Below are 115,343 nucleotides of genomic sequence, written 5' to 3'. Positions count from 1 at the left end.
AGTAGGTTGGATATTCGGTTATATGCCGTGGTTGCTTTTGGCTGCTACGGCATTGCAGCTTGTGTGGCATTTGCATAACCAAGTACGTTTATCTTCTTGGTTATGGGATGAAAAACGCCTCACGCCACCATCTGGTAGCGGTAACTGGGAATCTTTGTTCAATGGGTTGTATCGCTTACAACAGCGCCAACGCCGCAAACGAAAAGAGCTTACTAATCTTATTCGTCGATTCAGAAATGGTGCAGAATCGCTACCCGATGCGGTAGTGGTATTCCGTGCTGAAGGCAATATTGTTTGGTGCAACAAGCTGGCTCAGCACTTACTGGGCTTCCATTGGCCAGAAGATTCAGGTCAACCTATCTCGAATCTCATTCGTACACCTGATTTTATCAAGTACCTCAACAAGAAAGACTTTTCTGAGCCATTAGAAATGCGTTCACCACTCAACGTCGAACGCATGCTGGAATTACGTATCGTACCGTATACCGAGGGTGAGCACTTGATGGTAGTGCGTGATGTGAGCCAGTTAAAACAACTTGAGGGAATGCGTCGCAACTTCTTCGCCAACGTATCTCATGAACTACGTACACCAATGACGGTGCTACAAGGTTATCTTGAGATGACAGAAGACCCTGATATGGTCGTAGGTCCAATGTGGAGCAAAGCTCATGGTGTCATGACGGAGCAGCTTAACCGCATGAACAGTTTGGTGAACCAACTACTGACACTATCTAAAATTGAAGCGGCACCTATGCATGAGCTTGAGGAAGTCGTGAATGTGCCCGCGATGCTTGAAGTGTTAGAAAAAGAGGCGGTTAGCCTTAGTGGGGACAACCAACATAAATTGAAATTTGATGTTGATGCTAGCCTACGCGTGCTGGGCGATGATGACCAGTTACGTAGTGCTATCTCTAACCTCGTTTATAATGCCGTCAAATACACACCGCCTGGTGCGAACATTAATGTTCGTTGGTTCCAGACCTCTCAAGGCGCATGCTTAGAGGTGGAAGATAGTGGTGATGGTATTGAACCTCAGCACCTCCATCGACTTACTGAGCGTTTTTATCGAGTGGATAAAGCAAGATCACGTGATACTGGTGGAAGTGGTTTAGGGCTTGCCATTGTAAAACACGCGCTGAGTCACCATGACTCTCATTTAGAAATTCACAGTGAAGTAGGTGTGGGCAGTAAGTTTTCTTTTGTATTGCCTGAACGTTTGGTGGTGAAATAATGGCTTTACGATTGGCAAAAACATTCAGTTTATTCGCGCTTGTTTGTTCTTTTATTGCTGCCGCTCAAGATAAACCATTGCCGACTTATCATAAAACGACGGGGATTGTCGGGAACTTGCTCTCTGTTGGCTCCGATACACTTGCGGGTATGACAACGCTTTGGGTTGAAGAGTTTAAATCCATTTACCCGAATATTAATGCGCAAGTCCAAGCGTCTGGCTCTTCTACTGCCCCTCCAGCATTGACCGAACAAACAGCTCAGTTTGGTCCCATGAGTCGCCCTATGCGTTTAAGAGAGATAGAAGCGTTTGAACGTGAACATGGCTACAAGCCAACGGCGCTTAGGGTAGCCATCGATGCAATCGGTATTTTTGTTCATCAAGATAATCCAATTCAAGGTCTTAACTTTAGTCAATTAGATGCTTTGTTTTCCGCCACGCTACGCTGTGGCGAAAGTCAATTTGTAACAAACTGGCAGCAACTCGGTCTTGAATCACAGTGGGCAAAGCGAAACGTACAGTTGTTTGGTCGTAACTCCGTTTCTGGAACTTATGGTTACTTCAAAAGTAATGCCTTGTGTGGCGGCGATTTCAAGACTCGAGTTAACGAGCAGCCAGGCTCCGCGTCAGTTGTGCAAGCTGTAGCGTCAACCATCAGTGGAATTGGTTATTCCGGTGTCGGTTATCGAGTGGCAGGCGTGCGCTTAGTCCCTGTGGCTAAAATGGGAAATGACTACGTGACTCCAACGCGAGAACATATTGTTAGTGGTAAGTACCCACTATCACGTTACTTATATGTTTACGTGAATAAGCACCCTGATTACCCATTAACACCAATTGAAGCTGAATTTATTCGCTTTATCTTTTCTGCTCAGGGACAAGCGTTGGTTGAGAAAGATGGTTATGTGCCCATTACGGCAGATTTTGCAGAAGAAGAGTTAAAAAAAGTCGGCCTGTAAGCCGACTTTTTATTTAGGTATGGACAGTACGAGATCAGAAAGTGAGTGTCCACTTCGCGCTGTCCCAACGTTCTTGTTCTTCCTGTAAATCCGCGTGAAGTAATTTATTGTTTTCTAGCCATGCTTCATCTGTGCAGGTGAGAATCCATTCGTCATTTTTGATAGATAAGGTGATATCAGGCAATGGATCTTCATTACGCTGCCCATTTAATACGATAGAAAGTCGTAATACTTTGATGAGGCTTATAACGTCACTCTGTTTATAGAGGTTGAAATCTGGTAGTTCTTGCAATTTGAGCGCTTTACGCTGGAAGCGAGCTAATGTTGCAAGCACTAATTGCTGCTCACGGTTGAAGCCTTGTAGGGTGGAGTGCAACAGAATATAAAAAGAGTGGCGATGGAAACTACGCAAGTTGATACTTAATCCGACTTCATGAAGCAACGCTGCCCACTCTAGTAAGTCAAATAACTCACTCTTTTTCTTAATGCCTAGTTCAGAGCGTACCTGACATAACATCTCACGTGCATGCCCCTTAACACGAGCGGCATGCTCTAAGTCGACTCGGTGCTTGTTGGCTAAATTTTCTGTGGTGCGCATGCGAATATCGGAGCGTGCAAAACGTTCTTCCATTTCGTACAACAGGCCTTCGCGTAGAGCACCATCGGAGAAAAACATTTGCTCAATGCGAAGCGCTTTGAAAATCGCGGACAAAATCGCTACGCCTGCTGCGAATACGGGTTTACGTTCTTCTGTTAGACCCGCCAGTTCAATATCTTCAATGGAATCAAATTTACACAGAGTTTCGATAAGTGTATCCAGTCGACTCGCTGTGATCAGGCCATCTTCAAAACCTAATCCTACTAGCACTTCTTGAATCGCCTTGATGGTTCCTGATGAGCCGAGAGCAATATCCCAGCCCTTTTTACGATATGTTGAAGCGATGGACTCGAGTTTTTGTTCGGCAGCTAACATCGCCTTGCTGAAGTTTTTTCCTGACAGTTTGCCGTTTTTAAAGTATTGCTCTGTAAAACTGACGCATCCCATCTGTTTACTGTTGAGAAGCTCAGGCTCAAATTCTTGTCCAATAATCATCTCGGTACTGCCGCCTCCGATATCGATGACTAGTTTGGAGTTGGATTCTACTTGAGTGTGCGCGACGCCTAAGTAAATCAGGCGGGCTTCTTCTTCTCCAGGGATAATTTCTATTGGGAAAGGCATCACTTCTTTTGCACGCTCGATGAAAAGGTGGGCATTTTTAGCGCGTCTTAGTGTGTGTGTGGCGGCGATACGTACATTTGACTCATCAAGCCCTTGCAACCTTTCAGCGAACATGGCTAAGCATTCTAGCGCACGCTCCATTGCGGCGTGACTTAAGTTCAATTCACTGTCGAGTCCTGATGCTAAGCGAACACGTTGTTTATGACGACTAACCAGTTGTAGGTCACTGCCAACAACTTTGGCCACCACCATATGGAAACTGTTTGAGCCGAGGTCTATCGCGGCAATGTAGCGAGTATCTTGTTCAAGTATTTGAGGCATCTGAATTTTGTTTTCTAGTTTGCTTTTCTATATTTTTAAGATAGTCATAGATAGCGATTTGAGAGCGAACTTTTTTGCGATTACCTCGTGGTACGTAAGCGTTACTCATTTCTTTATCTATTAAACGAGCCTTTACTGTATCGGTAAAATGGATATTCGTTATATCAATAATTCTCTGTTTCAAACGTGGATCACGGACTGGTACTGCTACCTCGATACGGTGATCAATATTTCTTGTCATCCAGTCTGCGGAGGAGATATAAACTTGCGGATCGCCATCATTGTGGGTGATCACCACGCGAGGGTGCTCAAGAAAGCGGTCAACAATACTGATGATGCGAATATTGTCGCTGATCCCCTCAATGCCCGGTACTAATGAGCACATACCTCGAATGATCATGTTTATTTTTACACCGGAAGTACTTGCTCCATAAAGCTTATTGACGATGCCTTTATCGACTAGGTTATTGACCTTGATCGTAAGAGCGGCTTTTTTCCCTAGCTTGGCATTCGCAATTTCATTATCAATTAAGCGGTAGATTTGGGTTCGAGAATTACGAGGAGATACCATAAGGTGATTGAACTTCACTGGTCGGTATGGATTCTCAATGTAACCGAAGACATTACGGACTTCATTAGTGATTTCTTGATCTGCCGTAAGCAGGGAGAAGTCGGTATAAATTCGTGCCGTCTTCTCATGGAAGTTGCCTGTGCCGATGTGTGCGTAGCGAATAATTTCTTCACCTTCGCGGCGGCTAATCATCAGTAGCTTTGAGTGAATCTTAAGACCAGGCGCACCAAAGATGACGTGCACACCCGCTTCAGTTAATACTTTTGACCATTCGATATTGGCTTCCTCATCAAAGCGAGCTTGCAGTTCGACGACCACAGTGACATTTTTGCCGTTGTGCACCGCATCAATTAAAGAGTTCATCAAGCGAGAATCTTTCGCGACGCGATAAATGTTAATCTTGATACTAAGTACTTTGGGATCGAAGGAGGCTTGGCGCACTAACTCACTAATGTGGTCAAAAGTGTGGTAGGGATAATAGAGCAGAATATCTTTCGCTTTAATCGCGTCAAAGCTGTTGGCATAACCTTCGAAATCGGCACATTTCATTGGCGGGAGAGGTTTATTTTCAAGATATTCTCGTCCAACATTTGGAAAGCCGATGAAGTCTTTAAAGTTGTGATAGCGTCCGCCGGGGATAAGGTTATCGTAGTTAGAGATATTAAGTTTGTTACACAGAAACTCTAACATTTGAGGCGGCATATCGCGTTCGTAGACGAAGCGAACGGGCTTTGCTGTCAGTCGCTGATTGACACCCTCTGACATTTGTTCAAGCAAGCTGTACTCGATTTCATTGCGTAAATCGTATTCAGCGTCACGCGTCATTTTCATCGCATAGCCGCTAAGCTCATCATAATCAAAAAAGCCTTTGAACAGCTCGTCCAAACAGTGGCGGATAATATTATCAAGTAAGATGATGGTTTTTCGACGCTTTCCTTTCTGTTCTGGTACCATCACAAAGCGGGGAAGGTGATCGGTCGGAATTTCGATCAGAGCGTATTGGTAATGTTCTTCTTTACGCAGTTCTACGGCGATGTAAGCGTACTCGTCTTTGAGAAATTGCAGAACATCAATCTCGTCTTTCATTAGGAGGGGAGTGATATGCGGCATTACCTCTCTACGGAAGTATTTCGCGATCCACTTTTGTTGCGATTCATCCAGTTGCTGTTCGTTGACCAAGAAAATGCGACGTCGCGCCATTTCTCGAATCAATTCGCTGTAAAGCTCATCAAATTGTTCGTTAAGCTTTAGTGCTTTCGACTGCATTTTGGTTAACAGTCGTTTAGGGCTATCACTGCCACCGCGCTCTTGGCTGATTAGGATTCTGCGCTTCACGTCCGCAAAGCGTACTTTGTAAAATTCATCTAAATTGTTGGAAAAGATCCCAAGAAAGCGAATACGTTCGATCAAAGGGACGGTTTTATCGGCAGCTTCTTGTAATACTCGTTCGTTGAAAGACAACCAACTCAGTTCTTTTTCTATATATAGTTTTTCTGCGCTCATAACCTTACCTAGCCAAAAGTGAAGTAATACGTACTCATCTTGGAAAAATGGATGAGTGAGAACATTATGAGATTTTCATTACAGATTTATTTCATACCACGCATTGCATAAGAGTTGTATTCTTTTCAGGTGTTTAATGTGATCTGTAATATAATTGTCATCTTAACGACATATTCTAGTACTAAGTCAAAAAAGGTAGAGATTTAAATGGCACAAGCCGAGTTTTCATTGCAGGAAAAAGATAAGAAACGACTGATAAAAGATCGTTTAGTTCGACTTGCAGTGACATCCGGTGGTGTCGGCGTACTTGCGGCGCTTATTTTGATCTTTGTCTACCTCGCCATGGTGATCATTCCGCTTTTTTCTGATGCGGAGATCAAAACCAACCAAGCCATTCGAGCCACTCATATTGAAACACCACTTGCGATTTCAGTGGATGATTACGCTCAGCTCGCGTTCGTTCTAACCCAAAGTGGTGAGATTCAATATTTGTCGATGGACGATCCTACGAAACCTGCGGTGTATACACAGCAAATCGCCCAGAAACCCGTCGCTTTCTCTCAATCTGCTCCTGGGCTAGGTTGGTATGGATTTGTTGATGGGCAGGGTAAAGCGAACCTTTTCAAGCCAGAATTTAATGCCACATTGAGAGAAAATACACGTCCTCCGGAAGTGATTGAGCTAGACACCAGCATGGATCTGACACTAAGTACGCCTCAAGATCCTGTGACTCAGTTTGTATTTGCAGCTTCGACGCCCTTACCAACGGTTGTTTGGCAGACGCAAAGCGGTGAAGTGAAAGCTCGCTGGCAAGTGGCTTCGTCTTTGGGTACGTCTCCTACAACGATCGATTTTACGTTCTCTTCAGGCTTTAATACGCCTCAGCAAATGTTGTTGACACCTGACGGTGAAACGCTTTATTTGCGCGATGGCTCTGAGTTGATCGTGTTAAAGAAAACCGCACGTAAATTTGCTGTGCGAGAGGTGGTCGATCTCACTCAAGGTGATAAGAAGCATTCCGTTCGTACGATAGACTTATTGGCTGGTGCTTACTCGCTTTTGGTGACGCACAACGATGGTCGGGTGTCGCAATGGTTTGATACGCTGCAAGAAGAAAAACGCACGTTAACGCATATTCGTGATTTTAAATTGGCATCAGAGCTTAAGTATTTGTTGCCGGATTCTCATCGAAAAGGATTTTATAGCTTTTACACCAACGGCACGTTGCAAAGCCATTATACAACCAGTGAAAAACTGGTGTTGTTTAAGCGTGCGTATAATCAAGCGCCCGCAATCGCAGCAATGTCTAACAATGAACGCTACTTAATCACTTGGCAAAATAATGCGTTAAATGTTGCGGAAGTGGACAATGCCTATCCGGAAATTTCATTGTCTTCATTATGGCAAGAAGTGTGGTACGAAGGGTATCCTGAGCCTGAATTTGTGTGGCAATCGACTTCGGCGAGCGATAACTTTGAGGCTAAGTTCAGCCTAGTACCTATTGCGTTTGGAACGATAAAAGCGGCGATGTTTGCGATGCTGTTTTCAGTACCGCTCGCAGTGCTAGGTGCTATTTATACGGCTTACTTTATGTCGCCACGCATGCGTCGTGTCGTAAAACCGTCGATTGAGCTAATGGAAGCACTGCCGACGGTGATCATTGGTTTCCTCGCGGGATTGTGGTTCGCGCCTATTGTCGAAGATCACCTGATTACGATCGTCGTTATGCTGTTTGTTTTGCCCTTGAGCACCATGATTATGGGCGGGCTATGGGCATTAATACCGCAACCTTTGCGGAATCGTCTGCCTAATGGTTGGCATGCTTTAGTGCTCATGCCTGTCATATTGGTACTGATTGGGTTTGGAGTGTGGATTTCGCCTACGATTGAGCAGACGTTCTTTGGTGGCGATATGCGCTTATTCTTAACCGAGCATGGTATTGGTTACGATCAACGCAATGCATTGGTGGTGGGGCTAGCGATGGGGTTTGCTGTTATCCCGACGATTTTTACCATTGCCGAAGATGCTATTTTCTCTGTACCGAAGCATTTATCGGATGGCTCTTTGGCATTAGGGGCCACGCCTTGGCAAACTTTAATCTATGTTGTCTTGCTTACTGCAAGCCCAGGTATTTTTTCTGCCATTATGATGGGCCTGGGACGCGCTGTTGGCGAAACCATGATTGTGTTAATGGCAACGGGCAATACGCCATTAATGGATTGGAATATTTTGGAAGGATTGCGCAGCCTGTCGGCGACCATCGCCGTTGAGTTGCCAGAGTCGGAAGTTGGAAGTTCGCATTATCGCCTGCTGTTCCTAGCTGCATTGATTTTGTTTGTGTTTACGTTTGCAGTAAACGCGCTTGCGGAGTGGGTTCGTCAGAGACTGAGAGATAAGTACCGTGCGTTGTAATAATGGTTTGAATAAAGAGCGAGTAATAACGTGTTAAATTGGATTCGTTCTGGCGCACCGTGGATATGGCTAACAGGCGGTGCAGTCAGCATCAGTTTGTTGTCGGTATTAGGGTTGTTACTCCTTATCGGCTGGAAAGGCCTGACTTACTTTTGGCCAGCGCCCTTGTATCAGTGGAATGTTGCAGCGCTGACTCCTGTACAAGGCGAAGTGCTACATGAAAATACTATTCTGATTGGTCAAGTGTATGAGCGCAGCTTTGTACCGAAGAGTTATTTGCCTGAAAGCGCAGCACAACAGTTAGAAGACGATGAAGATTTTGCCACGCGACTCAACATCAAAATCGCTAACCGAGAGTTGTATCCCGCCGATTTTATCTCCGTATTGCAAATGCAGTTGGATGAGCCCACGACGCCAAAAGAGTGGGCGGTGATAGAGCGCAGTAGCGGTGGTTATTTCTTTGGTAAGCTGGTGGCGTTTCAAGATGGCGATAATATATACACCAGTGATATTCAATCGGTACTAAATAAAAAGCTTGATGATGCAGAAACTCTGCGCCATGAGATTGATTCTTTGGTGGTCGATCAGCTTAAAGAGCTTGGTTGGAAGCTAGAGCAGTTGCGATTAGAAAAGCGCAAGCATGAATTGAATGACACGCTGACAGAAAGCTTCTTAAAGGAAAATCAGACGAAAAAAGAGCAGATAGAAAAAGCGCTTGCGACGTTAGATTTGCAACTTGATGGTTTACGACTTCAGCTCTCTGACTACGCCTTGATTGCCGAGGATATGACGGGGTCACAAGTATCGATTCCGCTCGAAGATATTTTGGACTACTGGTATCCAAACCAAATGTCACTGCCTGATAAAGTCATGCATTGGGGAAAACAGGTTTGGAAGTTTTTATCTGAAGATCCAAGAGAGTCAAACTCCGAAGGAGGCGTGTTCCCTGCGATATTTGGTACGGTTTTCTTAGTACTCATTATGTCGATCATTGTGATGCCACTTGGGGTGATCGCCGCTATCTATCTACATGAATACGCTAAGAATAACGCTCTAACCAGAGTGATTCGTATTGCAGTTATAAACCTAGCGGGTGTTCCATCGATTGTTTATGGCGTGTTTGGTTTAGGCTTCTTCGTTTATACGATAGGTGCCTCTATCGACAACGTATTCTATGCGGAGAAGCTACCGGCACCAACCTTTGGTACGCCGGGTTTGTTATGGTCTGCACTAACTCTTGCCGTGCTGACGCTTCCAGTTGTGATTGTGACTACTGAAGAAGGTTTAACTCGTATTCCGAGCTCAGTACGACATGGTTCTCTGGCGCTTGGTGCAACTCAGTTCGAAACACTATGGCGTGTGGTTTTACCTATGGCGACGCCAGCTATTATCACAGGTTTGATCCTTGCGATTGCACGTGCAGCTGGCGAAGTAGCGCCACTGATGCTGGTGGGGGTCGTGAAATTGGCATCCAGTTTACCGGTTGACGGACAATTCCCTTATGTGCATTTGGATAGAAAGTTCATGCATTTAGGTTTTCACATTTACGATGTTGGCTTTCAAACCTCCAACATCGAAGCGGCGCGACCATTAGTTTATGCTACCTCTTTCTTACTCGTGACAGTGATTGTCGGGCTAAACTTAACAGCAATCAGTATTCGCAATAATTTACGAGAAAAATACAGAACGTTAGGACAAGATTAAGTATGTTTAATTTTGATAGTACATTAGGTTATGAGCCACCATTGGATGTTCATAATTTAACGGATGAACAAACAGCCATCTCAATCGAGAACCTTAATCTGTTCTATGGTCAAACTCAGGCGCTGCATGATATTTCGATGCGAATTCCCAAAGGGCGAGTCACCGCTTTTATCGGTCCTTCAGGGTGTGGAAAGTCGACGTTATTACGTTGCATCAATCGCATGAACGACTTAGTGGAAGGGTGTCGAGTCACAGGTAAAGTGCGTCTCCACGGCAAGAATGTTTATCATCCTAATGTCGATGTTGCGACACTTCGACGCCGAGTGGGGATGGTGTTTCAAAGACCCAATCCATTTCCTAAGTCTATTTATGAAAACGTAGTTTATGGCTTACGCTTACAAGGTGTAAAAAACAGCCGCAGTTTAGATGACGCAGTGGAGCGATCCTTGCGCTCGGCGGCGTTGTGGGATGAGGTAAAAGACCGCTTGCATGAGAACGCATTTGGCTTATCTGGTGGTCAGCAACAGCGCTTGGTCATTGCACGTGCGGTGGCGATTGAGCCGGAAGTCCTGTTATTGGACGAGCCAACATCAGCGTTGGATCCAATCTCAACTTTAACTATTGAAGAGCTTATCAATGAGCTGAAGACTCAATATACTGTCGTTATCGTTACCCATAATATGCAACAAGCGGCGCGGGTGAGTGATCATACTGCATTCATTCATATGGGTAAGTTAATTGAATACTCTGACGCGGATTCGATCTTCACTTCGCCAATGAAGAAACAGACCGAAGATTACATTACGGGTCGCTACGGTTAAGTCGCGACTCTATACGGAATAAGGAACATCATGCACTTTGGACGTCATATTTCAGGACAATTTAACGTAGAGCTAGAATCGATTCGTACTCATGTATTAACCATGGGGGGCTTGGTAGAACAGCAGCTTTCGTATGCTATTCAAGCCTTGCATAAAGAAGACATCGAACTGGCGCGTAAGGTTGTGCGTGACGATCATAAAGTGAATGCGATGGAAGTCTCGATCGATGACGCCTGTACACGCATTATTGCTAAGCGTCAGCCAACGGCAAAAGACTTGCGCTTAATTATGGCTATCATCAAAACGATCACTGATTTAGAACGTATCGGTGACGTGGCGACACGTATTGCTTACGTTGCCATTGAAAGCCCATCATCAAAAGAACGACAATTCCAAGTGTCGTTAGAGCCTCTCTGCCGTCAGGCAATTAATATGCTGCATCAGGTTTTAGACGCGTTTGCCCGTATGGATGTAGAAGCGGCAGCAGAGGTGCACAAACAAGATGACAAACTAGACGCCGAGTATGAAGCGGTGATTCGTCAGTTGATGACTTACATGATGGAAGATCCAAAAAATATCCCTAATATTCTGCAAGTGATGTGGTCTGCACGCGCGATTGAACGCGTGGGGGACCGCTGCCAGAACATCTGTGAATACATTATTTACTTTGTGAAAGGGAAAGATGTACGCCACCTAGGTGATCAAAGTATTGATGACGTACTGAAGTAACTGACTTCAACAAATAGACCAGCTTTTAGGCTGGCCTATTTATTAGAGAGAAGGAAAGCACGTTAATATTTATCAGGAACGAAGGTCTGATCATCAATGGGCGCTCTGACGTAACCTTCTTTATTGAGTTCAGGTAATTCGATGGGTGAGTACTCAAGTGCTTTGTAATCAATCTGGCTTAGTAAATGACTGATACAGTTCAAGCGCGCTTTCTTTTTTTCATCTGAAGGGACGACCCACCAAGGGCAGTTTTTCGTGTCTGTATAGGCAAACATCTTATCTTTTGCTTCCGAATACTCCGCCCAGCGATGACGTGACTCTAAATCCATTGGGCTGAATTTCCAACGTTTGATCGGCGTATTAATTCGACCTAGAAAACGTTTTTCCTGCTCTTCGTCTGAAACCGAAAACCAATACTTAATCAGAATAATCCCAGATCGTTGCAACATTCTCTCGAATTCAGGGCAAGAGCGTAAAAACTCCTCGTATTCGTCTGGAGTACAGAACCCCATGACTTTTTCGACACCTGCTCGGTTATACCAACTTCGGTCAAATAAAACGATTTCACCAGCAGATGGTAAATGAGCGACGTAACGTTGGAAGTACCATTGCGTTTTTTCTTTTTCTGTCGGTGCAGGCAGAGCCACTACGCGACAAACACGCGGGTTTAGCTTTTCTGTAATTCGCTTTATCACTCCGCCTTTGCCCGCAGCATCACGTCCTTCAAACAGAACCACCACTTTTAACCCTTTGTGTTTGACCCACTCTTGAAGTTTTACGAGCTCAACTTGAAGGTTTTTGAGCTCCTTTTCGTATTCCTTTTTCTTCAATTTAGACATACACATTTCCTCACTCCTTGATAAACAATATGTTAGCACTCAAAAGCTATGCGCGTGAGGTTACGGTGGTCTATTTGAGAGCTGCTACGACATCGGTAATGGCTTGTGTACTTGTGATGGGGATTAAAAAATCATCGACATCGGATGCGCCCATTTTGCTTTGTTCAGCAACAAAGGTCATTTGGCTAGGGCGTGTGGTTTTGCCTGACAGATGGATTTCAGGAACTTGAGTGTCTTCTACTAGCTCACGTACGTTACTCGCATTAACGCCAGCACCCGCCATGATTGCTATGCGTCCTTGGGCTTGCTTAACCAAAGCTCTAAGCACATCGATCCCTTGTGGTGCTGAAGGCGCAAGACCGGAGGTTAAAATACGTTCACAACCTAAGCTGATCACTTCTTCCAAAGCTTTTTCAGCGTCACGACACTGGTCAAAGGCACGATGGAAGGTCACGCCTAAGCCAAGCGCTTGAGCAAATTCACACAGCGTAGCCGCGTAAGGCATATGAATATCACCGTCTTGAGTGAGCACGCCGAACACGGCACCGCTCAAGCCTGATTGGTGAACCGCTTCAATATCCCAACGCATCATTTCGATCTCTTCTGCATTGTAGAAGAAGTCACCTTGGCGTGGGCGGATCATGGCATAAACTGGAACACTAGAAAGCTTAGCCGCTTGCTGCATAAAGCCATAACTGGGTGTTAGTCCGCCTAAAGCCAAAGAGGAGCAAAGTTCAATCCGAGTGGCGCCGCCAGCAATGGCGTAGTGCAGAGATTCAATATTATCAATACAGACTTCTAGGTGAGTAACCACGTTCATTCATCCTGCTAACGTTACAAATAAGTGTTGTGGCTAAGATATTAACAGGGCCAGTAAGCAGAATCTGTATGGAGGGGATGATAAATAGAGGTAAAGTTTACGCTAAAGCGTTACCTCATTTTGGCGGTTTATCTGAAGGAAAAAGAAAGCCCAGAGCAGAGGCTCTGGGCTTTGATAGGACTTTACTTAGACTGATTGGCGTTTGCGGTTTTCCGCATTAGCTTATTGCTTTATATACATCCAACCATCACACCCGTTGAGCTAGGGTGAAGGTCTATTATTTTTTGCCTAGGTCAGCTGCGTGCTCAGATAGGAACGCTGCAACACCTTTTGGAGATGCGTCCATACCTGCTTTACCTTCTTCCCATTGTGCAGGACATACTTCGCCGTGCTTCTGGTGGAAGTTAAGAGCGTCAACCATGCGTAGCATTTCGTCGATGTTACGGCCTAGTGGTAGGTCGTTAACTACTTGGTGACGTACAACGCCTTCTTCGTCGATTAGGAAAGAACCACGGAAAGCAACGCCTGCTTCTGGGTGCTCAACGTCGTAAGCTTTACAGATTTCGTGCTTAACGTCAGCAACTAGTGGGTACTTAACTTGACCGATACCGCCATCTTCGATAGCAGTGTTACGCCATGCGTTGTGAGAGAACTGAGAATCGATAGAAACACCGATTACTTCAACACCTTTAGCTTGGAAGTCAGCTAGACGGTTGTCGAATGCGATTAGCTCAGATGGGCAAACGAAAGTGAAATCTAGTGGGTAGAAGAATACTACTGCTTTCTTACCTTTAGTGAACTCTGCAAAGTTGAAGTTTTCAACGATTTCACCGTTACCTAGAACAGCTGCTGCAGTAAAATCAGGGGCTTGACGACCTACTAGTACCATTTTTTTGCTCCTAAAAAGTATGGTTAGCTCCAAACCGAATTCAGTTGTGTCGGTTTGGTTCGTGTTTGTACGAGACAAACTATAGTACAGATTGTAGTATTGAAAAAAGCGAAATAAATAGATTGAGTTAATCGAAAAAAACGATAATAACAAAACTCTTAACTCGATCACTGGAACGGCGGTAGATACAAATACAATTATGAATAAATGGCCCAGTTTGAAGCAGTTACACTATTTAGTCACACTGCATGAAACAAGACATTTTAGTGACGCTGCAGAGCGTTGTTTTGTCAGTCAGTCGACTTTAAGTAAGGGTATTCAAAACTTAGAGGAGTTGATTGGCTGTCCATTATATGAAAAGAAAGACAAGAAAAGTCCACTGGTTTTTACCCAAACAGGAGAAATGGTAGTAAAGCAGGGGCGAGAGCTGTTAGCAAAAGGGCAAGATTTGGTCGAGCTTGGACGTATGTGCCAAGGCGACGATATGCAAGGCCAGCTAAAAGTAGGATGCATACCAACAATTGCTCCGTTTTTACTGTGTGATTTGGTACAAGAGGTGAACTACCGTTTTCCACAACTGAATCTTTTATTAAGAGAAGACACGACGACAAACTTACTTCAAGCGCTCAGACATGGTGAGCTGGATGTGCTTATTTTAGCGTTACCAGTCGAAATTGATGGGATGGAAAGCCGAGTAGTGGGTAAGGATCCGTTTCGAATGGTTATAAGCGCTAATCAAGCCCAATCGGTCCCTGTGCCGATTCGTTACGCGGATTTACCTGACGAATCCGTCTTTCTACTAGAGAAAGAACATTGCTTAACGGAACATGCGGTATCAGCGTGTAAATTAACAGACAAAGAAAAAATCAATCCGTTTACGGCAACCAGCCTCCATACACTGGTGCAAATGGTTGCGAATGGTTTGGGAACAACGTTCATTCCTCAAATGGCTATCGACCATGGCTTGCTGCATAACCAGAATTTAGTCGTGATCGATCCTCCTGGTAAACAAGCTTATCGCGAAATCGGCTTAGTTTGGCGTCCGAGCTCGTCAAGAACGAAAACATTTAATCAACTTGCAGAAGTCGTTTCAGAGCTGCTTTAGCTATTAGTATTAGCCCTTACTTCTCCATTATTTATCTAAAAGCGCACTGGAAACAGTGCGCTTTCTAGTATTTTATTCTGCTGGTAAACTTTGACTTGTAAAATTTTACAGCTCTTCTTTGATGAAGCTTTCATAAAATAGTGAAATTTCACAATGTTAATTTTACACAAAGCCCTGCATACCTTGTTTGACTCCTGTTTAAATCCATCTCTTCAGCCCTTGTGAATACAAGGTGTTTGTTTACCTGTCAATATTCATACGCTTGTTTGAAATTATAAAGCGACTTTAAATTTAATGTAATTTTATTACGTAATAACTTACAAAGTAAGGCGCTTGATAGATGGTTTTTACCTTGCGGAATAAAACTTTGAATTTTCTGTTTTGTTTATATTAGGGGTTTCACTAAACCCTTTGTTGATATAGCTTATTTAAAGGCGATACGACTTATGTCTAGATTGAAAATACACGTAGCATTACGCAATCTATCGACATGGCTAGACGAGTTGAACACAAAGTTAAAGGATGTAATTTGTTGTTCATAACTTACAAATGTAGCTTTACGCTGACTACCCAAGATTGATAAAGCACGTTAAGGATGAATGATTATGCTTGCTCAGACAGAACAAAAAACACAACAACTAAAGCAAACCCAAGGCATGCTTGAGGTGAATGGAGTCGTTGCTCCAGAACATCAAGCAATTTTCCCTGTTGAAGCCCAAACCTTTTTATCTCTACTGTGTGAAAAATTTGCCGGACGTGTTGAAGAGTTGCTGGAAGCAAGAGAAGAGAAGCAAGCACGTATTGATGCTGGTGAGCTACCAGATTTTCTACCAGAGACACAAGACATCCGTGAAGGAAGTTGGAAGATCCTAGGAATCCCACAAGATCTGCAAGATCGCCGTGTGGAGATTACCGGACCAACTGACCGCAAGATGGTGATTAACGCACTGAATGCGAATGTAAAAGTGTTCATGGCAGACTTCGAAGATTCAATGTCTCCTGCATGGAGTAAAGTGCTGGATGGTCAAATTAACTTGCGCGATGCTGTTAATGGCACCATCAGTTACACCAATCCTGGCAATGGCAAACATTATCAGCTGGAAGATGACCCAGCGGTGTTGATCTGCCGTGTTCGCGGCCTTCATTTAAAAGAAAAACACGTTACGTGGCACGGTCAGATCATTCCAGGTGCACTATTCGATTTCGCTCTGTATTTCTATAACAACTACAAAGCGTTACTTCAAAAAGGCAGCGGCCCTTATTTCTACCTTCCAAAACTGCAATCGCATCACGAAGCGAAGTGGTGGAGCGAAGTGTTCCATTTCACGGAAGACTATTTCGGTTTGGATACAGGCACCATCAAAGCGACTGTGCTGATTGAAACCTTACCAGCGGTATTTGAAATGGACGAGATTCTGTTCTCGCTTAAAGAACACATCGTTGGTTTGAACTGTGGTCGCTGGGATTACATCTTTAGCTACATCAAAACATTGAAAAAACACTCAGACCGAGTACTGCCAGATCGCCAAGTGGTAACGATGGACAAGCCATTCTTAAACGCTTACTCGCGATTATTGGTACGTACTTGCCATAAACGAGGTGCTTTCGCGATGGGAGGAATGGCCGCATTTATCCCAGCTAAAGACCCGAAAGAGAATCAAAAAGTATTAGACAAGATCCAGACTGACAAATCGTTAGAAGCTAACAACGGCCACGACGGTACTTGGGTGGCTCATCCAGGTTTGGCTGACACTGCTATGGAAGTCTTTAGTGCTGTGCTGGGTGAACGCACCAACCAGTTGGATGTGAGCCGTGCAGAGGATGCGCCTATTACAGCAGCTGAACTGCTTGAGCCTTGTGAAGGCGAGCGCACTGAAGGCGGAATGCGCCACAATATTCGCGTTGCGCTGCAATACATCGAAGCTTGGATTTCTGGCAATGGTTGTGTGCCGATTTACGGACTAATGGAAGACGCAGCAACGGCAGAAATCTCACGCGCCTCTATCTGGCAATGGATTCAACACGGCAAGTCGCTAGACAACGGGTTAAAGGTCACTAAAGAGCTGTTCGAGCTCTATCTCAAAGAGGAGATTGAAGTCGTGAAGCAAGAAATTGGCGAGCAGCGCTACCATGCGGGTCGATTTGAAGAAGCAGCAGACTTAATGGCAAGGCTCACGACGAGCGATGAACTGACCAACTTTTTGACAGTTCCTGGTTATGACTACCTGGATTAATAAAGAATAACTGTAACACCAATAGCGTGAAGGATTTTCAAGGCAGATAGGGAAGTACTGCCTGAGAACGGAAACTCAACGCACACGCATAAAGTGCAAATTATAAAGAGGGATAGACCAATGACTAACTTAACTCGCCGCCAACAAATTGAAGCTCTGGAAAAAGACTGGGCAACTAATCCACGCTGGAAAAATGTGAAGCGTACTTACACTGCCGAGGAGGTGGTGGAACTGCGTGGCTCTATGGTGCCTGCAAACACAATTGCACAACGTGGTGCAGACAAACTTTGGTCACTGGTCAACGGTAGTGCGAAAAAAGGTTACGTAAACTGTCTTGGTGCGCTAACGGGTGGTCAAGCGGTTCAACAAGCTAAAGCAGGTATTGAAGCGATTTATCTGTCAGGCTGGCAGGTAGCGGCGGATAACAACACCGCTTCGACGATGTATCCAGACCAATCTCTTTACCCAGTAGATTCTGTACCGTCAGTAGTAAAGCGTATCAACAACTCATTCCGTCGTGCAGACCAAATTCAGTGGGCTGCTGGTAAGACGCCTGAAGATGAAGGTGGTATTGATTACTTCCTACCTATCGTAGCGGATGCTGAAGCGGGCTTTGGTGGTGTGCTTAACGCTTACGAACTAATGAAATCGATGATCGAAGCCGGTGCCGCGGGCGTTCACTTTGAAGACCAGTTAGCATCGGTGAAAAAGTGTGGTCATATGGGTGGTAAGGTATTAGTTCCTACGCAAGAAGCGGTACAAAAGCTCGTTGCAGCTCGTTTGGCTGCTGACGTAGCGGGTACAACAACATTAGTTATTGCTCGTACTGATGCGAATGCGGCGGATCTCATTACTTCAGATTGCGACCCATATGATAAAGACTTCATCGAAGGTGAGCGTACTCAAGAAGGTTTCTACCGCGTTCGCGCGGGTATCGACCAAGCTATCTCTCGCGGCCTGGCTTACGCACCATATGCAGACTTGATTTGGTGTGAAACGGCTACGCCATGTTTGGAAGAAGCACGTGAGTTTGCAGAAGCAATTCACGCTGAATACCCAGATCAATTGTTGGCGTACAACTGCTCGCCTTCATTCAACTGGGAGAAAAACCTAGATGCAGAAACCATTGCTAAGTTCCAACAAGAGCTTGCAGACATGGGCTACAAGTACCAATTCATCACGCTAGCAGGCATTCACAACATGTGGTTCAACATGTTTGAACTGGCGCATGCTTACGCTCAAGGTGAAGGTATGCGTCATTATGTTGAGAAAGTTCAGCGTCCTGAATTCCAAGCAGCTGAAAAAGGCTATACGTTTGTTGCGCACCAACAAGAAGTAGGTACAGGTTACTTCGATAGAATGACCAATACTATCCAAGGTGGTAACTCTTCAGTGACAGCATTGACAGGTTCGACCGAAGAAGACCAATTCTAATTGGCAGAGAAACACTTCCTTAATCAGCGTCAGTAATGGCATTTTGAGCGGCAACCCTGCCGCTCTTTTTTCGTTTAACCGGTGTAAAAACGAAACTTACAACAAAGAGAATACGCTTGCGTACTACTCTTCCTGCTCGATTTCTTCAGGTTCCACTTCTTCTTGCAGTTCCAATAAGTTAATCGCAATGGTCACAAAGTCACTGTCAGTAATGATGCCGACCAATCGACCTTTGGTGACAACAGGTAGACAGCCAACTTTATGCTTTTGCATATAGATAGCGCTCTCTTTGAGCCCCGCGATAGGCTCTGCCGTCATGATATTGGTGTGCATCATTTCGTAGAGCGGTGTGTCTAAAGTAAAAGATTGTTCAGCCTCATCTGGGTGCAAGCTCGATTCTTGAGCAGCAAGAATGTCGCGTTGAGTCACCAAGCCTTGTAAGTGGTTATTGGCATCAACAACCGGAATGTGTCGAATATCAAGCGCATCCATCATGCTTTTTGCATCACGCAAGGTGTGCGTGCGCAGTAAGGTATGAGGATTACGAGTCATCATGTCTTCAACCTTTATCATAGAGACCTCCAGCGGCATTGTCCTTCTCTTAAATATAGAGAATATTTTTCTGTATATCTGGGAGCTAACTCGTTTTTCATCAATTAAATAGCACAATGCTGATGGTCTGCGTAATCTGTGTTTTATTGGTGTTTTTATTAATTTGAATAAGTCGGTTTGTGTGCGAGTCAGTTGGCATTTTTAGTTGATATTGAATGTGTTCCCAAGGTAATCCAATGAATTGAATCGCACATTTTTATTCGCTGGATTTTCCAAGGTTCTTCTCTCGAAGAAGATACGTCCAGGCTTACCAAATTGAAGACAGCAACCTAGATGAAACGAACAACCTGTAACAAACTTATTGCGCTGGCAGTGGCGGCATTCAGTGTGCCATCAACACAGGCGATTGTGTTAGGAGATGAACAAACCGATCCTGTTGACCGCGTTACTTTGCGAGCAAGTAATATGGCAGAGTTTCCGCTGTGTGGTGGAACGATGCTGACAGAGCAATGGGTACTGACTGCGGCGCACTGTGTGGTGATGGGACAAGGAACCAATGAAGCAACCTACTATGTGACCCCGCCGGGTGAGCTGTCGGTGAATGCGAATGTGTATGAACTTAATTCTGCAGGGCTTGATAACTTCTATCCGGTGTCTCACGTTGTGGTTCATCCGGATTACACCCGGATTTCAAAAGCTGAGACCGACAGTAATGGCAACGTAAAACCTATCCAAACCGGTTTAGATTCAGACATCGCGTTGCTGTATCTCACGCGCCCAGTGGCAAACGCGAGCTTTGCTGACCTAGCGAGTAAAGTTGACATGGAGAGTATCGAAGCACGTTTGGCGGCGGACTGGAACGATAATTACCTGACCAATCAACGTGTCGAAAATGTGCAAGTGTTTGGATGGGGGTCTACTCAGCCGGATGCTTCTGAACCTTCTAATACGCTCAAAACCACCATTAGCACATTTTTGCCCATCGACAAATGTTATGAGCGTTTAGAAATTGGCAGCAGTTTTCCGGGGATCATTGATTCAAGAGACAACCAAACCAAAATTTGTACGCTACCAACACAAAACCATGTATTGGAGCTGGATAGCCATACCCAATATGGCAACTCTGCATGTAAAGGTGACAGTGGTGGCCCGTTGGTCGATGTGGCGACCGGCAAACAAATTGGTATTGTTAGTGGCGGCCCTCTTATTCTACCAACGTGTGGCTCTTTGACGATCCCAAGTTTCTATACCAAGGTGAGCCACTATTACGACTGGGTACAGTCTTACATCACTGCCGATGCGCCACCAAGTCGTTACATCATTGCGCCGAATTTTATCAAAAGTGCTAACAATGAAAGTGGTGACAATAAAGAGTGTCACGATGGCATTGCGACCAATAACTGTGATTTCAAAGGCTCAGATGATGAAGGTGGCAGTCTAGGGTTTTGGTTATTGGGTTTATTCGTGCCGTTATTCTTGTGGCGAAAGCGTGAGGTTTGATAGGGCGATTGGAATGCCAAACTAATAAGCAGCGGTATACGTTGCTTTGCTTTTTTCATGTTCTCTCTTTGGGGCTCAAATTAAAAATAGTGCCAAGTCATCGAGGCTTTTCACGTTTTATTACACTCTTCACCATGGCTTTTACTGCTATATTCTGGTGATTTGCTTGCTATTGCAGCATGTAAACATATACTAGTCTGCTGCGAAAAACTCGTCGCAATTTTATCGTCGCCTAGACGTGATTTGACCAATAGATAAGACAAGTAACATGCAAGTATCAGATTTCCATTTCGACCTTCCAGATGAACTCATCGCTCGCTACCCTCAACCAGAGCGTACCGCTAGCCGACTGCTGCAAATGGACGGCAACACCGGAGAGCTCATTGATGGCACATTTACTGATGTATTGGGCCAAGTTCAACCCGGTGACTTAGTGGTGTTTAATAATACTCGTGTTATTCCTGCTCGTCTTTTTGGCCGCAAGGAATCGGGCGGTAAATTAGAAGTGCTAGTGGAGCGCATGTTGGATGAGAAAAGCATCCTCGCGCACGTTCGTTGCTCTAAATCACCAAAACCAGGTACAACCATTATTGTTGGCGAGAATGATGAATATTCAGCAGAGATGGTTGCACGCCATGATGCTTTATTTGAACTGAAATTTAGTTCTGATAAGACGGTACTAGAAATTCTGGAAGAAATCGGCCATATGCCGCTTCCTCCTTACATCGACCGTCCAGACGAAGATGCAGATAAAGAGCGTTACCAAACGGTATATAATCAAAAGCCAGGTGCGGTTGCGGCACCTACAGCGGGCCTTCACTTTGATGATGTTCTCTTGGAGAAAATCAAAGCGAAAGGTGCAGAGTTTGCTTACGTTACTTTGCACGTTGGGGCGGGTACATTCCAGCCGGTAAAAGTGGAAAATATCAACGATCACCACATGCATGCCGAGTACGTAGAAGTACCACAAGAAGTCGTCGAAGCAATTAAAGCGACGAAAGCGCGTGGCGGACGAATTATTGCTGTTGGTACCACATCTGTGCGTTCACTTGAAAGTGCAGCGCAAGACGCATTGCAAAAAGGGACTGAGCTGGCCCCATTCTTTGGCGATACTGAAATCTTTATTTTCCCTGGTTACGAATATCAGCTAGTGGATTGCTTGATCACAAACTTCCACTTGCCTGAATCAACACTGATCATGTTGGTGAGTGCATTTGCTGGATACGAGAACACCATGAATGCTTACAAACATGCGGTGGAAAACAAATACCGTTTCTTCTCGTATGGCGATTCAATGTTCATCAAGAAGAAAACGGCGTAGTTAAAAATAGATTTACGAGTGCTAGCAGTAAGCTAGGAAATAAAGCATCCATTGCTTTGTCTCTCGCAAGGAAAAGCGACCGCTCCTTAAAGTAGGGTAGAGCCCTAAACACTCAGTCAGACTGTTTCTCTGACACCCGGAGGCATCGTGAAATTAAAATTCGATCTTAAGAAGAAAAACGGCAATGCACGTCGTGGTCAACTGACTTTCGAACGCGGCACTGTTCAAACTCCTGCGTTCATGCCAGTAGGTACTTACGGTACCGTTAAAGGTATGACACCAGAAGAAGTAAAAGGTACTGGTGCAGAAATTCTGCTAGGTAATACGTTCCACCTGTGGCTACGTCCTGGTCAAGAAGTGATGAAAATGCACGGTGACCTGCACGATTTTATGAACTGGCACGGTCCTATTCTTACTGATTCAGGCGGCTTTCAAGTATTCAGCCTTGGTAAGATGCGTACGATCACTGAAGAAGGTGTTCACTTTCGTAACCCAGTAAACGGTGACAAGATTTTCATGGACGCAGAAAAGTCGATGGAAATTCAAAAAGACCTGGGCTCTGACATCGTTATGATTTTTGACGAGTGTACGCCTTACCCAGCGACACACGATGAAGCGAAGAAATCGATGGAAATGTCATTACGCTGGGCACAGCGTTCACGTGACCACTTCGAGAAGCTAGAAAACCCGAACAACCTATTTGGTATTGTCCAAGGTGGTGTTTACGAAGATTTACGTGATGTGTCGGTAAAAGGTCTAACGGAAATCGGTTTTGACGGTTACGCGGTTGGTGGTTTGGCAGTAGGTGAGCCTAAAGAAGACATGCACCGTATTCTTGAGCATACTTGTCCTCAACTTCCTGAAGACAAACCTCGCTACTTGATGGGCGTAGGTAAGCCAGAAGACTTGGTTGAAGGTGTTCGTCGTGGTATCGACATGTTTGACTGTGTAATGCCAACGCGTAACGCACGTAATGGTCACTTATTTGTGACTGGTGGTGTGATCAAGATCCGTAATGCGAAACATAAAACGGATACAACACCATTGGATCCGCATTGTGACTGTTACACTTGTCAAAACTACAGCAAGTCGTACCTTCACCATTTAGAGCGTTGTAATGAAATCTTAGGCGCTCGCTTGAATACAATCCATAACCTGCGTTACTACCAACGTCTGATGGAAAGCATTCGTAAAGCAATTGATGAAGATCGCTTCGATGAATTTGTTACTGAGTTCTATGAGCGTCGTGGCCGTGAAGTGCCACCACTAGCAAAAGAGCAGTAATTGAAAAACTAAAAGAATTAAAGCCTTTGGCATGTCGCCAGAGGCTTTTGCTAATAAAGTAGGCTAACGCACGTTATTTTTGAGAGAGCGATCTCTATTAGTTACTCTCAGACTTGAATCTAAAATGCGAAAGCCCAATTTGTTTGATTATCAATAAAATATAATGAGGATGTTTTAATGTTTATTTCTCAGGCTCACGCAGCAGCAGAAGGCGCGCCAGCAGGCGGTGGTTTTGAAATGCTAATCATGCTTGGCATGTTCGCAGTGATCTTTTACTTCATGATTTATCGCCCACAAGCGAAACGCGTAAAAGAACACAAAAACCTAATGGCTTCTATGGGCAAAGGCGACGAAGTTTTAACTAGCGGTGGCCTAGTGGGTAAAATCACTAAGATTGCTGAAGACAATGACTACATTTCAATTGAGCTTAACGCGAACAATGAAGTAGTAATCAAGAAAGACTTCATCACTGCAGTGCTACCAAAAGGTACGCTTAAGTCTCTATAAAACAGCTAAAGGATCCTCGCTGTGCTAAACCGTTATCCATTATGGAAGTACTTGATGGTGCTTTTTGCCATCATCACCGCTGCGTTATACGCACTTCCAAATATCTACGGTGAAGATCCGGCTATTCAAGTTACAGGGGCGCGTGGCGCCTCTGTAGATATGTCAACGCTGGATGCTGTCACTACTGCTCTTAACAAAGAGCAACTTTCTCATAAATCCATTGCTCTCGAAGATGGATCAATTCTTGTTCGTTTTAACGACACTGACACACAAATCAGTGCTCGTGATGTCATCAGCGAAGCGCTAGGCAAAGACACAATTGTTGCACTTAACCTTGCACCTTCTACACCCGATTGGCTAGAAGCGATTGGCGCGTCACCATTGAAGCTAGGTCTTGACCTTCGCGGTGGTGTTCACTTCTTAATGGAAGTGGATATGGATGCAGCGATGGAAAAGCTTGTTGGTCAACAAGAAGAAGCTTTCCGTAGCGAACTTCGTGACGCCAAGATTCGTTACCGTGCAATCCGCCCTTCTGGAAAAGAAGCGGTAGAAGTGTTGTTGCGTAACGAAGAGCAATTAGCAGAAGCGAAAGCAACGCTAGAAAAGAATCACCCGGACATGATTTTTGTCGATTCTGATTCAAATGGCCGTTACGCTCTTACTGCAACCTTTACTGAGCAACGTTTACAAGAGATCCGTAACTATGCTGTTGAGCAAAACATTACGATTTTACGTAATCGTGTCAACGAACTAGGTGTTGCGGAACCATTGGTTCAACGTCAAGGTGCTAGTCGCATTGTAGTTGAACTGCCTGGTGTTCAAGACACTGCTCGTGCAAAAGAAATTCTCGGAGCTACGGCAACGCTTGAATTCCGTGAAGTTGATGATAAAGCTGACCTATCGGCAGCGGCAAATGGTCGTGCGCCAGCAGGTAGTGAAATCAAGATGGACCGTGATGGTCGCCCAGTTGTGCTTAAGAAGCGCGTTATTCTTGGCGGTCAAAGCATCACAGATGCAAGCTCAAGTGTTGATGAATATGGTCGTCCACAAGTTAACATCTCGCTAGACAGCGAAGGTGGTAATAAGATGTCTGCGTTCTCTAAGAAGAACATTGGTAAGCTAATGGCTACCGTGTTTGCAGAATACAAAGACAGTGGCCGTCGTACGCCTGAAGGCAAAGTTATTCTGGATAAGCATGAAGAAGTCATCAACCAAGCAACGATTCAATCGGCTCTTGGTCGTAACTTCCGTATCACAGGTATCGACTCTGCTGCAGAAGCACACAACCTAGCACTTTTACTACGTGCTGGTGCACTGATTGCACCTATCTCTATCGTTGAAGAACGTACCATTGGTCCATCAATGGGCCAGCAAAACATCGATATGGGTATCCAAGCATGTATCTGGGGTATGGTTGCCGTAATGCTATTTACGCTGCTTTACTACCGCGGCTTTGGTTTGATTGCAAACATTGCTCTAATGGCAAACTTAGTGCTTATCATTGGTGTTATGTCGATGATTCCAGGCGCTACCATGACGCTTCCGGGGATAGCCGGTATCGTGTTAACAGTCGGTATGGCAGTTGATGCGAACGTACTGATCTTCGAGCGTATCCGTGAAGAAATTCGTGATGGACGTAGTCCACAACAAGCGATTCACCAAGGTTACGCGAATGCATTCAGCACGATTGCTGATGCGAACATCACAACACTAATTACTGCAATCATTCTATTTGCGGTCGGTACAGGTGCGGTGAAAGGTTTCGCAGTTACTCTATCTATCGGTATCTTAACTTCAATGTTCACCGCCATTATTGGTACACGTTGTATCGTGAACCTGATCTACGGTGGCAAACGCGTTGATAAATTGTCGATCTAAGGCTGGGAATTAATATGTTTCAAATTCTAAAAGCAGAGAAGACGATCGGCTTTATGCGTTGGTCGAAAGTAGCATTCGTTTTTTCAATTATAATGATTGCTGCTTCTATCTTCACTTTGTCAACCAAGTGGCTTAATTGGGGTCTAGATTTCACTGGCGGTACTCTTATCGAGGTCGGTTTTGAACAGCCAGCAAACCTTGAAGAGATTCGTGCAGCACTAGATTCAAAAGGCTTTGGCGATGCGACAGTACAAAACTTCGGTAGTGCTCGTGAAGTCATGGTTCGTCTTCGTCCACGTGATGACGTTTCTGGTGAAACGCTAGGTAACCAAATCATTGGTGCTATCAAAGATGGTACTGGCGAAAGCGTAGAAATGCGTCGTATTGAGTTCGTAGGTCCCAACGTTGGTGATGAGCTAACAGAAGCTGGTGGTCTAGCGATCTTGGTATCGCTGATCTGTATTCTGCTTTATGTATCGATGCGATTTGAATGGCGTCTAGCGGCTGGTGCGGTAATGGCATTGGCTCACGATATAATTATCACGCTAGGTGTCTTCTCGTTTCTACAAATTGAAGTTGACCTGACTATCGTAGCTGCGCTACTGACGGTTGTGGGCTACTCACTCAACGATACCATCGTTGTATTTGACCGGATTCGTGAAAACTTCCGTAAGATGCGTAAGGGTGAACCTTCAGACATTATGGACGCCTCAATCACTCAAACGTTGAGCCGTACATTGATTACATCTGGTACGACGTTGTTCGTGGTAATTGCACTGTTCATGCAGGGTGGTGCTATGATTCACGGCTTTGCAACCGCACTTTTACTCGGTATCACTGTAGGTACTTACTCTTCTATCTACGTAGCATCAGCACTGGCTCTAAAACTGGGTATCCAGAAAGAGCACTTGATGCCACCTCAAGTAGAAAAAGAGGGTGCAGAGTTCGACGAAATGCCATAAGGCAGATTGAGAACCGAAAACAAAAACCGCTGAACAATCAGCGGTTTTTTTATGCCTGATAGATTTGAAAGTTTCATTTTTTTTTGAGGTACTTCCAGCTTGAATTGTAGTTTTTTGATTGAGTTGAATATCGGAAGTATGTTCAACAATTTCGGGAGGAAATAATGTCAAGGCAAGCTGAAATAAAAGTACAGTTACTGAAGTTTGTAGAGATTTCTTACAAGCACAATAAAGGTGTTACCACCAAGCTAGTTACTGGAGGGAAAAGGTTCAAGTTAGCAGTTGATGAGTCAGGTAAAGTAACTTTATCTGGTGAGCTTGGATTTACTAAGTTTGAAGTTTCAAAAGAAATGGTTGAAGAGCTGGGCATAAAATTAAAAGCCGTTTCTGTTACTTTTAAAACTACTCGTGATGGTGTTTTGACATACAGTGGGAGTGTTTCTCTTTTTGGTGTTGTTTCCTTTGGAGTTACTGGGCAGGTAAATGTCCGTGAGCTTTTAGAGCAGTGCGAGTGGGGGCTTTGTAAGTACAGATTTAAGCCGAGTAAAATTGATCAAGCGCTCCGTGAAGCTGGGGTTTAGTTGGTTATGCTAAATAGAATTCTACCTATTCCGGTTTTACTAAGTGTTTCAACGCCCTGCATCGCAAGTCCACTCCACGATACTTACCTTGATATACGTAATAATTTATACAAGATGCAGTATATAGAGGTGGTAGAAGCTATGGCAGGACCAAATCTATCGATTGAAGAGCTGAACAGTATTAAGTCTCACCCAATAAAATTTGGTCATCAATTTCCATTTTTATCATCTATCCCATCAAGTTTGGTTACAGAGCTGTCTTACTTTGAAGAGTACAGTGAGGATGGAGGAGTTGGATGTCTTTCTGTAAACGGCTTTGGTGATGTATACCAGCCAGTCACGGTTTCGCTGCAGTTTTTAATGAAGGAACAAATATGGAAGGTTAAGCACGTAAAAATAGACCACTTATCTGACTACGACCGTTTCTACAAACAGGCTGATTGTTCGAAATAAAAAAGCCCCGCTCAATGAGCGGGGCTTTCTAAAGTCATCAGCGTGACGGGCTATATATGACTTTCAAATCTTACTTAAGGATCGCGCTGTTACCGTTTTCGCGGATGTGCTTAAGGATAGATTTTACGCCACGAGCGCTTGAAGCAACGATGTTACCAGACTTCATGTAGTCAGTGCCGCCAGCAAAGTCTGTTAGGATTGCGCCAGCTTCACGAGCAATAAGCTCACCTGCTGCCATATCCCAAGGTTTTAGGCCTAGCTCGAAGTAACCATCAACACGGCCAGCAGCCACGTAACAAAGGTCAAGAGCAGCAGAGCCGCTACGACGGAAATCAGCACATTCAGTGAATAGCGCACCAACGATCTTGATGTAAGACTCAGCGTGTTGTTTCTGCTTGAATGGGAAGCCTGTTGCTAGAACAGTACCTTGAAGGTCTTTTAGTTGAGCAACACGAATACGTGCACTGTTTAGTTGAGCGCCGGCACCGCGTTGTGCAGTGAATAGCTCGTTTTGCATTGGATCGTAAACACAAGCAACTTCAGTTTTGCCCTTAATACGAACAGCGATAGAAACCGCGAAAGTTGGGTAACCTTTTACAAAGTTAGTGGTGCCATCCAGTGGGTCGATGATCCATTGTACGTCTTTATCTTTACCTTCGATAAGACCTTGTTCTTCAGCAACGATACAGTGCTCAGGGTAAGACTGCTTGATAGTATCGATGATGATGTATTCTGCTTCTTTGTCTACGTTAGTGACAAAGTCATTAGTGCCTTTAAGAGTAGATTCTACTTTATCAGTGTTTTCTAATGATTTAGCAATATGATTGCCTGCCTTTCGCGCAGCGCGAATAGCAATGTTTAGCATTGGATGCATACGAATTTCCCAACGGATGTTAAAGAACAAATGAAAGCGGCGGCGAGTATACCAGAGATAATCAAAAAGGGAAGTGGTTATTTTTTACTCTAATTGCGGCCGACTGAGTGTACAGATCATACTGCGGACGAGAACAATAACCAAGAATGAGAAGAGAGGTCTGCTTGCCTCTAGGGTGTCTTAAAAAACTATGATAACATTCTGCGGTTTTAATTTAGGTAGCAAACACAGATGTTGGATCAAGTAAAAATTGTACTCGTAGGTACCTCTCATTCAGGCAATATTGGCTCAGCAGCTCGAGCAATGAAAGTGATGGGTTTAAACCAACTAGTATTAGTCGATCCACAATGTGAAGTGGATGAACAAACTCTTGCTTTAGCTGCGGGTGCTGGTGATATTGCTAAAAATGCAAAGATTGTCGGCACATTAGAAGAAGCGGTTGAAGATTGTGGCCTTGTTGTGGGTTCTAGCGCCCGCTCTCGTACATTAGAATGGCCAATGCTCGAGCCACGTGAATGCGGTGAGAAATTTGCAGTTGAAGGCCGAAAGCATCCGGTTGCGCTCGTGTTTGGCCGAGAAAGAACTGGTTTGACAAACGAAGAGCTACAAAAGTGCCACTACCATGTTTGTATTCCCGCTAATCCTGAGTACAGCTCGCTTAACCTAGCGATGGCTGTACAAACTCTCAGTTACGAAGTGCGAGTTGCACACTTGAACTTAGAGCAAAGCCAGTTTTCCCCAAATGAATCGGAAGAATACCCGCGTCATCGAGAACTCGAATTGTTCTTCGAGCATCTTGAAAAGGTGATGGTTGAGACCCAGTTTATTAACAAAGAGCAACCTGGACAGGTGATGAATAAGTTGCGCCGTTTGTTCTCTCGTGCTCGACCAGAAACCCAAGAACTTAATATTCTACGAGGCGTTTTGACTTCGATAGAAAAGAAGTTCTGAGTGAATAATAACCACTTTAGATGTGAGGATGAATACCTGAGTAAAATGGTCAAATAAATACTTGACCAAATTACTCAGGTATGGAAAAATCTTAACCATTACAAACCATGTGGATACGGTGTGGTATGAAACTTACATCTAAAGGAAGATATGCGGTGACAGCCATGCTGGATGTGGCACTGCATTCGCAACAAAACCCTGTACCTCTGGCTGATATTTCAGAGCGTCAAGGGATCTCGCTCTCTTACTTAGAGCAGCTATTTTCAAAATTGCGTAAAGCAGGTCTCGTTGCCAGCGTTCGTGGTCCTGGTGGTGGTTACCGACTTGGTGCCGACGCTCACAGTATCGCTATTGGTACCGTGATTGCTGCCGTTGATGAGTCAGTAGATGCAACCAAATGCCAAGGTAAAGGAGATTGCCAAGGTGGAACACGTTGCCTTACTCACACGCTGTGGCGTGACCTAAGCTCTCGCATTAGTGACTTTTTGAATAACATCACTCTTGGTGAGTTGATGACAGACAATGAAGTACTCGAAATTTCTGATCGTCAGGACATTGATCTGGCGGTAACCCATGGGCTATCAAACAAAAATACAACCGCCGCGCCCATCGGTGTAAACGTCCGCTCTTAGCGGTCAGCTTTTTACATTGGAGTAGAGAATGAAACTGCCGATTTATCTTGATTATTCCGCTACATGTCCAGTTGATCCACGTGTTGCTGAAAAAATGGTTCAGTACATGACAATGGATGGCACATTTGGCAACCCAGCGTCACGTTCGCACCGTTACGGCTGGCAGGCAGAAGAAGCGGTCGATACTGCTCGTGAGCAAATTGCTGACCTTCTAAATGCAGATCCTCGCGAAATCGTATTTACATCTGGTGCGACAGAATCAGACAACCTTGCGATTAAAGGTGCAGCGCACTTTTACTCGAAGAAAGGCAAGCACGTAATCACTTGTAAAACAGAGCACAAAGCCGTTCTTGACCCATGTCGTCAACTTGAGCGTGAAGGCTTTGAAGTGACTTACCTTGAGCCAGAATCAAATGGCTTGATCGATCTAGAGAAGCTTAGAGCAGCCATGCGTGATGACACCGTGCTTGTGTCTATTATGCATGTAAACAACGAGATTGGTGTGGTTCAAGACATTACAGCGATCGGCGAACTGTGCCGTGAGCGTAAAATTGTTTTCCACGTGGACGCTGCGCAATCTGCAGGTAAATTACCAATCGACGTTCAAGAGATGAAAGTTGATCTAATTTCACTTTCTGCTCACAAAGTTTACGGTCCTAAAGGTATCGGTGCACTTTACGTACGTCGTAAGCCTCGTATTCGTCTTGAAGCGCAAATGCACGGTGGCGGTCATGAGCGTGGTTTCCGCTCTGGTACACTACCTACTCACCAAATCGTAGGCATGGGTGAAGCATTCCGCATTGCAAAAGAAGACATGCAAAAAGATTACGATCATGCTTTAGCGCTTCGTAACCGTCTTTTTGATGGCGTGAAAGACTTAGAAGCAGTGACGGTAAACGGTGACTTTGAGCAGCGTGTACCACACAATCTAAACATCAGTTTCGCATTCGTAGAAGGTGAATCACTACTAATGTCGCTTAAAGATCTAGCGGTATCTTCTGGTAGTGCTTGTACGTCTGCAAGCCTTGAGCCTTCTTACGTTCTTCGTGCCCTAGGCATGGATGACGAATTGGCTCACAGCTCGGTTCGTTTCTCGTTTGGTCGTTTCACGACTGAAGAAGAAATTGATTACGCAATTGAACAAATCCGCGTTGCAGTGACTAAGCTACGCGACATGTCTCCTCTATGGGATATGTACAAAGAAGGGATTGATTTGAGCACTGTTGAATGGGCTCACCATTAATCTCAGGGATTGAAATAGAGGATTCGAGGTAATTTATCATGGCATACAGCGAAAAAGTAATTGATCACTACGAGAACCCACGTAACGTTGGTTCATTCGATAAAGAAGATCCATCAGTAGGTAGCGGCATGGTTGGCGCTCCTGCGTGTGGTGACGTAATGAAGCTTCAAATCAAAGTGACACCTGAAGGTATCATCGAAGATGCGAAGTTCAAAACATACGGTTGTGGTAGTGCAATCGCATCAAGCTCACTAGTAACTGAGTGGGTAAAAGGTAAGTCAGTTGATGAAGCGGCAGCAATTAAAAACTCTGAGATTGCTGAAGAGCTAGAGCTTCCACCAGTGAAAGTTCACTGTTCTATTCTTGCTGAAGATGCAATCAAAGCAGCGGTTGCTGACTACAAGAAAAAACACCAAGAATAATTATTCCGTAATATAATGGGAGCTTTGACGCTCCCATTCCAATCGAAATTTAGACAGACTAAGGTGCAGTATGGCCATCACAATGACAGAATCAGCGGCAAGTCGCGTAAGAGCATTCCTAGATAACCGAGGCAAAGGTATCGGTTTACGTCTTGGAGTGAAGACGACTGGCTGTTCCGGCATGGCATACGTACTTGAGTTTGTTGATGAGCTCAATGAAGAAGACGAAGTATTTGAACTCTCTGGAGTGAAAATTATCATCGATCAAAAGAGCTTAGTGTACCTAGATGGTACTGAATTGGATTACGTGAAAGAAGGGTTGAATGAAGGTTTTGAATTCAACAACCCTAACGCGAAAAGTGAATGTGGTTGTGGTGAAAGCTTCAACGTCTAATTGATTGTCCTTCTGGGCAAACGAGTCCGGAAGGCTTTACTAGGACCCGAACTTAATGAATCACTTTGAATTATTTGGGCTACCAAGTCAGTTTAAGCTGGATGGTAGCCTTCTTTCTTCTCAGTTCCGAGAACTACAAAAACGCTTCCACCCGGATAACTTTGCAACGGGCTCAGAACGTGACCGTTTGATGGCGGTGCAAAAGGCGGCGCAAATCAACGATGCCTATCAAGTTCTGAAAAATCCTATTTCTCGCGCCGAGTATATCCTCGCAGAGCAAGGTGTTGAGATCCGAGGTGAACAGCAAACAATGCAAGATCCGATGTTCTTAATGGAGCAAATGGAACTGCGCGAAGAACTGGAAGAGATTGCTGACAAGTCCGATCCTGAATCGGCGCTTTTTGACTTCGACTCTAAGGTCAGCAAAATGTACAAACAGCATCTGGCAAGCGTCGAGCAAGAGCTTGATGATGGTCTATGGACTGAAGCCGCAGACCGAGTTCGTAAGCTAAAATTCATTGCCAAACTAAAGAACGAAATTGAGCTAGTCGAAGACAAACTCCTCGGCTAGTAAGCGTGACAAGGACCTATCATGGCACTACTTCAAATCGCAGAACCGGGCCAAAGCTCGGCACCTCATGAGCATAAGTTAGCAGCGGGTATCGACTTAGGTACTACCAACTCTTTGGTTGCTTCTGTACGTAGCGGCGATGCAACTCCACTTGCGGACGAGCAGGGCCGTACTATTTTACCTTCAGTCGTTAATTACGCTGAGGAAACGTTAACGGTCGGCCACGAAGCCAAAGCCAAAGCAGAGTTTGAACCAGAGAACACGATTATCTCTGTAAAACGTTTGATCGGTCGTTCATTAAAGGACATTAAGTCCCGTTACTCTTCACTTCCTTATCGTTTTAAAGAGAGTGAAAATGGCCTGCCAATTCTGCAAACACCTCAAGGTGACAAAAACCCGATTGAAGTATCTGCGGACATCCTAAAAGTATTGGGTAAGCGAGCTGAAGATACGTTAGGTGGTGAGTTAGCTGGTGTCGTTATTACCGTTCCTGCTTACTTTGATGACGCGCAACGTGCAGGTACAAAAGATGCGGCGAAATTAGCTGGTCTTCATGTTCTCCGTCTACTTAATGAACCAACCGCTGCGGCAATTGCTTATGGCCTAGACTCTGGTCAAGAAGGTGTGATTGCGGTTTACGATCTAGGTGGCGGTACTTTTGATATCTCTATCCTACGTTTATCGAAAGGCGTATTTGAAGTATTAGCAACAGGTGGCGACTCTGCATTAGGCGGTGACGACTTCGACCATCTATTTGCCGATTATTTAATGGAGCAAGCGGGTCTAGAAGCTCCGCTTTCTGCAGAAAAGAACCGTACACTGTTGAACATTGCTACTGAAGCTAAGATTGCTTTCTCTGAGCAAGACAGTGTTGACGTTGACGTTTTTGGTTGGAAAGGCACCGTGACTCGCGAGCAGTTCGAAGATCTGATTCGTCCGCTAGTGAAGAAAACCCTGATGTCTTGCCGCCGTGCGCTGAAAGATGCGGATGTAGATGCGGAAGATGTACTTGAAGTAGTCATGGTCGGTGGCTCAACACGCACATTGCTTGTACGAGAAATGGTTGGCGAATTCTTTGGCCGTACACCACTGACAAGCATTAACCCAGATGAAGTCGTCGCAATCGGTGCGGGTATTCAAGCTGATATTCTCGCGGGTAACAAACCTGACTCTGAAATGTTGCTTCTTGATGTGATTCCACTGTCGCTCGGTATTGAAACCATGGGTGGTTTGGTCGAGAAGATCATCCCCCGCAACACTACGATTCCCGTTGCGCGTGCGCAAGAATTTACCACATTCAAAGATGGCCAAACGGCGATGAGTGTTCATGTGGTACAAGGTGAACGTGAAATGGTTGATGACTGTCGTTCACTTGCTCGCTTCTCGTTAAAAGGTATTCCTCCGATGGCAGCGGGTGCGGCACATATTCGCGTGACTTACCAAGTTGACGCTGATGGCCTTCTTTCTGTTACGGCAATGGAGAAGAGCACTGGTGTTCAATCAGAGATTCAAGTAAAACCTTCTTACGGCTTAAGTGACAATGAAGTGGCGGATATGTTGCGTGATTCAATGACGCACGCAAAAGAAGACATGCAAGCTCGTGCCTTAGCTGAGCAGCGTGTTGAAGCCGACCGAGTGATAGAAGGTTTGATTGCAGCGATGCAAGCTGATGGTGATGACTTACTATCAGAACAAGAGAAACAAAACTTGATTAAAGCCATCGAAGCCTTGATTGAGCTGCGTAATGGTGATGATGCAGATGCGATAGAGCAGGGCATTAAAGATACCGATAAAGCGAGCCAAGATTTCGCATCACGCCGTATGGATAAATCGATTCGAGCTGCGTTGTCAGGTCAATCAGTAGACGATATATAAGAGATAAGTAGTTATGCCTAAGATTATTGTATTACCACACGACGATTTGTGCCCAGAAGGTGCAGTGTTGGAAGCAAACTCTGGTGACACCGTTCTAGACGTAGCGCTAAAAAACGGTATCGGTATTGAACATGCGTGTGAGAAGTCATGTGCGTGTACTACCTGCCACGTAATCATCCGTGAAGGTTTTGATTCACTCGAAGAAAGTGAAGAACTAGAAGACGACATGCTAGATAAAGCGTGGGGTCTAGAGCCTGAGTCACGTCTAGGGTGTCAGGCGAGAATTGCTGATGAAGACTTGGTGGTAGAAATTCCTAAATACACACTAAACCACGCTTCAGAAGATCACTAAAACTATCTTCCCAATATAGGGAAGAAGCAAAAGGAAGATGAGCAATGAAATGGACAGATTCTCGCGATATCGCGATTGAACTTTGTGACAAGTTTCCAGATGTCGATCCAAAAACAGTGCGTTTTACCGATCTTCATCAATGGATCATGGAGTTAGATGAGTTTGACGATGAGCCAAACCGTTCTAATGAAAAGATTCTAGAAGCCGTTATCATGTGCTGGATGGACGAAGCAGACTAAGTCTGTAAAACACAGCCTAGTTAACAATTCTTACTAAAAAAAGCGGACCTTTAGGTCCGTTTTTTTATCCAATTGACATTTTTGCCCTACATAATGCTAACATCCGTGAGTTATTAAAAAGAAGCAGCGTAGGCAACGCTGCTATAAGACAAGGAGAAACCATGTCTACACAGATGTCTGTATTTTTAAGTCAAGAGTCGGCAGCACCACATTGGGGTGAAAAAGCACTGCTTTCATTCGCTGAAAACGGCGCAACTATTCACTTAGGTGAAGGTCATGATCTCGGCGCAATTCAACGTGCAGCTCGTCAGCTAGATGGCCAAGGAATTCGTTCTATTTTTCTTTCTGGTGATAACTGGGATCTAGAGAGCGTATGGGCTTTCCACCAAGGGTTCCGTAACCCTAAAAAACATGGCTCAGTTGAGTGGGCAGCATTGTCTGATGAAGAGCAAGCAGAGCTTCAAGCTCGTATTACTTCGACTGATTTTACCCGCGATATTATCAACAAAACGGCAGAAGAAGTTGCTCCTCGTCAGCTAGCGACAATGGCTGCTGAATTCATCAAATCTGTTGCGCCGAAAGGCACGGTGACAGCTCGTATCGTCAAAGACAAAGACTTGTTGGCAGAAGGTTGGGAAGGTATTTACGCAGTAGGCCGTGGTTCTGAGCGTACTTCTGCGATGCTTCAGTTAGACTACAACCCAACTGGTGACGAAAACGCACCTGTATTCGCATGTCTTGTGGGTAAAGGCATCACCTTTGATTCCGGTGGTTACAGCTTGAAGCCTTCTACCTTCATGAGTGCTATGAAAGCAGATATGGGTGGCTCGGGTACTATAACTGGTGGCCTAGGATTAGCTATCTTGCGCGGTTTAAACAAGCGCGTAAAACTGATCTTGTGTTGTGCTGAGAACATGGTTTCTGGCCGTGCCCTTAAGCTTGGCGACATCATCACTTACAAAAACGGCAAAACCGTTGAGATTATGAATACCGACGCGGAAGGTCGCTTGGTGCTTGCAGACGGTCTTATCTACGCCAGTGAGCAAAAGCCTGAGTTAATCATTGACTGCGCGACGTTAACAGGCGCAGCGAAGAATGCGTTAGGTAACGATTACCATGCGCTAATGAGCTTTGATGATGAGCTATCGCATCAAGCGCTTACGGCGGCAAACCAGGAAAAAGAAGGCTTGTGGCCGCTACCACTTGCTGATTTCCATCGAGAAATGCTGCCATCTAATTTTGCCGATTTATCGAATATCAGCTCTGGTGATTATTCTCCAGGTGCAAGTACTGCAGCTGCATTCTTGTCTTACTTCGTTGAGGACTACAAAAAAGGCTGGTTACATTTCGACTGTGCGGGTACGTATCGTAAAGCCGCTTCTGATAAATGGGCTGCGGGAGCAACGGGTATGGGTGTTCGTACACTTGCTCGTTTCCTCAATGAGCAAGCTGGAAAATAAGATTGATTGCAGCACTCTCTTGTTTGAGTGCTGCTCTTACCCAGTAAGTCACTTTAAAAGCACAACTATTATTACAAGTACAGAAAGGAAATTTTATGGCTCTAGAAAGAACATTTTCAATCATTAAGCCTGATGCTGTAGAGCGAAACCTAATTGGTGAAATCTACAATCGTATTGAAAAGGCTGGCCTACGTATCATCGCTGCCAAAATGGTTCACCTGACAGAAGATCAGGCAAGCGGCTTTTATGCAGAGCATGAAGGTAAAGAGTTTTTCCCTCCTCTAAAAGAGTTCATGACATCTGGTCCTATTATGGTTCAGGTATTGGAAGGTGAAAATGCGATTGCACGTTACCGCGAGCTAATGGGTAAAACCAACCCAGAGGAAGCGGCATGCGGCACTTTGCGTGCTGATTACGCACTCAGCATGCGTCACAATTCAGTTCATGGTTCAGATAGCCCTGAGTCTGCCGCTCGTGAAATTGAGTTTTTCTTCCCTGAATCAGAAGTTTTCTCTCGCTAACTCGTTCATGCATCACTTTTGCGTGATGATCTAGTTCGTAATAACCTCGGAATTGTCCGAGGTTTTTTATTCCGCGTTCTCCATTTCATCGGCTAGTTCATTCGTAAGTACTCGCGAAGACGTTGGCTAATCTGAGCACCTTACAGGGGGGAAAGCTTAGTTACGTGTGTTTCTTCTCACTGCTTTCTCTGCACCACTTCTACGCTTTTGCTGTCGGTTGTCTAATCATTATTCTCACCGTAAAGTCTGATTGAAATTTAATCGTTTTTATTTTAATGCCTTAGCAAACTCAGGGTCTTACACCCCTTGTTGTAGCTGAATAAAGGCTGTACAATTCGCGCCCTTATTCTTGTTTCAGTCATTGAGAGGCAACATGACCACTGAAAAAATCAATCTACTCGACTTTGATCGCAAAGGCATGCGTCAGTTTTTCGCGGAAGAACTTGGCGAGAAAGCGTTTCGTGCCGATCAGGTTATGAAGTGGATCTACCATTTCGGTGTAGATGACTTCGAAAAAATGACAAACATCAACAAGAAGCTGCGCGAAAAGCTTTTACACAAGTGTGAAATTAAAGCACCAACTGTAGCAGAAGCTCAGCATTCTTCAGACGGCACGATCAAGTGGGCAATGAAGGTTGGTGATCAGGATGTAGAAACGGTTTACATTCCAGAAGATGATCGCGCAACGCTTTGTGTATCTTCTCAAGTAGGTTGTGCATTGGAATGTAAGTTCTGCTCAACAGCACAGCAGGGCTTTAACCGTAACTTGAAAGTTTCAGAGATCATCGGTCAGGTGTGGCGTGCTGCACGTGAAATTGGTCTTGAGAAAGAAACAGGCCGTCGCCCAATTACGAACGTCGTGATGATGGGCATGGGTGAGCCGCTTCTTAATATGAAGAACTTGATTCCTGCATTGGAGTTAATGCTGGATGACCTTGGCTTTGGTTTGTCGAAGCGTCGCGTAACCGTATCAACATCAGGTGTCGTTTCTGGTCTTGATCAGATGACGGGCAAAATCGACGTTGCGTTAGCGATCTCTCTTCATGCGCCAAACGATAAGCTGCGTAGTGAAATCATGCCAATTAACGATCGTTGGGATATTCAAGATTTCCTAGCATCCGTTCGTCGTTACATTGCTTCATCGAATGCAAACCGTGGCAAGGTAACAGTCGAGTACGTGTTGCTTGATCATGTGAACGATGACATGGACCATGCACGCGAGCTGGCTGAATTGATGAAAGACACACCATGTAAGATTAACTTGATTCCGTTTAACCCGTACCCAGGTTCACCTTACAAGAAACCAAGTAACTCACGTATTGATCGCTTCCAAAAAACATTGATGCAATACGAGCACACAGTTACGGTTCGTAAAACACGTGGTGATGACATTGATGCCGCATGTGGTCAGTTGGTCGGTGATGTAATTGACCGAACTAAACGTACGGCAATGCTGAAAGCGTCACGCGGTGCCGATACCATTGAAGTGAAAGCTGTATAAACGACCGGAATTCAAAAATAGCCAGAGCCATTCGCTCTGGCTATTTTGTTTATTGTTTAGGACATTTTCGCCAAGATTTGGGACTATCACTCTTCAACCTAAGGTTATTTGGGTATAATTTCGAATTCCTTTGTCAAAGTTTGGACAAAAGCTTGAGCTATCTGTTAGTTTGAGTGTAAAGAGTTTTTGTCTTCGTTGCGCATTCGCTTATCATGATATGTAACACTAACGATGACACCGATAATTCTCAGCACTTTCTCACATACGTTTTGCTGATTTTTGCAAAACGGGTATTCGCACTCAGATCGCTGAGAGTTTCTTAAAATTATTATTTTTGGTTAACGCGTTTTGGCTAGCTATCTTTAAAGAGGCTTAAGAACAATAACGAAAATACATGACCACGTTAGCCACTAAAACAGATTAAATACCGCCATTATGACAGAACACGAAAATACGAATGAAGTGCCACTCTCTATTGAAGCTGGCACATTACTGAAAAACAAACGTGAATCCTTGGGAATGAGCCAAAAGCAAGTTGCCGATCGCCTGAGGCTTCGCATTTCTGTGATTGAAGATATTGAAAATAACCGATTTGAATCTCAACAAGTCGCGACATTTACGCGTGGTTACTTACGCTCTTACGCAAAATTCGTAGGTCTTGATGAGAAGGTGGTTTTGACGGCGTTAGAGCAGACTGCCGATGCTCAGCCTCAAGAGCAAGAAATTGAAATGCAAAGCTTCTCTCGTAAAACAAAAGACGAGAAGCACAATAGCCGTATTATGCTCCTTACTTGGGTTATCGGGCTGGTCATTATTGGCATTTCAGCGGCATGGTGGTGGCAAAACCAACAAGAGAATAGCCTAACTAAGGAAGTAACGGATTCAAGTGTTGAAGCGCCGCAGCCCACTGCTCAAGAATTAGCTGATATCGATTTGATGACGGCTGAAGAGTTAATCGCAAGCACTCCTGAAGAAGTTGCTTCAACTAATGAAGGCGTTGCTGAATCGACTGAAGCACCCGTTGAGCAAGGGGCGGATCCTTTGCTGACTGAAACTGAAAATACAACAAGCGTAGATTCTGAAGAACCTGTTGCCGTGATTGAAGCGGCGGAAGAGGAACAGCCTGCGCCAGTAGTACCTGAAGGCATGACACTTCTTACTATGAAGTTTAAAGCGGACTGTTGGATTCAAGTAAAAGACACCAATGGTAAAACGCTGGTAAGTGGTACTCATAAGCCAGGACAAGATGTAGAACTTACCGGAAAAGCGCCATTTAAAGTGATATTAGGCGCACCGGAAGGGGTTACAATGACATTTGCAAGTGAACCTGTCGACCTTTCTGGGTATACTTCAGGCAAAGTAGCTAGATTCACTCTACCGTTATAAAAAATTATGCAACACGAATCTCCAATTATTCGTCGTAAATCGACGCGTATTTATGTGGGTGATGTGCCAATTGGTGATGGTGCGCCAATTGCAGTACAGTCAATGACTAACACTCGCACGACTGACGTAGAAGCGACAGTCGCTCAAATCCGAGCACTAGAAAAAGTCGGCGCAGATATCGTTCGAGTTTCTGTGCCTACGATGGACGCAGCAGAAGCTTTCAAACTGATTAAACAGCAAGTTTCTGTACCATTAGTGGCTGATATTCATTTCGACTATCGTATCGCGCTGAAAGTTGCGGAGTACGGAGTTGACTGTTTACGTATCAACCCAGGTAACATCGGCAATGAAGAGCGCATTCGCGCTGTTGTTGATTGCGCTCGCGATAAAAACATCCCGATCCGTATTGGTGTCAATGGTGGATCTTTGGAAAAAGACCTACAGATGAAATACGGTGAGCCAACGCCAGAAGCCTTGGTTGAATCGGCGATGCGTCACGTAGACCATCTCGATCGTCTTAACTTTGACCAATTTAAAGTTAGCGTGAAAGCTTCAGACGTTTTTCTTGCGGTGGATTCATATCGTCTGCTGGCGAAGAAAATCGATCAGCCTCTTCATTTAGGTATCACAGAGGCGGGTGGTGCTCGAGCTGGCGCTGTTAAGTCATCTGTTGGCTTAGGTATGCTGTTATCTGAAGGGATAGGCGATACGCTGCGTATCTCTTTGGCTGCCGATCCAGTTGAAGAAATCAAAGTCGGTTTCGACATCCTTAAATCTCTGCGCATTCGCTCTCGAGGCATCAACTTTATTGCGTGCCCAAGCTGCTCACGCCAAGAATTCGATGTGATTGGTACGGTGAATGCACTGGAGCAACGTTTAGAAGACATCATCACGCCAATGGATGTGTCTATCATCGGTTGTGTGGTAAACGGCCCTGGTGAAGCAGAAGTTTCTCACTTAGGTCTAGCAGGTAGTAACAAGAAGAGCGCATTCTACGAAGATGGTAAACGCCAGAAAGAGCGCTTTGATAACGATGACCTTGTGAATAAGCTAGAAGCTAAGATCCGTGCGAAAGCAGCTATGATGAATGGCGAAAACCGCATCGAAGTTAAAGTACAAGATTAATCTCAACGAGAATTACGGTAAGTATTGTGGCAAAAACAATTCAAGCAATTCGAGGCATGAACGATTGCCTCCCAACTCAGTCGCCACTGTGGCAAAAATTAGAAAACACAGTGAAAAATGTAATTAGCGCATACGGTTATAACGAAGTGCGCATGCCAATCGTTGAAGAAACAAACCTATTCAGCCGCGCTGTTGGTGAAGAAACAGACGTCGTTTCAAAAGAAATGTACACCTTTGATGACCGTAACGGCGACAGCCTAACACTTCGCCCTGAAGGTACGGCGGGTTGTGTACGTTCATGTATCCAAAACAGCCTGATCAACCGTGATGAACAGCGTCTGTGGTACATGGGACCTATGTTCCGCCATGAACGTCCGCAGAAAGGTCGTTACCGTCAATTCCACCAGTGTGGTGTTGAGGTGTTTGGTCTAAATGGTCCAGATGTTGATGCAGAGCTTATCATGATGACGGCGCGTTTATGGCGTGAGCTAGGTATCAATGAACATGTCCGTCTTGAGCTGAACTCTATCGGTTCTCAAGAAGACCGCGCAGACTACCGTACTGCACTGGTTGCATTCCTTGAGCAACATATTGATGTGCTAGACGAAGATTGTAAGCGTCGCATGCACACGAACCCATTGCGTGTTCTGGATACGAAGAACCCAGACGTTCAAGCTATTTTAGGTGATGCGCCTCGCCTTTCAGATTACTTGGGTGAAGAATCTAAAGCACACTTCGCAGGTCTATGTGAACTTTTAGACGCCGCAGGTATCAAATACACAGTTAACGAACGTCTAGTTCGTGGTCTGGATTACTACAATCGCACGGTATTTGAGTGGATCACTGAGAGCCTAGGTGCTCAAGGCACTGTATGTGGTGGTGGTCGTTACGATGGCCTTGTAGAGCAATTAGGTGGTAAACCAACACCAGCGGTTGGCTTTGCAATGGGCCTAGAGCGTCTAGTACTGATGCTAGAAACGTTGGAACTGACAGACGTTCGTCGCAGTGTTGACGTGTACGTAGTCACAGCGGGTGAAGGCACCATGATGGCAGGAATGAAGCTAGCAGAACAGCTTCGCGAGTCTGTTCCAGGCGTTCGTGTGATGAATCACTTCGGTGGCGGTAACTTCAAGAAACAGTTTAAACGCGCAGACAAAGTTGGTGCTGTTGTAGCATTAGTTCTGGGTGAAAACGAAGTTGCGGATAATACCGTAGTACTGAAAGACTTGGCTGGTGGTGAGCAAGAGACTTACAACCAAGCAGAAGTTGCAGAAAAGATCGCAGCACTGATTTAAGTCTTTTAGTAATCTAACAAAATTACATCCTAGTTCGTAAGCTAAGGCTCCCAAATGTGGAGCCTTTAAACGAAATAGGAACAATGGCAGCTAAGCTGCCATTTACATGTTTTAAGAGGACAGGAAGTGGAACTTTACGATACTGAAGAACAACAAGTTGAAGCCATTAAAGACTGGTGGAAGGAAAACGGCAAAGCCGTCATCATCGGTGCGGTTGTTGGTTTAGGTGGTCTATTCGGCTGGCGTTACTACCAGGATTCTGTGATTCAGGCGAGTGAAGCAGCTTCTCAAAGCTACACGACAGCAATGAATGCTTTGCAAGACAAAGGCACTGATGCTCAAGCTGACGTGAAAGCTTTCATTGAGTCAAATGAAGTAAAAGAATATTCAGTATTGGCTGCGCTACAACTTGCTAAAGCACAAGTTGAAGCTCAAGACCTTTCTGCTGCATTGGAGCAACTGAAGTGGGCGCAAAGCAACACTCAAGATGCTGCGTTGTTACCATTGATTAGTTACCGCATTGCGCGTATTGAGACGGAAATGGGTAACTTCGACGCTGCAACGGCAGAGCTAAGTAACGTCACTGATACAGCATGGACAGGTCGTATTGCTGAACTTCGTGGCGATATTGCGATTCGCCAAGGTGACAAAGATGCTGCGTACGCTGCGTATACTGAAGCTCAGCAAGCGGCAGATGCAAGCCCGACACTACAAATGAAATTGGACGATCTGGCGAAATAAGGACCGCATTGGATGAAAAGAGTCTTTAAGAAAGCCTTGCTAGGGGCGTTAACAATGGGAGTACTTGCCGGTTGTGCAGGTGAGAGAGACACCATTGTAATGGCGCCACTACCTCAGGTAGACAGTCAGTTTACAACCAGTAGTGAGTGGAGCACATCGGTTGGCGATGGTGTTGGTCATTACTTTTCAAAACTATCCCCTGTATTTGCGAATGATACATTGTTCGTGGCAAGTCGTGATGGCTTAGTAAAAGCGCTGGATCCTGAGAATGGTAAACAACGTTGGCAAACGGACCTAGAAGAAGATGTCATTGCTCGTCTCTCTGGTGGTATCACAGCGGCATACGGAAACCTTTACATTGGCTCTGAGAATGGTGAAGTCATCTCTCTTGACCAAGAAACAGGTGAAATTGTTTGGCGTGTAAAAGTTGGTGGTGAGGTACTGGCGAAGCCAGTTGCAGATTCAGGCCTTATTATCATCAATACTAGCCGAGGCATGTTGATTGCCCTTAATGAGAGTACAGGTGAGCAACGCTGGGCATTGAGCACAGAAGTGCCGAACTTAACTTTACGTGGCGACAGTACTCCGACTGCAATTGGCGGCGGTGTATTTTGGGGAACGGCAAATGGCCGACTCGCAGCTGCTATCGTTGAGCGTGGTCAGTTGATTTGGCAACAGCCTGTTGGTACGCCAAAAGGCGCGACAGAAATTGATCGTTTGGTTGACGTTGATTCATCGCCAATTGTGCTAGGCGGTACTCTTTTCACCATTGGATACAATGGTCAACTTATCGCCATTGACTTGCGTTCAGCGAACCCGATTTGGAAGCGTAATTACTCATCTGCGACAGACATTTCTACAGATGGTAGTCGCATCTTTGTGATAACGGAAAAAGATCATGTTGTTGCCGTTGATTCACGAAGCGGGACTGAGTTGTGGGAAAACAGCTTGCTTGAGCACCGACAACTTACAGCGCCAGTTATTGTTGGCAATTATCTCGTTGTCGGTGACACGCTTGGTTACCTTCACTGGATGGATCGTTCAACGGGCGAATTTGTTGCGCAGCAGTTTGTCGATGATAGCGGCTTGGCTGTTGGCCCGACGTTATTGTCGGATGGTTATGTGATTACAACTCGCAACGGCGATGTAAAGAAACTAACCATTAACGAATAATATCGTGATATAATTCACATTCGGCTCCTGGCTGGTGACAGCTAGGAGCCGTTTTGTTGTTTGAATTTATTAACCCTGACGTGGTTATAGGTAAAAAGCTGGTTTGATTTGGCATCGAGCAAGTCGTTACCTATAACTACAGAAGAAAGATTATTGTAGAGGTTGTTATGGTACCTGTTGTAGCTCTAGTAGGGCGTCCGAACGTAGGTAAATCTACACTATTTAACCGATTGACTCGCACTCGTGACGCGTTGGTTGCGGACTTTCCAGGCCTAACGCGAGACCGTAAATATGGCCAGGCGAGACTTGGTGAAGAGCACGAATTCATTGTGATTGATACTGGTGGTATCGATGGCACAGAAGAAGGCGTGGAAACAAAGATGGCAGAACAGTCATTAGCCGCGATTGATGAGGCTGATGTTGTATTGTTCCTTGTTGACGGTCGTGCTGGTCTGACACCTTCAGATGAAGCAATTGCTGCTCATCTGCGTAAAATTGAAAAGCCAGCGATGCTGGTAGTAAACAAAATCGATGGTATTGATGCCGATGCGGCGTGTGCTGACTTTTGGCAGCTCGGCGTGGATGATATGTACCAGATTGCGGCCGCTCATGGCCGTGGTGTGACCGCTTTGCTTGAGCGTGCTTTATCTCCATTCTTTGATGATCTACTAACAAGTGAGTCTGAAGACGGTGAGATTGAAGACCTGACTGGATTCGAAGACGAAGAGCCTCTTGTTGAAGATTACACTGAAGAAGACGCAGAAGCAGAGTTCAAACGCCTTCAAGAGCAGCCGATTAAGTTGGCGATCATCGGTCGTCCTAACGTAGGTAAATCGACACTGACTAACCGTATTCTGGGTGAAGAACGTGTGGTTGTATACGATATGCCTGGTACGACGCGTGATTCTATCTATATCCCGATGGAGCGTGATGGACGCGAATACGTACTAATTGATACCGCAGGTGTTCGTCGTCGTGGTCGTATCAATGAAACGGTTGAAAAGTTCTCTGTTGTTAAGACGCTGAAAGCGGTAGAAGATGCAAACGTCGTTCTACTGGTGATTGATGCACGTGAAAATATTTCAGACCAAGACCTAAGCTTGCTTGGTTTTGCACTGAATGCTGGCCGCTCAATTGTCATCGCCGTTAACAAGTGGGATGGTCTAGACAGTGACGTGAAAGAAAGTGTGAAGAAAGAACTGGACCGCCGTCTAGGATTCGTCGACTTCGCGCGTATCCACTTTATCTCTGCGCTGCACGGTACTGGCGTTGGTCATTTGTTTGAATCTATCCAAGAAGCATATAACTCGGCGACAACGCGTGTGGGTACGTCAGTACTGACGCGTATCATGAAGATGGCAGTGGATGATCACCAGCCGCCAATGGTTCGTGGTCGTCGTATCAAACTCAAATACGCACACGCAGGTGGTTACAACCCACCGATCGTTGTTATCCACGGTAACATGGTTCGTGAATTGCCAGATTCGTATAAACGTTATCTGATGAACTACTTCCGTAAGTCTCTGGAAATTATGGGAACACCGATTCGCATTAACTTCCACAACAGTGATAACCCATACGAGAACCGTACGAATAAGCTTACGCTATCACAAGAGCGTAAACGCAAACGTATGATGTCGATGGTGAAAAACCGCAATAAATAATGAAATTCGAATACCCAAGTTTCTACTTGGGTATTTTTTTATCAAAAGTAATCGTAAAAATGACTATCACAGCAACAAAGACTCGTTTTTGTCATCAAACATGGCAATTAGAAGCACAAATACAGCTCGTTCAATCTACGGAAGAAGTGACTTACGTTATTACAGATGTCACGCCGTTCCATCCCGTTAGTCACATATGGCCGGATCACCCTGCAGACAAAGGAACGTTGAAGGTGAATGGGGCTGAGCATGACGTAGTAGATTGCCAAGTTGGAGCAGTGGAGCAGGAGAGTGGTGCTTTGTATGTGGGTAGTGACATCCCTGTAAAGCGTGATGCTGAAGGTTGGGTGTTTGTCGTCGTGCATGTTTTATCACGTACGGAATCATTTGCAATTAATGACTTGGTAACATTAGCGGTAGATAAAGACTATCAAAATGCTTTGAGTCGAGGCCACACTGCAGGACACTTAGCGTATTTGGCGTTGAATAAAGTACTATCGGAAGACTATTGGCGAAAAGACGCAGACCGCAAAGACCCACATGGTTATTATGACTTTAATAGCTATGCGCAAGTTACTAGTTATGTCACTCCAGACAAGTGCCTCGATACGTACCGTTTAGGCAAAACACTCCGTAAAAGAGGATTAAACAGTGCAGATATGCTGAATGACCTCCAGGCGATTGCAGAAAAAGTGAATGGCCAACTGGTTGAATGGCTTCAAAGAGATGCGATGATCACCATGGAATGCCACGGCGATAGATTAACGGATTCTCGCTATTGGAAGTGCGATTTAGGGGAAGGTCAATTAGCGGTAATCCCTTGTGGTGGAACGCATGCGAGCCATTTAAATGAGTTTGCTTTTATCCAAGTTAAACTCGTTAAGCTCGACGCTCAAACTATCGAAATGCACACCAATGTAAACACTGCTTTTTGAATAAGATCTTTTTATTAAATTCTGATTTTTCGTTTACTTAAATCTCTCTAGGGTTTTTTATTCTGTCTTAAATTGGAATGCAGAATATGTAACTTATGCTTTCGGTGTGTGGTTATATAAATATTCTTTTAAGGGGTGATCGCTGATCAAGGAGTAAATATCAGACGATCAGTATAAGATCCTACGTATCAAGTATGGTTAACGCCTCGTGAAACTTGTTGGGGCGGTGATGAAGATCAACATACTTGTTCGTTATTTTGAGTAGCATGCGTTACTCGAAATTGCTTAGTTTAGAGAGAGGAACGGGATATGCAGCAGAACATTTGCCCGACTTGCAATGTCGAACTGGAATGGACAGGACAATACCATTGTGCACAGTGTGAATCGGATTTTAAAAAGGTAGGTTTTTGCCCTGATTGTGAGGCGGAGCTGGAGAAGCTGCAAGCATGCGGTGCTGCGAGTTACTTTTGTAATTTGTGTAATGAACTCAAATCAAAATCACGTGTCCGATTTGAGTTCCAGAAAGTCAGTTAACCAGAGTTTGTATTCAGTTAACGGTAGAACGAACGTCGCCTTCGGCTAACCGGGTAATCAATACATCTCCCGACTTTACATCTGAAGATTGCGTAATTACTTTACCTTGCTCAGTTTGAGTAATTGAGTAACCTCGTTTCAATGTCGCTAGTGGGCTGACGGTGTCTAACTTCTCTGCAGCAATCGCGAGTTGATGGCGCATAGTCAGTAACTTGCGATCCATTGCATCCATGAGCTTTTGCTCAACACGTTCTAGCTTCGACTTCTGCTCGGCAAGGCGTGTTACAGGAGAATTTAATTGCAGCCGATAATGTTGACGCTCGATTCGCTGTTGACGCAAGGCAATAAAACGACTCATCGCTCGCTGTAAGCGCATGTCCAACTCATCTAACTGTTGCGTCTGACGCTGCAAGCGATAGCTTGGGTGCTGTCTCTCTAGACGGTGCACTAATTGCGCAGATTGCTGCTTTTGTTGTGCTAGGTAGTAACGCATCGCGCTCGCTAACTTATGCTGGCGGGTAACTAAAGCTTGATCTTTGTGGCTGTTATCACGGCTTACTAGCTCAGCTGCTGCTGATGGAGTAGGCGCGCGTACGTCGGCGACAAAATCAGCTATTGTCACGTCGACTTCATGTCCAACGGCGCTAATAATAGGAATTTGGCTTGCTGCAATCGTGCGAGCTAATATCTCGTTGTTAAAGCACCATAAGTCTTCCAATGAACCACCACCTCGGCCCACAATTAGCACATCACATTCATCACGGCTGTTAGCGCGACCAATGGCTTGTGCGATTTGAATGGCTGCATCTTCACCTTGTACCACTGTCGGATAAATCACAACGGGTAGGGAAGGATCACGACGTTTCAATACGTCTAAGATATCGTAAAGCGCGGCACCAGTTTTCGATGTGATGACGCCAACACGTTTTGGGTGTTCAGGCAAAGGTTGCTTATTGGTTTGAGCGAACAACCCTTCTGCGGCAAGCTTCATTTTCAGCTCTTCAAACTCTTGCTGAAGACGGCCGTCACCTTCCGGTTGCATGCTTTCGATGATCAATTGGTAGTCACCGCGAGGCTCATAAAGAGAAAGACGAGCTTTTACTAGGACTTGATTACCGTTAGCGGGTTTGAAAGTAACGCGGCGATTGTTACCACGAAACATGGCACATTTAACTTGAGCGCGAGAGTCTTTAAGAGTGAGGTACCAGTGACCAGAGACAGGAGCTGAAAAGTTGGATATCTCTCCGACGAGCCAAACGATCCCCATTTCGTTTTCAAGGAGTAAACGAACTTCTGCGTTGAGACGAGAAACAGTAAAGATGTTTTGATTGGTCTTGGAGAGCACAGCTAATCTCTTAGACGTGAGTATGGAAATTAGCGGCAATATAATACATAGCAAGGGGGTAATTGCAAGAAAAAAATTAAAAAATTTGTGGTCAAGCGATTGCGTTAACCGTATAATCCCTCCGCAATATCTAATCCAAATGTAGCTTGTTGCTAACACAGATTACCCTCATTATGCGAAACGATGAGATTGGATTGTTCTTTTTACTCCTCTAATTGTGAGATATTGCAAATGCTAAGAATTGCCAAAGAAGCGCTGACATTCGATGACGTACTACTTGTGCCAGCACACTCCACCGTTCTCCCAAACACAGCTGATCTTCGCACTCAGCTAACTAAGAACATCACCCTAAACATCCCAATGATTTCAGCGTCTATGGACACTGTTACTGAAGCTCGTCTAGCGATCGCGCTAGCGCAAGAGGGTGGCATTGGCTTTATCCACAAGAACATGTCTATTGAGCAGCAGGCAGCCGAAGTTCGTAAAGTTAAGAAGTTCGAAGCTGGTATGGTGACTGACGCGGTTACAGTAAACCCTGACGCGACCATCGCTGATGTTGTTGCACTCACTGAAAAGCATGGTTTTGCAGGTTTCCCTGTTGTCACTGAGAGCAATGAGCTTGTTGGTATTATCACTGGTCGTGACGTTCGTTTTGTGACGGACCTTTCTAAGAAAGTATCTTCAGTAATGACGCCAAAAGAGAAGTTGGCAGCGGTTAAAGAAGGTGCAACACGAGAAGAAGTGCAAGAGAAAATGCACGAAGCTCGCGTAGAGAAAGTATTGGTTGTGAATGATGAGTTCCAACTAACCGGTATGATTACTGCGAAAGACTTCCACAAAGCAGAACGTAAACCAAACGCATGTAAAGATGAGCGTGGTCGTCTACGTGTTGGCGCAGCAGTTGGTGCTGGTGCTGGTAACGAAGAGCGAGTTGCTGCACTAGTTGAAGCTGGCGTTGACGTTCTACTTATCGACTCTTCACACGGTCATTCTGAAGGTGTTCTAAGCCGCATCCGCGAAACTCGCGCTGCTTACCCAGATCTAGACATCATCGGTGGTAACGTAGCAACAGGTGCTGGTGCTAAAGCACTAATCGAAGCTGGCGTAAGCGCAGTGAAAGTGGGTATCGGCCCTGGTTCTATCTGTACAACTCGTATTGTAACGGGTGTGGGAGTTCCACAAATCACTGCAATCGCAGATGCGGCAGAAGTGGCTAATGATTATGGTATTCCGGTTATTGCTGACGGTGGTATCCGTTTCTCAGGTGATATCTGTAAAGCAATCGTAGCTGGCGCATCATGTGTGATGGTTGGTTCTATGTTTGCTGGTACTGAAGAAGCGCCGGGTGAAGTGATTCTATACAATGGCCGTTCTTACAAGTCTTACCGCGGCATGGGTTCTCTTGGTGCTATGTCTCAAGGTTCTTCTGACCGTTACTTCCAGTCTGACAACGCAGCGGACAAGCTAGTACCAGAAGGCATTGAAGGTCGTATCGCATACAAAGGCCGTCTAAAAGAGATCGTACACCAACAAATGGGTGGTCTACGTTCAAGCATGGGTCTAACTGGTTCTGCAACTATCGAAGATATGCGTACGAAAGCTGAATTTGTACGTATCTCTGGTGCAGGTATGCAAGAGTCTCATGTACACGATGTTCAAATTACTAAGGAAGCGCCGAACTACCGTCTAGGGAACTAATTACCCAACGGAAACGTTTGCTTTTTCCTTGAAGCATTAAGAAGAGGCGAGTACACTCGCCTCGGTTTTAATCACTTAGCCTTAAAAAGACTGCTCAAAATGACTAAAAATATCCATGACCAACGTATTCTGATCTTGGACTTCGGTTCTCAGTACACTCAATTAGTAGCACGCCGCGTACGTGAAATCGGCGTTTACTGTGAACTATGGAGCTGGGATGTAGAAGAAGCGGATATTCGCGAATTCAACCCAGATGGCATTATCCTATCTGGCGGTCCAGAAAGCGTAACGGAAGAGAACTCTCCACGCGCGCCTCAATATGTGTTTGATTCTGGTGTTCCTTTGCTTGGCGTATGTTACGGCATGCAAACCATGGCGGAACAGCTAGGAGGCAAAGTAGCGGGCTCTAACGAACGTGAGTTTGGCTACGCTCAGGTTAAAGTTTCTGGTGAATGTGCTCTATTTAAAGACCTTGAAGCAACTCAAGACGTTTGGATGAGCCATGGCGACAAAGTAGTAGAGATCCCAGCCGATTTCGTAAAAGTTGGTGAGACAGACACTTGTCCTTACGCTGCGATGGCGAACGAAGAGAAGAAATACTACGGTGTTCAGTTCCACCCAGAAGTGACACACACAAAAGGTGGCCTACAAATGCTTGAGAACTTTGTTCTTGGCGTATGTGGCTGTGAGCGTCTATGGACTTCGGAATCTATCATCGAAGACGCGGTTGCTCGCATTAAAGAGCAAGTGGGTGACGACGAAGTTATCCTAGGTCTATCTGGTGGTGTTGATTCATCGGTAGTCGCGATGCTGGTTCACCGTGCAATCGGCGACAAGCTAACGTGTGTATTTGTTGATAACGGTTTACTTCGTCTAAACGAAGGTCAACAAGTAATGGATATGTTCGGCGACCAATTTGGTTTGAACATCATCAAAGTTGACGCTGAAGAACGCTTCCTAAAAGCACTTGAAGGCAAGTCTGACCCAGAAGAGAAGCGTAAGACTATCGGTCACGTATTCGTAGATGTATTCGATGAAGAGTCTAAGAAGCTGAAAAACGCGAAATGGCTAGCTCAAGGTACGATTTATCCTGATGTAATCGAGTCAGCTGCATCTAAGACTGGTAAAGCGCACGTGATCAAATCGCACCACAACGTGGGCGGTCTTCCAGATGACATGGAAATGGGTCTTGTTGAGCCACTACGTGAGTTGTTCAAAGATGAAGTACGTAAGATTGGTCTAGAGCTAGGCCTGCCTTATAACATGCTTTACCGCCACCCATTCCCGGGTCCAGGTCTGGGTGTTCGTGTTCTTGGTGAAATCAAGAAAGAGTACTGTGACTTGCTACGTCGTGCTGATGCTATCTTTATTGAAGAGCTTCACGCTGCAGACCTATATGACAAAGTATCTCAAGCGTTCACGGTATTCCTACCAGTTCGTTCTGTTGGTGTAATGGGCGATGGCCGTAAGTACGATTGGGTTGTGTCTCTACGTGCGGTAGAAACCATCGACTTCATGACGGCACACTGGGCGCACCTACCATACGACTTCCTAGGTAAGGTTTCTAACCGTATTATCAACGAAGTTGATGGCATTTCTCGTGTTGTTTACGACATTTCAGGTAAGCCACCAGCGACTATCGAGTGGGAATAATTTTCCTCTAGACAGTTGAGTTTATAAGAACCAGCCTTCGGGCTGGTTTTTTTGTACTTCAAGTTTGTGAAGAGGTGGTTCAACTTTTTTGTGAGAGATATATACATGCGGTTAAATTAAATATATATTCATTTTAGTTGTTTAATTATCATAAATGGTATTGCTATGGAACAGGCTGACGTTACCTCTCTCATTCCCATCCTTATTACTCTTTTCCTCGCGCTGACCACAAGAAATGTCGTTGTTGGTTTATTCGCGGGTGTGGTGAGTGGTGTCGCTATGCTCGAAGGGACATTTGTCGAAAAAGGGCCACTAGACTCGTTTAGTGCATTGATGAAAAGCTATCTACTGCCGCAATTAACTGACAGCTACAATGCGGGCGTCATTTTGCTCTTGGTCTTTATTGGTGGCTTTGTTGCCTTGATGGAGAAATCTGGCGGTGGTGTGGCGTTTGCTAAAAAGGTCACTCAATGGGTGGCTAGTAAATGCCAAGCTCAACTGTCCGCATGGTTCGGTGGTGTTGTTATTTTCTTCTCAGACCTTGGTACACCACTGATTGTTGGCCCTGTTTTTCGCCCTTTATTTGATAAGTTAAAAGTATCACGCCAAAAATTAGCTTTTATTATCGATTCAACTTCCTCTCCGGTCGCAATCTTGATTCCTTTTATCGGATGGGGTGTTTACATCATGGGGTTGATTCAAAAAGAGTTTACTGCCCTGAATGTCAGTATGAGTGACTGGGATGCTTTCATTGGTGCGATCCCGTATCAGTTTTACGCCTTTCTTGCGATCGCGATTGTGCCGATTGTCTCTTTCTTCAAATTAGACTTCGGACCGATGGCGAAGGCTGAACAACTAGCAGAGCAGGGCTCCGACTTTGGGAAAGTGCAGGAGTCCATGAATGTGTTTATGCATAAAAATGCAAAATCCAGTTTTGTATGGGCACCTTTGCTCGTTATGCTGGTGGTTCTATGTACCATTCTGGTGCCACACGGTTTTCCATTTCAAAAAGTAGCAGGCTCAACGTTCAGGGCTGCACTTTCTTCGGCATATTTCTTCGCAGCCTTTACTTTGATTGCGCTGATGGCGTTTTATGGCGTAAGAAAGCTTTCGGATGGTATTCAGGTTTATCTGAAAGGGATGTCAAACATGATGTCAGTGGCGGTGATTCTGGTCTTGGCTTGGGCGCTTAGCTCGGTTGGGAAAGAATTAGGTGCAGCTGCATACATTGCTGAACAAGCTCAAGCCGGTTTCCCTTACTGGTTATTGCCAGCGGTTGCATTTTTACTGGCCGGTATTATCTCGTTCGCTACGGGATCATCTTGGGGGACGTTTGCCATCATGATGCCATTAGTGATCCCAACTGCCATCGCGATTGATGCACCACTGTTGGTTTGTATTGGTGCGGTATTATCTGGTGGCTTGTTTGGCGATCACTGTTCTCCCATCTCTGAAACTACGATTTTGTCGTCGACAGGAGCGGGGTGTGAACAGTATGAGCACTTCCGTACACAATTACCTTACGCATTACTCAATGGAATGATCGCATTGGGGTGTTTTCTTTTAGCTGGAATCAACGCCTCACCAGTGATTGTGCTTGCCGCAATTATTTCTCAGTGTGTGGTTTATTTTGTGCTGTCTAAACAAAAGTCAACCGCGAAGCTAGAGGTGGTTTCGGCAGAACAATAAAGAGAGAAACATCACAAAGCGGAGGCTCACAGGGTCTCCGCTTTTCTTTTGAGTCAAGGTAACATTTTTCTTGTGACAAAATGTGTGTGAGGACCTATTTATTCATTTTGTCTCGCAGAATCAACGTACTTGGCTCGGTGTTTCGTATATATGATCCACTATATGTCTAGTTATTCCTCGTATATTGTATTGTTGAAATCCGGAGACTAGACATGTTTGCACTCAAACATCTTCCTCTTGCATTGAGTTGTGTCTTAGCAGCACAAGTGAATGCGAGTATGAATATTCAGCCCGATCCGCAAAATCCGAATGGTTATGTTATTGCTCGTGGTGACGTTCAAGCCGTAGAGCAAAGCAAAACTTCTGATCCTATGTATGCCATTTGGTCACAAGCATTAGAGACACGCCCGAACTCAGTAGTTGAAGCGATTGTTCCAGGGGCGACAACCAACCCAGAAAACGTGAAGCGTGTAGAGCGTGTATTCCCCGAAAGTGAGTGGGACTTCCTGACTCAAATGGCGGCACCTGAATACACTTACACGCGTTTCCTACGTGCAATTGGTAAGTTCCCTGCATTCTGTGGTGAGTACACAGACGGTCGTGATTCGGATGCAATTTGTAAAAAATCGATCGTGACAGCGTTTGCTCACTTTGCACAAGAAACCGGTGGCCATATTTCGATCGATAACGTATCGGATAATCCGCTAGGGTTGGAAGAGTGGCAGCAAGCTTTGGTTCATGTGCGAGAAATGGGATGGTCTGAAGGGCAAGAAGGTTACACAACAGGTTGTGGTCAAAATGACTGGCAAAACAAACGCTGGCCATGTGAACCTGGACAAGGTTACTTTGGACGTGGTGCAAAACAGCTTTCTTACCATTTTAACTATGGCGCGTTCTCTGAAGTGATGTTTGATGGTGATGCATCTGTATTGCTAAAAAATCCAGGCTTGGTTGCGGATTCGTGGCTGAACTTAGCATCGGCTATCTGGTTCTTCCTAACCCCACAAGCACCGAAACCTGCAATGCTACATGTGATTGACCGTACTTGGGTGCCTTCACAGCGTGAGCTTGATGCTGGCATTGGTTACGGCTTTGGTACCACCATCAACGTGATCAATGGTGGTATTGAGTGTGGGGAGCAAAACAAAGATAAAGGTCAACCTGTTAACCGTATTCGCTATTGGGAAGGACTTGCCGCTCATTATCAAATTCCAATTGAAGCCGATGAGACCAATACCTGTTGGCAGCAGACGCCTTACGGCAGCTTAAATCTGAATGGTGCGACAGACGTGTTGTACACCAACTGGGATGGAGACTGGAAATACTACTCAGATCGTCCGGGAGGCCACTCTTTTGAATGTGAACTTGTTGGTTTCCAAACGGCTTACTCTGCGCTAGTTGCAGGTGATTATGAGAAATGTGTAACTAACTTCTACCAATCTCATGCGGGTTGGCCAGAAGTTCGTGTAGTTGACAAGTTAGACCCAGTGGATCCGGTTGAGCCGCCTGTAGGTGGTGTGGCAGCTTGGGATTCTGGCAAAGTATATAACACGGGTGATCAAGTTTCTTACCAAGGTGCTGTTTACGAAGCGAAATGGTGGTCACAAGGTAATGAGCCAACGAAAGGAGACCCTTGGAAGCTGGTTTCAGGCACTCCTACGGAGCCGCCTACAACGGAACCTGAACCACCGGTGACTGAGCCAGAGCCGCCAGTAACCGAGCCAGAACCACCAGTGACAGGCAATTTTATTCAGTGGGAGCCGGGTGTAACGCAAGTCGCTAACGGCGATAAAGTGACGTACCAAAACAAATGTTTTGTTGCGAAAAATGGCCCAGGAGTGTGGGAAAGCCCAACGCAAAGCAACTGGTTCTGGGACGAGATTTCTTGTCAGTGATCGAGTAAAAAACAACCTAACCATCTATAAAGACTCTGCTTTTTTGCAGGGTCTTTTTTTATATATGTAGTGGTTTATTTATGGAATCTAAGTTTTCAATAACAGCTTTTCTCTTTTGTTCTGGAGCCCATTAAAATTCGCGCGCATTTTTTATCAACATTTTTGAAAAAAGGTATTTGTACATGTCGACAAAACTGGCTAACCCAGCACCGCTAGGTCTTATGGGTTTCGGTATGACCACTATTCTGCTCAATATTCATAATGCAGGATTTTTCCCAATTGACTCTATGATTCTAGCGATGGGCATCTTTTACGGTGGCCTTAGCCAAGTAATCGTTGGCATCATGTGCTTTAAACGCGGTGATACATTCGGCACAACTGCGTTTACTTCTTACGGTCTATTTTGGCTAACATTGGTTGGTCTAATCGTAATGCCTCACATGGGTCTTCCTGCAAGCCCTGCAAGCTTTATGGGTTGGTACCTAGCGCTTTGGGGCATCTTCACTGGTTTCATGTTCATTGGTTCTCTATGTTACCCAACAGCGAAGCAAGTGGTATTTGGCTCTCTAACTATCCTGTTCTTCTTGCTTGCTGCTCGTGATTTCACTGGTAGCGAAGTGATCGGTGCTATCGCTGGCTTCGAGGGTATCTTCTGTGGCGCAAGTGCAATTTACTTCGCAATGGCACAAGTACTGAACAACGAATTTGGTCGTGAAGTGTTACCTGTAGGTAAAGCAAAAATCGCTCGTAAAGTTGAAGCGGTTATCGCCTAAGCTGCTACTCATAATGAAGAAAGGGGGATTAACCATTGGTTAATCCCCCTTTTTTATGTCCTCAATCGGACCACTGCTTTTTCTTATTTATGTGATAACGCTATGTTGATGGTTGCTCAACAGTTTCTGCGCTATTGCTGTCTGCCGTTGGTGCTTTACCCGTTTTACGTCGGTACTTATCTTCCCAGTAATCTGCGCCTTTAATGCCCAGTGCAACAGGGTTAAATGTAAAATCGGTCACACCACGTTTTTGTTGCTCTTCGTAGTCGTTCAGTGCTTTGAGTGCAGGCTTCGACATAAAGAAGATGATCAAAATACCGATGATGTTTAGCCACGCCATCAGTCCTACGCCTACATCACCCATCGCCCATGCTAAGTTGGCGGTTTTCACGGTTCCGTAGAACACGGATGAAATAATGATGACTTTCAGAATAAACATCAGTCCATTTACTTTGAACGTACGACGAATGTAAGCAATGTTCGTTTCTGCAATGTAGTAGTAAGCCAGAATGGTCGTAAACGCGAAGAAGAATAGAGCGATTGCGATGAATGGTTTACCCACGCCAGGTAGTGCGCTTTCGATCGCCATCTGTGTAAAAACAGGACCATTTGCACCAATATCCGCTGGTAGGTTTTGAACCAGGAATGTACCTTCAATCGCACCATTTACGTTGTACGCGCCAGTGATAAGAATCATGAACGCGGTTGCTGAACACACAAGTAGTGTATCGATGTAAATAGAGAAAGATTGAACAAGACCTTGCTGAGCTGGGTGATCAACACTCGCTGCTGCTGCTGCGTGAGGACCAGTACCTTGACCTGCTTCGTTGGAGTAGACACCACGTTTTACACCCCAGCCGATTGCTGCACCAACGCCTGCCATTGGTGTGAATGCGTCACCAATGATCATGCCGAAAATGCGTGGAACCTCACCAATGTTTAGAAGGATGATGACAAACGCAGTAATGATGTAAGCTAACGCCATAAATGGCACAACGACTTGGGTAAAGTTCGCGATACGCTTTACGCCACCAAAAATGATGAAAGCCAAAATGACACAAACAACCGTACCAGTGAAAATTTTAGCAAAACTGAAGGTACCAATAGCGGTTTCAATCATGTCACCTGAGCCAAATGCGGCTTCTACTGCGTTACCGATACTGTTCGATTGAACGCCAGGAAGTAGAACACCACAAGCAAAGATGGTCGCGATAGCAAAGATCCAAGCGTACCATTTTTGTCCCATTGCTTTCTCAATATAGTAAGCAGGGCCACCACGGAACTCGCCTTCGTCTTCTTCTTTATAAATTTGTGCAAGTGTTGATTCTGCGTATGCGGTTGCAGCGCCAAAGAAGGCTACGACCCACATCCAGAATACGGCGCCTGGGCCACCGAAACCGATAGCAGCAGCAACACCAGCAATGTTACCTGTACCTACACGGCCAGACAGTGAAACGGCAAGTGCCTGAAATGATGATATCCCTTTTGTTGAACTCTTCCCTGAAAGTAATAAGCGCCACATCTCAAAGAAGTGACGAATTTGTACAAAACGCGTCATGATTGAATAGAACAAACCTGCGCCAAGGCACAAATAGATCAGTACCGGGCTCCAAATAATTCCATTCAGAAAATCAACTAATGACTGCATGAGTATTTTCCCTGTTAGTTGTGTTTGTGGTTGTTTTTCACACAATACATTACCCTTTATGTAATGCAATTGTTAACTTTTTTAGCTACAAATCCTTTGTAGCGTGATGATGAACACAGAATGGAGAGTAGTTGTTAAAATTTGGTTCTTGTTGCTTATTTGCTCCTTTTAGGTAGAAGATTTGCCTTATGATTAATTATGCAGCACATTGTCATTTAAATGTGCTGCGATTTTGATGAGTTAAAAATGCCAGTGGTTATGCATTTTGTGGAGTAAGTGTCTGCCTGTTTTTTGTTCAGTCATGTCCTCAGGCGTAACGACAAAGGTTAAGCTCCGCATTATCCATCACTTTTGTTTTTTCACCTTTCATTACGCTTGCTAGCAATTGACCTGAACCACAAGCCATCGTCCAGCCCAGAGTTCCGTGTCCGGTGTTAGTAAAAAGGTTATCGTATTTAGTCGCGCCGATAATTGGTGTGCCATCAGGCGTCATTGGCCTAAAGCCGCTCCAAAACTCAGCTTGGCTGAAGTCACCACAACGAGGAAAAAGATCACGGATGACCATTTCGATGGTGTTTTTGCGCTTTTGTGGAAGGGAAGCATCAAACCCTGCTAATTCTGCGGTGCCAGCTACGCGAATTCGGTCATCAAATCGAGTCATAGCGACTTTATAGGTTTCATCCATCACAGTAGATCGAGGAGAGAAGTGTTCATCTTCCATCGGGATGGTGAGTGAATAGCCTTTGACAGGGTAGACCGGAATATCAATATCGAGTTGCTTGAGTAGCGCTGTAGAGTAGCTGCCAGAGGCCACCACATATTGGTCTGCTTTAAATTGTCCTCGGTTCGTTTGGACACCTATGATCTTTTTACCTACTGTAACCCAATTGCTTACTTCAGTATCGAACTCAAATCGGACACCGTGTGCCTTAGCAAGCTCCGTTAGTTGTTGGCAAAATTGATGGCAATCGCCCGTTTCGTCATCAGGTAGATGCAAGCCACCAACCAGTTTGTCTTTCACAAGTGCAAGCCCTGGCTCTTGTTCAATACATTGTTCGACGTCCATTAGCTTAAATCGGGTTCCGCTTTGTTCAAGGAGCTGCATGTCCTTTTCAATAGCTTGCAGCTGTTGATGTGTTCGGAATACTTGCAAGGTCCCAAACTGACGTCCTTGATACTCAATGGCGTGTTCTTGGCGTAACTGTTCTAAGCAAATACGGCTGTGGTTAGCGATCGAAAGCATGCGAGCCTTGTTAACTTGATAGCGAGGTAGGGTGCAGTTCGCGACCATTTTACTCGCCCAGCGGATCATGTCGGCATTCAGGGTGGGTTTGATTTTAAGTGGAGCATGCTCTTCCATTAACCACTTAATGGCTTTAACAGGAACACCAGGCGCAGCCCAAGGTGAAGAGTAACCATATGAGATCTGCCCGGCATTGGCGAAGCTCGTTTCCATGGCACTGCTTGGTTGGCGGTCAATGACGGTAACTTGATAGCCTGCTTGAGATAAATACCAAGCAGAGGTTAAGCCGATAACGCCGCTGCCTAATACGATGACTTCCATTGATGCACTCCACACATTTATCAGAGTGCTCAGTTTCTTTTCTTTACCTTTTGTTAACAATCGATATAAATTACACACTGCGTTTAGAAAAACTATAGGCTCAAGGATGAAAAGTAATCTGATAAGTGGTTTGTGCCTATTTAGCCAAGTCGCGGAGTACAGCAGCTTTACTGGTGCCGCAAGACATTTACACCTCACCACTGGTGCCATAAGCCAACAAATTATTCATTTAGAAGCGTTATTAGGTTTTACTTTATTTGAACGCCACTCTCGCGGTATTCGTTTAACCGTAAAAGGCACTCAGTTACACCAAGCGACGCAGTTTCACTTTTCGGAACTGAGCAAATTGCTTGATGAGCTCAAAGTAGAAAAGCAAACCAATGAAATTCGTTTGAAGTTGACGCCTTCTTTTGCTTTCAAATGGTTAGTCCCAAAGCTCGAAAGCTTCCATCATGATAATCCGGATATCCAAGTACAAATCTTTGCGGAAGGTGCGCTGGTAAATAGTGAGATAAAAGACTATGACGTCGCAATTGACTATGGTCTTCATCCTTATAGAAATGCTAACGCGGAGCTGATTTTGGATGAGCATCTGCTACCGGTGATGAGTCCAAAATACCTTGAGGATCATGGCTGGCTAAAAACGTTGTTTGGTGAGCAAAAAAACTCAATGCCAGTGAAGCAATGGCAAGAGGCGACGCTACTACACGATGCGATGCCATGGGAAAAAGCGACGCGTGACTATGAGTGGCTATATTGGGCGTCAGCGATGGGGTTGGATTTTAAAACCGATATCGGACACTTTTTTAATCGAACGGATATGGCGATGTCTGCAGCCGAAGCTGGCGTTGGGATTGCGATGGCTCGAATGGCATTGATTGAGGATGAATTGACGACAGAGCGTTTGGTTTCTCCATTCAAACCGATTCCTGCCAATGCAGGGTATTACTTGATCATGAACACACGTACGAATGCGACAGAAACGTTTCGTCACTGGTTACTTGGACAGTTGAATTAGCGTTTTATCTCTGTGATTCATCCCTACGTTATTTGTTGAAAAATTGGGCAATATAAGTTTTATAAGCAAGGTAAGTGCTTTGCTTGCCGCTATTTGAGTGATGAAAGACAGGGAAGAACATGAAAGACGAAACGCTATCTATCCATTTTGGTTACGAAACTGACCCGACCACCAAATCTGTCGCGACACCGATTTATCAAACGGTCGCGTATGAGTTTGATAACGCGCAGCACGGCGCTGATCTGTTTAACTTGGAAGTGCCGGGGAATATCTACACTCGCATCATGAATCCGACTAACGATGTTCTGGAAAAACGCATGGCGGCGTTAGAAGGCGGCATTGCTGGATTGGTCGTGAGTGCGGGGAGTGCAGCGATTAACTATGCAATTCTGACGTTAGCGCAAGCGGGCGATAACATCGTTTCTACGCCGCAACTTTATGGCGGTACTTACACTTTGTTTGCGCACATGCTGCCAAATCAAGGTATTCAAGTGAAGTTTGCCAAAGATGACAAGCCAGAAAGTTTGGCCGAGTTAATTGATGAAAATACCAAAGCGGTGTACTGCGAGAGCATTGGGAACCCTGCGGGTAATATCATCGATTTAGAACGTGTGGCGGAGCTTGCTCACGCACAAGGCGTACCTGTGATTGTGGACAACACCGTCGCGACGCCAGTGCTGTGCAAACCCATCGAATTTGGTGCGGATATCGTAGTTCACTCTCTCACTAAATACGTTGGTGGGCATGGCACCACATTGGGTGGCGTGATTGTGGATTCCGGTAAATTTCCTTGGGCACAGCACAAAGACCGCTTTCCTGTTTTCAACCAACCAGAACCTTCTTACCACGGCGTGGTGTATACCGAAGCGTTTGGTGAGGCGGCATTTATCGGGCGTGCGCGTACCGTACCACTGCGTAATACCGGAGCAGCATTATCACCGATGAATGCATTTATGCTTATGCAAGGGTTAGAAACGTTACCGCTGCGTATGGAGCGCCATACCGAGAACACACTCAAAGTGGCTGAATTCTTGGAACAGAATGACAAAGTCAGTTGGGTAAGTTATGCCGGATTGCCAAGTTCTGAACACTTCCATCTCGCCGAAAAATACATGAAAGGTAAGCCTTCTGCGATTTTGTCGTTTGGTTTAAAAGATGGTTATGACGCTGGTGTGCGTTTTTATGATGCTTTGAAAATCTTTAAGCGTTTGGTGAACATTGGCGATGCAAAATCATTGGCTTGCCATCCTGCATCGACGACTCATCGTCAATTGAGCGAAGCAGAACAAAAACAAGCTGGTGTGTCTCCAGAGATGATTCGTTTATCGGTGGGTATTGAACATGTTGACGATATTCTAGCCGATTTAGAACAGGCACTAAACGCGTAAAACGATTCTGTTTTTAGCTTTGGGTTACCCATAGGCCAGCCTTTAAAAAAGCTGGCCTATTTTTATTTTATTGTTTAAATATCAAGGGTTTTGGTGTTTTTGGTTTGTGGTATTCCAAAAGCTCATAGAGGGTGAGATTTATTCTCTTGTCACGTTTGGGTTTGTTCCTGATGATGTGTGCAAGTATTACACATTGGAAGGGACTCAAATGTCTTACGTATTTCACCGTCATTGCCATGCTACGCTACCAATCATCGATAGAGGTGAAGGTGTTTATCTATTCGATAAGCATGGAAAGCAGTATCTCGATGCTTGTGGTGGTGCTGCGGTATCAAACCTTGGCCACAGTCATCACGCCGTTAAAAAAGCCATGTTGGAACAGCTCGAGCGAGTGCCATTTGCTCATACTGGATTTTTTACTAGTGACAACAGTGAGCGCCTAGCAGAATTGATTTGTCAGCACATGCCTGAACAGTTCAACCATGTGTACTTAGTCAGTGGAGGATCAGAAGCGGTGGAGTCGGCACTAAAAATGGCGCGGCAGTATTTCGTGGAATCAGGTAAGCCAGAGAAAAAGCAATTCATCGCGCGTCAGCAAAGTTATCACGGCAATACCTTGGGGGCTTTGGCTGTCGGAGGTAATGAATGGCGACGTGAACCGTTCAAACCTATCTTGCATCCGAGTCATCACATTGCCCCGTGCTATGCTTATCGTTATCAGCAGAGTCATGAGTCGGAATTGGGTTACTCATTGCGAGCGGCGAATGAGCTAGAGGCAAAAATTCTTGAGTTGGGGGCTGATAATGTCATGGCTTTTGTCGCCGAGCCCATTGTGGGAGCCACCGCTGGAGCTGTGCCTGCCACACAAGGTTACTTCAAGCGTATTCGCGAAATATGCGACCAATACGATGTGTTATTGATCTTGGATGAGGTCATGTGTGGCGTTGGACGCAGTGGCAGTTTTTTTGCATTTGAGCAAGAAGAGGCAGAACCCGATCTGGTGTGTATGGCTAAAGGGCTTGGTGCGGGTTATCAACCTATTGGCGCGGTGGTTGCGAATGATCGAGTCTACCAAGCTATTGCCGGTGGAAGCGGTTTTTTCCAACATGGCCATACCTTTATGGCGCACCCTGTGGCGTGCGCTGCTGCCGTGGCAACCATTCAAACCATCTTCCAAGATGATTTATTAACGGCGGTGAATCAGCAAAGTGCTTTGCTGCGTAATGAGCTTACTTCTGCATTGGCCCATTTACCGTACATTGGCGACATTCGTGGTAAAGGCTTGTTTATGGGCATTGAGCTGGTGGCGGATAAAGAAAGCAAGGCGCCTCTGAGTAAAGCCACATTGGCAGACAAACGCATCAAACAGCGAGCAATGGAAAATGGCTTAATGTGTTACCCAATGGGCGGAACGATTGATGGCGTTAATGGGCACCATATTTTGCTCGCACCGCCATTCATTATTCAGTCTCATCATATTGATGAACTAGTCGGCAAACTCTCACTGACGTTAAAAGAGGTGGCGGAGACATGGAAGTAGCAAACCAATATTTGCGAGAACCTATCGCTATTATCGTGGCTCCAAACGGCGCAAGAAAAACCAAGCACGATCACGTCAACTTACCCATGACAACAGACGAACTGGTTGCAGAGGCTATTGCTTGTCAAACGGTAGGGGCTGCCATGATCCATTTGCATGCTAGAGACGCCAACGGACGTCATTCATTAGACATCGACGACAACATGGAAATTTACCATGCCGTGAAAGAAGCGGTGGGAGAAACCATGATGGTTCAGCTCACCACAGAAGCGGTGGGTTTATATTCTCCGCCACAACAGCGGGCGTTAGTCAAAGCTGTGAAACCTGAAGCGGCTTCTTTCGCATTGAGGGAGTTAATCCCCGATCGCGCAAGTGAGAAAGAAGGGCATGCCTTTTTCCATTGGTTGGCAGAGCACAACATCGTGAGCCAAATTATTCTCTACGATGCAACCGACATTGAACGTTATTTCCAACTACGCGATGCGGGCGTGTTACCTAAAACGTATCAGCATGCCTTAGTGGTGTTAGGGCGTTATCACCAAGCTCAACAGTCTTCGCCATGGGATTTACGAGGTTTGAATTTGGCGCGTTTTGTCGAGGAAGAAATTCGATGTGCCATTTGTGCTTTTGGCGCGCGAGAGCAAGACTGTTTAGCGAGTGCGATGTTACTTGGATTCGATGTGAGAGTTGGGTTTGAGAATAACCACTTCGATGTGGCAGGCGAATTAGCAATCAGCAACGCGGCTCAGGTGGAAGCTCTACGCGATGTGGCGCATCGCTTCGCGATACCTTTACACAGTGCGCAAAGTTTGCGTTCAGTTTTGAAGTAAATCTGTTCGCGGCAAGGAAAATAAAGAAGAAAGTAAAAAGGCTCCACCGGAGCCTTTTTGGTATTTGTCGTTAGTTTTCGGTTTGCACTGCGGGTTGACGAGCGGGATGTTTGATAAACACCGCGACAACAGCCGCTATCGCTAATGCAAAACAGTAGTAAGAATTAGCAACTACTTCAAGTGGCGATAGGTTGAATACGGAACCTAGCAGCAGTACTTGAGCACCGTAAGGCAACACGCCTTGCACCACGCATGAGAAAATGTCTAACAAGCTTGCTGAGCGGCGAGGAGAGACATTATTCTCTTCCGCCAGTTGGCGAGCAACGCTGCCCGATACAATGATGGCTACGGTGTTGTTTGCCGTACAGCCATTGACCATCGACACCAAGCCTGCGATACCTAGCTCACTCGCGCGGCTGTTGGCATGCTTAGAGTGGCTAGAGCCAAACGCGTGGATAAGGCTGCTAACGAAATTGGTTAGGAAAGCAAGGCCGCCTTGACGACGCATCAGTTCACTCAAACCACCAATTAGCATGGACAACAAGAAGATCTCTTGCATGTTACCAAAGCCTTTATAAACGTCTTGGGCTAGATTAGTCAGTCCGTAATTGTCAATCGATGCCAAGCTCACGCCGCCAGCCAAAAGGATACCAATCGACAGAACCACAAACACATTCACACCAGATACCGCTAGGATCAAAATAGTGATGTACGGCAAGACTTTTAGCCACTCAATATCGCCAGTTGCAGGCACTTGAGTCGCTGTACTGTTGAAAGCGAACACTGCAATCGCGATCAACGCCGCAGGCAAAGCAATACGAATGTTCTCTTTAAACTTGTCTTTCATCTCACAACCTTGAGAGCGTGTCGCCGCGATGGTGGTGTCAGAGATGATAGAAAGGTTATCACCAAACATAGCGCCGCTCAGCACAACGCCTGCAGTTAACGGTAAGCTCATCCCGGCTGATTCAGCAATGCCTAACGCTACGGGTGCAACGGCTGCGATGGTACCCATCGAAGTGCCCATTGCTGTTGCGATAAAAGCAGAAATCAGAAAAATGCCCGGTAAAATCATACTGGTTGGAATTGCGGATAAACCAAGGTTCACCGTTGCATCAACACCGCCAGAGGCTTTTGCTACAGCAGCAAAGGCACCAGCAAGAAGATAGATCATACACATTGCGATGATGTCTGGGTGGCCAACACCACGCATGAAGTGTTCGATTGAGCGGTTAAGTTTCTCTTTACTTAAAAGAAACGCAATGATGATGGCTGGTAATACCGCGATGGGTGCAGGCAGCTGGTAGAAGGCAAATTCAACGCCTTGTAAAGATAAGTAAGTGCCTACGCCAATAAACAGCGCAAGGAATACAATCAATGGGATCAGTGCGACCGCAGAAGGTGCAACTGTTTTAGTTGTTTGTTGGGAACCGGACATGTAAACGACAATGTTAATAATAAGAGAGAAGAGCAGACTAATATCACATTTACACATTGTCAACGTCTAGACGTCTAAATGGCTGTTTAAATTTTGCACGTAAAGAAAAAGATAAAAGCTCGTATTACGTATCTCACTGATACCACGAGCTTTAGTTATGCGCCAATGAAGAGGCTGTCGTTATTGCATTGATTTGGCTTTTTTGCGTTTAACAATACCTAAAACCATCCACGTAAATAAGACAGCAGCAAATGCCCATACCAGATATTTGTATTCGGTGTACAGGTTGCTCAACACGCTTAAATGTTCAAATGCAAAGTGAGTTAACAAGCTGAATACCAATACCCAAACCGTCGCCGCGAGGGCGTTACCGAGCAAAAACTCTCTACGTGGCATTTTCGCGATACCGCATGCAAGAGGCATAAATTGCTTCATTCCTTCAATAAAGCGACTGACGACCAAGCACGTAGGGCCGTATTTCTGGATCGTCAATTGAAGCGTTTGCATCTTCGGGCCGGAAATGTAGCCTTTTTTATCTAACCACCCCTCAAAGTAATAACCGATTAAGTAGCCACAGGTATTACCAAAAAAGCAGCTCAGCCACGATACCATCATTACCATACTTAGGTTCATGACTTGTTCTGACGAGAGCAAAGATGCCGCGATCATCAGTGATTGACCAGGCATCGGGATACCTATCCCTTCTAGAAATATGCTGACAATCAGCGCAACGTAGCCATATTGCTCAAGCAAAGGCTTCATTGACATGAGAAGTTCGTTAATATGTTCCAAAAGCTTTCCCCTAATAAAAGCGGAACGAAGTTGGAGTGATACTCCGAATGTCCTATTGGGTCAATTCTTGTTTCTCACCGTTGAGAAAAACTGACATGCCTCTGATAATTGCGCAGAATCAACCTGCAGCTTGCTTTACTCGCCGCCACGCTCTTTGGTAGCGGCGAACTAGGGAGATCCTTATGACTCTTTGGCTTTGGTGAATGCGCCATACAAATCAAGGCGGCGATGACGTAAGTTGGTGACAGAGCCTTCGGTATTAAGCTGTTTCAACTTAGTCAAATCAACATCAGCGAAGATTATCATTTCGGTGTTGGCGCTTGCTTCTGTCAAGGTCGCATCGTGTGGGAAATAGATATCCGACGGTGAGAATACGGCAGATTGTGCGTACTGGATATCGACATTATCAACACGAGGTAAGTTGCCGACACTGCCCCCAATTGCAACGTAGCATTCGTTTTCGATGGCTCGTGATTGGGAACAGATTCGTACTCGTTGGTAGCCATTTTTTGTGTCTGTCCAGAAAGGAACGAACACAATTTGTGCGCCTTGCTCGGCGAGCATTCTTCCCAATTCAGGGAATTCGCTGTCATAACAAATCAGTATGCCGACTTTGCCCGCATCGGTTTCGAACACTTGAACATTGTCACCACCGTCGATCACCCAGTCTTTTTGCTCATGGGGCGTGATGTGGATTTTATATTGAGCGTTAATTTCACCATCTCGTTGCAGCAAGTAGGCCACATTATACAGTTTGCCATCCTCGATGACGGGCATACTGCCAGCAATAATGTTGATGTTGTAGGTGACTGCCATCTGCGAGAAGCGGTTTTTGATCTCTTCTGTAAAGCTAGCCAAAAAGCGAATTGCTTCGACGGAATTTTGGTCGTTTTGCAAGCCCATCAGCGGCGCGTTAAAGAATTCAGGAAATAGGGCGAAATCGGCTTTGTAGTTCGCAAGAGAAGAGATGAAGAACTCAGCCTGATCGAGCAAGTCCTCTAAGTCATTCATGGCGCGCATTTGCCATTGCACAACACCAATCCGAATCAGTGTTTTTTCTACATCGTGTACGGATTGAATATCCTCTTCGTAGAAAAAGTTATCCCACTCCAGCAGAGTTGCGTAGCCTTTAGAAGCACTGTCCTCTGGCAAGTAACCACGCATAATACGTTTGACATCGAAGTCGTTTGCAAGCTGAAAAGACAAAATAGGATCGTGAAGCTCACGGCGTTTTATCTTGTCGATGTATTCAGCCACGCTCAGTTCGTCAGCATATTTGTGGTAATTCGGGATGCGACCACCGGCTAAAATTGCTTTGAAATTCTTACTCCGGCAAAGTTCTTTACGCGCATCATACAGACGACGACCTAAACGCAGCCCACGGTAGTCCGGGTGAACAAATACATCGAGACCATACATGGCGTCACCGGTCACTTGGTTTTGGATTACGTTGTTCTCGGTGATGATGTCGGTGTACAGGTGAGGAAGTGAAAATCGGTTGTAGTCCACTTTGATTGTTAGCGCTGCGCCGACAATTTTTCCGTTATCCTCAATACAGATTTGTCCATCAGGAAACTGATGAATAAGATCCATGATGGTCAGGCGTGGCCATGAGCCACCAACATCAGGAAAAACAAGGTCCATTAATTCCGCGAGCTCTGGGTAATCGGTCGGCTCAATGGTGCGTAAAGAGAGTCTTGGCGTGTTGCTGTCCATATCCTACTATCCATTTATCCTTTTTAAATAGTATGGATGAGAATGCCATAAATTTGAGCAGACAGATACCGAAGTCTTTGAGTTGTTTTGGTTTACCTAAACGAGTTTAAAGAAACAACATTAACTTAGCTTGCTCTTCAGCCATTCGTGAAATGCCACTACTTTTTTAGCTGAAAGTCGATAATTTGGAATCATCACGTAATAACCATAACCGCTCTGTAAAGAGAGGTTGAGAACATGCTGAATGTCCCCTCTTAAAATCGAATACTGCGCCATAAAATCAGGAAGCAAGGCGAGCCCTTTTCCCATTCTGACAGCTTCGCAAGCTAGGTAAAAATGTTCGACGCCTACAGGTTGATAGGTAACGGGAGATTCTACAGTGTAGACAGCGTTAAATTGCTCCCATAGCTGAGGGCGAGTGATTTGAGGTATAAAAGGATAATTGCTAACAGCGTGCACACTCTCAATTGCAGGAGCATTTGTACAACCGACTAATAACAATGTTTCTTCGCACAGTAAGTGGCTGTATTCATAATGTGTGGATAATGGAAGGCAGCGAATATGTAAGTCACTTTCGTTGCTCGAATCTTTGACGTTCCCATCCCCAGTACAGACTCTTACTCGGATGTTAGGATGTTGCTGGTGGAAGTCATCAATATTAGGTATCAACCAAAGACTGGCAAAAGAAGGGGTTACGTCCACGGTGAGTAATTCTTGCTTTGAATCTGACTGGATTAAGTTGGCAGTTGCATGCTGAATAAGCTCCAAAGCTTCTGTGACTTGCGGCAGATAACGCTTGCCTTCTTCGGTTAACTCAATACCACTCGTCCCTCTTTGTATTAAAGGTAAACCCACCAATTGCTCCAGCGATGCGATTTGTTTGCTTACTGCGCTTTGCGTAATACATAGGGCATCCGCTGCTTTAGAGAAACTGAGGTAATTAGAGACCGCGACAAACGTCCTTAATGCTCGAATAGAAGGGTATTCAGTGCCTTTTAACATACTTCAGTTCCATTAAACTCTGCTTAGGCAAAGAGTAGAGTATTCACGGCTTGAAGCAAAGTAAGATGCAACGTATGTGTGATTAGCTTCCTTTCTTATAAAAACTAGCTAAGCGTTTTTTGACGGATTAATCTACAAGAGTATTTTAGATGTTTATTTAATTTCTTTGAAAAATCTACAAATTAACAAGAATATTTTTCACATCAGAGATTAACCTCAATTTAGTATTGTTTATATAAAGTAAACAGACAGCTCTTTTTTCTATTTTTGTTCGGCGATCTTTAGAGGATTGTCAGTATTCTATAAAATTAAATATATTTTTCATTAATTTAAAGTTGGCATTGCATTTGCTCTTTACTATTCGAACCTTCAATGGAACTTATATTAGGAGAACGAAATGAAAAGCAATGTTGTTACTTTGATTAGCCTTTTTTCTTTAGCAACGTTTAGTACTTTATCACATGCTGCGGACTCCAACGATCATGGTGTATATGTTGGCGCCAACTACGGTTACTTAAAAGTTGATGGACAAGATGACTTTGATGATGACAGCGATGTTATTCAAGGTTTAGTTGGTTACCGTTTTAATCCTTACTTAGCGTTGGAAGGTGGTTACATTGATTTCGGTAGCTATGGTAATAACCTAGCAAATGCCGAAACGGACGGCTATACAGCGGCTCTAAAAGTTACTGCTCCCATTGCTGATCGTGTCGACCTTTACGCAAAAGGCGGTCAAATGTGGTACTCGACGGATTACAACGTTGCGGGCTTCCAAGGCAACAAAGATGATGAAGGTGTATTCGCTGGTGCCGGTGTTGGTTTTAAAGTTACTGATAACTTCTTAGTTAACGCAGAATATATGTGGTACGACGTAGAACTCAATGCGGAGAATGTCGCGAACGGTGCAAACACGGAAACAGACTTTAACCAAGCATCACTAGGTGTGGAATATAGATTTTAATATTGTTAACAACTCTAAGCCCTAATAAAAAGCGAAGCCTAAATAGCTTCGCTTTTTCTGAACTCAATCTAGTTGAGGATAATTGAGCGGTTTTTAGAATAATTGTTAGTGTCTTTTACTGTCACGCTACTATATTTAGAGCATTTCTAACATGACTGTCTAACCTTCTTACTAGTCTCGAAAAACAAAGTTTTATCACTCTATAAGTAATACTCGATAGGTCGATCGCTGCGCTACCTGACATTACATTCATGTGACCTAAAATACCGCGGACGTGTTCTGTATACTCGTTTTTTAGTTTTGAAATGTACGCCATAGCTTTAGCTAGTTGATCCCAAGCAGTAAGGCCTACGGTTGCTATTTGTTGTATTATATGACCCAGACCTGAAATTCTTAGTAAGGTCAAAATTGAAGAGACTATTTTACTTACCCAACCATCAGTCATTCGAGCATTATATCTATTGTTGAAGTCAAGAAATACGTTGCGTTCTAGGTAAGTTTGAGATTTGGGTTGTAGTGCCGACCACTCATTACTTGTAGCGGTATTGACATAACCCGGAACAGATTTTTTTCCTAGTCCATGAGCGCAGAAGTAGATGCCAGAACTTCCATCTAGCCGATACTCAATACCACCGTGAGTAAATGGCCAAAGAGGAGACATAGGAACTGGATCTGCACCATGAGTGCAGCGATATGAAGAATCTAACTCCCTTCTTGCGTATGGTTTAAAGCCAACTTTTGGTGCGCCAAAAGTATATAGGTGTACGCTATAGCCGTACTGACTCTTCACCCAATCTGCCGCTAATGAAGCAAGAGCACCACCTAAACTATGACCTACACAGTGTATTGCCTTCGGTGCTTTCATGTTCTTTTTCGAATAACCAGCGATGTATGCTGCAAGTTGTGGCTTTATCGTATTGAAGAGATTTACAAAACCTGCATGTACCCTGTAACCTGATGAGGTACCTGATATCCCAATGTTTCCATCGGTCATAATGTCGCCGATGTTTGCTTGAGTGCCACGAAAGGAAAATACTAAAGTATCGGTAAACTCGCCCTTACCTCGACCTATCGCTACAAAATCTGATGTCATTCCACCAAATCCCATAAAGCCACTTGTCGTTCCTTTTTTGACATCATTCCTTAGATCAAATGTAAAAAACTTTGCTATATAACCACTAACGTTACGAACATTAGTTGCGAATACAGAATAAGGGATTTCTGCGATTCTAGATGATAGCTTTGGTGAGAGTGATTGCATTCTTTAATTTCCATATAAATCAGAGTCAATATATCCAAATAAATCACATTGACTATTTACGTAGTAGTCATCGTTTTCGTCATCATCAATTGAAAAAGCAAAGTACTTAAGAGGGTTTGCTGCATCACAGACTAGATTAGCCATATTGTTTTTTACGTAATCCTCTATTTCATAGCCATCGAACGAACCTTCCCAAATAATAACGCTTTCATCAATATCTAGTTCTGTGGTTAAAACAATAGTTACATAATGTTCAATAAGCGGGATCTTAACGCTCTCTTTGTTCTCATACACAGGAGAAAATTCAAACCGACCATTGCTGTCAGTAAATGTTGATAAGTCTATTGATTTTCCTGAAGCGCTTAAACCAATACTAAGACTAACCTTTTGGTTATCAATCGGCTTCCCTTTTTTTGTTAGCACACCATTGATTTGTGGTGTGTATTGGTTAACTTTATCGCTATTCAATATACTCTCTCCAAAACTCATATTAATGCTCAACAATATGATTGTAATAAATCCAACTAAGTAATTTCTCACATCGACTTTTTTCATTTTAAAAATCTATAAATGTATATGTATAGTGTGTTTTTACAATATTTAATGCTAACTATGTGATTCGTACTGCATTGCCCTTGTAACTTGTGAATTTGAAAATTACATTTTTAGATTTATGTTTATCTACTTGACCGATTTTTATTAGCATTAATAAAGTTTAAATCTGGAATACTCAGTCTACGCTAACCTTAGGTAGTTATATTGTATTGGATTTTTGAGGCTTTCATCAGGTAATGTGGAAGCAAAATAAACGAGAGCTATCGAATGGGAAAGAGCTCTATAAATACTAGGTTTCAGACAATGAAATCGTATTGAAAATAGTTAATTAGTCGCTTGCTCAAGAGGTGTTTTTATTACTTTACATCGTAATGCTAGATTGACTTGATAATTTATTTTTCCGCCAATTGTGATAACCAAGAACAAAAGAAAAGGCTTATTGAGTATCTTTTGATGGTTAGTGATAAACCCAAATTGTTCAACTTTAACCCATCATAACTCTATAACTTAGATTTAGCATTCGTAGTTGTTGATACCCCAAAAACTTAGAACACTTTAAATCGAAGAGCATATAGTACACACTTTTTGTCCTTGAATGAGTTCTTCTGAACTTCCATGTGTTTTTGGTGGTGTATTTATGAGCGTATCGCCTGTTACTTAATACTCAACGAGTTTTTAAATCGGTGTACGTTCAGAGTTATGCAGTAATGCTCGTGAAAAGTTATCAGGTAGCATGAGTGCGTGAGAAAAGAAGACAATGTGGATAGTGGATAGTGGATAGTGGATAGTGGATAGTGGGTTGTTGATACAAAAAAGGCCACCCTAGGGTGGCCTTTTCCAAACGTTTGGTGGAGCTGGCGGGATTCGAGAGTTCGTCGCCTTTCCTTCTGTAAGTCTCTGATATACAAGGAGGGTACACCAGTGGTTTACTCGAAATGTAGCACACCTTGTAGAACACTGCTAGTTCAGTTCAGTTCCCACTTTGGGAGTTGAATTACTTGATTAGAGAGCTGTTGAGTTTCGAACCATTCTAGCTTTTGCGCGATAGCGTTTATCAATTACTGACATCGAGTAAAGTCGGCCAAGCATACGATTTGTTATGTTTAGATGAAGTGCTCTTGGTGAGTCTTTGATTGATAGCCATTGCGTCATTTCACTCAAGAGATATTGGTGTTGTTGGTTCCGGACTTTTAGTAAGCTTCCTTGAACAACTACGCCCGTGATTAGCTTTGGTGATGTTGCACTATAAAGCTTAGTTTTGTTTGGGTGCATGCAGTGGTCGTACTTAGATATTATCCTTCTAGCACAAGAAGAAAATAGACGATTCACTTCCTTTCCTGAGAATGTTAAGTCATCGACGTAAACGGTCATTTTAACGTTGTGCTTTATGGATAGTTCGTTTAGCTCATTGAACATCGTATGATTTGCCCAGAACGCTAACGGCATACTCAGACGACTTCCTGTGGGAATGTGTGAATGAATAGTGCATAGGTCAGCTAATAGATCTGCCACATCAGGAGCGCACTTCATAACACCATAAAAGAAAGAAAAGACCATCCTCCTAGTTGTTGAAGGAAAGAATGAGCGAATATCAGTGGTCAGGACGTTGTGACTATCTATGTGTGCTTCTGCATTCGTTACGTTTGAAACCCCTTTCTTTCCTGAATGTAAGTAATCAGGAGTGTCGATTCGACATAAAAGGCTCGCGATTCGAGTATGCACCATGTCTAAACTTCGAGCTGGTTGCTGTATCTTTCTAGCTTTACCCCCTGAATTATCTTCGAATTCTTTGTAGTTTCCTTGGTCTGTGCGTAAAGCTCTAAGGGTCTGTAGGGAGTGATTTAGCACCTCTGCGAGACGCCGTTTAGTTCTGAGTTTATATAAGGGAGAGTCTTTAAGAGCGTAGAACTTGCCTCGCGTATCAATTTTGAGCTTTGTTTTTGTTTTGGGCATGTTCGTCAGTCATCCATTCCAAGATTTTTAAGGCTTTACCAGCGAGAGACTTTCTAATTATCTGACTATACTTCCTTTCCTTTTCTACAGTCTCTGAAAACAAGACTAAAGAAGATACTGGAAGCTCAAACATCAGCGCATATTTGTTTAGAAGTTCAGGGGATATTGGGCGTTGATTAGACTCTATTTCAGATAGCTCGGTCTTAGATATTCCTAGGGCGAAAGCAGTTTCCGAGGGGGACTTATTGTGGTACTTCCGTATCAGTCGCAAAGCTTTATGAAGCATGAAGTTTTCCTTTGAGTTGAAAGAGGGGAGAACACATTACTCACCGTCTCCCTCTAACCATCTTACGATGGCTACTAGAATGTTAAGAATCCTAGTGAGGGTAATGAAGCAAGTCCAAGCATAAGCTTTCCAGCTTTTCTTCGGCTTCTGGTTTTCCTGTGTCTGTTGTTCTGTATTTGTTTGGTTCATATGAACATCTCCTTGTGCCCTTGAAGCCGTAGACTTATGTCCACTGGAAAACTTCAAGGTTCGCCTCACAAAGAAGGGATGAACAACACTAGCTCCCATTTCACGAACCTTGTTCGTCAAAGGTTCGAAACCCGCCCGCGCTTTCGTTCTCAGTCTTATCCAGCAACCTGATGATGAACATCAAGCGACGGCGAAGGGAACACGCACGGGGGAAAAGGCAGAAAGTCCGAAACTTTCCTCGAGTTTGCACTCAGTTGATGGCGAGTTTCCCTCTTAACAAACACAATATTAGATTAGTTTATCTACTGATTGCATGTCAATGTGTTGAATATCAATTGGTGGATGAGGTTATGGCATATGTGATGTTGGGCGTTTTAGCTCTAATGATTTTGTGTAAAAAATCTGAGTGCTTGTATACATAATGCGCTTACTTGGTTTTCCCCCATGCCCCTTTAGCATACCTGCGGCTCTATGTTTCGATAGAGCTATTGCCAGCTTATGTCTAACTTTAAATGTATGAGTTGGAATACTCTTATCAAAGGTTGAGTGCAATAGATTATGCCCAAATGCATACACTCTAAGGGTGTTATTTTTGTATGCTTTAGGTGTTGACTTGTCGATATGCATATAGCAAGTTAAGCATACAGTAACCTAAAGCACTCGTTCGAGGTATGACAATGACAACTCAATCCAATGACAGCAACTCAATGGTCTTTGCTTATGTCCGTGTGTCGACTAAGGAGCAGAACGTAGATAGCCAATTGAGTGACATCTCAAAGCTCTACCCTGATGCGGAGATTACGACAGAGAAAGTGTCGGGTACTGTGCCAGCTAAAGAGAGGGCAGGGCTATCGGTTCTTTTTGGTAAGCTACGTAAAGGAGATACTCTAGTCGTATGGTGGGTTGACCGTTTAGGGCGTGACTATCGAGACGCTGAATCGACTATACGTGAGCTTCTCGACAGGGGTGTGTGCATTAAGACTATCAACCAAGGTCTGACGTTCTCATACTCAAGCAAAGATGATGAAATGCAGAACATGGTCACTGACATCCAGATTACCATGCTCACGGCTATGGCTGCGGCAGAGCGTAAGAATCGCTTAGCGTCGGCTGAGGCTGGAAGACAAGCGCTTAAAGCTAACCCTGCGAAGTGGGCTGAGAAGTTCCAAGGACGCAAAGCTAATACCAAGCAGCATCAGCGTATCATTGAGTTGTTACTTGAGGGAAAGTCTATCCGTGGTGTCGCTCAGGAGCTTGGCTGTAATGCAAGTACCGTACAGAGAGTGAAGAAGAAGGCGGTTGAAGCTGGCACCGTGTTCTAAGTGTCGGCTGTTTGAACAATAAGTACTCACTTAGCAAGCTCTTGCGTGACCATATTCAAGTTATTGCACTCACTAGTGACTACACATAACACAACCAAGTTGAGTTTCGGTATCTTTAGCTCACCTTAAGCACAAAGGAGCATTGATATGAACGACGTCTTAACTATTAAAGCCTCTAATCATCTTGATACTCAAACGCTGCTTACAACGCAAGACTCGCAGCTTCACCAAGAGGTGTGGGGGCATGTTAAAGCGTTAGTAGAGCTTGGTGTCTTTGAGGACGCTACAAATGGCATTGAGAATGTCTTAGCGCCTTACATGGCGGAGGTTAACGCCGAGCTTATCTAGGTCACTTGGGCGGGTGCAACGCCTGCCCTTGTCTGTCTTAGTTGGGTCAAACCATCGAGGTATCAACGCTCTCCTCCCCTGCCTTTACGCTCTCTTTGAGTCTCAACGCAATGCCAATCGAATTACGACTGCCTATAGGGCGCAGCCCGATACGGTGAGTCTGACAGGATGTTAATAACCTGTAATTACGACTGCCTATAAGAACAAACCCAATGCGGACTGTAGCCGCCAAACCACAGCAAGAAGTCACACATCAGAGTCACGCACTGAGTGGGCTTCAAGGCCATCACCTCGTTACCTCTCGGCTTCATAGAGAGTGAGTCTTAATGCCTTGGGCAAGCAGAGAGACAAAGAGCAATACATGCACCAGACGCAAAGCTTAAGAGTTCTCTTTATCTTTAAGGGAAGCTTTAAGCTTGTAAGACGTGCTGGTGTAGGGCGTGGATACTTAAAGTCTGTCTTTAAGATGTGATTGTAGTTATTAACAATAACAATCACTTACTTAGAGCTTAACTTAAAGTAGTTCTTAGAGAGACTTTAAGCTCTGCGCCTTCCTATCAATCATCGTCCTTTCTACCCAACCCTAAGTAACTACTCAATGCCTTTCTTATATATGTTGCAGTCTTGCAGGATTGTTCTGTAATTTATTGTTTTTAAAGGACTTGATATGACGTATGTAAACAACTCAAAGCTGAAAGCTAAGCTTGCTTGTGCACTTGAGTACTCAGACCTTAGTCGTCGCCAGATGGCCGTCTTTGATAACGCCTGTCGTTTGTCTGGGGTAGGTCGAGGGCTGTCTAGAAGCCGAATCTTTCGATTGCTTCAGACGCTCGATACACTTACCTATGACAGTCTTGAAAGGCGTCTTAATGTCAGTCTCAAAGCACTAAGCCGCGAGTCGTATTCAAAGCGCACCATTGCGTTGTACTTATCTGTTTGCCGTAAGGTAGCGTCTCAGTTAGCACAAATGTATGGGATACCTCGTCATGAGACAACAATCCCTGAAAGTGAGTCTCAGTACTGGCTCAGTGTTAGCGACAAGCGAGTCTTTACTGTTGCTGAACGAATGCTACCGAAAGGGGCAAAGTATCTTATCGTGTCGATGTCGACGCTTGAAGAAGCTCTAAGGCTCAAGCCTCGTACTATTCGAGAGTCGCTAAAGCGGCTTGACCACCACGGCTATATCGTGTGTTTAGGTGGTGATGAAGGTGCGAACTACAGCATTACCTTTAAACGCTCGATACATGCCACATCAGCGCTATCACTCCAAGCAGCCTGATTAACCCTCAGATCTCCACAACCCACAATAGGCCACCACAAGGTCTACTTCACTTCAAACCCAACGCTTAACCGCAAAGCCATGCTGTCAGCTAGTCACTACGAGTCTTTCGTTGGTGTAGTTGGCTATGTGGGGCTTTCGGTGTGGCTTTACGATTAAGGACTCAATATGAATACACAGCTTCAAACGATACATCTATTACACAACGCTCAGCACCCACTAAGTATCTATTGCGATGGTTCAGCACCAGACAATCAGCACGGGTGTCTTCAAGGGGGTGTTGGTGTCGCTGTTTACGACGCTCTTGGACATTGCATTCAGGAGTACTCATCCTCCGTTCGCAGGGCTGGTGGTGTCACCAGTCAAAGGGCTGAGCTTCTGGCTCTCATCATTGCCTTACTTGTAGCTGGTGAGGGGGACAATGTCTTTAGTGACAGTCAGTACTGTGTGCGGGGCTTCAATGAATGGCTTGATAGCTGGAAGCGTAACGCTTGGCGCAACTCAAGCAAGAAGCCTGTCGCTAATCAGGACTTATGGATGCTGATAGATGAGCTTAAAGCTATTCGTCCACGTGTTAGCGTTGAGCACGTAGCTGGTCACTCTGGCGTCAAAGGTAATGAGCATTCAGACTGCTTAGCGAGACAAGCAGCCGAAGGTAAAATGTAAAATGAAAGGTAACACTTGGGTAGACGTCAGGTGTTACCTTTTAATTCGTACTAGTTAGATAGTACATAGGGCTTTATGTCGAAGTCGAACGTAATGTTGTCCAATATAGGAGCTAATGCTGATGCGACATAAGCTTTACCATACCGTCCAAACGTTTCACTTCCGTCCCCATGACCCACATAGGCTGCTGCATGACTGCGGGATACGCCTGATTGCTTCAGGGCGTTGATGAAAGTGTGCCTGAAAGAATGGTAAGCCTTATGTTCGTTCTTGGCGTTAGGCAGCACTTTGTCGCGGAAGCGAGCAAACCATTTGGATGGTGCTTGTCCATACCCATCTCTTCCTCTCTTAAGCTCAGGAAAGACGCGCTCATGAGTGAGGTTCTGTACGTAGTCAACGAATCCTAGTTCAATTAATTTAGGGTGCAGTGGAATAGTGCGAATTGAACTCATATTCTTGGTTTTCTGGTCTTCTTGAGTATTGGTGATGGTCATAGTCCAAAGTCCGCTCTCATCATCTCTACGAACGTCACATACATGCAACTGACACAACTCGTTGAGACGAGCACCTGTATAAAGCCCTAGTACAGGTAGCCAGTAATAGTGTGGGTGTTTACTCTTACCTCCTTGGAAGTATGGATGCTGAAATAGGGTCTTTAAGTCAGACTCAGTGAACGCGCTACGCTCATCAGATGCCTTTTTCTTGGTCTTTACTTTGAGTCCTTTAAAGGCATTCTTGGACGCGTACTCATTCAACACGCACCAGTCGAAGAATGAGCTAACACCAGTCATTGTGTCATTTGCTGTGCTTACTGCCATCGGTGTCGGTTTGAGAGCAATGACATCATCAACAGGTAAGCCCTTAAAGCTCGACACTTTGTTGAGGTTCGCTGGTAACTGCAAGAGTTTATCCTTGAACATCAAAGCATCAGCACGCTTGAGAGAGTCAATAGGACGGTCGCCCAAGATGTATAGCATGAGTCGCATACGAGCCTTGTAGCTTTCAAAGGTCTTGGGTTGCATGTTGTCTTTTTCTCTATCCTTGAGGTAAAGCTCTACGCATTCAGATAACAGCAAGCTTTGATGTTCGCTCTCCGTCGGAGCTTGCGTTCCCCTTAGCTCATGAAGGTAGGTATCAGACGCATTAGGTAACTCAAGACGCTCTGCCATCACATCCGTGAGCTGAGTAGTTAATGAGGATAGTCCTTGTATCGACTTTCTACAGCTCTCGATGACAAGTTGTCTTTGATTTTCAAATGGTTGCTCTACAAAGTACTCGTAGTGCTCTGACTCCATCGCACCCTCAATGATACGCCACGAGCGCGAAAGCTTGGCGTCATACTCACTCAATCTATTTTCGGCAAGGTCGCACATGAGTTCGCATAAATCATCTCTCATTGCCTCAATACCCGTAAAGACGCTCTCACGCTCCTTTAGTGGCGCAGTAAAGACTTGTGCGTGTAGTAAGCTCTGAGTTCCTACTAGGTTGCCAGACGTCGCTTGAGTGATTTCTTTGTGTTGAGCTTGGCTAGCTTTGACGTCAACGAGCACCTCAAGTGGGTTACTTGCGTAGCCTTTAGGTTTGCTTGTCGTTGTTGCGAGAGTCTCATGCTGCGCAAATAGGACGTCATGCTCTACAGATAGCTGACGCGCTCTAACACGAGCTTCTGCGACAGACTTGGTGCGCAGTGAGATTTTGATGGACTTTTTGTTGCCAAAGAATGGCTGAGAGTGGGTTGGGATACGGCGTTGATAGTACCAGTTACCGTTTGCCCGTTGTGTCATGTGCAAAGTGTCATCTCCGTCCATATGTAGAACAGGATGTACCTCAATTTCTCTTTTCATAGGCATATATAAAAAGAAAGCCCCTGAAAAATCAGAGGCTTACATGATGTTTGGTGGAGCTGGCGGGAGTTGAACCCGCGTCCGAAAACCGTTCATCATTGGTACTACATGCTTAGTCGATCTTTAATTTCGCCATCCACCTGCGAACCGACACGCTAATGAATGACTAGCCTGAATTAAAATTCGCCGTTCATCTCTCAGGCGGGAGAATCCGGGCTAGCGCGTTTGGGTTTGATCCCTCGTTATTCCCCGTCTTACGTGCGGAAGCTAGGGCGAGAGAGCTCTTAGCAGGTTATTAAGCTGCTAGTGCGTAGTTTTCGTCGTTTGCGACTATTTTTTTGCGGTTTGTTAACGAGGCCTACCGCACCTCGGCATGCACCTCAGACTTCTGAATTCCCGTCGAATCCTAAATCAGCCCCAGGTAATATTCGCATAGTAACAGAAAAGCATTGGCTGTCCAGTACTATGCGTTTAAGTGGTCAAGATTAACGCAGCGCGCTCTTCATTACGCGTGCTTTTTCTCTTGCCCAGTCTTTTTCTTTTAGATCCGTACGTTTATCGTGCAGCTTTTTACCTTTTGCTACGCCAATTTTTAGTTTCACCCAAGAGCGAGACCAGTACAGTGAGAGGGCCGTTAATGTCATACCTTCACGGTTTACACGTCCGAATAGGTTATCCAGCTCACGACGACTCATTAGTAGTTTACGCACACGTGTAGGGTTCGCCACAACGTGTGTCGATGCCTGATTTAAAGGAGTGATTGTCATGCCACTCACAAAGGCTTCACCGTCACGCATAAATACGTAACTTTCAGAAATATTGGCTTTACCTTGGCGAAGGGCTTTCACTTCCCAACCTTGGAGCTCCAAGCCAGCTTCGATTTCATCATCGATGAAATACTCGTGGCGAGCTTTTTTATTCAGCGCGATAGTATTGCTACCCGCTTTTTGTTTCGTTTTTTTCTTTGCCATAATAGCGTCATTATACGGGTTGGATATCGGATAGGAAATCCTTTTATTTGCGCAATCGTGGAATAAAAGTAAAATTGGCGAGTAGCTTTAAATCTGTACATGTATCGATAGGAGTATGTATGAAGCAAGTCAGCCGTTCTGCGCTTGTGTCTTTTAGCGCCGAACAGATGTTCAATCTGGTTAATGATGTTGCTAAATACCCTGAATTTCTGCCTGGTTGCTCGGGCTCTAGAATCATTGAGTCTTCGGGGAATGGTATGGTGGCTTCTGTCGATGTGGCGAAGGCTGGAATCAGCAAAACGTTTACGACTTCAAATGAGTTGATCCCCGGTCAGGCAATTATGATGAACTTGGTGGATGGCCCGTTTAAGACGTTGCGTGGTGGTTGGATTTTTACCGCGCTAGATGAGCAAGCTTGCAAGGTTGAACTAAAGCTTGAGTTTGAATTCTCAAGTAAAATGATTGAGATGGCCTTCGGTAAGATTTTTAACGAGCTTACTAGTAATATGGTAAATGCATTTACTAAACGCGCAAAACAGGTCTACGAGTGTTATGAGTATTGAGTCAGATATGATTCACGTTGAGGTTGTCTATGCTCTTCCTCATGAACAGCGTGTATTTAACTTAGTGGTAAATAATCACGCAACGGTAGAAGAGATCATTAGACAATCCGGTGTATTGGAGTTGTACCCTGAAATTGATTTGTCCAAGAACAAAGTGGGTGTGTTTAGTCGTAACGTGAAGTTGGATGCGACCGTTCGAGATCGAGATCGAATAGAGATTTATCGTCCGTTACTTGCCGATCCGAAAGAGATTCGCCGTAAACGGGCGGAGCAGGCTAAAGCCGAGGGAAGTGCAGACCCAGTCACCGGTGGCAAGCCTAGTTCTGTACGTAAAAATAAGCAGGATTAATACAAACCCAATAGCTCATGTGAGTTACTCAAAGTTTGACTAACGTGATTTCTATATAATAAAAAACCTCCCAAACGGGAGGTTTTTTTGCAAAAGTCAGTTTACTGAATTTGCTCGTAAAATGCGTCACTTTTTGGAAAGTCACCACTGATGTCTGCGAGTGTGCCTTGGTCATTAAAGTTTACAATCAGATCTTTCTGTACTGGTTCGCCATGGCCAGGAGTATGATGATAGATGTAATACCAAGTGTTTGGATAGCCGTTTTCAATAAGCATTGGCGACCCTAATACGAAGCGAACCTGTGCTTTAGTCATCCCAAACTTTAATTTATCAACCGCACTTTGTTCTACATAGTTGCCTTGGTTGATATCAATACGATAAACCAGTCTTTCCAATACCGAACATCCTGTCAGCAATGTCATTGCTAATGGTACGGCAACTAACCACTTCTTTAATTGCATAATAATTTCTTAGTAACCTTTAAAATACTGCGCTGATAATAAACAAGCTCGACGCAGATGTAAAAAGCTATGCGTCGTATGGTAGACAATCTGACAACGAATTTTGAGTTGAGTTGCATTTATTCACCGATATTAGGCGGTAAATGTCACCACATGACGTATTAGTTAGGTGACGAAGAGCAAATTTCAATCGGAAGTAGGGTGATGGACGCTTTCAGCGGTGAGCCAAGCCTAGTGACTTGTTAGTCGGTTTTGGCGAATTCGCGTAATGCATCACCTGAAAAACGATAATACTCTTTTTCATGAATTAGTGTTGCACCAATTGAGCGGTAAAACTGACCTGCGGTAGGGTTACTACTTTCAGCTGTCCAGTCCAACCTTTGGCATCCACACTTGATCGCCAAAGATGCCAGATACTTCATTAACTTGAGACCAACCCATTTTCCTCGAACCTTCGAAGATACGAACAGATCTTTTAAGTACATCTGCCCTGAGAGTTTTGGGGCAGGGAACATGACGGTATAAGATGCAAAGCCTACGACGTCATCATTATCGTAAACCGCAATGATATTAACGCCAGAATGTTCAGAGAAGACTTGGCTCTTTAGATAATGGACCAGATCGTGTTTTGATGAAGCTTTTTCTTTGAAGTAGTAATGTTCTAACTCAATAAAAATAGGGATGAGATCTAAGCAGTTGGTTTTGTGTATTGCTCTGATATCCATATCTCATCCCTTGTCGATTTATTAAGCGGCGATAAGCAGTTCTTTTGCGTTTGCCAACGTTGAGTCGGTTATTTGACTACCACCAAGTAAGCGAGCTAATTCTGCCACACGTTGTTGTTCATCTAATGCGTGCATTTGGGTTTCGGTTTGGCCTGCTTTGGTTTGCTTAGCAACAAACATTTGTTGATGGCCGCATCCGGCAACTTGAGGGAGGTGAGTGACACACAATACTTGAGTAGATTCGCCAAGCTTGCGTAGCATTTTGCCCACTACGGCAGCTGTTGGGCCACTAATACCTACGTCCACTTCATCGAAGATTAAACTTGGTGTATCTACTTTCTGAGCGGTGATCACTTGGATCGCTAGAGAGATACGTGATAGCTCACCGCCTGACGCAACTTTTGCTATAGGTTGCAATGGTTGTCCCGGGTTGGTCGATACTAAGAAGTACACGCTGTCCATGCCAAGCGGCGATGGGTGCGTGTTGTCATTGCTAACTTCGATACTGAATACTGCTTTCTCCATGCTCAATTCGTGCATGCTTTGTGTGATCAGTTTGTTCAGTTCTTTTGCGTAACGGCTGCGTGATTTGTGCAGTTTTTCTGCTTGTGTTAGAAAGCTTTGGTACTTGTGTTCTACTTCTTGAGCAAGTTCATCTAAACGTTCATCGGAGCAATCTAACGCTTCTACTTGGGCCAGAAGATCTTGATGATGCTGGTAGAGTTCTTCTGGCATTACGTGGTGTTTACGAGCTACAGACATCACTTTAGAAAAACGTTCTTCTACATAAGCCATACGAGCTGGATCAACATCGATGCCATCTAAGTAGCTGCGTAATTCATTCTTCGTTTCTTCAAGTTGAATCATCGCTTCTGACAGCATGTTAGGTAGCTCAGATAGCTTTTCATCTAATTCGGCTAATTGAATTAGGGAGTGATTGGCCGATTGCAAAATACCAAGCGCATTGACTTCTTCACCTTCGTAAATAAGTTCGATGGCTTGCTGACAGGTAGTGGCGAGTTCACCACTGTTGGATAGTCGTTTATGCTCTTGCTCGAGCTCTGCAAATTCTTCTTCACCTAGCGATAACTCATTCAGTTCTTTGATTTGGTATTCAAGCAACTGTTTTTGCGCCTGGTTTTGCTGGCTATTTTCTTTTAGCTGCTTGAGGTTATTATCCGCCTGACGCCAATGCTGGTAAGCACTTCGTGTGCTTTTTAGTAGGTTTAAATGCCCAGCATATTGGTCGAGCATGGCCATTTGGTGCTCACTTTTCATCAATTGATGATGAGCGTGCTGCCCATGGATATTGATAAGTAGCTGCCCTAGAGATTTGAGTTGTGATAGTGGAACAGGGCTGCCATTAATGAAGGCTCTTGAGCGGCCTTCTTTTGTGATAATACGACGCAAAATACACTCACTGCCATCTAGCAGATCGTTATCTTCTAACCAACGTGTTGCATGTAAGTTGTTGTCCAATAAAAAAGCGGCGCTAACTTCGGTTTTCTCTTCACCTTGTCGCACCATGCCGGCATCGGCTCGTCCGCCTAAGCAGAGCCCTAAAGCATCGATAGCAATGGATTTACCCGCGCCTGTTTCACCTGTAATGGTGGTCATGCCCTTAGAAAGCTCGAGTTGTAAAGACTTAACAATCGCAAAATTATTAACACTTAGATGAGCCAGCATTTTATTTACCTGTATAACTGAACAATACTGTATAAGAGAACAGTATATACTGTTCTCTTATACAGTAAAGTCAGGTAAGGAAAATTTTCTTTGTAGGCTGTTTTTTTGTGATGAAGTGGGAAAAATGAGCCGATGTGATTACAACGACTCATTAAAATTGAACAGGTTACGGACGAGTTGGGTTAATCGTTAGTGGTTCTAGTGTGACGACTGCATTCACACCTGCACCTGGGTGATCCACGTATGAAGTGTCTTGCATTAGAGTGTAGTAAACGTCGACGAAGTCATCATCATTCGTGAGTACACCATCGGGGATAGTGTCGATGATCTTGTTCGTGATTTGCGGAATAATCGCGTAAGCCTGAACTTCTGGATCTGGAATCGCTTTCAATACTTCTTCGGCAACTTGAACAAGGAGTTTTGCCAATTGTTTATAGTCTGTGCCGTCATCTTGCTCCATGAGCACAATGTCTGCCGCACCCCAGCGGTAACGAGACCAGTGAATAATGATCTGATTTGGATAGTAATCTTGGTTATCGTAGTCTAAGTATGGAAGCTCCACCAAATCGAGAGTAGGTTCATCACGACTTGGATTGACGCCCGTTACGATAGCGTAGATTTCTGCCTTGCCAGAGATCCAAGGTTCTTTGTCATCGGCTAGACGGATCTTTTTCAACTGCGTGGTTTGAATTGGAGCCGCTTCGCCCACTGCGCTACTTGACAATAGCGGTGTATTTTGGCGTTGTTCATCAGCAATATATGGTTGAACTAAAGCTGGTTGACCGAGTTTTTTCATCTCAGCTTGCATAGCTTGCAAGCCTGCTTTTAGCTCTGCAGAGCTATTGTTATCAACGACAAGTACAGGTACCTCAGGGAGCTGGTAAACATCGAGTTGATGGATGTTGCCATAAACATCAAATGCTTCGATGTATTGCCAATTCTCATCATCACCACTTGGTTCAAATGCAAATAATGGCTCGACCTCACCACTTTGCCATGCTGTTATCATGGCTTCATTTGCCAAGCGAACTTCTAACAACTGATCTGAGTATTCAGAAATACCTTTCCAGCTACGAATTTGAGTGTCAGCTTGTACAAGCTGGCGGCTGAACTCTGAGTTAGGGTTTTGCTTAACAAATGCTGATACAGAAACGTTAGTCTGTTGCGGAGTAATATCTCTTCTCAACATGGGTTCAATGGCAGCATAATTCTCACTCAATTGTTGAGCTAGGGCCCGTTTCGTCTTAGTGATATCTTCCGCTTTTGCGTTGGACACACTGTTGACTTGCGTTTCCTCTGATTGGCAGCCAATAAGTGCTAATGTACTGAGAACAGACAGAATGATGGTTTTCTTCATAATATGTCCTTTATTGATTGTATGAAATAGAGTTAATACTCTATTCATGGTGAGAATATCACCGGACATAGATCATTGAATTTGCTTTTCTATCTTTTGTGTAAAGTTTGCCCACAGGATCAAAATTTATAAGCTTCTCTTTAATGATGACAAATATCGTGTCGCCTCACTACTTTGTGTCTATTTCTTGTCTAAGAAAGCCAAAAGCCAGTAGCAATTGAGCTGCTGGCTTTTTTATTGAAGTTATTACCCTGAGTAACAAGTGTTAGAACAATTTACTAGACCAGCCAAGCTTATTCCGTAAGACGTGATAGTAGCTGTAGTCTTTTGGATGGATGAGCTTTAGTACATTTGGACTTTGATAGATGTGAATTTCGTCGCCAGGGGTAACTGGAAGTGAGACTTGTCCATCACAGCTAACTTCTTGTGTTCCACGGTTTTCTGGTGATACCACCAATTTAATTCGACGTTTTCCATCAACCACCAAAGGTCGACTCGACAATGTATGAGGGAACATTGGCACGAGTGAAATGGCATTCAAGCTAGGAGAAAGAATTGGGCCGCCGCCAGAAAGTGAATATGCCGTCGAGCCAGTCGGAGTGGAGACAATCAAACCGTCGGCCCGTAAAGAGAAGGCGAAGCTTTCATCAATATACACTTCAAATTCAATCATATGAGCAATTTGCCCTGGGTGAAGTACGGCTTCGTTTAGCGCAGCGTTATGGCTCTTTATTTGTCCGTGGCGGTGTACTTCCGCCTCTAAAAGAAAACGCTCCTCTTCAATGTACTCACCGTCGAGTACCGCTTGCAGAGACGCTTGGAAGTCGTCTGGGTTCAAGTCAGTTAAGAAGCCCAAATTTCCGCGGTTCACGCCTATAACTGGTACATCAAATCGGGATAAAATTCTTGCTGCACCTAGCATGTTGCCATCGCCACCAACCACAATGGCTAGATCGGCATTTTTTCCTAGTTCAACTAAGCTAGCAAACTGACTCTGTGGGATATCATCCAGTATTGCGGCAAGGCGATCGTCAATGAATACTTTATAGCCCTCAGAGGTCAACCATTGGTACAACTCTTTATGAGTTTGAATTGCTTGTTGATCTCTTGGTTTTCCGATAATCGCGATCACGTTACATGGATTTTTCATAGCATTTCCGCATTAAAGAGGCTTGAATCAGGAATCTTCATCCCCATAATAATGGCAAGTCACCTAAATATGCGAATTTTTATGTGGTTAAAGCCCGCAAAAACGCGCATGGCTTTAAGGGCATTATGTTGAATTCTGGAGATATCATGAGCAACGAAGAAAACAAAGTTACAGAAGAAGAGCTTGATCAAATCATCGAAGAGGCTGAAAAAGTAGAAGCTGAAGCACAAGAAGTTGAAGCTGAGCTTGAAGAGCTTGGTGATGAGACAGACGCTAAGATTGCTCAACTAGAAGCGGCACTATTGTCTAGCGAGGCAAAAGTAAAAGAGCAACAAGATGCGGTGTTGCGTTCTAAAGCTGAAGTAGAAAACATGCGTCGTCGCACTGAGCAAGAGATCGATAAAGCACGTAAGTTTGCGTTGAACAAGTTTGCAGAAGAGCTGCTTCCTGTTATTGATAACCTAGAGCGTGCAATTCAAGCGGCAGATACAGAGAATGAAACTGTGAAGCCGTTCCTAGAAGGCGTTGAACTAACACATAAAACGTTTGTAGACGTTGTCGCGAAATTTGGCTTGAAAGCAATCAACCCTGAAGGTGAAGCATTCAATCCAGAGTTCCATCAAGCGATGTCGATTCAGGAGAGCCCTGATCATGAATCAAACACTGTTATGTTTGTTATGCAAAAAGGTTACGAACTAAACGGCCGTGTGATTCGTCCTGCAATGGTAATGGTTGCTAAGTAACTTTAACTCCCTGTTTTTTTTAAATATAAAAGCGCCCATCATTTTTGATGGGCGCTTTTTTGTTTTAAACATAAATGACTGCATCGAACTTCGTTGTATATCGATAAATGAAAATTTGATCCCCTTCATATTTTTTCCTATTGGTTAATTATTTTCCTATAGGAGATTTTCTCTCATCTCGCTGCGTGTTTATTAACGGAAAGGGCTATAAGTGATTGTAATCATTCGTTGTGTGAATATTTGTTCTGCATAGGAATGTAAATATAGTCATTTTTTCTAAAACAATGTCGTTAACAAAAATGTAAATTATCACTTTATTTTGTAACTTCGGTGTGTATGATTTGCGACTAATGCTTTAAAAGTAAGCATATATAACTACAAAAATGTAAATAGTAAACACAACATATCGGAGATTTATAATGGATAAATCGCTTTCTAGTAAGATTTTTATAGGCTTGTTTGCCGGCCTTGTGCTGGGGACAGCAATTCAGTACTTATTTAGCGGTATTGCGATTTTTGATACATACCTACTTGGAGCAGCAGAAGGTGTTGGCGGCATGTTCGTCTCACTGATCAAATTGCTTGTTGTTCCTTTAGTTTACGTTTCAATCGTATGCGGCATTGTTGACTTGAAAGACATCAGTGCATTTGGTCGTCTTGGTGGAAAAACTTTTACCCTTTACATTCTTAACACCATCATTGCGATTACGGCGGCTTTGACTGTCGGCTTGATCTTCCAGCCAGGAGCGGGCGCTAATCTAGCAGGAACGGTATCTGAGGCTGTACAGCTGACAACGACAGAGACGCCGGACATTTTCTCTTTAGTTGTTAACATTGTTCCTAGCAATCCTGTACAAGCGTTTGCTAGCGGCGACATGCTGCAAATCATCTTTATGGCAATTTTGACGGGGCTTGCAATTCAAGCTTTGGATTCTCGTGGTGGCCCAGCTATTCGCACATTCAAAATGGCAAATGAAATCATGATGAAATTGGTTGGATTAGTGATGAGTCTTGCACCATATGGTGTGTTCGCACTAATGATTCAACTAGGTGCAACGCTAAACGCCAATACATTAATGTCCGTTGCCGGTTACGTGGCTTTGGTGGTTGCGATGTTGGTGTTCTGGATCTTCTTCTTCTACCCAATGGCAGTGAGTATTGCGACAGGAACTTCTCCAAAGACTTTCCTACGTGCAACTCGTGAGCAGATTCTTTTCTCTCTATCTACCGCGAGCTCAAACGCGACTATCCCGGTAACGATGCGCACACTGACAGAAAAGCTTCAGGTCTCTAAATCGGTTGCTGGCTTCGGTGTACCACTGGGCGCAACGATGAATATGTCTGGTGTGTCTATCTATATTGCTCTAGCAACGATGTTTGTTGCGAACGCTTTTGGCCAGCCAATTAACACCGCAGACATCTTCACACTTGGCTTAACTATTCTTCTGTTATCTATTGGTGCTGGCGGCGTTCCTGGGGGCGGCGTGGTAATGGTAGGCGTTTTGCTTCACCAACTAGGTTTACCACCTGAAGGTTTAGCAATCATTGCAGCGGTCGACCGTATAAATGATATGTTCTGTACATCATCTAACGTTGTCGGCGACACGGCAGTGAACACCATTGTTGCAAAAACAGAAGGTGAGATAGGTAAAGAAGAAGGTGTTGATGCTGAGCCTGCTCAAGCGAACGCCTAATACCTTGAATAATTTATTTTAACCCTAATATTGAAGCGAGCTCTTATGAGCTCGTTTTTTATTTAGGAAGAGTCGGACATAAATAAATTTATCTGGGAAATGACGTTTTGTTGCGCTACAGCAGTGTGACGAGTTCCCAACTAATCAGAAAGAAACACATAAATTTCGAAAAAAGACGCTTTTTTTTAATTCTGCCCTTGAAAAGCATTTTGCCGCCCTTATCTATGTGGCATAGAGAAGCAAACATTGATTATTTTTGTTTGTGAGCAAGGGTTGAAACCCGATTCTCCTCCCCCCACATTGGGGTTATAACCAAACGAAAATAGAATTTATTCGGAGATAGCCAGATGGGTAAAATCATTGGTATTGACTTAGGTACTACTAACTCATGTGTTGCTGTATTAGACGGCGACAAACCACGTGTAATTGAAAACGCAGAGGGCGAACGTACTACTGCATCGGTTATTGCTTACACTGACGGTGAGACGCTAGTAGGTCAACCAGCGAAACGTCAAGCAGTAACTAACCCAGAAAACACGCTATTTGCAATTAAGCGTCTAATCGGTCGTCGTTTTGAAGACGAAGAAGTTCAGCGTGACATCGAAATCATGCCTTACAAAATCGTTAAGGCTGACAACGGTGATGCTTGGGTAGAAGCGAAAGGCCAAAAAATGGCAGCTCCTCAGGTTTCTGCTGAAGTTCTTAAGAAAATGAAGAAAACTGCTGAAGACTTCCTTGGTGAGGAAGTAACTGGCGCAGTTATCACAGTACCTGCTTACTTTAACGATGCTCAGCGTCAAGCGACAAAAGATGCTGGCCGTATCGCAGGTCTAGAAGTTAAACGTATCATCAACGAACCAACAGCAGCTGCGCTAGCTTACGGTCTTGATAAGAAAGGCGGCGATCGCACTATCGCGGTATACGACCTTGGTGGTGGTACATTCGATATTTCAATCATCGAAATCGATGAAGTTGAAGGCGAGAAAACATTCGAAGTTCTAGCAACTAACGGTGATACTCACCTAGGTGGTGAAGACTTTGATAACCGTCTAATCAACTACTTGGTTGATGAGTTCAACAAAGAGCAAGGCATCAACCTTAAAAACGACCCACTAGCAATGCAGCGTGTTAAAGAAGCAGCAGAGAAAGCGAAAATCGAGCTTTCTTCTACTTCTCAAACAGACGTAAACCTACCTTACGTTACTGCAGATGCAACTGGTCCTAAGCACATGAACATTAAAGTGACTCGTGCAAAACTAGAATCTCTAGTTGAAGACCTAGTACAACGCTCTCTTGAACCATTAAAAGTAGCTCTAGCTGACGCTGACCTATCAGTAAACGACATCACTGACGTAATCCTAGTTGGTGGTCAGACTCGTATGCCAATGGTTCAAGCGAAAGTTGCTGAGTTCTTTGGTAAAGAAGCGCGCCGTGACGTAAACCCTGACGAAGCAGTAGCAATGGGTGCTGCAGTTCAAGGTGGTGTACTTGCTGGTGACGTTAAAGACGTACTACTACTAGACGTAACTCCACTGTCTCTAGGTATCGAGACAATGGGTGGCGTGATGACTAAGTTAGTTGAGAAGAACACAACTATCCCAACTAAAGCGAACCAAGTTTTCTCTACAGCGGAAGACAACCAGAGCGCGGTAACTATCCACGTTCTACAAGGTGAGCGTAAGCAAGCGATGTACAACAAGTCTCTAGGCCAATTTAACCTAGAAGGCATCCAGCCTGCACCACGTGGTATGCCACAAATCGAGGTTACGTTTGACCTTGATGCGGACGGTATCCTACACGTATCTGCGAAAGACAAGCAGACTGGTAAAGAGCAGAAGATCACTATCCAAGCTTCTGGCGGTCTAAGCGATGAAGACATCGAGAAAATGGTTCAAGAAGCAGAAGCTAACAAAGAAGCGGACAAGAAGTTCGAAGAGCTAGCAACTGCACGTAACCAAGCTGACCAAATGATTCACGGTACTCGTAAGCAAGTAGAAGAAGCTGGTGAAGCGCTACCTGCAGAAGAGAAAGAGAAGATTGAAGCAGCAATTTCTGAGCTAGAAACAGCACGTAAAGGCGAAGACAAAGAAGCTATCGATGCTAAAGTTCAAGCACTAATGACTGCTTCTCAAAAGCTGATGGAAATCGCTCAACAACAAGCTCAAGCGCAGCAAGCACAAGGTGCTGACGCAGGTGCACAGTCTAAAGAAGACGACGTTGTAGATGCTGAGTTCGAAGAAGTTAAAGACGACAAGAAATAATATTTCTTAACCAGATGGCTGCATAGCCATCTGGGGTCGATAAGACTTCGTGTGCGGGCGTTTGGGGCAACTCTTACGCCCGTCTGTTTGTAAACGCTGTCTTTCTAGTTAAGTATGTTGCAGACAAGTGCACTTACCTAGAACGATACAAACACCAAGCGGTGAATCGATGCCGTTTGTAGTAATTAACTGGTGACGAAGAACATGTCAAAACGTGATTTTTACGAAGTATTAGGCGTAAGCCGTGATGCCTCAGAGCGCGATATCAAAAAGGCGTATAAGCGTCTAGCGATGAAATTCCACCCAGACCGAAACCAGGGTGATGATTCTGCGGCGGACAAGTTTAAAGAAGTAAAAGAAGCGTACGAAGTTCTGACCGACCCTCAAAAGAAAGCGGCGTACGACCAATACGGTCATGCAGCTTTTGAACAAGGCGGCGGTGGTTTCGGTGGCGGCGGCTTTGGCGGCGGCGGTGCTGATTTCGGCGACATCTTTGGCGATGTATTCGGTGACATCTTTGGTGGTGGTCGTCGTGGCGGTGGTGGCCACCGTGCCCAGCGAGGTGCTGACCTACGTTACAACATGGAATTGACGCTAGAAGAAGCGGTTCGTGGTGTAACGAAAGAGATCGAAGTACCGACACTAGTACACTGTGATACCTGTGATGGTAGTGGCGCGAAGAAAGGTTCATCTGCTGAAACATGTGGTACCTGTCATGGTCATGGTCAAGTACAGATGCGCCAGGGCTTCTTCGCAGTGCAACAAACCTGTCCTACCTGTCACGGCAAAGGTAAAATCATTAAAGACCCTTGTAATGAGTGTCATGGTCAAGGTCGTAAGCAGAAAACAAAAACACTTAACGTTAAGATCCCAGCAGGTGTTGATACTGGCGACCGTATTCGTCTATCTGGCGAAGGTGAAGCGGGAGAAATGGGAGCACCAGCGGGTGACTTGTATGTACAAGTGCACGTGAAAGAGCACCATATCTTCGAGCGTGATGGCAACAACCTATACTGTGAAGTGCCAGTAAGCTTTGCGATGGCAGCTCTAGGTGGTGAAGTTGAAGTACCAACCCTAGATGGTCGCGTAAGCCTAAAAGTGCCTTCAGAAACGCAAACAGGTCGTATGTTCCGTATGCGTGGTAAAGGTGTGAAAGGCGTTCGCGGTGGCGGTGTTGGTGATCTTATTGTTAAGTTGGTTGTTGAAACACCAGTAAACCTAAGCTCACGCCAAAAAGAACTGCTCAAAGAGTTTGAAGAGTCTTGTGGTGGTGAAGCGGCGACAAAGCACAAGCCTAAATCAGAAGGCTTTTTCAACGGTGTGAAAAAGTTCTTTGATGATTTAACCAGCTAAGACGTTAGTGAAAAGCACAAATACAAAGGCCTGCTAAAATGCAGGCCTTTTTGCATCTCGGTGTTCTTCCTAATTCCAGCAATCACTTGGTTCTTCGACATTTGTTGACGTTAAAGTAATCGTTTTAGAACCAGTCAAGCACTCGTCGTCGTCTTGTCCCAGAGCCGATTTTGCTGTTGCTGTAATGGTATAGGCCGTACTTGCAGAGCTCGCAATATCGAAAGAAAATCTATTTGTGTCTGAGTCACATAGAGTGCATGTGCCTCCAGAGAGAATATGACTCCAGTCGTACCCACCATCATAAGATGTCTCTAGCTCTAGCTGAATTCGACTAAGATCGCTCAAGGCAACCGTCCTATGAGACTTGATTACATGATTAGTGTAAGAGGGGTATGCGACTGCAGCAATGATCCCGACAATCACTACAGCTACCAGTAATTCGATCAATGTCATCCCTCTCAATCCTTTTTTGTAGCCGTTACAACGAGAAATTCGAATCATCACGAGTAGTTTCCTTTTCACTTTTCCGCCTATTTTTGGCAGGTGATAGCATCTGTGCAAGATGAATTACGGCCCTTTTGCCGTTTACATAGGAATTTGGGAAATGCCTCGCGGGTTTACGTTGTTGGAGCTTCTTATTACTGTTGCTGTACTGAGTATTATATTGGCGTTTGCAGCTCCAAGCTTTAGCCGTGTTTCACAAACTGTGCAAATGCAGCGATTAGCAACTGAATTAGCTGGCTTTCTAAGCCAAAGTAAGTCCGAGGCGGTAATGAGAAATCAAAAGTTATATATACATTTCTCTATGGCTAAAAACGTCGTTGTCAGTCAAGGTGCATGGTCTCTACAGTTAACTAACTCGTCTAGCGGCTCTGGGGGCGTAATTTTAAGCCTTTCCGGCTCCGCCTACTCTGAATTATCTTTGAAGCACAGCTACGATAATCAAAAAATAAGCTTCGACGAGGTCCGTGGACGACCCCAAGGAGGAAATATAGAGTTTTTCCCAACCAATGCTCAAAACATAAAACTACAAGCAAAGCTCTCCAACCCTCCCGGAAGGATTAAAATTTGTAGTAACTCTGGAGCTAAGTTATATGATTACCGTCAGTGCTAACAAACGTTATCAAATAGGTAGCTCTTTAATCGAATTGATGATTAGTTCTTTAATTGGATTAATTGTCCTTAGTGTAGTGGGCTCTATATTCTTGAGTTTACAAAAAACAGCAAAGGAAAAAAGCTTAGAGCTAAATTTATTGCAAGGTCTGAATATCACTTTATCTGTTATGAAAGAAGATATTCAAAGGGCAGGTTATGATGGTGGGAACGGTAGTTCACTCAAATTATCCGGAGCTACAGGAACCATAATGCTGAGCGGCGCCTCTTCTGTAGGGCTTGTGTATTTTAAAGAGGACTCAGCTGCCAATGAAGACTATCGAAATATTAAGTATGAGAAGAGAGATACTCGGTTTTTTATATGTGAAAAAGGCGTTGTGTCTCAAACACAAATATTATCTTTTGATGGTATAGATTTTTGTCGTTCTCTATTTGATGATGATATTTTCCAAGTTACCCAATTCACCGTTAGTTCAGAAACAGTGACTAATGGAGGAAATGTAAGTTCGGTCACGAGCGTTAAGTTAGGTTTGAAAACGATTGATGGAGTCTTTAGTGAAGTTGCGGAGTTTTCTATCAAACAAAGGAATTGGCAATGACATCTAAATATAGCTATTCCGGTTATACCACTTTGCTTGTGACTTCTATACTTTTATTACTTGCTTTAATTGCATCATTAGCATCATCCAAAGGTGTATTTTTTCAAATAAAAGTTGCGCAAAACGAAATAAAATCTCGACAAGCACATTGGTTAGCGGAAGGAGGTGTTGAATGTGCATGGGCGCAATTTAGAGTTAATAATATTGTACCTGCCGTAATAACAGATTGTGGCTCAGGGCTTTGGACGATTCCGAATTTTACGAGTACTTCCAATGGGTATTTGGTTACTTCTAATGTTGGATTTACAAGCATTAGTAAGGAGATTATTTTGGGAGGTAACTTGAGTTATGGTGCAATGCAGTCTAGTGCCGACATTTATTTTCATTCTAGTGCAACGTTCTCTACTCCAGACCCAGGGGAATTGAGCAGCGATGGATGGGAGTGTATTGCGTTAAGGTATAAAAAGCGCTTTTACTCCTCTTCAGTTGATAATAAAGGCGTAATTCATGGAGAGTCTCCCTATGCCGATTTTAACAACCCTACAAATAAAGATTGTGCAAACACGACGGCAAACCGTCATCTCTCATCTAGTGTTGGCGGGGTTGGTGCTGGTGATGATTTTACTCAAGATACAGATTTAAAGCCATTTGAATCCTTCTTTGGAGTAAAGGCTGAAGAGCATAACGATGTCCGAGATAATGGTGTATTTCATGTTATGACGGGCTCAGTGGCTGATGGTATACCTAATTGTGGTGCTGCTTTAACAGCAGAAATTCAGTCAGGGAAGCATCATTTATGGGTGGAAGGGAGCTGTGAAATCAAGCAATCGGAATACAATGATTTAGTGAATGCTACATCATCGACCAATGGCGTAACAGTGCTCATTCATGATGGTCTTTTCTCCGTGATGGGACCACCGAGCTCCGGCGCTACATCAAATAAGTTTAAAGGGGTCTTGTTTCATTTCAATCATGATTATACCCCGACAACAGCGGATTGGGTTGGGTTCGAAGCCAATGCTCACCTAAATCATGTGCCAAGTGTTGTAGAAGACTCATACAGGACAATAGCTTCTTATTATCAGCATGGTTCTTTTACGGTATCTGGTGGTCAATATTTTGATAGTGAAGATCAGGCAGCGGTTTTCTTCGATTCTTTGGACTTTAGATACAATAAAGATGTGATAGACAATTCAAGGAATGCGCATGCAATTCCTAGATGGAAAAAAGGCTCCTGGAATGATCTCTAAACAAAAAGGTTTTAACCTTCTTGAAGTTCTAATTTCTTTTCTACTTATCGGTGTTGGGGCTCTAGGTTTAACGAAGCTAAACGTATATCTAGAACGCGAATCCGAATATGCCATAAAAAGTATTGAAGCACTTCGTCTAGCAGAAAACCAGCTCGAATGGTTCCGGACGCGTGGTGCTTCTGCGGCGATGTCTACCATCACACCTGCAAATTTTGCTTCTATTGCAACAGGCTCTTCTGTTACTGGATCTTATGTCGTCGAGTGGGAAGTTCCAGCTGCCACGGTTTCAGGAACACTGAAAACTATCACCATTACCTCTAGCTGGAAGGATAGAATCGGCGAGACGCGATCAGTTCAGCTTAAAACGATGATCTCACAATACAGTGAATTCGAAAACTAAGTTCAATTGCATACATGGGCTGAGACAAATGCGGATGTAACTCCTGTTTGATACCGGATTTGTCACGGTTAATAAATGGTTTTTGAACTGTTAATTGAGTTGATGTTCTACTGTTTTTATTATGTTTAATTGAAGTGGTGTTTTTGCAAAATATGTCTCCAATTATGAAAAAAAATCTAGAACCTTGTGCTTTCTCCATTAGTGTTTACTAGAATACTCGTTGGATAGTAGGTCGTTATAATTATTCAAATAGGCCTTGGCACCAACATCATTCACTATGGAGTTACCATGAGTAACCAAGCTGTAAATAAGGCACCATCATCGAAGCCGAGCGGGATGGAGCGCTTTTTAAACTTTATCGAGAGGACAGGTAACAAAATTCCTGATCCTGCGATTTTGTTCTTCTGGGCATTGATCATTACTTGGGCGGCGTCAGCACTTTTGTCGAATGTATCATTCGATCTTCCAAACCCTCGAACGGGCGAAGCTCTTACTATCACCAACTTACTTACGGGCGAAGCGCTAGCAAGTTTCCTTGCTAACATGGTGACGACGTTTACTGGCTTTGCGCCACTGGGTATCGTACTTGTCGCAATGCTAGGTGTGGGTGTTGCAGATTCTTCGGGTTTTATTACGACGGGTCTTAAGAAGATGCTGAACTTCACGCCAGCTAAGCTTCTTACTCCAATGCTTATTTTGGTTGCCATTGTATCGCATACTGCGGCAGATGCAGGCTATGTTCTGGTTATTCCTCTTGGCGGTATTATCTTCCATGCGGCAGGTCGTCACCCTTTAGCAGGTATTGCGGCAGCATTTGCAGGTGTATCTGGTGGCTTCTCTGCAAACTTTATCCCTTCAGGTATCGATCCGCTATTGGCTGGCTTTACGCAAACTGCGGCGCAGGTTCTTGATCCTGAATATGTGGTTAACCCATTAGCGAACATCTTCTTCACTGGCCTATCCTCTATCATTATTGTGGGGATTGGTTGGTACGTGACAGAGAAAATCATCGAGCCTCGTTTATCAAAAATGCCAATTGATGATGATGCGGAAACCGCGCCAAACCTAGGTTCATTTACTGAACTGGAATCAAAAGCATTCCGTTATGCAGGTTGGGCAATGATGGCGGGTATTGCTTTACTTGTTGCAGCGTTAATTCCAGAAACATCAGCACTTCGCTCGCCTGAAGGTGAAATTACAGCCTTCTCAGCACCGATAATGAAATCTATCGTGCCGTTGATCTTTATTCTGTTTATCATTCCTGGTTACGTTTACGGTAAAGTGTCTGGAACGTTCAAGACCAGCAACGACATTATCAAAGCGATGGCTGATACTATGTCAACCATGGGCGCATACATTGTTATGTCGTTCTTCTGTGCTCAGTTCCTATCTGCATTTGCTCAGTCAAACATCGGTACGATGCTAGCGTTGTATGGCGCAGAAGGCTTAAAAGCGATGAACCTACCAGGTGAAGTGACCATCATCGGTATGATCCTTCTAACCGCGTCTGTAAACCTACTTATTGGTTCGGCATCGGCAAAATGGGCTTTAATTGGTCCAATCCTAGTGCCAATGCTAATGGCGGTTGGTATCTCGCCTGAGCTGTCTCAGGCGGCTTACCGTGTGGGTGACTCTGTATCGAACATCATTTCGCCTCTAATGGTATTTTTCCCTCTTGTTGTGGTTTACTGTCAGCGTTATGTGAAGTCGGCTGGTATCGGTACGCTTGCGTCACTAATGATGCCATTCTCGATCGCAATGCTGATCGGTTGGTCTATCTTCCTAGTTGCTTATTGGATGGTAGGTATCCCGCTAGGCATTCAAGCTCCTTACACTTACACAATGTAAAAACGTGTAGGGTGTGAAAGCCGCTAATTGGCAGCCAAAAAGCGCAGGTCTTCGATCTGCGTTTTTTTGTTCTCGTAAAACGAACATCGATAGGTCTTGTAACTAGTTTTTTGGAGTTGCAGACTTTGTCCCGTGATGTGTTGCTGTAGTGAAACCGAAGTTGGTGATAAAATTCCTGACTTCAATCGTTTTTTGTTTCTTTGGAGCCTCCTTTGTCTAACCATCCGTTTTCCCCTCAAGATGAATTGTTTATGCGCAGAGCGATGGAGCTTGCTGAGCAAGCAGAAGCTGAGGGGGAAGTACCTGTTGGCGCAGTGCTTGTCAAAGATGGTGAAATTATCGCTGAGGGGTGGAATCGCTCTATTGGTACTAATGACGCTACCGCACATGCTGAGATCCAAACGCTGCGTAAAGCAGGCCAAAAGCTAGAAAATTACCGCCTTCTGGATACGACGTTATATGTAACACTTGAGCCATGCCCAATGTGTGCCGGAGCCTTATTGCATAGCCGCGTTAAGCGGGTTGTTTTTGGAGCGCCAGATTTAAAAGCTGGAGCAGCAGGAACAGTGCTTAATTTGTTTGAAAGTCAAGCCGCTTACCATTACGCCTTAATTGAAAAGGGGCTGCTAGAAGATGAGTGCCGTACTCAGCTACAAGCGTTTTTTAAGCGCCGCCGAAAGGAAATTAAAGCGAAGAAGCAAGCACAAAAAGCATTAGAAAATGGAGAGAGCGAACAAGGTAGTAGGAGTAGTGAGGGCTAGCAAACACCTACAACGTGGTAGATGTTTGCTTGGACGCACTAGTGATTGACTAAATGTACAAAAACACGATTACGTGAACTTACTTTCTTTTTCATACATGTCAGTTTACGTTTACGTCGGATAGCAGCTACTGTGTTATTTAAACGCTTTGACTGCACTCTACGTCTTCTCATATTCAAAACCTCCTGCAGACAAGACTTATACCAGTAAAGTGCGGCTCATCGATGCTTGGCAATAGGCTCGATAATCGCACTAAACATTGTATGGTTTAAACGTTCTTCATTTGACTTCTGCATTGCACAGAGCCAGCAAACAATTTCAATACGATGCTTAATAATAGGAGTGACGTTATTTCGGCAGAGTGTAGCCGAAAGCGCCGCTTCATCAAGTGAGCTAAACCATGTGGTTGTAAAGTAATCTGTTACAAAGCAATCAGTTTTACTAACGATGAAGAAAAGGCGACCAACCAAAGGAATGGTTGAGTGTGGTTGGTGTCACTCAGAATATTGGAGTCTAGATAAGTTTTCGTTAGGACTCAACAAAAATGACGAGCTTCATAGGCTCGTCATTTTTTAGTTTACCGCGGGTTTATTCTTCAATGCTTTCTTGTTCGGTGTCTTCTTCAACCGTGACGTCAGAAGCGCCAGAGACTTGTTCTACGACGGTCTCTACTGCGCCCGATATCAAAATGTCGGGGTTGAGCGGCGGAATCACTTGCAAGTCATCGCTATTCTCATCAATCGCTGGCTGTTGGCTGACATGACCAATGATGGATTGGTAGTAACGTCGAATATTTTCTACGTAATTACGCGCTTCATCGCCTCTGGCGTACCCATAGCGAGTTTGGCTGTAATAGCGCTTCTGACGCAGTAAAGGCAGCCTATCTTTTACATCGGCCCAAGCGTTCGGATCGCCACCTTGTGCTTTGGTGAGTCGTCGTGCGTCCATCATGTGGCCGTAACCAATATTGTATGAAGCTAACGCAAACCATATTTTTTCATGCTCGTTGATGCTATCAGGCACGCGACCTACAATGCGACGTAAGTACTCGACACCACCACGAACAGATTGCTCAGGGTCTAAACGGTTTGTTACCCCGACGCTTTTCGCCGTTGGCAGAGTCAGCATCATCATCCCCCTAACACCCGTTGGCGATTTTGCTGTTGGTTTCCAGTGTGACTCTTGATACGCCAATGCTGCAATTAAGCGCCAGTCGAACTCTTCGCTGTACTTTTGGAATAAAGGTGCCCACTTAGGCAATTTGTCATCCAGAGCTCGAATGAATGCGCGAGTATCAACGTAGTCAAATGCTTCAATATGACCAATGTACTTCTCTTCGAGGGTGGACAGTTCTCCTGATTGTTTGATGTTACCGAAAAACTCTATCAGCATTGCATACAAGCTTTCGTCTTCAGAACGTCGAGTAAACCAAGACACAGGTTGATCTTCTGTAAGTTCGAACGCGAGCGCAAGATCGGGGTAAAGGCGTTGAGCTAGGGAAAGTTCCACCGAATCAGTCACAGTAAAACGTAACTCACCCTTCGATACGTATTTGAGTAAGTCTCTCGTGTCAGCATCACCAACAATTTCAAACTGAAGTTCTGGATACTGCTTCTTTAACGCTGTTAGGGTCGGAACATATTGCGATTGTTCAACGATCTTTAATGTTTGAGCGCCTGCATTTGTATCTTCGTCGGACTCGTCGTCTTTCGAGGCTTGGTATTCAATGAGTTGTTCGATATCACGTGGTCGAAGTTGCCCTTTTTTATATACCACTTGTTGGCTTACATAATAATAGGCAGGGCCTGGTCTAAATCGTTTGACTGCTTGTGACGTTTGATTTAAACCCGTAGCGATGATATCGATATCTCCTTTCTTAAGAGCAGGAAAAAGCTCAGCCTGGCGAAAGGCTGGTTTAATCTCGAGTTTGACGCCGAGCTGCTCCGCAAACTGACGCGCCAATTCGTAATCCAACCCTGCGGGACCATCGGGACCTATGTAGTAGGAAAGCTGATTGTTTAGCGTGCCAACACGAAGCACACCACGTTCTTGAATTTTTTCAAATTCACTTTTGGGCTCCGACTCAATCTGGCAAGCAGAGAGCAAAAGAACAGAAACTAAAATTAGAGCACTGCGCTTGAGCCGGTTGAAGTGACTTATTTGCATTAATAGGTACATCTTGGAAAATTTCTATTTGCCTTTATATCAAAGCGAGCTCATGGGGCAAAGTGAATCACACACTTATAACGTGACATTGTGTGTTTTATCGACATTTTAGTTGTAATTCAAATTTGACAAAAAAAATGACGCAAACGGTTGCTTTTGGTGTTACATCACAAAAACAATTACTATATAATGCGCTCGCAATGACGAGGTGGAATCGGCATAGGTTCGACAGGGCTTATTTTAAGTGTCTGAATTTATTCCAATATCACCTTAATCAATTGCATAAGAGACCTAAGCACATGAGAATTTTGCGTGGCTCCCCAGCTCTTTCTGAGTTTCGTGTTAATAAACTACTGGAACTTTGTCGTGAACAAGATCTGCCTGTAACTGGCATTTATGCCGAGTTTATGCACTTTGCCGATCTAAAGTCAGACCTTGATGACCAAGAGTTAGAAAAACTTGAAAAGTTACTAACTTACGGCCCAACCATCGAAGAGCATGAGCCTGAAGGTCTTCTACTTCTTGTCACGCCTCGTCCTGGCACTATCTCGCCTTGGTCTTCTAAATCTACCGATATCGCTGTTAACTGTGGTCTGGAGAAAGTGAAACGTCTAGAGCGTGGTACGGCTTATTATGTCGAATCTTCAGTTGTTCTATCAGAAGCTCAAGCTGATGCTGTTAAAGCGTTAATTCACGACCGCATGATGGAAACAGTATTCACAGAATTTGAAGCCGCATCAGCATTATTTACTGTTGCAGAGCCTAAGCCTGTCGCACATGTTGATATCTTAGCTGGCGGTCGTCTTGCGCTTGAAGAGGCAAACGTTTCCCTTGGCTTGGCACTCGCAGAAGATGAAATTGATTACTTGGTAGAGAACTTTACTAAGCTTGGGCGTAACCCAAACGACATTGAATTGATGATGTTTGCTCAGGCGAACTCAGAGCATTGTCGCCACAAAATTTTTAACGCAGATTGGACTATCGACGGGGTAGATCAACCTAAGTCTTTGTTCAAAATGATCAAAAACACTTTTGAAACGACACCTGACTATGTGCTGTCTGCATACAAAGACAACGCAGCCGTTATGACAGGTTCTAAAGCGGGGCGTTTCTTCCCTGACCCTAAATCTCGTCAATACACGTACCACCATGAAGATACGCACATCTTGATGAAGGTAGAAACGCACAACCACCCAACGGCAATCTCTCCATGGCCGGGCGCATCGACTGGCTCAGGCGGTGAAATCCGTGACGAAGGCGCGACGGGTATCGGCGGTAAGCCAAAAGCGGGTCTGGTTGGTTTTACAACCTCTAACTTACGTATTCCTGGTTTTGAACAGCCATGGGAAACCGACTTCGGCAAGCCGGGTCGTATTGTGAATGCGTTAGACATCATGCTTGAAGGTCCTCTAGGAGGCGCGGCATTCAACAACGAATTTGGTCGTCCAAATCTATTGGGTTACTTCCGTACTTACGAAGAAAAAGTCACTTCTCATGCGGGTGAAGAAATTCGTGGTTACCACAAACCAATCATGATTGCTGGTGGTATGGGTAACATCCGCGATGAACACGTACAGAAGAAAGAGATTCCAGTGGGTGCGAGCCTCATCGTACTTGGTGGTCCGGCAATGAACATCGGTCTTGGTGGTGGCGCGGCATCTTCCATGGCATCTGGTCAGTCAGCAGAAGATCTGGACTTTGCTTCAGTACAGCGTGAAAACCCAGAGATGGAACGTCGCTGTCAGGAAGTGATCGACCGTTGTTGGCAGTTAGGCGACGACAACCCAATCGCATTTATCCACGATGTGGGTGCAGGCGGTATCTCTAACGCATTGCCTGAACTTGTCGACGACGGTGAGCGTGGCGGTAAGTTCCAATTACGCGATGTACCAAACGATGAGCCGGGCATGAGCCCACTGGAAATCTGGTGTAACGAATCACAGGAACGTTACGTTCTAGCGGTAGCGCCAGAAAACATGGAAGCATTCGACGCAATCTGTAAGCGTGAACGCGCACCGTATGCAGTGGTGGGTGTGGCGACAGAAGAGCGTCATCTAACGCTAGAAGATTCTCACTTCGACAATACGCCAATCGATATGCCAATGGATATCCTGCTTGGTAAGCCACCGAAGATGCACCGTGACGCAACCACACTAAAAGTGGAAAGCCCTGCCATTGTTCGTGATGGTATTGAGCTTAATGAAGCGGTGGATCGCGTACTTCGTCTTCCTGCTATTGCAGAAAAAACATTCCTAATTACTATCGGTGACCGAACAGTAACGGGTCTGGTTGCTCGTGATCAAATGGTTGGTCCTTGGCAGGTACCAGTAGCAAACTGCGCAGTAACAGCGGCAAGCTACGACACTTACCATGGCGAAGCAATGTCGATGGGTGAGCGCACGCCAGTGGCATTACTAGACTTTGGAGCATCGGCTCGCCTAGCCGTTGGTGAGTCACTAACGAACATTGCGGCAACAGACATCGGTGATATTAAACACATTAAACTGTCTGCGAACTGGATGTCTCCAGCGGGTCACCCAGGTGAAGATGCGGGTCTTTACGAAGCAGTGAAAGCGGTTGGTGAAGAATTGTGTCCTGCGTTAGGTTTGACTATCCCAGTAGGTAAAGACTCCATGTCGATGAAAACCAAGTGGGAAGAAAACGGCGAGAGCAAAGAAGTCACTTCTCCACTGTCGTTAGTTATCACGGCATTTGGTCGTGTGGAAGACGTACGTAAGACCGTGACTCCACAACTACGCACTGACAACGGAAAGACTTCTCTAGTTCTTGTTGACTTGGGTAACGGCAAAAACCGCTTAGGTGCGACAGCATTGGCACAAGTATACAAACAGCTGGGTGACAAACCTGCTGACGTAGATAATGCAGAGCAGCTAAAAGGCTTCTTTGATGCAATGCAAGCGTTAGTACGTGATGACAAGCTAGTGGCTTACCACGATAAAGGCGACGGCGGTCTTTTTGTTACACTGGCTGAGATGGCATTCGCGGGCCACTGTGGCGTAAAAGCGAACATCGCAGAGCTGGGTGATGATGCGCTAGCCGTTCTATTTAACGAAGAGCTAGGTGCGGTTGTTCAAGTTAAGAATGATGATCTAGATTCAGTTCTATCTACTCTGGCGGCAAACGGCTTAGAGGCATGCTCACATGTGATTGGTTCTGTTGAAGCTTCAGACGACTTTGTTATCACTTCTGGTGATGCAGTTGTGCTTGAACGTTCACGTACCGAACTACGCGTTATCTGGGCTGAAACAACGCATAAGATGCAAAGCCTACGTGATAACCCAGCGTGTGCAGACCAAGAGCACGAAGCTAAGAAAGACAACTCTGACCCGGGTCTAAACGTTAAGCTCAGCTTCGACGTAAATGAAGACGTTGCAGCACCGTACATTGCGAAAGGTGCTAAACCTAAGATGGCAATTCTACGTGAGCAGGGCGTTAACTCCCACGTCGAAATGGCAGCAGCGTTTGACAGAGCAGGCTTTGAAGCAACCGACATCCATATGAGCGATATCCTAACAGGCCAAGCGGTACTGGATGAATACCATGGCCTAGTAGCTTGTGGTGGCTTCTCTTACGGCGACGTACTAGGTGCGGGTGAAGGTTGGGCTAAGTCTATCCTGTTTAACGCACAAGCTCGTGAACAGTTCCAAGCCTTCTTCAACCGTGAAGAGACGTTCTCTTTAGGTGTATGTAACGGTTGTCAGATGCTATCAAACCTGAAAGAGCTGATCCCAGGTGCAGACTTGTGGCCACGTTTTGTGCGCAACGAATCTGAGCGTTTTGAAGCGCGCTTTAGTCTAGTTGAAGTTCAGAAATCTGATTCTGTATTCTTCGACGGCATGGCTGGTTCGCGTATGCCAATCGCGGTTTCCCACGGAGAAGGACGTGTAGAAGTACGTGATGCAGAGCACCTAGCAGCGATTGAAGCATCAGGTACGGTTGCGGTTCGTTACGTGGATAACCTCGGTAACCCAACACAACAATACCCGAACAACCCGAATGGTTCGCCAAACGCGATTACCGGTTTAACAACAGCAGACGGTCGCGTAACTATCATGATGCCTCACCCAGAGCGCGTATTCCGCACAGTTGCAAATTCTTGGGCTCCGGAAGGTTGGGGTGAAAATGGCGCTTGGATGCGTATGTTCCAAAATGCCCGTAAGAATATCGGTTAATTAACCAAAGGTTAATGTAGCTTAAGTAAAGCGTTGGTTGAGAGACCAGCGCTTTCTTTTTTCTTATCACTCTTTTTTTCTTCGTCGCTCTTTCTAGTGACTTGGCGAAACGTTGCTTTGTTCTGCCTCTTCTTTGTCATCTATTATCTAGCGTAAAAAACTTGCAGCGTTTAGATTACTTTTATGCTCTAATACCGCGCTTACCAAGGGATGGTGTTAAACAGCTCAGCTTAGATGGAGTTATCAAGTTGACCGAATCCCTGATTGATCCCTAAATCCCTTAGGAAATGAAAGAAATGTCTAAGAATCCAAAATTTGCTATCCGCGTCACTGAAAAACGTAACGGCTGGAGCGCAGAAATCACTCGCCAAGTGACATCTCGTAAGACTGTAGTATCAAAGCGTGAAACAGGCTTTGACAGCGAAGAGAAAGCACAAGCTTGGGCTGAACAAGAACTGGCTGGATTTATCCAAAACCAAGTGGTTCGTAACGAGCGTAAAGCAGCGCAACGTCAAGAGCGTGAAGCAGAACAACTAGCGGCAAAAGTTCGTAAAGAAGAAGCCCGCAAAGCACGTGAAACCGAAGTAGACACTGACGAAGAATAAGTTTAAATCGGTGAGATGGTGACGTTACCCATCAAACAAATAGTGAAAATGCCCTGAGTTTTGTCTCAGGGCATTTTTTATTTATATCGGCTAAAAACAATCCGATGATACGGACAGGCTAAACGTGCCGTCTTCAGGGGCTGCAAATTGTTTATTGCCAGGAAGAAGGTGAGGGTTATTAGCATAAGTGCGATGTGTCGATTTGACCTTTGCAGAATGTCTTTCCGGTAAATCAAAGTGTTGTAAGCCGTCAGATAGATCGTTTGCTTCACCGTAGTCGAAATGTGTTGCGACGTCTTTGGGCTGCTTGGCGTAACGACAGTGATCCGGCTTACCATCTTCGTGCCAAGTTAAAGAGTTAGTTTTTGCATCTAGATTCAGGTTATTTGCTGTTGGCTGTGCGTAAAAATCTTCTGAAACTTGGTGCTTGCTTTGTTCTTTTAAGTAGTCTGCAATGTTCTCAGAAGCTTGCGCTAGGCTACCTACAGGGAAGAAGCAAATCAGAAGAAGCCGTGTTTTTAGATTGTTCATAATGTGTATGCAAGAAAAAGGAAATGATAATACTGATAAATAAAACGGCGTGCAATTATGGCCATTGGATACGATATAACAGGGCAGTTAATGTCTGCCCTGCATCTTTTAGGTATGGTTAGTATTGATAAGTGAGGTGCAGTTTGACTTCGCGACCAGGCGAAGGCACGCCATTAGATAGGTATGCTTCGTAGTAACGATCGGTTAAGTTTTTCACAACCGCGCCAACGCTCAAGCCTTCGACTTGTTGTATTTCCCAAACCACGTAAGCGTTTTGTAGCGTGTATTGCTCACTTGGCGATTTCACTTTTAAATTATTACCGCTTGCCTTGGTTTTGGTTTGCGCATCATACCAACGGACTTCCCAGCCCGTACGTAAACCAGGAATCCATTCGTAACCTAAACCCAGATTAATGTTTAATGGCGGTACATCAGGATGATCATCATCTGAACCTGTAGAGTCAGATAGGCTACCTTTGTTTTTGCCGCGAATGTAACTTGCTGAGAAATTACTGTAGAAATCTTCAATCCGGTATTGTGAAATTAGCTCAAAGCCATAGTTTTTAAAGCCATCTAGGTTTGTATTCCAGCTTTGTAACTCAGTAGTATTTTTGTCGAGGTTTTCGCCCGTTCGTATATCAACTGTGTCGCTAACATCGTTATAGAACATAGTTAACTCTGTTGCGAGGTTATCGCGAGAGTTCACCAGCCCTTCCGTTAAGTTGATAACGCTTGCTTGATAAGCATGGATACGAGACACGTCCAGATTCAAAGCAGTAGCCGTAGCGGTAGCTCGCGCATATTGCACTGAGTAGATGTTATCAACGGTTGGTGCTTTTAAAGCGTAGGCGTAGGAGGCGTTTAAACGCGTATTATTGCTCGCATCAAAGTCGATATCCAAACGTGGGCTAAAGCCTTTATGCGTCGTTTCACCGTAGTTATGTCCGGCAGCTGGATCATTATAATCCGGCGCAGCGTTCCCTTTTCCTTCACTCTTGATGTATTCGTAACGCAGAGAAGGTGTGATTGTTAGGCGGTTTGTTGCTTGATAGTGATCAGCAATGTAAGCGGCATAAATTGACTGCGTGCCAGATGGTTCGTAGTAAGGGGTGTACCAACCGTAATTTTTTGCTTCATTACTGTCGTATGATGCGTTGAATACTAACGAGTCTCTATCGGTTTTTTGATATTGAAGCCCAGTGATTAGAGTGTGGTCTCCGAATTGTGCTTGGTTAAACACATCAACGTAGTCACGCTCGTAACTCAGCCATGACTCATGACCGTAACTGCCAACAGAAACGAACATTTTCTCGAATGCTACGTCAGGGCGAACCCAATGACGATCGTTTTCGGAACGTGCCATTTTGATATTGAAATCAATATACGGGTTAGTCGGCATGTAGTGGTAAGAGATGGTCGTGGTGTTGTCCGTGTATTTGTTATCGACGGTGTAAGCGTATTGGGCTTTTTCTAATGAGCCGTATTTCTTGATATTGTATTCGGTGATGTTAGGCATTTTTCCGCGGCGGTTAGCCCAAGGTTTACGACCTTCATCTTTGTAGCGAGTGTGGCTAATTTCAAACTCGTGATCGTTGTTTTCATAACCGACCTTTACGAGCATGTTTTCTTGCTCATAACCTGAGTAATCCAGCGTTTCACCACCTCCGACTTTAATGTCATCAGAATCTTTTACCGAGCCATTCGCTAGAAAATAAAAACCAGTATCGTTTTTACCATAGAGTGTTAGCGTGTAGGCGTTCTCATCGCCGTTGGTGTTGTATGCACTTGATATGCGAGCACCAAAGTTTCTTTCGCCGTACAGGAGATCATCGACACTTTTGGTTTTAATGCGAATGGAGCCACCAAACTTCCCGTTGAGTGCTCGATAGTCGTGCGCGCCCTTGATAATTTCTGCTTCGCCAATTAAGAACGGATCAAAAAAGAAGGTACCGTAGCGGTATTGTTGAAAGCCGATTGGAGCGCCATCGACAAAGACGGCGATATCGCTTGGATCATCAAAACCACGAATGTTAATACGTTCGCCACCAGAACGACCGCCACCATCTATTGATGCACCGGGAACGGCATCGATCATTGAGGCAAAATTAGAGTACTGTTGCTCTTCAATCTCTGACCAATTAATGGTGGTTTGCGCAGGCTCAGCAATGGTAATAGGTTTGGCATAACGAACGCCTATGACTTCAAGCTCTTCATTTGGCGCTGTCTCGGCATATGAATAAAGAGGGAAGAGCAAAGCCAGTGAAATGAGATTTACTTTGAATGGATGACTTTTTAATCGTTTCATATTGATGATTTATAGTGTTTTTATGAAGCTGGGATTATAAGAACATTATTACGATTAATAAATGATAATGAGATTAATTATCAAATGTGTTTTTGCGACGGATTGTAAAGTTTTTTATCCATTCGTGGAAACTACGATAAGTATCGTTAGCGTACATAAAACAAAAAGCCCAGCATCATGGACGCTGAGCTTATTGGCTTTAAACAAGATAGTGCGAGCACTGTTGCTCCTTTTGAGCTAATCAGGCGCCTACTTGGTAGGAATTACTGAGTTTCTAACGGTATCTGTCCGGTGGTCAGCGGCTCGGCATCGAATTCAGTGAGGCCTTCAATATAGCTTTCGACTGCTTGCTCTAAAGCATTATCACCTTGGTTAAAATAGGCAAGGTGGAAAATTGCATCGCCTTCGTTCACCAATGGTAATGTTTGTTGACCGATAACTAAACCACGCTTCGGGGCTTTTAGTTCTATCTCATCATGACCAAGAGGAGAGCTAATATAAGCGAGCGTTTCACCTTGTTCTACTTTGTCTCCCAGATTAACGACAGTACGCAAAATGCCGTTACCTGACGCGCGAACCCAGCTGGTGGACTTCGCTATGATAGGCTCAGGCAGCTTTTTCCTGCTCGCACGCAACATACCAATGGCTTGCATTACGCGCCGAACCCCGAGTACACCAGCGCTGATCGAAAGTGGATCAAAGCGCAATGCTTCGCCAGCCTCGTAGGTGAGCACTGGAATATCACATTTTTCTGCTTCACTGCGTAAAGAGCCATCACGCAATGCTGAATCAACAATCACTGGCGTTGCAAATGCTTGAGCAATACGCAGAGTTTCTGGGTTGCTTAAGTTTGCGCGGATCTGTGGCAAGTTCGTGCGATGAATTGCCCCTGTGTGTAGATCCAAAATGTAGTCACAACGCTTGGCAATGTTGTTAAAGAACCCGTGTGCCATACGAGATGCAAGTGCGCCTTTTTCACTGCCAGGAAAGCAACGGTTGAGATCTCGTCGGTCGGGCAAGTAACGAGATTTATGGATGAAACCAAAAACGTTAACGATAGGTACTGCAATGACAGTGCCTTTCAGTTTTTGTGGATCCAGTTGGTTAATGATCTGACGAACGATTTCTACGCCATTAAGCTCATCACCATGGATAGCAGCATTCACCATTAACACTGGTCCTTCTTGTTTCCCATGGATGATTTCCACAGGAATAGATAAAGGCGAATGTGTATATAGCTTCGCTGCTTCAAATTCGATCTCTAATCGTTGTCCTGGTTGTATTTGATGTCCTAAGAGCTCAAACACTTTGCTTTTTTTACTTCTGGCCATAAACCATCTCTGTCAAATGCGTCATCAGCAATGTAACAATTGCTGCAAAATCGCACTAATCATTCTCATTAAGGACACGACAAATTACTTTAATCGTCATGCGTGAAATTTTGGTATGTGTGAAGTTTTTGTTTTCAATATGATCTTTTCTATCAGTTTAATACATAACAAGCCATAGAGAAGAGAGCGCAATAATAGCCTTAAAAAATGTGACTGTATTAAAAATAATACTGTTCATGGAGGACAAAAAAACGGACTTTTAACCCTACTTTTTATCCGATAATATCCGCGCCGAATTTGAGGTTTCACACTTTCTAACTAGAGGTTTTGATGAAAAAGGCAATTGCTAAAATTGGTGCATTGACTGCGGTAGCAGTTTCACTTTCAGGTTGCGTAGGTAGTAATGCCGTGACAGGTTATGTCATGGGGTTTAACTTGAAAGCTGTTGACAACCGTTACGCTCGAGGTGGCCTAAATATGCTTTTAGCGCCTGTTTATGGTGTCGCGATCGCAGCGGATTATATCGTGTTTAACTCTCTAGAATTTTGGACGGGTAAGAACCCGTTAAATGGTAAGCCACATATCTTCGATACAAAGGTAGATACTTACATTGATGTCAATCACCAGTTAGATAAGTCGTTAACGACGGCACCAATCGCACCATTAGCGGATAACCGTGTCATTGAGCAGGGGCGAATGCAGCAAATCGATGAGAACACTGTTCAAATGGATATTACTTACAGTAACGGTGAAAAGGCGACACTCATGGGTGTACGCGATGGTGAGTTTGTTACTTACTACATTGATGGTGAAGTTGCTGCACAAACCTCAATGGATGAATTAGCCGCTTACGCGCAAAACCGTGTGTAGTTGGGTTCAACTAAACCAAAAAAAGGGTGCCGTATGGCACCCTTTGTCATTTTTTGTGATTGAATTATGCTTTCTCTGGAATCGCTTCTAAAAGCGCGACCATCTGATCCCAGTACAACTGAACAGTATCAATCTTCACTTTCTCATCTGGAGAGTGAGGGAATTTTATTGTTGGACCGAAAGAAACCATATCCATGTGTGGGTATGGTTCTTTAAATAGGCCACACTCAAGACCAGCATGGATGACCATGATGTTCGGCTTATGACCGTAAATGCCTTCATACATATCACGGAAAATTGCCATGATCTCGGAATCTGCATCTGGCTTCCAGCCAGGGTAAGCGCCTGAGAACTGAATTTGTGCGCCTGCTAGCTCAGTAATCGAGCGCAGCATGCTTTCCACTTGGCTACGGCCAGAGTCAATGAGAGAACGAATCAAGCAAAGCACGGTGACTTTATTTTCTTCTGTGCTGATCACACCAACGTTTAGAGAAGTTTCAACAACGCCTTCCACCTCATCACTCATACGGATTACGCCGTTTGGACAAGCGTTAAGTGCCGCAATGAATCGTTGCTGATCGGCGATTGAAAATACTTGCGCGTCAGTCGTGATCGCTTCATTAAAGGTTACGATACCTGTTTCGATTTTACCCAATTCAGTTTTAAGCAGCTCAGTGTAGTGGTTGAACAGCTCAGCAAGTTTGTCTTGGTTTTCGACAGGAAGCGCGACAGTAACAAACGCTTCGCGAGGGATTGCATTACGTAAGCTACCACCACGGAATTCGACTAAACGTAAATCAAGCTCTTGAGCATGACCGGCAAGGAAACGACCAAGTAATTTGTTGGCATTACCGCGACCTGTGTGAATGTCACAACCTGAGTGACCACCTTTTAGGCCTTTCAGCGTCAGTTGGCGTGTTACAAAACCTGCAGGCGTTGATTCTCGAGAAATATCGAAAGTCATGGTGCCATCAACGCCACCTGCACAACCCATGTAGACTTCGCCTTCTTGTTCAGAGTCTGTATTTAGAAGAATCTCACCCTCTAACCAACCAGCTTCAAGGCCAAATGCGCCAGTCATGCCTGCTTCTTCATCAATCGTCAGCAGAACTTCGAGTGGACCGTGCTTAATATCTTTAGATGCCAATACAGCAAGGCAAGAAGCCATACCAATACCGTTATCTGCACCAAGCGTCGTGCCTTTCGCAGTTACCCATTCGCCATTGATGTAAGGTTGGATTGGATCTTTGGTGAAGTCGTGTTCAGTGTCTTCGTTTTTCTGCGGCACCATGTCGATGTGTGCTTGAAGTACAACAGCCTTCTTATTTTCCATTCCTGGTGTCGCGGGCTTTTTGATGAACACGTTACCGGTTGGATCACGGCGAACGTCAAAGCCTTGCTCTGTTGCCCAGTTGATAATGTACTGTGCTAATGCTTCTTCATGTTTCGATGGATGAGGGATAGAACAAATCTTATCGAAAAACTGCCAAAGTGGAGCAGGTGATAAGGTACTGATCTCAGAATGGAACTCAGACACGGATGACTCCTTTTGATGTGCTTTGCCAAATATATACCGTAAAAATATTATCAAGGCAGCATTAAATGCTATACGACTTGGCCTTCAAATTGCCGTTAGCATACCACCAGATAAAGAGTACGAGTAGTCGCGATCACAAGGATTTCTCTCAGAACTGTCACAGTTTGTGAATACAATAACAAGCACTATGTGTTCTCTATCATATATTCTGAAAGTGGCTTTATTTTTTAATTCATAAAATTGTAATTTAATTACACATAAACTTTGATAAAGGTCAATTTGTGCATTTTTTGTGATTCCAATCACTAAAATGCTTGTAATTAAATTTCTTGGTGGTATATTTGTAACCAGCTTCTGAGAGAAGAATGAAATGCTCAAAGGATGAGTCCGTTTTATCGCCTCCAAGGAACCGAGAAATCAACGAATGTTTAATTGATTTAAAAGGTGATAGTTATGAAAGGTTTACCAAGTACAATGTTCTGGAATAGCAAGTCTGTTTACACCGGTAACTTTGTATACCCAACAAGCTTTGGCTACTAAGTGAAGTCAACGCATGTGACTCGAACAGTTTGTTCACCCCTATAAATTGGAATTTTTTTTCAGTGATAGTGCTGACATGATTCACCGCCACCCAAATTGGGTGGCGTTTTTTTATCTCTATTTTCTCTTCCTGACTCACTTATTGCCATCAAAGCCTTCTTCTATTCCCCATTCTTCGGTTTTATCGACTTTTCCATCAAATCTGTTAGATACCATGTTTAAAATGGGCCTTTTTCATCTGAAAGTTTAGTACATTGCTCAGTTTTTATTCTCTTTTAGAGAACTGTGTTATCTGGGTTACCTATTGTTTTATAAGAATATATTTCTTTGCTTGCTATGATAGATTAGAGAATGTGTTTCATATCCAAAGAAAAAAAACGCATTAGAGTGAAGATTCTATCTAGAATTTGCTATTTGATAACTTTATAATTCCCGCCAATCGATTACGCAACCGTTTACTTTTTACCTTTACAGGATTCGATCATGCTCGAGAGGCTTTTTAAACTCAGTGAAAATGGCACAAATGTGCGCACTGAGATCATTGCAGGTGTTACGACCTTCCTAACTATGGCTTACATTATTTTTGTAAACCCAGCGATCCTGTCGGATACCGGTATGGACCGTGGCGCCATTTTTGTCGCGACTTGTCTTGCTGCCGCAATCGGCTGTTTTATCATGGGATTTGTTGCCAATTACCCAATCGCACAGGCACCAGGAATGGGCCTGAACGCATTTTTTACTTACTCTGTTGTATTGGGAATGGGTTATACGTGGCAAGTTGCGTTGGCGGCTGTATTTGTTTCTGGCCTTCTGTTCATTCTTTTAAGCGTATTTAAGATCCGTGAGTGGATTATTAACTCGATCCCGCATTCTCTACGAACAGGTATTTCAGCTGGTATTGGTCTTTTCTTAGCGTTTATCGCATTAAAAAATGCAGGTATCGTCGTTGATAACCCAGCGACATTAGTTTCTATGGGAGAGATCACATCATTGCCATCTGTATTGGCCGCGATTGGCTTCTTTCTTACGATTGCACTGGTTCACCGTGGTGTGAAAGGTGCGGTGATGATCGCCATTCTTGGCGTTACAGCGCTTGGTCTTCTATTTGGTGATGTGCAGTGGGGCGGTATTATGTCAACGCCACCAAGCATTGCGCCAACTTTCATGCAACTGGATTTCTCTGGTTTGTTTGAAGTAGGCATGATTTCCGTCGTATTTGCTTTCCTATTTGTCGATTTATTTGACACCGCAGGTACGCTCGTTGGCGTTTCTCAAAAAGCTGGTCTAACTGATGAGAATGGCAACATCCCTCGTTTAAACAAAGCGTTACTTGCAGACTCAACAGCAACGTCAGTAGGTGCATTACTTGGTACCTCCAACACGACATCTTATATTGAAAGCGTTTCTGGTGTAGCTGCGGGTGGGCGTACTGGTCTAACAGCCGTGGTTGTTGGTGTACTCTTCCTACTTGCTCTATTGTTCTCACCACTTGCGGGTATGATCCCTGCTTATGCAACGTCAGGTGCGCTATTCTATGTGGCGATCTTGATGCTGTCTGGGCTAGTAAGCATTGATTGGCGTGACCTAACTGAAGCGTCCCCAGTTGTTGTG

General features: G+C 44.5%; 97 protein-coding genes and 1 other RNA gene (2 of these 98 cut by a window edge). 67 read left to right on the top strand and 31 right to left on the bottom strand.

What is annotated here, in order from left to right:
- Both phoR and R7Z10_RS12880 read left to right on the top strand, forming a co-directional pair.
- Positions 1 to 1,231: the 3' portion of a phosphate regulon sensor histidine kinase PhoR gene (gene phoR / locus R7Z10_RS12885; RefSeq protein WP_005383667.1), read on the top strand. Its footprint begins 68 nt before the window's first position; only the last 1,231 of its 1,299 coding nucleotides appear in the window; the start codon falls outside the window, past its left edge; its stop codon occupies positions 1,229 to 1,231.
- A complete protein-coding gene (locus R7Z10_RS12880) occupies positions 1,231 to 2,190 on the top strand; it encodes a phosphate ABC transporter substrate-binding protein PstS family protein (RefSeq protein ID WP_318102306.1) in 960 nt (319 codons plus the stop codon). The genes phoR and R7Z10_RS12880 overlap by 1 nt, the downstream gene beginning before the upstream one ends.
- Positions 2,191 to 2,224: 34 nt before the next feature.
- Here the strand turns inward: R7Z10_RS12880 and ppx are convergent, their stop codons facing one another.
- Together ppx and ppk1 are read right to left on the bottom strand one after the other, a co-directional pair.
- The gene (gene ppx / locus R7Z10_RS12875; RefSeq protein ID WP_318101978.1) at positions 2,225 to 3,730 is read right to left on the bottom strand and encodes an exopolyphosphatase; all 1,506 of its coding nucleotides are present in this window, start codon (positions 3,728 to 3,730) and stop codon (positions 2,225 to 2,227) included.
- Positions 3,714 to 5,804, bottom strand: a complete 2,091-nt coding sequence (ppk1, locus tag R7Z10_RS12870; RefSeq protein ID WP_005381748.1) for a polyphosphate kinase 1 — start codon at positions 5,802 to 5,804, stop codon at positions 3,714 to 3,716. Before ppk1 ends, ppx begins: the two co-directional genes overlap by 17 nt.
- 207 nt (positions 5,805 to 6,011) lie before the next feature.
- Here ppk1 and R7Z10_RS12865 point away from each other — a divergent pair, with 207 nt between their 5' ends.
- Genes R7Z10_RS12865 through phoU form a run of 4 tightly spaced genes read left to right on the top strand, consistent with a single transcriptional unit; the run spans position 6,012 to position 11,470 of the window.
- Positions 6,012 to 8,216, top strand: coding sequence for an ABC transporter permease subunit (locus tag R7Z10_RS12865; protein WP_315956862.1), 2,205 nt, complete (start codon positions 6,012 to 6,014; stop codon positions 8,214 to 8,216).
- Between the two features lie 30 nt (positions 8,217 to 8,246).
- The gene (gene pstA, locus R7Z10_RS12860) at positions 8,247 to 9,920 is read left to right on the top strand and encodes a phosphate ABC transporter permease PstA (RefSeq protein ID WP_151514535.1); all 1,674 of its coding nucleotides are present in this window, start codon (positions 8,247 to 8,249) and stop codon (positions 9,918 to 9,920) included.
- A 2-nt stretch (positions 9,921 to 9,922) separates the two neighbouring features.
- Positions 9,923 to 10,741 carry a phosphate ABC transporter ATP-binding protein PstB gene (gene pstB, locus R7Z10_RS12855; protein WP_005381745.1) on the top strand — a complete coding sequence of 273 codons (819 nt, stop codon included), beginning with the start codon at positions 9,923 to 9,925 and terminating at the stop codon, positions 10,739 to 10,741.
- 30 nt (positions 10,742 to 10,771) lie between these two features.
- Entirely contained in the window at positions 10,772 to 11,470 is a 699-nt protein-coding gene (phoU, locus tag R7Z10_RS12850) for a phosphate signaling complex protein PhoU (RefSeq protein WP_005381744.1), read from the top strand.
- 62 nt (positions 11,471 to 11,532) lie between these two features.
- Here phoU and ppk2 read toward each other — a convergent pair whose 3' ends face one another.
- The 3 genes from ppk2 to R7Z10_RS12835 form a co-directional block, all read right to left on the bottom strand.
- Positions 11,533 to 12,309 (bottom strand): polyphosphate kinase 2, encoded by a 777-nt coding sequence (gene ppk2, locus R7Z10_RS12845; protein ID WP_318104982.1) that lies wholly within the window; start codon positions 12,307 to 12,309, stop codon positions 11,533 to 11,535.
- A 70-nt stretch (positions 12,310 to 12,379) separates the two neighbouring features.
- The gene (locus R7Z10_RS12840) at positions 12,380 to 13,129 is read right to left on the bottom strand and encodes a copper homeostasis protein CutC (protein WP_225491880.1); all 750 of its coding nucleotides are present in this window, start codon (positions 13,127 to 13,129) and stop codon (positions 12,380 to 12,382) included.
- Positions 13,130 to 13,406: 277 nt separating this feature from the next.
- Positions 13,407 to 14,018 (bottom strand): peroxiredoxin C, encoded by a 612-nt coding sequence (locus tag R7Z10_RS12835; RefSeq protein WP_005381738.1) that lies wholly within the window; start codon positions 14,016 to 14,018, stop codon positions 13,407 to 13,409.
- Between the two features lie 199 nt (positions 14,019 to 14,217).
- Between R7Z10_RS12835 and R7Z10_RS12830 the strand changes: the two genes are divergently transcribed.
- From R7Z10_RS12830 to aceA, 3 genes are all read left to right on the top strand, one after another.
- Positions 14,218 to 15,123 (top strand): hydrogen peroxide-inducible genes activator, encoded by a 906-nt coding sequence (locus R7Z10_RS12830; RefSeq protein WP_005383681.1) that lies wholly within the window; start codon positions 14,218 to 14,220, stop codon positions 15,121 to 15,123.
- Between the two features lie 605 nt (positions 15,124 to 15,728).
- Entirely contained in the window at positions 15,729 to 17,357 is a 1,629-nt protein-coding gene (gene aceB, locus R7Z10_RS12825) for a malate synthase A (RefSeq protein ID WP_225491881.1), read from the top strand.
- 120 nt (positions 17,358 to 17,477) lie between these two features.
- Positions 17,478 to 18,791: an isocitrate lyase gene (gene aceA, locus R7Z10_RS12820; protein WP_318104981.1), complete on the top strand. Its 1,314-nt coding sequence runs from the start codon at positions 17,478 to 17,480 to the stop codon at positions 18,789 to 18,791.
- A gap of 123 nt (positions 18,792 to 18,914) precedes the next feature.
- Here the strand turns inward: aceA and R7Z10_RS12815 are convergent, their stop codons facing one another.
- Positions 18,915 to 19,364 (bottom strand): CBS domain-containing protein, encoded by a 450-nt coding sequence (locus R7Z10_RS12815; RefSeq protein ID WP_017820562.1) that lies wholly within the window; start codon positions 19,362 to 19,364, stop codon positions 18,915 to 18,917.
- Positions 19,365 to 19,676: 312 nt separating this feature from the next.
- Between R7Z10_RS12815 and R7Z10_RS12810 the strand changes: the two genes are divergently transcribed.
- The 8 genes from R7Z10_RS12810 (at position 19,677) to R7Z10_RS12775 (ending at position 27,829) form a co-directional block, all read left to right on the top strand.
- Positions 19,677 to 20,843: a trypsin-like serine protease gene (locus R7Z10_RS12810; protein WP_318104980.1), complete on the top strand. Its 1,167-nt coding sequence runs from the start codon at positions 19,677 to 19,679 to the stop codon at positions 20,841 to 20,843.
- A gap of 268 nt (positions 20,844 to 21,111) precedes the next feature.
- A complete protein-coding gene (gene queA, locus R7Z10_RS12805) occupies positions 21,112 to 22,164 on the top strand; it encodes a tRNA preQ1(34) S-adenosylmethionine ribosyltransferase-isomerase QueA (protein ID WP_005381728.1) in 1,053 nt (350 codons plus the stop codon).
- 147 nt (positions 22,165 to 22,311) lie between these two features.
- Complete coding sequence (gene tgt / locus R7Z10_RS12800; protein WP_005381727.1) at positions 22,312 to 23,448, top strand: tRNA guanosine(34) transglycosylase Tgt; 1,137 nt, start codon at positions 22,312 to 22,314, stop codon at positions 23,446 to 23,448.
- Between the two features lie 177 nt (positions 23,449 to 23,625).
- Complete coding sequence (yajC, locus tag R7Z10_RS12795; RefSeq protein WP_005381725.1) at positions 23,626 to 23,955, top strand: preprotein translocase subunit YajC; 330 nt, start codon at positions 23,626 to 23,628, stop codon at positions 23,953 to 23,955.
- Positions 23,956 to 23,976: 21 nt separating this feature from the next.
- Complete coding sequence (gene secD, locus R7Z10_RS12790; protein WP_005381724.1) at positions 23,977 to 25,833, top strand: protein translocase subunit SecD; 1,857 nt, start codon at positions 23,977 to 23,979, stop codon at positions 25,831 to 25,833.
- 14 nt (positions 25,834 to 25,847) lie between these two features.
- Entirely contained in the window at positions 25,848 to 26,795 is a 948-nt protein-coding gene (secF, locus tag R7Z10_RS12785; protein WP_005383689.1) for a protein translocase subunit SecF, read from the top strand.
- Positions 26,796 to 26,959: 164 nt separating this feature from the next.
- A complete protein-coding gene (locus tag R7Z10_RS12780) occupies positions 26,960 to 27,376 on the top strand; it encodes a hypothetical protein (protein ID WP_017633921.1) in 417 nt (138 codons plus the stop codon).
- 141 nt (positions 27,377 to 27,517) lie between these two features.
- The gene (locus R7Z10_RS12775; RefSeq protein ID WP_017633920.1) at positions 27,518 to 27,829 is read left to right on the top strand and encodes a hypothetical protein; all 312 of its coding nucleotides are present in this window, start codon (positions 27,518 to 27,520) and stop codon (positions 27,827 to 27,829) included.
- A 70-nt stretch (positions 27,830 to 27,899) separates the two neighbouring features.
- Here R7Z10_RS12775 and suhB read toward each other — a convergent pair whose 3' ends face one another.
- Complete coding sequence (gene suhB / locus R7Z10_RS12770) at positions 27,900 to 28,703, bottom strand: inositol-1-monophosphatase (RefSeq protein ID WP_005381722.1); 804 nt, start codon at positions 28,701 to 28,703, stop codon at positions 27,900 to 27,902.
- 231 nt (positions 28,704 to 28,934) lie between these two features.
- On the opposite strand from suhB, the gene trmJ reads away from it, so the two are divergent.
- The 20 genes from trmJ (at position 28,935) to R7Z10_RS12670 (ending at position 47,717) form a co-directional block, all read left to right on the top strand.
- The gene (gene trmJ, locus R7Z10_RS12765; protein WP_318104978.1) at positions 28,935 to 29,654 is read left to right on the top strand and encodes a tRNA (cytosine(32)/uridine(32)-2'-O)-methyltransferase TrmJ; all 720 of its coding nucleotides are present in this window, start codon (positions 28,935 to 28,937) and stop codon (positions 29,652 to 29,654) included.
- Positions 29,655 to 29,779: 125 nt separating this feature from the next.
- Complete coding sequence (gene iscR / locus R7Z10_RS12760; RefSeq protein ID WP_005381720.1) at positions 29,780 to 30,286, top strand: Fe-S cluster assembly transcriptional regulator IscR; 507 nt, start codon at positions 29,780 to 29,782, stop codon at positions 30,284 to 30,286.
- Between the two features lie 28 nt (positions 30,287 to 30,314).
- Complete coding sequence (locus R7Z10_RS12755) at positions 30,315 to 31,529, top strand: IscS subfamily cysteine desulfurase (protein ID WP_005381719.1); 1,215 nt, start codon at positions 30,315 to 30,317, stop codon at positions 31,527 to 31,529.
- Positions 31,530 to 31,567: 38 nt separating this feature from the next.
- Complete coding sequence (gene iscU / locus R7Z10_RS12750; protein ID WP_005381718.1) at positions 31,568 to 31,951, top strand: Fe-S cluster assembly scaffold IscU; 384 nt, start codon at positions 31,568 to 31,570, stop codon at positions 31,949 to 31,951.
- A 70-nt stretch (positions 31,952 to 32,021) separates the two neighbouring features.
- Positions 32,022 to 32,345 (top strand): iron-sulfur cluster assembly protein IscA, encoded by a 324-nt coding sequence (gene iscA / locus R7Z10_RS12745; RefSeq protein ID WP_005381717.1) that lies wholly within the window; start codon positions 32,022 to 32,024, stop codon positions 32,343 to 32,345.
- A 55-nt stretch (positions 32,346 to 32,400) separates the two neighbouring features.
- Positions 32,401 to 32,916 (top strand): co-chaperone HscB, encoded by a 516-nt coding sequence (gene hscB / locus R7Z10_RS12740; RefSeq protein ID WP_005381716.1) that lies wholly within the window; start codon positions 32,401 to 32,403, stop codon positions 32,914 to 32,916.
- A 21-nt stretch (positions 32,917 to 32,937) separates the two neighbouring features.
- Positions 32,938 to 34,791 (top strand): Fe-S protein assembly chaperone HscA, encoded by a 1,854-nt coding sequence (gene hscA / locus R7Z10_RS12735; protein ID WP_005383703.1) that lies wholly within the window; start codon positions 32,938 to 32,940, stop codon positions 34,789 to 34,791.
- A 13-nt stretch (positions 34,792 to 34,804) separates the two neighbouring features.
- Positions 34,805 to 35,143 carry an ISC system 2Fe-2S type ferredoxin gene (gene fdx / locus R7Z10_RS12730; protein WP_005381713.1) on the top strand — a complete coding sequence of 113 codons (339 nt, stop codon included), beginning with the start codon at positions 34,805 to 34,807 and terminating at the stop codon, positions 35,141 to 35,143.
- Positions 35,144 to 35,187: 44 nt separating this feature from the next.
- Positions 35,188 to 35,382 (top strand): Fe-S cluster assembly protein IscX, encoded by a 195-nt coding sequence (gene iscX, locus R7Z10_RS12725; RefSeq protein ID WP_005381711.1) that lies wholly within the window; start codon positions 35,188 to 35,190, stop codon positions 35,380 to 35,382.
- Positions 35,383 to 35,543: 161 nt separating this feature from the next.
- A complete protein-coding gene (gene pepB / locus R7Z10_RS12720; RefSeq protein ID WP_017633915.1) occupies positions 35,544 to 36,842 on the top strand; it encodes an aminopeptidase PepB in 1,299 nt (432 codons plus the stop codon).
- Positions 36,843 to 36,937: 95 nt separating this feature from the next.
- On the top strand, positions 36,938 to 37,363 hold the full coding sequence (ndk, locus tag R7Z10_RS12715; RefSeq protein WP_042521171.1) for a nucleoside-diphosphate kinase: 426 nt from the start codon (positions 36,938 to 36,940) through the stop codon (positions 37,361 to 37,363).
- 373 nt (positions 37,364 to 37,736) lie between these two features.
- A complete protein-coding gene (locus tag R7Z10_RS12710) occupies positions 37,737 to 38,864 on the top strand; it encodes a bifunctional tRNA (adenosine(37)-C2)-methyltransferase TrmG/ribosomal RNA large subunit methyltransferase RlmN (RefSeq protein WP_017633913.1) in 1,128 nt (375 codons plus the stop codon).
- 435 nt (positions 38,865 to 39,299) lie between these two features.
- A complete protein-coding gene (gene rodZ / locus R7Z10_RS12705) occupies positions 39,300 to 40,250 on the top strand; it encodes a cytoskeleton protein RodZ (protein ID WP_136976155.1) in 951 nt (316 codons plus the stop codon).
- Positions 40,251 to 40,256: 6 nt separating this feature from the next.
- On the top strand, positions 40,257 to 41,375 hold the full coding sequence (ispG, locus tag R7Z10_RS12700) for a flavodoxin-dependent (E)-4-hydroxy-3-methylbut-2-enyl-diphosphate synthase (protein ID WP_005381699.1): 1,119 nt from the start codon (positions 40,257 to 40,259) through the stop codon (positions 41,373 to 41,375).
- A gap of 26 nt (positions 41,376 to 41,401) precedes the next feature.
- Positions 41,402 to 42,670 carry a histidine--tRNA ligase gene (gene hisS / locus R7Z10_RS12695; protein WP_005381698.1) on the top strand — a complete coding sequence of 423 codons (1,269 nt, stop codon included), beginning with the start codon at positions 41,402 to 41,404 and terminating at the stop codon, positions 42,668 to 42,670.
- A gap of 126 nt (positions 42,671 to 42,796) precedes the next feature.
- Positions 42,797 to 43,411 (top strand): YfgM family protein, encoded by a 615-nt coding sequence (locus tag R7Z10_RS12690; protein ID WP_005381697.1) that lies wholly within the window; start codon positions 42,797 to 42,799, stop codon positions 43,409 to 43,411.
- A 12-nt stretch (positions 43,412 to 43,423) separates the two neighbouring features.
- A complete protein-coding gene (bamB, locus tag R7Z10_RS12685) occupies positions 43,424 to 44,584 on the top strand; it encodes an outer membrane protein assembly factor BamB (protein WP_318104977.1) in 1,161 nt (386 codons plus the stop codon).
- A 167-nt stretch (positions 44,585 to 44,751) separates the two neighbouring features.
- The gene (der, locus tag R7Z10_RS12680) at positions 44,752 to 46,248 is read left to right on the top strand and encodes a ribosome biogenesis GTPase Der (protein WP_005381694.1); all 1,497 of its coding nucleotides are present in this window, start codon (positions 44,752 to 44,754) and stop codon (positions 46,246 to 46,248) included.
- Between the two features lie 59 nt (positions 46,249 to 46,307).
- Positions 46,308 to 47,183, top strand: coding sequence for a metal-dependent hydrolase (locus R7Z10_RS12675; protein ID WP_031777263.1), 876 nt, complete (start codon positions 46,308 to 46,310; stop codon positions 47,181 to 47,183).
- Between the two features lie 309 nt (positions 47,184 to 47,492).
- The gene (locus tag R7Z10_RS12670; protein ID WP_318104975.1) at positions 47,493 to 47,717 is read left to right on the top strand and encodes a zinc ribbon domain-containing protein; all 225 of its coding nucleotides are present in this window, start codon (positions 47,493 to 47,495) and stop codon (positions 47,715 to 47,717) included.
- A 13-nt stretch (positions 47,718 to 47,730) separates the two neighbouring features.
- On the opposite strand, the gene xseA is transcribed toward R7Z10_RS12670, so the two are convergent.
- Entirely contained in the window at positions 47,731 to 49,062 is a 1,332-nt protein-coding gene (gene xseA, locus R7Z10_RS12665; protein WP_005381689.1) for an exodeoxyribonuclease VII large subunit, read from the bottom strand.
- Between the two features lie 231 nt (positions 49,063 to 49,293).
- On the opposite strand from xseA, the gene guaB reads away from it, so the two are divergent.
- The 5 genes from guaB (at position 49,294) to R7Z10_RS12640 (ending at position 56,770) form a co-directional block, all read left to right on the top strand.
- Positions 49,294 to 50,760, top strand: a complete 1,467-nt coding sequence (guaB, locus tag R7Z10_RS12660; protein WP_005391524.1) for an IMP dehydrogenase — start codon at positions 49,294 to 49,296, stop codon at positions 50,758 to 50,760.
- 99 nt (positions 50,761 to 50,859) lie between these two features.
- Positions 50,860 to 52,413 (top strand): glutamine-hydrolyzing GMP synthase, encoded by a 1,554-nt coding sequence (guaA, locus tag R7Z10_RS12655; RefSeq protein ID WP_005383721.1) that lies wholly within the window; start codon positions 50,860 to 50,862, stop codon positions 52,411 to 52,413.
- A gap of 165 nt (positions 52,414 to 52,578) precedes the next feature.
- Entirely contained in the window at positions 52,579 to 54,102 is a 1,524-nt protein-coding gene (locus R7Z10_RS12650) for a Na+/H+ antiporter NhaC family protein (protein WP_318104974.1), read from the top strand.
- A 212-nt stretch (positions 54,103 to 54,314) separates the two neighbouring features.
- On the top strand, positions 54,315 to 55,997 hold the full coding sequence (locus R7Z10_RS12645; protein ID WP_301875859.1) for a chitinase: 1,683 nt from the start codon (positions 54,315 to 54,317) through the stop codon (positions 55,995 to 55,997).
- Between the two features lie 182 nt (positions 55,998 to 56,179).
- Positions 56,180 to 56,770 (top strand): GPR1/FUN34/YaaH family transporter, encoded by a 591-nt coding sequence (locus R7Z10_RS12640; RefSeq protein WP_005381682.1) that lies wholly within the window; start codon positions 56,180 to 56,182, stop codon positions 56,768 to 56,770.
- Between the two features lie 100 nt (positions 56,771 to 56,870).
- Here R7Z10_RS12640 and R7Z10_RS12635 read toward each other — a convergent pair whose 3' ends face one another.
- On the bottom strand, positions 56,871 to 58,418 hold the full coding sequence (locus tag R7Z10_RS12635; protein ID WP_005381681.1) for a sodium:alanine symporter family protein: 1,548 nt from the start codon (positions 58,416 to 58,418) through the stop codon (positions 56,871 to 56,873).
- Between the two features lie 307 nt (positions 58,419 to 58,725).
- The gene (locus R7Z10_RS12630; protein ID WP_017820572.1) at positions 58,726 to 59,982 is read right to left on the bottom strand and encodes a D-amino acid dehydrogenase; all 1,257 of its coding nucleotides are present in this window, start codon (positions 59,980 to 59,982) and stop codon (positions 58,726 to 58,728) included.
- A 106-nt stretch (positions 59,983 to 60,088) separates the two neighbouring features.
- Between R7Z10_RS12630 and R7Z10_RS12625 the strand changes: the two genes are divergently transcribed.
- From R7Z10_RS12625 to R7Z10_RS12610, 4 genes are all read left to right on the top strand, one after another.
- Positions 60,089 to 61,000, top strand: coding sequence for a LysR substrate-binding domain-containing protein (locus R7Z10_RS12625; protein ID WP_137281744.1), 912 nt, complete (start codon positions 60,089 to 60,091; stop codon positions 60,998 to 61,000).
- A gap of 119 nt (positions 61,001 to 61,119) precedes the next feature.
- A complete protein-coding gene (locus R7Z10_RS12620; RefSeq protein ID WP_258480240.1) occupies positions 61,120 to 62,388 on the top strand; it encodes an O-acetylhomoserine aminocarboxypropyltransferase/cysteine synthase family protein in 1,269 nt (422 codons plus the stop codon).
- 208 nt (positions 62,389 to 62,596) lie between these two features.
- Complete coding sequence (locus R7Z10_RS12615) at positions 62,597 to 63,928, top strand: aspartate aminotransferase family protein (RefSeq protein ID WP_318104973.1); 1,332 nt, start codon at positions 62,597 to 62,599, stop codon at positions 63,926 to 63,928.
- Positions 63,919 to 64,758, top strand: a complete 840-nt coding sequence (locus R7Z10_RS12610; RefSeq protein ID WP_318104972.1) for a 3-keto-5-aminohexanoate cleavage protein — start codon at positions 63,919 to 63,921, stop codon at positions 64,756 to 64,758. Before R7Z10_RS12615 ends, R7Z10_RS12610 begins: the two co-directional genes overlap by 10 nt.
- Positions 64,759 to 64,828: 70 nt before the next feature.
- Here the strand turns inward: R7Z10_RS12610 and R7Z10_RS12605 are convergent, their stop codons facing one another.
- From R7Z10_RS12605 to R7Z10_RS12590, 4 genes are all read right to left on the bottom strand, one after another.
- Positions 64,829 to 66,196 (bottom strand): Na+/H+ antiporter NhaC family protein, encoded by a 1,368-nt coding sequence (locus R7Z10_RS12605; protein WP_192943676.1) that lies wholly within the window; start codon positions 66,194 to 66,196, stop codon positions 64,829 to 64,831.
- A gap of 180 nt (positions 66,197 to 66,376) precedes the next feature.
- Positions 66,377 to 66,964 carry a DedA family protein gene (locus tag R7Z10_RS12600; protein WP_005383738.1) on the bottom strand — a complete coding sequence of 196 codons (588 nt, stop codon included), beginning with the start codon at positions 66,962 to 66,964 and terminating at the stop codon, positions 66,377 to 66,379.
- Positions 66,965 to 67,168: 204 nt separating this feature from the next.
- The gene (locus R7Z10_RS12595) at positions 67,169 to 68,704 is read right to left on the bottom strand and encodes a bifunctional GNAT family N-acetyltransferase/carbon-nitrogen hydrolase family protein (protein ID WP_005381670.1); all 1,536 of its coding nucleotides are present in this window, start codon (positions 68,702 to 68,704) and stop codon (positions 67,169 to 67,171) included.
- A 120-nt stretch (positions 68,705 to 68,824) separates the two neighbouring features.
- Positions 68,825 to 69,706, bottom strand: coding sequence for a LysR family transcriptional regulator (locus R7Z10_RS12590; protein ID WP_318104970.1), 882 nt, complete (start codon positions 69,704 to 69,706; stop codon positions 68,825 to 68,827).
- Positions 69,707 to 70,103: 397 nt separating this feature from the next.
- Here R7Z10_RS12590 and R7Z10_RS12585 point away from each other — a divergent pair, with 397 nt between their 5' ends.
- Complete coding sequence (locus R7Z10_RS12585) at positions 70,104 to 70,667, top strand: porin family protein (RefSeq protein ID WP_005381668.1); 564 nt, start codon at positions 70,104 to 70,106, stop codon at positions 70,665 to 70,667.
- 121 nt (positions 70,668 to 70,788) lie between these two features.
- Here R7Z10_RS12585 and R7Z10_RS12580 read toward each other — a convergent pair whose 3' ends face one another.
- The 3 genes from R7Z10_RS12580 to R7Z10_RS12570 form a co-directional block, all read right to left on the bottom strand.
- Positions 70,789 to 71,928, bottom strand: a complete 1,140-nt coding sequence (locus R7Z10_RS12580) for a lipase family protein (protein WP_025768873.1) — start codon at positions 71,926 to 71,928, stop codon at positions 70,789 to 70,791.
- Positions 71,929 to 71,931: 3 nt separating this feature from the next.
- Entirely contained in the window at positions 71,932 to 72,483 is a 552-nt protein-coding gene (locus tag R7Z10_RS12575; protein ID WP_225466667.1) for a DUF6795 domain-containing protein, read from the bottom strand.
- 1,921 nt (positions 72,484 to 74,404) lie between these two features.
- The gene (locus tag R7Z10_RS12570; RefSeq protein WP_025625821.1) at positions 74,405 to 74,722 is read right to left on the bottom strand and encodes a helix-turn-helix domain-containing protein; all 318 of its coding nucleotides are present in this window, start codon (positions 74,720 to 74,722) and stop codon (positions 74,405 to 74,407) included.
- Between the two features lie 866 nt (positions 74,723 to 75,588).
- Here R7Z10_RS12570 and R7Z10_RS12565 point away from each other — a divergent pair.
- The 4 genes from R7Z10_RS12565 to R7Z10_RS12550 all read left to right on the top strand — a co-directional run bounded on the left by R7Z10_RS12565 (position 75,589) and on the right by R7Z10_RS12550 (position 78,526).
- Positions 75,589 to 76,233 carry a recombinase family protein gene (locus R7Z10_RS12565; RefSeq protein ID WP_262606319.1) on the top strand — a complete coding sequence of 215 codons (645 nt, stop codon included), beginning with the start codon at positions 75,589 to 75,591 and terminating at the stop codon, positions 76,231 to 76,233.
- A 147-nt stretch (positions 76,234 to 76,380) separates the two neighbouring features.
- The gene (locus R7Z10_RS12560) at positions 76,381 to 76,581 is read left to right on the top strand and encodes a hypothetical protein (protein WP_005479249.1); all 201 of its coding nucleotides are present in this window, start codon (positions 76,381 to 76,383) and stop codon (positions 76,579 to 76,581) included.
- A gap of 667 nt (positions 76,582 to 77,248) precedes the next feature.
- Positions 77,249 to 77,860: a hypothetical protein gene (locus R7Z10_RS12555; RefSeq protein ID WP_029838792.1), complete on the top strand. Its 612-nt coding sequence runs from the start codon at positions 77,249 to 77,251 to the stop codon at positions 77,858 to 77,860.
- A gap of 168 nt (positions 77,861 to 78,028) precedes the next feature.
- Positions 78,029 to 78,526, top strand: coding sequence for an RNase H family protein (locus tag R7Z10_RS12550; protein WP_151514555.1), 498 nt, complete (start codon positions 78,029 to 78,031; stop codon positions 78,524 to 78,526).
- A 50-nt stretch (positions 78,527 to 78,576) separates the two neighbouring features.
- Here R7Z10_RS12550 and R7Z10_RS12545 read toward each other — a convergent pair whose 3' ends face one another.
- The 3 genes from R7Z10_RS12545 to smpB all read right to left on the bottom strand — a co-directional run bounded on the left by R7Z10_RS12545 (position 78,577) and on the right by smpB (position 81,341).
- On the bottom strand, positions 78,577 to 80,310 hold the full coding sequence (locus R7Z10_RS12545; RefSeq protein ID WP_228841877.1) for a site-specific integrase: 1,734 nt from the start codon (positions 80,308 to 80,310) through the stop codon (positions 78,577 to 78,579).
- 111 nt (positions 80,311 to 80,421) lie between these two features.
- Positions 80,422 to 80,789, bottom strand: a transfer-messenger RNA (tmRNA) gene (gene ssrA, locus R7Z10_RS12540).
- 66 nt (positions 80,790 to 80,855) lie between these two features.
- Positions 80,856 to 81,341: an SsrA-binding protein SmpB gene (gene smpB, locus R7Z10_RS12535; protein WP_005381642.1), complete on the bottom strand. Its 486-nt coding sequence runs from the start codon at positions 81,339 to 81,341 to the stop codon at positions 80,856 to 80,858.
- 119 nt (positions 81,342 to 81,460) lie between these two features.
- Between smpB and R7Z10_RS12530 the strand changes: the two genes are divergently transcribed.
- Both R7Z10_RS12530 and R7Z10_RS12525 read left to right on the top strand, forming a co-directional pair.
- Positions 81,461 to 81,904: an SRPBCC family protein gene (locus tag R7Z10_RS12530; RefSeq protein WP_005381641.1), complete on the top strand. Its 444-nt coding sequence runs from the start codon at positions 81,461 to 81,463 to the stop codon at positions 81,902 to 81,904.
- Positions 81,894 to 82,253 carry an RnfH family protein gene (locus R7Z10_RS12525; protein WP_005381640.1) on the top strand — a complete coding sequence of 120 codons (360 nt, stop codon included), beginning with the start codon at positions 81,894 to 81,896 and terminating at the stop codon, positions 82,251 to 82,253. The genes R7Z10_RS12530 and R7Z10_RS12525 overlap by 11 nt, the downstream gene beginning before the upstream one ends.
- A gap of 101 nt (positions 82,254 to 82,354) precedes the next feature.
- Here the strand turns inward: R7Z10_RS12525 and bamE are convergent, their stop codons facing one another.
- From bamE to nadK, 5 genes are all read right to left on the bottom strand, one after another.
- On the bottom strand, positions 82,355 to 82,714 hold the full coding sequence (bamE, locus tag R7Z10_RS12520; protein WP_017820585.1) for an outer membrane protein assembly factor BamE: 360 nt from the start codon (positions 82,712 to 82,714) through the stop codon (positions 82,355 to 82,357).
- 242 nt (positions 82,715 to 82,956) lie between these two features.
- Positions 82,957 to 83,439, bottom strand: a complete 483-nt coding sequence (locus R7Z10_RS12515) for a GNAT family N-acetyltransferase (protein ID WP_318104969.1) — start codon at positions 83,437 to 83,439, stop codon at positions 82,957 to 82,959.
- A gap of 21 nt (positions 83,440 to 83,460) precedes the next feature.
- Complete coding sequence (recN, locus tag R7Z10_RS12510; RefSeq protein ID WP_318104967.1) at positions 83,461 to 85,125, bottom strand: DNA repair protein RecN; 1,665 nt, start codon at positions 85,123 to 85,125, stop codon at positions 83,461 to 83,463.
- Between the two features lie 166 nt (positions 85,126 to 85,291).
- Positions 85,292 to 86,482, bottom strand: coding sequence for a DUF3103 domain-containing protein (locus R7Z10_RS12505; protein ID WP_005383752.1), 1,191 nt, complete (start codon positions 86,480 to 86,482; stop codon positions 85,292 to 85,294).
- A gap of 265 nt (positions 86,483 to 86,747) precedes the next feature.
- Complete coding sequence (nadK, locus tag R7Z10_RS12500) at positions 86,748 to 87,632, bottom strand: NAD(+) kinase (RefSeq protein WP_005381631.1); 885 nt, start codon at positions 87,630 to 87,632, stop codon at positions 86,748 to 86,750.
- 146 nt (positions 87,633 to 87,778) lie between these two features.
- Between nadK and grpE the strand changes: the two genes are divergently transcribed.
- The 4 genes from grpE (at position 87,779) to dnaJ (ending at position 93,683) form a co-directional block, all read left to right on the top strand.
- On the top strand, positions 87,779 to 88,375 hold the full coding sequence (gene grpE / locus R7Z10_RS12495; protein ID WP_021034134.1) for a nucleotide exchange factor GrpE: 597 nt from the start codon (positions 87,779 to 87,781) through the stop codon (positions 88,373 to 88,375).
- A gap of 419 nt (positions 88,376 to 88,794) precedes the next feature.
- Entirely contained in the window at positions 88,795 to 90,069 is a 1,275-nt protein-coding gene (locus tag R7Z10_RS12490; RefSeq protein ID WP_005381625.1) for a dicarboxylate/amino acid:cation symporter, read from the top strand.
- Positions 90,070 to 90,416: 347 nt separating this feature from the next.
- A complete protein-coding gene (dnaK, locus tag R7Z10_RS12485; RefSeq protein WP_005381623.1) occupies positions 90,417 to 92,330 on the top strand; it encodes a molecular chaperone DnaK in 1,914 nt (637 codons plus the stop codon).
- Between the two features lie 204 nt (positions 92,331 to 92,534).
- Entirely contained in the window at positions 92,535 to 93,683 is a 1,149-nt protein-coding gene (gene dnaJ, locus R7Z10_RS12480; protein WP_005381620.1) for a molecular chaperone DnaJ, read from the top strand.
- Between the two features lie 69 nt (positions 93,684 to 93,752).
- On the opposite strand, the gene R7Z10_RS12475 is transcribed toward dnaJ, so the two are convergent.
- On the bottom strand, positions 93,753 to 94,184 hold the full coding sequence (locus R7Z10_RS12475; protein WP_017820588.1) for a type IV pilin protein: 432 nt from the start codon (positions 94,182 to 94,184) through the stop codon (positions 93,753 to 93,755).
- Between the two features lie 103 nt (positions 94,185 to 94,287).
- Here R7Z10_RS12475 and R7Z10_RS12470 point away from each other — a divergent pair, with 103 nt between their 5' ends.
- The 6 genes from R7Z10_RS12470 to tadA all read left to right on the top strand — a co-directional run bounded on the left by R7Z10_RS12470 (position 94,288) and on the right by tadA (position 99,654).
- Entirely contained in the window at positions 94,288 to 94,797 is a 510-nt protein-coding gene (locus R7Z10_RS12470) for a GspH/FimT family pseudopilin (protein WP_005381616.1), read from the top strand.
- Complete coding sequence (locus tag R7Z10_RS12465) at positions 94,778 to 95,395, top strand: PilW family protein (RefSeq protein WP_005381615.1); 618 nt, start codon at positions 94,778 to 94,780, stop codon at positions 95,393 to 95,395. Before R7Z10_RS12470 ends, R7Z10_RS12465 begins: the two co-directional genes overlap by 20 nt.
- Positions 95,392 to 96,645 (top strand): hypothetical protein, encoded by a 1,254-nt coding sequence (locus R7Z10_RS12460; protein WP_005381607.1) that lies wholly within the window; start codon positions 95,392 to 95,394, stop codon positions 96,643 to 96,645. Before R7Z10_RS12465 ends, R7Z10_RS12460 begins: the two co-directional genes overlap by 4 nt.
- The gene (locus R7Z10_RS12455; protein ID WP_005381606.1) at positions 96,635 to 97,045 is read left to right on the top strand and encodes a prepilin-type N-terminal cleavage/methylation domain-containing protein; all 411 of its coding nucleotides are present in this window, start codon (positions 96,635 to 96,637) and stop codon (positions 97,043 to 97,045) included. The genes R7Z10_RS12460 and R7Z10_RS12455 overlap by 11 nt, the downstream gene beginning before the upstream one ends.
- A gap of 288 nt (positions 97,046 to 97,333) precedes the next feature.
- The gene (locus R7Z10_RS12450) at positions 97,334 to 98,893 is read left to right on the top strand and encodes an AbgT family transporter (RefSeq protein WP_017635695.1); all 1,560 of its coding nucleotides are present in this window, start codon (positions 97,334 to 97,336) and stop codon (positions 98,891 to 98,893) included.
- A gap of 212 nt (positions 98,894 to 99,105) precedes the next feature.
- Entirely contained in the window at positions 99,106 to 99,654 is a 549-nt protein-coding gene (gene tadA, locus R7Z10_RS12445; RefSeq protein ID WP_082240141.1) for a tRNA adenosine(34) deaminase TadA, read from the top strand.
- A 588-nt stretch (positions 99,655 to 100,242) separates the two neighbouring features.
- Here the strand turns inward: tadA and mltF are convergent.
- Positions 100,243 to 101,820, bottom strand: a complete 1,578-nt coding sequence (mltF, locus tag R7Z10_RS12440) for a membrane-bound lytic murein transglycosylase MltF (RefSeq protein ID WP_025998701.1) — start codon at positions 101,818 to 101,820, stop codon at positions 100,243 to 100,245.
- A gap of 299 nt (positions 101,821 to 102,119) precedes the next feature.
- Here mltF and purL point away from each other — a divergent pair, with 299 nt between their 5' ends.
- Together purL and R7Z10_RS12430 are read left to right on the top strand one after the other, a co-directional pair.
- The gene (purL, locus tag R7Z10_RS12435) at positions 102,120 to 106,013 is read left to right on the top strand and encodes a phosphoribosylformylglycinamidine synthase (RefSeq protein ID WP_318104965.1); all 3,894 of its coding nucleotides are present in this window, start codon (positions 102,120 to 102,122) and stop codon (positions 106,011 to 106,013) included.
- A 296-nt stretch (positions 106,014 to 106,309) separates the two neighbouring features.
- Positions 106,310 to 106,618, top strand: a complete 309-nt coding sequence (locus R7Z10_RS12430) for a DUF3622 domain-containing protein (RefSeq protein ID WP_025998700.1) — start codon at positions 106,310 to 106,312, stop codon at positions 106,616 to 106,618.
- A 90-nt stretch (positions 106,619 to 106,708) separates the two neighbouring features.
- On the opposite strand, the gene R7Z10_RS12425 is transcribed toward R7Z10_RS12430, so the two are convergent.
- From R7Z10_RS12425 to R7Z10_RS12415, 3 genes are all read right to left on the bottom strand, one after another.
- On the bottom strand, positions 106,709 to 107,149 hold the full coding sequence (locus R7Z10_RS12425; RefSeq protein WP_054579043.1) for a hypothetical protein: 441 nt from the start codon (positions 107,147 to 107,149) through the stop codon (positions 106,709 to 106,711).
- A 118-nt stretch (positions 107,150 to 107,267) separates the two neighbouring features.
- On the bottom strand, positions 107,268 to 109,454 hold the full coding sequence (locus R7Z10_RS12420) for a TonB-dependent receptor (RefSeq protein WP_258510122.1): 2,187 nt from the start codon (positions 109,452 to 109,454) through the stop codon (positions 107,268 to 107,270).
- A gap of 263 nt (positions 109,455 to 109,717) precedes the next feature.
- A complete protein-coding gene (locus tag R7Z10_RS12415) occupies positions 109,718 to 110,785 on the bottom strand; it encodes a succinylglutamate desuccinylase/aspartoacylase family protein (RefSeq protein WP_017820600.1) in 1,068 nt (355 codons plus the stop codon).
- A gap of 330 nt (positions 110,786 to 111,115) precedes the next feature.
- On the opposite strand from R7Z10_RS12415, the gene R7Z10_RS12410 reads away from it, so the two are divergent.
- Positions 111,116 to 111,655 (top strand): DUF3332 domain-containing protein, encoded by a 540-nt coding sequence (locus tag R7Z10_RS12410; RefSeq protein ID WP_005381596.1) that lies wholly within the window; start codon positions 111,116 to 111,118, stop codon positions 111,653 to 111,655.
- A 64-nt stretch (positions 111,656 to 111,719) separates the two neighbouring features.
- On the opposite strand, the gene R7Z10_RS12405 is transcribed toward R7Z10_RS12410, so the two are convergent.
- A complete protein-coding gene (locus R7Z10_RS12405) occupies positions 111,720 to 113,192 on the bottom strand; it encodes an aminoacyl-histidine dipeptidase (RefSeq protein WP_318104964.1) in 1,473 nt (490 codons plus the stop codon).
- Between the two features lie 1,023 nt (positions 113,193 to 114,215).
- Between R7Z10_RS12405 and R7Z10_RS12400 the strand changes: the two genes are divergently transcribed.
- A protein-coding gene (locus R7Z10_RS12400) for an NCS2 family permease (protein WP_005381592.1) crosses the window boundary here: on the top strand, positions 114,216 to 115,343 show its 5' portion. The gene runs 162 nt beyond the window's last position; only the first 1,128 of its 1,290 coding nucleotides appear in the window; its start codon is at positions 114,216 to 114,218; its stop codon lies beyond the right edge, outside the window.

Source organism: Vibrio sp. Vb1018 (assembly GCF_033338775.1).
In the GTDB taxonomy this organism is placed as follows: Bacteria; Pseudomonadota; Gammaproteobacteria; order Enterobacterales; family Vibrionaceae; genus Vibrio; species Vibrio alginolyticus.
Note: the sequence above shows the minus strand (reverse complement) of the source record. Positions and strands in the feature narration are given on the sequence as shown.

Excerpts from the sequence above, each read along its gene's own strand:
- ppk1 (WP_005381748.1), bottom strand. The coding sequence starts at position 5,804 with ATGAGCGCAGAAAAACTATATATAGAAAAAGAACTGAGTTGGTTGTCT.
- R7Z10_RS12780 (WP_017633921.1), top strand. The coding sequence starts at position 26,960 with ATGTCAAGGCAAGCTGAAATAAAAGTACAGTTACTGAAGTTTGTAGAG.
- R7Z10_RS12565 (WP_262606319.1), top strand. The coding sequence starts at position 75,589 with ATGACAACTCAATCCAATGACAGCAACTCAATGGTCTTTGCTTATGTC.
- der (WP_005381694.1), top strand. The coding sequence starts at position 44,752 with ATGGTACCTGTTGTAGCTCTAGTAGGGCGTCCGAACGTAGGTAAATCT.
- R7Z10_RS12620 (WP_258480240.1), top strand. The coding sequence starts at position 61,120 with ATGAAAGACGAAACGCTATCTATCCATTTTGGTTACGAAACTGACCCG.
- R7Z10_RS12490 (WP_005381625.1), top strand. The coding sequence starts at position 88,795 with ATGGATAAATCGCTTTCTAGTAAGATTTTTATAGGCTTGTTTGCCGGC.
- smpB (WP_005381642.1), bottom strand. The coding sequence starts at position 81,341 with ATGGCAAAGAAAAAAACGAAACAAAAAGCGGGTAGCAATACTATCGCG.
- R7Z10_RS12575 (WP_225466667.1), bottom strand. The coding sequence starts at position 72,483 with ATGAAAAAAGTCGATGTGAGAAATTACTTAGTTGGATTTATTACAATC.
- iscU (WP_005381718.1), top strand. The coding sequence starts at position 31,568 with ATGGCATACAGCGAAAAAGTAATTGATCACTACGAGAACCCACGTAAC.
- R7Z10_RS12420 (WP_258510122.1), bottom strand. The coding sequence starts at position 109,454 with ATGAAACGATTAAAAAGTCATCCATTCAAAGTAAATCTCATTTCACTG.
- R7Z10_RS12410 (WP_005381596.1), top strand. The coding sequence starts at position 111,116 with ATGAAAAAGGCAATTGCTAAAATTGGTGCATTGACTGCGGTAGCAGTT.
- phoU (WP_005381744.1), top strand. The coding sequence starts at position 10,772 with ATGCACTTTGGACGTCATATTTCAGGACAATTTAACGTAGAGCTAGAA.
- ndk (WP_042521171.1), top strand. The coding sequence starts at position 36,938 with ATGGCTCTAGAAAGAACATTTTCAATCATTAAGCCTGATGCTGTAGAG.
- R7Z10_RS12595 (WP_005381670.1), bottom strand. The coding sequence starts at position 68,704 with ATGGACAGCAACACGCCAAGACTCTCTTTACGCACCATTGAGCCGACC.
- R7Z10_RS12835 (WP_005381738.1), bottom strand. The coding sequence starts at position 14,018 with ATGGTACTAGTAGGTCGTCAAGCCCCTGATTTTACTGCAGCAGCTGTT.
- R7Z10_RS12880 (WP_318102306.1), top strand. The coding sequence starts at position 1,231 with ATGGCTTTACGATTGGCAAAAACATTCAGTTTATTCGCGCTTGTTTGT.
- R7Z10_RS12470 (WP_005381616.1), top strand. The coding sequence starts at position 94,288 with ATGCCTCGCGGGTTTACGTTGTTGGAGCTTCTTATTACTGTTGCTGTA.
- mltF (WP_025998701.1), bottom strand. The coding sequence starts at position 101,820 with ATGCAAATAAGTCACTTCAACCGGCTCAAGCGCAGTGCTCTAATTTTA.
- R7Z10_RS12475 (WP_017820588.1), bottom strand. The coding sequence starts at position 94,184 with ATGATTCGAATTTCTCGTTGTAACGGCTACAAAAAAGGATTGAGAGGG.
- R7Z10_RS12840 (WP_225491880.1), bottom strand. The coding sequence starts at position 13,129 with ATGAACGTGGTTACTCACCTAGAAGTCTGTATTGATAATATTGAATCT.
- recN (WP_318104967.1), bottom strand. The coding sequence starts at position 85,125 with ATGCTGGCTCATCTAAGTGTTAATAATTTTGCGATTGTTAAGTCTTTA.
- guaA (WP_005383721.1), top strand. The coding sequence starts at position 50,860 with ATGACTAAAAATATCCATGACCAACGTATTCTGATCTTGGACTTCGGT.
- R7Z10_RS12415 (WP_017820600.1), bottom strand. The coding sequence starts at position 110,785 with ATGGCCAGAAGTAAAAAAAGCAAAGTGTTTGAGCTCTTAGGACATCAA.
- pepB (WP_017633915.1), top strand. The coding sequence starts at position 35,544 with ATGTCTACACAGATGTCTGTATTTTTAAGTCAAGAGTCGGCAGCACCA.
- R7Z10_RS12635 (WP_005381681.1), bottom strand. The coding sequence starts at position 58,418 with ATGCAGTCATTAGTTGATTTTCTGAATGGAATTATTTGGAGCCCGGTA.
- R7Z10_RS12455 (WP_005381606.1), top strand. The coding sequence starts at position 96,635 with ATGATCTCTAAACAAAAAGGTTTTAACCTTCTTGAAGTTCTAATTTCT.
- yajC (WP_005381725.1), top strand. The coding sequence starts at position 23,626 with ATGTTTATTTCTCAGGCTCACGCAGCAGCAGAAGGCGCGCCAGCAGGC.
- rodZ (WP_136976155.1), top strand. The coding sequence starts at position 39,300 with ATGACAGAACACGAAAATACGAATGAAGTGCCACTCTCTATTGAAGCT.
- R7Z10_RS12555 (WP_029838792.1), top strand. The coding sequence starts at position 77,249 with ATGACGTATGTAAACAACTCAAAGCTGAAAGCTAAGCTTGCTTGTGCA.
- R7Z10_RS12865 (WP_315956862.1), top strand. The coding sequence starts at position 6,012 with ATGGCACAAGCCGAGTTTTCATTGCAGGAAAAAGATAAGAAACGACTG.
- R7Z10_RS12630 (WP_017820572.1), bottom strand. The coding sequence starts at position 59,982 with ATGGAAGTCATCGTATTAGGCAGCGGCGTTATCGGCTTAACCTCTGCT.
- R7Z10_RS12515 (WP_318104969.1), bottom strand. The coding sequence starts at position 83,439 with ATGGATATCAGAGCAATACACAAAACCAACTGCTTAGATCTCATCCCT.
- ppx (WP_318101978.1), bottom strand. The coding sequence starts at position 3,730 with ATGCCTCAAATACTTGAACAAGATACTCGCTACATTGCCGCGATAGAC.
- R7Z10_RS12580 (WP_025768873.1), bottom strand. The coding sequence starts at position 71,928 with ATGCAATCACTCTCACCAAAGCTATCATCTAGAATCGCAGAAATCCCT.
- hscA (WP_005383703.1), top strand. The coding sequence starts at position 32,938 with ATGGCACTACTTCAAATCGCAGAACCGGGCCAAAGCTCGGCACCTCAT.
- bamE (WP_017820585.1), bottom strand. The coding sequence starts at position 82,714 with ATGCAATTAAAGAAGTGGTTAGTTGCCGTACCATTAGCAATGACATTG.
- R7Z10_RS12530 (WP_005381641.1), top strand. The coding sequence starts at position 81,461 with ATGAAGCAAGTCAGCCGTTCTGCGCTTGTGTCTTTTAGCGCCGAACAG.
- R7Z10_RS12585 (WP_005381668.1), top strand. The coding sequence starts at position 70,104 with ATGAAAAGCAATGTTGTTACTTTGATTAGCCTTTTTTCTTTAGCAACG.
- R7Z10_RS12425 (WP_054579043.1), bottom strand. The coding sequence starts at position 107,149 with ATGAACAATCTAAAAACACGGCTTCTTCTGATTTGCTTCTTCCCTGTA.
- R7Z10_RS12465 (WP_005381615.1), top strand. The coding sequence starts at position 94,778 with ATGATTACCGTCAGTGCTAACAAACGTTATCAAATAGGTAGCTCTTTA.
- R7Z10_RS12590 (WP_318104970.1), bottom strand. The coding sequence starts at position 69,706 with ATGTTAAAAGGCACTGAATACCCTTCTATTCGAGCATTAAGGACGTTT.
- purL (WP_318104965.1), top strand. The coding sequence starts at position 102,120 with ATGAGAATTTTGCGTGGCTCCCCAGCTCTTTCTGAGTTTCGTGTTAAT.
- R7Z10_RS12625 (WP_137281744.1), top strand. The coding sequence starts at position 60,089 with ATGAAAAGTAATCTGATAAGTGGTTTGTGCCTATTTAGCCAAGTCGCG.
- nadK (WP_005381631.1), bottom strand. The coding sequence starts at position 87,632 with ATGAAAAATCCATGTAACGTGATCGCGATTATCGGAAAACCAAGAGAT.
- R7Z10_RS12640 (WP_005381682.1), top strand. The coding sequence starts at position 56,180 with ATGTCGACAAAACTGGCTAACCCAGCACCGCTAGGTCTTATGGGTTTC.
- iscR (WP_005381720.1), top strand. The coding sequence starts at position 29,780 with ATGAAACTTACATCTAAAGGAAGATATGCGGTGACAGCCATGCTGGAT.
- R7Z10_RS12610 (WP_318104972.1), top strand. The coding sequence starts at position 63,919 with ATGGAAGTAGCAAACCAATATTTGCGAGAACCTATCGCTATTATCGTG.
- R7Z10_RS12755 (WP_005381719.1), top strand. The coding sequence starts at position 30,315 with ATGAAACTGCCGATTTATCTTGATTATTCCGCTACATGTCCAGTTGAT.
- ispG (WP_005381699.1), top strand. The coding sequence starts at position 40,257 with ATGCAACACGAATCTCCAATTATTCGTCGTAAATCGACGCGTATTTAT.
- R7Z10_RS12670 (WP_318104975.1), top strand. The coding sequence starts at position 47,493 with ATGCAGCAGAACATTTGCCCGACTTGCAATGTCGAACTGGAATGGACA.
- hscB (WP_005381716.1), top strand. The coding sequence starts at position 32,401 with ATGAATCACTTTGAATTATTTGGGCTACCAAGTCAGTTTAAGCTGGAT.
- pstB (WP_005381745.1), top strand. The coding sequence starts at position 9,923 with ATGTTTAATTTTGATAGTACATTAGGTTATGAGCCACCATTGGATGTT.
- grpE (WP_021034134.1), top strand. The coding sequence starts at position 87,779 with ATGAGCAACGAAGAAAACAAAGTTACAGAAGAAGAGCTTGATCAAATC.
- R7Z10_RS12550 (WP_151514555.1), top strand. The coding sequence starts at position 78,029 with ATGAATACACAGCTTCAAACGATACATCTATTACACAACGCTCAGCAC.
- R7Z10_RS12525 (WP_005381640.1), top strand. The coding sequence starts at position 81,894 with ATGAGTATTGAGTCAGATATGATTCACGTTGAGGTTGTCTATGCTCTT.
- secF (WP_005383689.1), top strand. The coding sequence starts at position 25,848 with ATGTTTCAAATTCTAAAAGCAGAGAAGACGATCGGCTTTATGCGTTGG.
- R7Z10_RS12430 (WP_025998700.1), top strand. The coding sequence starts at position 106,310 with ATGTCTAAGAATCCAAAATTTGCTATCCGCGTCACTGAAAAACGTAAC.
- R7Z10_RS12570 (WP_025625821.1), bottom strand. The coding sequence starts at position 74,722 with ATGCTTCATAAAGCTTTGCGACTGATACGGAAGTACCACAATAAGTCC.
- aceB (WP_225491881.1), top strand. The coding sequence starts at position 15,729 with ATGCTTGCTCAGACAGAACAAAAAACACAACAACTAAAGCAAACCCAA.
- R7Z10_RS12710 (WP_017633913.1), top strand. The coding sequence starts at position 37,737 with ATGACCACTGAAAAAATCAATCTACTCGACTTTGATCGCAAAGGCATG.
- R7Z10_RS12650 (WP_318104974.1), top strand. The coding sequence starts at position 52,579 with ATGGAACAGGCTGACGTTACCTCTCTCATTCCCATCCTTATTACTCTT.
- R7Z10_RS12505 (WP_005383752.1), bottom strand. The coding sequence starts at position 86,482 with ATGAAGAAAACCATCATTCTGTCTGTTCTCAGTACATTAGCACTTATT.
- R7Z10_RS12560 (WP_005479249.1), top strand. The coding sequence starts at position 76,381 with ATGAACGACGTCTTAACTATTAAAGCCTCTAATCATCTTGATACTCAA.
- R7Z10_RS12675 (WP_031777263.1), top strand. The coding sequence starts at position 46,308 with ATGACTATCACAGCAACAAAGACTCGTTTTTGTCATCAAACATGGCAA.
- R7Z10_RS12460 (WP_005381607.1), top strand. The coding sequence starts at position 95,392 with ATGACATCTAAATATAGCTATTCCGGTTATACCACTTTGCTTGTGACT.
- dnaK (WP_005381623.1), top strand. The coding sequence starts at position 90,417 with ATGGGTAAAATCATTGGTATTGACTTAGGTACTACTAACTCATGTGTT.
- iscA (WP_005381717.1), top strand. The coding sequence starts at position 32,022 with ATGGCCATCACAATGACAGAATCAGCGGCAAGTCGCGTAAGAGCATTC.
- ppk2 (WP_318104982.1), bottom strand. The coding sequence starts at position 12,309 with ATGTCTAAATTGAAGAAAAAGGAATACGAAAAGGAGCTCAAAAACCTT.
- R7Z10_RS12830 (WP_005383681.1), top strand. The coding sequence starts at position 14,218 with ATGAATAAATGGCCCAGTTTGAAGCAGTTACACTATTTAGTCACACTG.
- bamB (WP_318104977.1), top strand. The coding sequence starts at position 43,424 with ATGAAAAGAGTCTTTAAGAAAGCCTTGCTAGGGGCGTTAACAATGGGA.
- R7Z10_RS12645 (WP_301875859.1), top strand. The coding sequence starts at position 54,315 with ATGTTTGCACTCAAACATCTTCCTCTTGCATTGAGTTGTGTCTTAGCA.
- R7Z10_RS12815 (WP_017820562.1), bottom strand. The coding sequence starts at position 19,364 with ATGATAAAGGTTGAAGACATGATGACTCGTAATCCTCATACCTTACTG.
- R7Z10_RS12600 (WP_005383738.1), bottom strand. The coding sequence starts at position 66,964 with ATGTCAATGAAGCCTTTGCTTGAGCAATATGGCTACGTTGCGCTGATT.
- aceA (WP_318104981.1), top strand. The coding sequence starts at position 17,478 with ATGACTAACTTAACTCGCCGCCAACAAATTGAAGCTCTGGAAAAAGAC.
- queA (WP_005381728.1), top strand. The coding sequence starts at position 21,112 with ATGCAAGTATCAGATTTCCATTTCGACCTTCCAGATGAACTCATCGCT.
- iscX (WP_005381711.1), top strand. The coding sequence starts at position 35,188 with ATGAAATGGACAGATTCTCGCGATATCGCGATTGAACTTTGTGACAAG.
- R7Z10_RS12545 (WP_228841877.1), bottom strand. The coding sequence starts at position 80,310 with ATGACACAACGGGCAAACGGTAACTGGTACTATCAACGCCGTATCCCA.
- R7Z10_RS12615 (WP_318104973.1), top strand. The coding sequence starts at position 62,597 with ATGTCTTACGTATTTCACCGTCATTGCCATGCTACGCTACCAATCATC.
- R7Z10_RS12775 (WP_017633920.1), top strand. The coding sequence starts at position 27,518 with ATGGCAGGACCAAATCTATCGATTGAAGAGCTGAACAGTATTAAGTCT.
- trmJ (WP_318104978.1), top strand. The coding sequence starts at position 28,935 with ATGTTGGATCAAGTAAAAATTGTACTCGTAGGTACCTCTCATTCAGGC.
- R7Z10_RS12450 (WP_017635695.1), top strand. The coding sequence starts at position 97,334 with ATGAGTAACCAAGCTGTAAATAAGGCACCATCATCGAAGCCGAGCGGG.
- R7Z10_RS12810 (WP_318104980.1), top strand. The coding sequence starts at position 19,677 with ATGAAACGAACAACCTGTAACAAACTTATTGCGCTGGCAGTGGCGGCA.
- guaB (WP_005391524.1), top strand. The coding sequence starts at position 49,294 with ATGCTAAGAATTGCCAAAGAAGCGCTGACATTCGATGACGTACTACTT.
- R7Z10_RS12605 (WP_192943676.1), bottom strand. The coding sequence starts at position 66,196 with ATGTCCGGTTCCCAACAAACAACTAAAACAGTTGCACCTTCTGCGGTC.
- suhB (WP_005381722.1), bottom strand. The coding sequence starts at position 28,703 with ATGCATCCAATGCTAAACATTGCTATTCGCGCTGCGCGAAAGGCAGGC.
- dnaJ (WP_005381620.1), top strand. The coding sequence starts at position 92,535 with ATGTCAAAACGTGATTTTTACGAAGTATTAGGCGTAAGCCGTGATGCC.
- fdx (WP_005381713.1), top strand. The coding sequence starts at position 34,805 with ATGCCTAAGATTATTGTATTACCACACGACGATTTGTGCCCAGAAGGT.